The sequence below is a fragment of the Paeniglutamicibacter sp. NPDC012692 genome (assembly GCF_042901625.1).
Classification (GTDB): Bacteria; Actinomycetota; Actinomycetes; order Actinomycetales; family Micrococcaceae; genus Paeniglutamicibacter.
Genome location: NZ_JBIBDE010000006.1, coordinates 112,255 through 198,255, shown reverse-complemented (window position 1 = coordinate 198,255; position 86,001 = coordinate 112,255). Strand labels below are relative to the sequence as shown.

Below are 86,001 nucleotides of genomic sequence, written 5' to 3'. Positions count from 1 at the left end.
CGGCCCCCCCCCCCCCCCCCCCCCCCCCCCCCCCCCCCCCCCCCCCCGCCCCGCCCCCCCCCCCCCCCCCCCCCCCCCCCCGCCCCGGGGGGGGGGGGGCCCCCCCCCCCCCCCCCCCCCCCCCCCAACAACCCCTCATACTTATGACCCGAAGGCCCTGTTGCTACATTCCGAAGTCGGAAGGCTTGTCGAAGGGACCGACCACGGTGATGGTGCGCGGGCGGGCCGCCAAAAGTGCCGCCAGTTCCTGCACCTGTTCCGGGGTGACGGCCTTGACGCGTTCGAGCGACTCGTCGATGTCGTGGAAGACGCCGGTGACAAGCTCGGCGCGGCCCAGACGCGACATGCGCGATCCCGGATCCTCGAGTGCCAGCACCATGCCACCGGACAGCTGTCCGACTGCCTTGCGCAGTTCCTCGTCGGTGATGCCGTCGGCCGCAAGCTTCTCGAGCTCGGCCGCCAGCAACTTGATCACGCGTTCGGTCTTGGCCGGGGCGCATCCCGCATACATGCCGAAGTAGCCGGCGTCGGAGTACGCGGCGGAGAACGAGTAGGTGGAGTACACCAGCCCGCGCTTCTCGCGGATCTCCTGGAACAGGCGCGAGGACATGCCGCCGCCGAGGACGGCGTTGAGCACGCTCATCACGTGGCGTCGCTCATCGGTGGCCACGATGCCGGGGCAACCCATGATGATGTTGACCTGCTCGACGGGTCGGCGGATGACCTCGATGCGCTCCGAGCCGGTGATTTCCACGGGCTCGGTGGAGCGGCGCGGGACCGGCGATGCGTTCTCGGGAAGTTCCCAGCCGGCCTCGCGCAGGGCGCTGAGCACCAGGTCGCAAACCACGTCGTGGTCCAGCGAGCCTGCGGCGGTGATGACGAGCTCGTCGGGGGTGTAGAAACGACGGTAGTGTTCCCAGACCGACTCGCGGCTGATACCGGTGATGGCCTCGGGCGTGCCACCGATCGGGCGACCCAGGGAGTGCTCCCCCAGGACGGCTTCCACGAAGCGCTCGTGGGCGACATCCCCCGGATCGTCGGCGTCCATCGCGAGTTCCTCAAGGATCACGTCGCGTTCCTGTTCCAATTCATTTGGATCAATAACGGCGGAGGTGATCATGTCGGCGATGACGTCGATTGCCATGGGCAGGTCGGTGTCGAGAACGCGGGCGAAGTAGCAGGTGCTTTCCTTCGCGGTTGCGGCGTTCGATTCGCCACCTACCTCATCAAAGGCGGAGGCGATTTCCATCGCGGTGCGTCGCTTGGTGCCCTTGAACAGGAGGTGTTCAAGGAAGTGTGTGGAGCCGTGCTGGCCATCCTGCTCGTCGCGAGAACCCACGCCGACCCAGAAACCAATGGTGGCCGAACGCTGGCCGGGCATTGCCTCGGTCAGCACTCGAACACCGCCAGGCAAAACGGAACGGCGCACCAAAGCGCCTCCGGCCTGCCCGTGGATGATGGTGGGGTCTCCCGCCTCGATGGGGGCTGCGGTGTCAGAGACGCCGCGCTCCCCTGCTTTCGCAGGGGATACGCCAACTCCGTCGAGCGGCAGGGGAATCATGACCACTGAGAATGTCCTTTACTGTCCACAAAAATTTGGGTGAGTCGTACTTGGTGGAGTACGAAACGCATTAATCCATTCTTCCACAGTGCCGCCGATTCGCAGTCTGGCTATGAGTGGGCTCTCATTTCGGGAGGAGTTGGTTCCGAGAATTCATCCATGCCCCTGGCACCCAAAGAAAAAACCCGGCCCGCCAAAAGGCGGACCGGGATTTTTCTAGACTAGGAAATCAGGATTCCCTACTCGGCCGATTCGGCGGAGGCGTCGTCCTCTGCCACAACCGGGGCCAGCGAAAGCTTTCCGCGATCATCGACCTTGGTGATTTCGACCTGGAGCTTCTGGCCCACGGAGACAACGTCTTCGACGTCATCCACGCGCTTGCCACCGGCGAGCTTACGCAGCTCGGAGATGTGCAGCAGGCCGTCCTTGCCCGGGGTCAGGGAAACGAACGCACCGAAGGTGGTCAGCTTCACGACGGTGCCAAGGTAGCGTTCGCCGATTTCCGGAACCTGTGGGTTTGCAATGGCGTTCACTGCGGAACGAGCGGCTTCTGCCGACTCGCCGTTGGTGGCGCCGATGAGGACGGTTCCGTCGTCCTCGATGGAGATATCCGCTCCGGTATCTTCCTGGATCTGGTTGATCATCTTGCCCTTCGGGCCGATGACCTCGCCGATCTTATCCACTGGAATCTTCACGGAGATGATGCGCGGTGCGTAGGTGGACAGCTCATCCGGGGTGTCAATGGCCTGGTTCAGGACGTTGAGGATGTGCAGACGTGCCTCGCGGGCCTGGGTCAGCGCAGCGGCCAGGACCGATGCCGGGATGCCGTCGAGCTTGGTATCAAGCTGGATGGCGGTGATGAACTCGGAGGTACCTGCAACCTTGAAGTCCATGTCACCCATGGCGTCTTCGGCGCCGAGGATGTCGGTCAGTGCCGCGTAGCGGGTCTGGCCGTCAACTTCGTCGGAAACCAGGCCCATGGCGATGCCGGCAACGGCAGCGCGCAGCGGGACGCCGGCGTTGAGCAGCGACAGGGTCGAAGCGCAAACCGAGCCCATGGAGGTCGAGCCGTTGGAGCTCAGTGCCTCGGAGACCTGGCGGATGGCGTACGGGAATTCCTCGCGGGACGGCAGAACCGGCATGATTGCACGTTCTGCCAGGGCACCGTGGCCGATTTCGCGGCGCTTCGGCGAACCCACGCGGCCGGTTTCACCGGTCGAGTACGGCGGGAAGTTGTAGTTGTGCATGTAGCGCTTGCGCGTTACAGGCGACAGCGAGTCGATCTGCTGTTCCATCTTGAGCATGTTCAAGGTGGTGACGCCCATGATCTGGGTTTCGCCACGCTCGAAGATCGCCGAACCGTGGACGCGGGGAAGAACCTCGACCTCGGCGGTGAGCTTGCGGATGTCGGACAGGCCGCGGCCGTCCATGCGGACCTGGTCGGTCAGGATGCGCTGGCGCACGACGTGCTTGGTCAGCGAACCGAAGGCCTTGGAGATCTCGCCTGCGCGGGTCTCGAAGGCGGTGCCCTCGGCGGCCAGCTCGGCAACTACCTCGTCCTTGTAAGCGGAAGCGGCGTTGTCGCGCTCCTGCTTGCCGGCGATCTGGTAGATCTCGGTGAGCTTGGCGGTGGCCTTGGCCTCGACAGCTGCGTAGGCGTCTTCTTCGTAATCGCGGAAGACCGGGAACTCAACGGTCGGCTTGGCGGCGCGAGCTGCCAAGTCTGCCTGTGCATCGCACAGCGCCTTGATGAACGGCTTTGCAGCCTCAAGGCCCTGGGCAACAACCTCTTCGGTCGGGGCGGTGGCGCCCTGTTCCTTGATGAGGTTCCAGGAGTTGTCGGTAGCTTCGGCTTCAACCATCATGATGGCAACGTCGTCGCCAGCGATGCGGCCGGCTACGACCATGTTGAAGACGGCATTTTCCAGCTGGCTGTGCTTCGGGAAGGCAACCCACTGGGCACCGTTTCCGTCGTCAACCAGGGCAACGCGAACGCCACCGATCGGGCCGGAGAACGGCAGACCGGAAAGCTGGGTCGACATTGAGGATGCGTTGATGGCAACCACGTCGTAGAGCTCGTCCGGGTTGATTGCCAGGACGGTGACAACGATCTGAACTTCGTTGCGCAGGCCCTTGACGAATGCCGGGCGCAGCGGGCGGTCCATCAGACGGCAAGCCAGGATGGCTTCGGTCGACGGGCGGCCTTCGCGGCGGAAGAAGCTGCCCGGGATGCGGCCGGCAGCGTACATGCGCTCCTCGACGTCCACGGTCAGCGGGAAGAAGTCGAAGCCTTCACGCGGGTGCTTGCCGGCGGTGGTTGCCGAGAGCAGTGCGGTGTCTTCGTCGATGTAAACCATGGCTGCACCTGCAGCCTGCTGGGCCAAACGGCCGGTTTCGAAGCGGATAACTCGCTTGCCGTATCGACCGTTGTCGATCACGGCCTCTGCGAATTGAATTTCTGGACCCTCCATGTGGGGGCATTCCTTTCGATCGCTCCCCGGGGAATGCGGCGAACCGACGTGCCCTGCCCGGATCTGGTCTTCGATCGAGACTCGCGCTACATGAAGAATCAGAGCGAAAGCCACTACCGAGGACCGCGATCTGTGCGGCGGGGACCTGCGGCGGCATGGTCCGGGGAGTAATTGTTTGTATTGGTTTTCCGCAATACACGGACAACCACGTATAAGACTACCGGGAATCGGTGCAAGTTGCAGTTCTGCACACCACACCGTGTTGGCGTGGCTCAGTAGTGCAGCGAACATGGCGTCTCGGCACCTCAGCCACCGCAATCACGCGCCCATTGGCGGTCGCGCGGTCTACTGGTAGGAGACGAACCACGGCTTCGGGTCGATGTCGAATGTCTGCTTCGGGGTGAACGTCGGGGAGTCCTCGTCGATGAAGTTCTTCCACGCCATCCTGATGCCCTTGGGCAGGTCTTGGCGCAGGTTGTCCCAGGTTCCCATCTTCATCCCCGGTGAGCCGTGGCCGTCGGCGTGCACGACCATCGCCAGTTCGGGGTGCGAGGTGTCCAGCGTGGAGCGGTTGCGGATCATGCTCTGCGTGAACTGGTGCAGGATGACGACCTTCTGCGGCAGCTGGTGCTCGCGCGTCAGCTCGGCCAACCAGTCGTTGGCGCGGTTGAGCTCGGCGGCATCCACGGAGCCGATCTGGACCATGTGCCGCTGGTTGGGCTTGAGCCTCCACTCGGGGTCGTAGGCGATGCCGACGTTGGGGTAGGTCAGCAGCTTTTCGTAGCGCTTGGCTTGGGTCAGGAAGTCGTTGCGACCCGGTTGCAGGTCAAGCACCACGTACACCCCGGCTTCCTCGGCAGCCTTGACCCAGGGCTCGAGTACCTCCACGGGAATGTAGCTGGAGTACTTCCCGTCCTTGCCGGCGGACGCCGAGGCGACGGTCGCGATGATCTCGAAGGCCGGCTGGACCTTTTCCTTGCTGTGGGGCTGGTACTCCGCGGCGTACTTCTTGGCGAGCTTGATGGCCGCATCGACGTCCTGTTCGCCGAGCAAACCCAGTGAAGAGGTCCCGGGCGTCCCGTACAGCGCAACCATGCGCCGGTCCGGGAACACGAGCTGCCCGCCGCCGGGAAGTTCCTTTCCTCCGGCAGCCGTTGCCGCCATGGCCGAGAAATCCTCGGCATTCCCGAACCCGTTGCCGATCGCGTACAGGCCCGCCTCCGCATGGTCCTGGAAGAATTTTTGGTTCTTCGCGGCACGCGGGTCGGGCGAGTCCATGGTGTGGAGGTTGGCCCCTGCGGCTTGGGCAGTTGCCAGTGCGGGGCCGGCCGACTCCGCTTCCTTGTCCGCCGAGCCTACGACGACGGCGAAGCCGGACTCCGTGGTACCTTCGGCCGGGTCGATGTCAGGCAGGTCCGCATTTGGCGCCGACCCGTCGACGACTTTCAGTCCCCCGACCAGCGAATCAGGCAGGGCTCCGTGGGCAATGAGGGTGCGTGCGCCCAAACGCTCCAGCTCGCTGGCGAAGGCCTTCTGCTCCGAAACATCTTCCTGCGCTTCGGGTGCGACAAGCAGAGGGACGCCGAGTTCGCGTGCCTGCCCGGTGGCGGCTGCCTGCGCGCCGTCGTTGCCCAGCACGACGACGGCGGGTGCCTTTTCAAAGAACGTCTGGCTCGCTTTCAGGGCCATGTCCTCGGCGCTGCCGCTGATCCGGCCGACCCCGGACACGGGGGCTGCCAACACCACGCTGTCTTTGTTTTTTTGCGACCGGGCGCCGGAGGCGTCCCCCGAATCAGCTGCGGTACATCCGGTCGCAGCCAGAACGAGAACCAGTCCGGAAGCGGCCGCAGCGAGGCGACCCTTTGCCCGAATCGTCATGTCTTTTCTCCCTCGTCGACCATCAGCCAAGGATTTTCATCGGCATTCTTTGATCGCTTGTTCATGAACAGAAAGCGCCTCGGAACAGCTGGACCGGCCCCGGCACGGCAACCACTAAAACGGGGTGGCCACCATGAACGACCCTAGCAACTACTTCCGCTCGGCGCCCGGATTACCCGTGCCCGCGCCGTCATCATGACAGCCGCCGATGACCTGGCTTGGAAGTCACCAAACAGTGGGCCGACCCGGGACCAGAGGCCTATCCTGAAGCATGGGCGTATATGTCCTTGTAGCCTTTGTCGTCCCCGTGCAGGCCGGCTTGGTCTTCTCCCGGGCCAGCTGGCCGTTGCACATCACCTTGGCGCGCTTCGACACCCGGGAAACCGCCGACGACGTACGCGCCCGGTTCGACCACGTGCTGCCTACGCAACTGGGTTTTGACGTGCGCATCGGCTCGGACGCGCAGTTCGGCCGCAATGGGTCCGTGCCGGTCTCACTGGTGGAACCGGAGCCGGCTCTGCAGCGGCTCCATGCCGCCGCTCTGGAGGCGCTGGGACCGCAGGTCCACCTGCCCGGTGCGCAGCACAACCGCTCGAACTACCGCCCACACGTCACCCATGCCGAGACGCGTTTGCTGCCCGGGGACCAGATCCGGATTCGGCAGGCGGCACTGGTGGACCTGCGTCCGGACAACGACCCGCGACTACGCCGGGTTGTGGCAATCTGGGGAACGGATTCGGACACGGAGTAGGTTACGCTCCCCCGCCGAAAACTGCCCGCCCGGTGCAGCGAAGATTGCACGTGCCAACGGATCCGTGGTGACGTGTTTGCGGCCGGCCATCGACAATTCGGGGGGCTCGATGGCAGCCGTTTCCAGAAGCCGCCGTGTACGTTGCGAAAGCCTTGTTGGCGGCTTTCTTCGATGGTGAATTCGGACGGGTCACAGCGGAATTTTCGGCTCGCCGGAAGACAGGTTCTAAGCCGGTCCAGGCAACATCGAAGCCTAAAATTCCGCGAAATCACGGCACTTCAGGCGAAACTCCGACCCGACATGCGGCGCTAACACCTACACAAAATCTCGCAATAGGGTGGAAGCATGGCTACAGAATTCGCAGTGAAAAACATCGAAGACCAAACCAGAGAACTCCTCGACGGACGAGTCCAGTCCATCCGCCACTTGGTGACAGCACGACTAAGGATCACCGAGATCCAAGCACAACTGGAAAATGCCGAACGCGAAGACGCGCGCCTCTATGCGGCCGCCCAGCGCATCGGATGGTCCACCCACGAATTGCGCGAGTTGGGCATCACCGAACCCGTCCAAAGCACCCGTCCCGGGAAGCGTTCCGCAGCAAAGACCCTGTTCATGGTTCCTGGCAACCCGGTGCCGGTATCCCCCGACGAGAACTAGAAACCCCTGCGCAGGGAAGTGCGGAACACATGTTCTGTTCTTCCCTGCGGCCCTGCGCACGCCCTGCCCACCACAGCCCTCAACAACTTCACAGGGCACCGGGCGATGCCTGTGACTGTCAGCGTTCGATGGGTCGGGCATGAATTTCGCGCCCGAGAGGCAACCGGGCGGCGTTCATGAGAGCGGGACTCCGCTCCCGAGGAGCCGCACAGCCGACCCGACCGAACCTCTGGGGCCCGAGCATCTTGCCCATCGGCGTTGATCTGCCCTTCACCGACGCCGGAGCCGTTCTTACCTCACTTTTTGTTGCAGCGTTCCCTTCCCGCAACCCGACGCCGTGAACGCCTGAGGGCCGCGCTCCCTGACTGCCCCCGCGCCGGAACCATGCGGCGTCCGGACGCGGTCTTTTTGCCATGCCCGTGGCGGCACCTTCTCCCTGGAACCCGGCCCGGCATTCCCGCGAACCGTGGCTGGCGCCAAGAAGCCCCATCCCCCACGGCCCCCCGGACAGGAACCAGCGGAAGCTGTTCCTGTCTGTCCCCGCATTGGTCGCCTTTGTTGCCGCGGTGTTCTTCCTGGGACCGGTTGGCTTGATCCCCTACGGCCCGCTGCTGGCCTTCAGCAACGATCGGGCCCCACCCCTTGGCGGTCATGAAAACTGCCCGGAGGCTGCAACGAAATAGCCCGTCGTCCGGACGGGAAGGGCCCTTAGGCTCTGTAAACGTGGTGGTGGGGAGACCACGCCCGTACCCAAAACAGAACAGCCGCTTGAATCCCATAAATCGATCGGCTTACGCGATACCCGGTAGCTTGAAGGTTGCTCCGGATACCTGCCCATGCCATTTTCAGTACCCATCTGCACAGCGGCCCGCATGTTTCCCGGTTTGAACAGGCAACTTCTGACGGCGCAGTCGACTTCTGAACCGGCCGTCAGAGGTTATGGGTGGGGCCTGGGGTGTCGTCCTCCTCCAAGGGCTGCAGCCTGATGTCCTGCGGGTAGAGGTCGGACCCGGTGCGGTCCTTCAGGGTCAGGGTGGCGACCAGCGAGGCCACCACGAGCAGGACCAGGTACGTCGAGACGGCGAGAGTGGTGTTGAACGTGCCCACCAGCGCGGTGGCGATCGTGGGGGCGAAGGCCCCGCCGAGCACCGCGCCGATCGCGTAGCTGATGGAGGCGCCGCTGAGCCGGATGCGGGCGGGGAACAGCTCGGCGTACAGGGCCGGAAGCGGTCCGTAGGACAGGCCCATGACCGCGCCGAAGACCACCACGGCGGCGGCGACCGAGCCCACTTGGCCGGTGTCGATGAGCAGGAAGAGCGGGTACAGCCAGGCGAGCATGCACACCCATCCGATGATGTACATCCTGCGCCGGCCGATGCGGTCGGAGAGCACCCCGGAGACCCAGGTGGAGATCAGCCAGGTCACCGAGCCGAGGGTGATGATGTTGAGGATGGCCCCGGCGTTCATGTGCAGGCTCTTGGTGGCGTAGCCCAGGATGAAGCCGCCGGTGAGCATGTAGCCGGCGGCGTTGTTGCCCATGAAGATGAGCGTGGCCTGGATGACCTTCTTCGGGTGGTCGCGGAACAGGGTGGACAGCGGCGCGGTCTCGGTCTGTTTCGTGGCCTCCAGCTCGTGGAACACCGGGGATTCCTCGACCCGGGTGCGGATGTAGTGGCCGATCAGGATCAGCACGAAGCTCAGCAGGAACGGCACCCGCCAGCCCCAGGCCAGGAACTGTTCGTCGGTGAGGGCGGCGGCGAAGATGGCGGTGACCCCGGAGGCCAGGAGCATCCCTGCGGGGACGCCGAGCTGGGGGAAGGCCCCGAATTTGCCGCGGCGTTCGGCCGGGGCGTGTTCGACGGCCATCAGCGCCGCCCCGCCCCATTCACCGCCGGCGGAGAATCCCTGGATGATGCGCAGGATCACCAGCAGGATCGGGGCCCACACCCCGATGGTGCCGTAGGTGGGCAGGACGCCGATGAGGGTGGTGCCCAGGCCCATGAGGATCAAGGTGATGATCAGAACTATCCGGCGGCCGTACCGGTCGCCCACCCGGCCCATGATGACGGCCCCGAGGGGGCGGAACAGGAAGCTGATGCCCACGGTGGCGAATGAGACGATCGCGGCCATCGGCCCCTGCAGCGGGGAGAAGAACAGCGGGGCCAAGACCAGGGCGGCGGCGTTGGCGTATATGAAGTAGTCGTACCACTCAACCGTCGTGCCGATCATGGTGGCCCCTGCCACCCTGCGCTGTTGCGGGGTCATACGGGCCGTGTCTGTCGATCTGGTGTTCACGAGGATTCCTCCGTCCGGAATCGACGGGCCCGGTCGGGGCAGGCCGCTCGTCGATGGCCACCGGCAAGTGGTGGCGGACAGGATGGTGGCCGGCCTCATGGCCCGCGACAACGCCAATTTTACGGCTTCCGGGCCGCCGAATGATAGGGGCGGGCGACGCCATCGGGACCGTGAACCCCGGCCACGACCGGACGCCGATGATCCCTCCCGGCAGGAGCCCGGTCACGATCCGGCGGAGAATCCGATCTTTCGACAGCGCATCGGGAAAGATCGCGAGCACCATCGAGATGCCTCGGCGACCCGAGCCGCGGCGAAACGGGGGGCGTCCGGATCGACGCAACTCAGTCGTCCGTTCGGCACCAGAACCTCTTCCCCGCGCGGGCACGTGGCCGCTAGGCTGGGCGCAAGCTGACCCCACCGGCCCCGAGCCCGGCTACGCGCACCCTAGGAGAGTTCCATGAAGAAGCTCATCAACGACCCCAAGAACGTCGTCACCGAGGCGGTCGAGGGATTCGCGGCCGCGCACGCCGACATCGTGCGCGCCTCAAACGATCCGATCTTCCTCGTGAGGTCCGACGCCCCCTCGGCCAAGGTCGGCATCGTTTCGGGAGGCGGAAGCGGCCACGAGCCGATGCACGGCGGGTTCGTCGGATACGGGATGCTCGACGCGGCCGTCCCCGGCGCCGTCTTCACCTCGCCCACCCCGGATCCCATCCTCGCCGCGACCGCGGCGGTGAACGGCGGCCGCGGGGTGCTGCACATCGTGAAGAACTACACCGGCGACGTGCTCAACTTCGAGACCGCGGCCGACCTCGCCGGAGCGGACGGCATCGAGGTGCGCAGCGTGATCGTCAATGACGACGTCGCGGTCAAGGACTCGCTGTACACCGCCGGCCGCCGCGGCGTGGCGGGCACGGTGCTCGTGGAGAAGATCGCCGGGGCGGCCGCCCAGCGCGGGGACTCCCTGGACGAGGTGACAGCCGTCGCCGAGAAGGTGATCGGCCAGGTGCGCTCGATGGGCGTGGCGCTGACCCCCTGCGTCGTCCCGCACTCGGGGGAACCGAGCTTCACGCTGGAGGACGACGAGATCGAGATCGGCATCGGCATCCACGGCGAACCGGGGCGGGAGAAGGTCAAGCTGCAGCCGGCCGACGCGATCGTGGACCGCCTGCTCGGCCCGATCCTCGACGACATCCCGTTCGCGTCCGGCGACAAGGTGCTCCTGCTGGTGAACGGGATGGGCGGGACCCCGCAGGTCGAGCTGTACATCGTCTACCGCCGCGCGGCGGAGGTGCTTGCCGAGCGCGGGATCGAGGTCGCCCGGTCGCTCGTGGGCAACTTCACGACCTCGCTCGAGATGCAGGGCATGTCGATCTCGGTCCTCAAGCTCGACGACGCGCTGACCGAGCTGTGGGACGCCCCGGTCCAGACCGCCGCCCTGCGCTGGGGCCGCTGAGCCGTGGCCACAAACCGAGACCACAACCCTTGACCACAGCAAGACGAGAGGAAACCCCCATGAGCCTGGGCGTCGACTGGATGATCGACTGGGTGAGGGCGAGCGCCGCCGTCATCGCCGACCACCGGGTGGAACTGACCACCCTGGACCGGGACATCGGCGACGGCGACCACGGGGAGAACATGGACCGCGGCTTCTCCGCCGTCATCGCCAAGCTCGATTCCCTGCCGGCGGATGCCATCCCCGCCGACGTGCTCAAGCTCGTGGCGACCACGCTCATCTCCACGGTCGGCGGGGCGGCGGGGCCGCTGTACGGAACCGCGTACCTGAAGGCGGCCGGCGCGGTGGCCGGGCTGGCCGAACTCGACGGCGGCGCGCTCTCCGCGCTGCTCCGGGCGGCGCGGGACGGCATCGTGCTCCGGGGGAAGGCCGAGAGCGGCGACAAGACCATGGTCGACGCGTGGACCCCCGCGGTCGACGCCGCGGATGCCGCCGTCGGGCAGGATGCAGACGCGGCTTCCGTCATCGCGGCCGCAGCGGACGCCGCGGAGCAGGGCGCGGTAGCCACCGAGCCGCTGATCGCGCGCAAGGGGCGCGCCAGCTACCTGGGTGAGCGTGCGATCGGGCACCGCGACCCCGGCGCCCAGTCGACGGCCCTGCTGCTCAGGGCGGCGGCCGACGTCGCCGGCGGCACGGCGGCGCCATGACCGTCGGTCTCGTCTTCGTCTCCCACAGTGCCAAGATCGCCGAGGGCCTGGTCGACCTGGCCCGGCAGATGGCACCGGATGTTGCACTGGTGGCCGCGGGCGGAATGGACGACGGCGGCATCGGCACGAGCTTCGACCTGGTGACCGCCGCCATCGCGCGGGCCGAGTCCGGGGACGGCGTCGTCATCCTCTGCGACCTGGGCTCCGCCATCCTCACCGCCGAGACCGCGCTCGACTTCCTCGAAGAGGACGAACGGGCCCGCGTGGACATCGTCGACGCCCCGCTGGTCGAGGGCGGGGTTGCCGCCGCCGTCGCTGCGCAAACCGGCAAGGATCGGGACGGCGTCGCGGCGGCAGCCAGGACCGCTGTTCCGGCGGCCGCCGCCCCTGCACCGGACGCCGGGGCCGCGGAATCCCCCGTGTATTCGAGGGTGGTGACCCTCGTCAACCGCGATGGCCTCCATGCGCGGCCGGCGGCCGACTTCGTGACTCTCGCCGGCACCTTCCCGTCCGAGGTCACGGTGAACGGCGAGGATGCAACGAGCCTGCTCGCGATCATGGCCCTTGGCCTGGTTCGCGGCAGCGACGTGGAGATCGCCACTGCGGACCCCGAGGGCAGGAACGCCGTCGACGCCCTCGCAGATCTCCTGGCATCCGGATTCGGGGAAGCCTGAGCGGACCGGCGCCGGCGCTTCGTGGCTGCGGAGGCGTACTAGTACCCGTACGACCAGCGTCATTAATGGCGCGGCTGCGGCTGTCCCGTGACGGCTAGCCAGCACAGGGCTCACTCGGTGACATGTCTGCCGAAGATACCTGCTTTCAACTGGATTCCTTCAGATGCCGTCCCAGACAATGTCAGACAGTTGAACGGGAAGCGCCAGCTCCCGGAGGACATGCAGTCCAGCCACGCCATCTGAGCATTCCCCCAGGGGACTGGAACGAGACTCCGAGCGATAAGTTTCGTTCCAGCTTTGCACCGCATTCCGATCGAGTTCCGTTCAATGACGGACATGTAGCCGTCAGGGAACACCAACGAGGCCCCGGCCTTGGGGGTTCTCTTGCTCGAAGCGACAGCATCAACAAGGCGGTTCGGGCAATCGCATTCCTCTCCAGCACGGATGCTTGGGTTTGCTGCAGATATCTCACCGTTTACGGCGCCAACGATGGTTGGCACATCCAGCGCGATCTCGATATCCGATGCAGGATCTTTGCCCTGGTCGCCCGTGGGTTTGGGCCGGCGACAAGCTTGTCACCATGTCCACAACCGGTTCCCTCGTTCCCGACGACTACGCACAATTCCTCACCGGCCTGAAGGGCCACGTCCGCTCGGCGCGGGTGCAGGCCCAACGGATCGTGAACACCGCCCTCATCGACCTGTACTGGAACATCGGGAACCGGATCCTGGCAGAGCAGGAACGCCAGGGGTGGGGATGCTCAGTCATCACCAGGCTCGCCGAGGACCTGCGCCGGGAATTCCCGGAAATGACCGGTCCTTCCCGCAGCAACATGCAGTACATGCGCGCCTTCGCGGCCGCGTGGCCGGACTGGGACCCAAATGTCCCACAGACCTGAACTGGGACATTTGCCGTGGGGCCACATCCGGGTCCTGCTGGACAAGAACCTCCCCCCCCTGGATTCCCGCGACTGGTACGCCGCCATGGCCGTGGAACACGGATGGTCCAGGAACGTCCTAATGAACATGATCATGAACAAGACGCTCGAACGGACCGGGGAGGCACCGTCCAACTTCGAACGGCACTTGGCAAAACCGGACTCGGACCTGGTGCAACAAATGGCCATGGACCCCTACGCCCTGGAATTCATGGGCCTCACCGGGGAGATCGCCGAACGCGACCTCGAGCAGGCGCTCATAGACCGCATCGTGGAGATCCTGCGCGAGCTCGGACCCGGATTCGCATTCGTCGGCCGGCAGGTCCACTTCGACGTGGACTGCGACGACTTCTGCCTCGACCTGCGCTTCCTCCACGTCGAGCAGCTGCGCTGCGTGGTCGTCGAACTGAAGACCGGCGAGTTCCAGCCCGAATTCGCCGGCAAGCTCCAGTTCTACATTGCCCTGGTTGACGACAAGCTGCGCCGGGCCGCCCACGCGCCCACCGTGGGCATCCTGATTTGCGGCAGCCGCAACGACCATACGGTCAGGTACGCGTTGAACCAGTCGAACACCCCCATGGCCGTGTCCACCTACACCTACACCTACGAGATGCTGCCTCCCGAGGAGCGACAGGCCCTGCCCGACGCCGACGAGCTGGCCACAGCCCTGGACTGGACGGAACCGGAAGAACGGTAAAAAATCCAGGCTCCCATCGTTCTCCCGAACGTAAACCAGTTCTGTGGCACCTCGTCGGCCGAGTCATTTCTGATGTAAGCGAGGAATTCTGTGCCCATTGTTGTCGTGGACGGATTCCAAACACCCTCGCTGGACATCATGGTCGTGGAAGGCATACTGGCCTGCCTGGAACGTACGCGAGTCTGTGGGCAGCGGTCACTGACTCGCGCTCGGGGTCGTGCGATATTGGCGCGAGAGGGTGTATTCGGGCGAGGCGAATGTGCCACCTTGAGGGCCAGTGGGCTCTCCGGGGATTTCTGGGGCAAAGTTCTCCGCGTTGTCTTGGGGACAAAAGCCAATTCGGGTGCCCGCTTCAAGGTCCCACCAACGTCGGGTATTCCGGGACACCGCATAGTACGTGGCGAATTGGTAGTCCCCAGTGACTGCCGCTGCGAATGCGCGGGTGCAGTCTTCGTGGCTGAGCCACGTGCTCAGCTCGCGGGGCGTGCTGGGCGAAGCTTCGAAGCTACCGATACGCAGGCAGGCGATTTCAATTCCAAATTTGTCCGAGTACAGGCGGCACAGCGTTTCTGCTGCGGCCTTGCTTGCACCGTAGAAGCCGTCAGGGCGGAATGGCTGCTCGGCATTGTTTTGGCTCTCCCTAGGGTAGAAACCCGTCGCCCGATTGCTGCTGGCATAGACGACACGCCTAATCGAGTGCTGGCGGGCAGCTTCGAGCACGTGATGGGTGCCAAGGATGTTTGCCGAAACGAGATCGGCGAAGTCGGCCTCGTCGGCGATTCCACCCAAATGGATGATCCCGGTGACTCCCTCAAGAGCAGCATGAACGGCATTGAAATCGCGAAGATCGACGATGAGGCCCTTTTCGTTGGGAAGAACCGGGCCCGAATCGATGATGTCAAGCAGGAGTAAATTGCCGAGTTGGGAACCGAGCGTCGTCCGCAGGTGACGGCCCACTTGTCCGGCTGAGCCCGTGATCGCCCAGAGCGTGGGCTTTGTCGGATTGGTCATGCTCGTCCTGTCTTTTGGTCATCAGTGCGATAGCCCGTCAAGAGAAATTCGCCTGCCCACTCACAGGGAATGATTCCAAGGCATTTGGGTCTTCAGGTCCGAGCGATCGGGTTTGTGCGTTCTGGCTTGAGCGTACCTTGAGGCCCGTCGCAGACGGGCATTTGAAAATGTACAGCAACCGAATGGATGGCAGAGCGCGCCGCTCATGCTGGGGGGGTCCATGCTGTATCCGATGCCATCGCGAGCGGGCCCGACGGGTCGCCCGAATTCAGGTATCTGCCATAGCTGGTCCGCGGGCCTGAGGCGAAGGCCATGAATGCGCTTGCATGGTCTTCCTTCGTCATGGCGGCCACGTCGTCCGGTTTTACGTGGGCGGGTTCAAGCTGCGGGGTGCAGCTGCGTTCCACGGCTCCTCGGACACTGCGATCCGGGGCGACCTGCAACACGTCCTCCTTGCTCAAGATGCCAATACGCCTACGACAATGCACTGCTTCATGAGTGAGCCTGGCCGGTGCGATGGCCATGGAAAAGCCAGTCAACACCCATTCTTTAATCGCCGATAAGGGCACATATGGAACACTGAAGCGCGTTGCAGAAGCCGTTTGAAGAAACATGGAGAACGTCTCCATGAAGCAAGGCCAGCCCCTCCTTGCCGCCATACTCTACCCGGAATGGGTCGCCTTTGAGTCATAGTGATTCAGCGCCGGGATAGGGCAGCCCTACCGCGGAATTCTTAACGAATATCGAAAGTACCTCGCGAGATCGAATCCGTCATTCAGTTTCCGTCGGGCGCGGAGAGGCGGACATCCCCAAGAACGCGGGCGCTTGTCAGGGCAAGGGCACGGCGAGAGAGCAGGCGGGTGCTCAGCGCGGTGAGGTGGTTGATCCGACCCGAGACGACGCTCGGACGGCCGTTCGCCCTGGCCAGCTCGCGGAACGCGGTATCGATCACCTGTGCAGGAGTCTGCTGTCGACCGACCGATGCGTCGCTCGTGCCAACGACATCGAAGAACTCCGTTTTCGTTGATCCGGGACTCACGGCCAGCACTCGCAACCCGCTCCCCCGAGCCTCCGCCCAAAGCGCCTCGGTGAAGCTCAACACGAAAGCCTTGGTCGCGCCGTAAACAGCCATACCGGGTGTCGGCTGGTATGCCGCGGTACTCGCAATCATGATGAGCGCGCCACTCCCCCTCAACAGCTGCGGCATCAAGAGCCGTGACAGCCCAACCACCGTCCCCACGTTCAGCTGCACCTCGGCCACCATGCGGTCCGGATCAGCGCCGTCGAACGCGCCGTGGCTCCCGAAGCCGGCGTTGTTGACCAGCGAGGTGACATGGATTTCACGGCGTTCGAGCTCGGCGCACAAAGCGCTCGCAGCACCGGCGACACCCAGATCCGCCGGAATCACCTCGATGCTCACGTTCGATGATGCCCGCAATTCTGCCGCCAGCGCCTCGAGCCGGTCGGCTCGTCGTGCGACAAGTACCAGGTTCGATCCGCTCGCTGCGAAGCGCTTGGCGAATTCGACGCCGAGGCCGGAGCTCGCGCCGGTGATGAGCGTGGTTCCCCCACGAAGTTCGAGCGTCATGTTGGGCTCCTATTGGTCGAAGTGTTCAATGTTGACAGTGTCACCATTGAACACACCTACAGCATTGTTGTCAATGTCAACATTCCTGTAGGATCATCGAGTGGACACCCAGCACTATCACCACGGCGATCTCCGCCGAACCCTGCTCGAGGCCGCGGCAGCCAGCATCGAGGCCGTAGGCGTTGAGGCACTCTCGTTGCGGCAGCTGGCACGCGATGCAGGCGTCAGCCATGCGGCTCCGAGCCGGCATTTCCGCGACAAGCAGGCGCTGCTGGACGCGCTTGCAGAGGACGGATTCAACCGCCTCACCGCATTCCTGCATGAGGCGACGCATGAGAATGCAACCACCCCGGCCGCGGTCCGCCGACGTTTCGACGAGCTCGCGCGCAGCTACGTCACCTTCGCACTCGCCCAGCCCACGCTCCTTTCCCTCATGTTTGGCCTGAAGCATTCACCCGATGCCCGCGCCGAGCTCCTCGCCGCGGGACATGCCTCGATGGAGCTCACGATGCGCATCGTAGTCGCAGCGCAGGAGGTGGGTGCGATCGCTCCTGGCGATCCGCATCGCATTGCGCTCGTCGCCTTTGCGACGTTCCATGGAATTGCGACGCTCTCTTCCGGAGGCCTCATCGATGGAACGTCGGCCGACGAACTGGTCGCGACCGCGAGCGAGCTCTTGTGGCGGGGGCTCCAGCCCTGAGCAGCTAAGGGCGTTCCAGCAGTGCGCGCAAAGTCCCTGGATGCGCTCCGCGCAGTGCGCGGGCCAGCCCGGGTCGTCGCATTCTGAGCCGCCGCGCTAGCTAGCATGAAATCAGGAAGCGCTAGACGCCATTCCGCCGCGCTTGTACATTCCCGACCGGCTGGCGCCCCTACGCCATCCGCTCTGGACGTTCGGTCATTGCAGAAGCCATGGCGGTGATCTGGTTGACGAGAACAGTTCGCCGAGCATCATGCTCGACACGGGTTCCAAGCATGAGATCCGAGAGCTGCGGCAGGGTCCAGTATGCGGTGGCAAGGGAGACGACCGTGAGAAGCAGGTGGGCGGAATCTTCCGCCCCGAGGGATGGGCAGGCGGATTGAATGATGGCCGCATTCTCGCGGCACGCACTGGCTCGGGCGTCATGGTCGGCCTCGAGCACGCCACGCTCGAGGCCTTCCCATGCGAGCAGTCGTGGCAGTGCGGGGTGTTCGGCATATTCGTCGTGCAGGCACCCCGCGAATTCTCCGATGGCGCTTGCGCCCTCGCCCTCCAGGGGAACCGCGGTCAAGAAGCATTCAAGGGAGTGCGTGAGCACCGCGTCGAAGAGCCCCTCCTTGTTACCGAAGTATTGGTAGATCCGTTCCTTGTTGACACCGGCATCGCGCGCCACGGCGTCGACCCGGGTCCCAGCCAGTCCCCGTTGCGCAAAATGCGTGGTTGCTGCCTCGATGAGAAGTGTGCGTGTTCGTTCGGTGTCCCAGGCCATGAAACCAGCCTAGCTCAAATTCCAACCGTTTAGTTGGAAATTTGACGCCCTTGGGTTAGTGTCGTGAAAATACCAACTAAATGGTTGGGAATCCGAAGCGGCGTTCTGCCGAGAAGTCGAAGCGGCATCGAAGGGGATAGTAATGAAGGCATTGCTCTTGGGCGCCAATGGCGCAGTCGGTGGCCACATCCGAACAGCACTCCTGGGTGCCGGACATCAAGTGACCGCAGCCGGACGAAGGGCTCCACAAGACGGGCTCAGCATCGATGTTTCCGGCAGCGATCTGGGAGATCTGGCTGCTGCCGCACGCGAACATGATGTGACTATCAATGCCTCGGGTGTGGAGAATCCAAATCTGGGTCAAGCTGTCGGTGACAGCACCTTGCTCGATATCAGCGCGAGTTCAAACTACCTCAAGCAACTGCGCGCAGTGGCTCCACGTGCGTCGATGATTCTCGGAGTTGGACTGGCCCCAGGCCTGAGCACCATGCTGGCTGCCAGCCTGGACCACGTTCCGGGCGACGACATTGATGTGGCACTCATGCTTGGGGCCGGAGAAAAACACGGGCCCGCCGCGATCGAATGGACCCAGCGGCTTATTGGCGCACCGATCGAGGATCCTCCGGAAGGTCATAAGGTGATGAATTTTCGGGAGGTTTCCTCGTTCAAGGACGCAGGCCAGCGCCGGCGCTATCTGCGGGCGGATTTCCCCGACCACCATTTGCTGGGAAAGGATCGCGGGATCCAGGTGAGAAACTACTTCGCGCTCGGATCCCCTGCGGCAACGAACGCTCTTGCCCTGGTTGCCCGCATTCCCATGAGCCGCCGCCTGATTTCGGCGGTGCCGCCCTTCGGGAGCCAACGGTGGTCAATCGTTGTCAAGAATCGCCGGACCGGGCAGACTCGGGGGGCCTCGGGCACCAACCAATCCAGAGCCACCGGCGTCCTTACGGCACGTGCGGTACAAGAGATGGTTGCACGCGGCGTATCCGGAACCGTGTCGATGAGCGATCTGCTGGAAGTAGACGGTCTTGGCCTGCCGGGCATCGAGATCGACTAGCGCCGCCGGCCGTGTGGCGGTCAGCGTGCAAGTGCCTATATCGAAGCTCGGTACCCTCGTTTCTCCTACAACCGAGGATCCAATGGCTCGGACTCCAACGCCAACACCCCGAAGACCATCTGGTGGACCTTCCAGAGCGGTGCTCCCGAAGCTGTCAGCCGTAGGGCCTGAAGTCCCAGGATGTACTCGTGCAGGGCACGATTCCGTTTCCTGTCCGTGGCACGCTGGCGTAGACGGTCGAGATTCGACTCCTCCAGATAGTCGGGACCATAGATCAACCGCAGGTACTCCCTGCCCCGGACCTTGATGCCCGGCTGCACCCAGCCGCGCTTCGACCGTGTGAGGTTCTCCCAAGGCTTGACCACCATGCCTTCCGACCCGGCAGCGGTAAGTTCCTCCCACCATCGCACCGCCGCTTGGACGTCGGAGTCTTGGTCCAGATCCACGCGCAGGTTCCGGGTGTTGGCGAACAGTTCCGGGCCGGCCGCGGCGAGCCTGTCACTGACCTCCAGGTGCCACCCGTGGTCCCGGGTCTCAAGGCTTTGCCCCTCGGCGGCAAGCACCTGGAATGCCGCAAAGCGCAGGTCGTCGGCCGAACCGACATAGCGCCGGTAGGATTCCCGGAACGCCCGCGCACTGGTCCGACGGGTTCTCGTTCGGGCGAGCACTTCCTGGACATCGATGCCGTTGCCAGCAGCCCGTTCGAGCACCGCCACGGAGGCATCCGTCGCGGCAACGGCCGAAGCGGCCACCGAGGCGTAGGTGTCCTTGATCAGCGACTCTGCCTTCAACGACCACGGCATCAATTCGCCATCGAGCATCAACCAGTCGCTACCCAACTCGTCCCACAGCCCGGCGCGTTCCACGGCTTCGTGGGCCTGCTTCAGCACCAGCCGCTCGTGCTCGGTTTCGAGGAACTGGCGTCCGGTCCGGGTGTGCAGCGTACCCAGCCACTCTTCGGGCGCATCGAATCGACCGGGATCGCGGGACAACAGCATGACGGCGCGCGAACCCATGTGCTTCTCCTCGCAGACCAGTTGCGTGACCCCCTGGCGCCGGTAGTATTCGAACGCCTCCAGCGGGTGTTCCAGGTAGCCGGGCTGCGACGACGATTCGGCCGGCGACATGGTCGGCGGTAGGTAGCGCAACCACCGCGGATCGATGGCAAACCGGCTCATCGTCTCCAGCGCGCCGGCGGCCTGGGCCTCATTGATCTTCACCGTCCCCAGGCCCTCGGCCTTCAAGAACTGCACACCGGAGACGTCCTCCATGGACAACACACCGGGCTCGCGTTCCGGGCCGCGCGGCGACTCCAGCGGCCGTCCCGGTTCGCAGTACTGCGCCAGAGCCTGGACCTGGACGACCTCACGTTCGGGATAGCGCATGGCACTGAGCGCTCCCCCGAACACGCAGCCGGTGTCAAGGCAGGCGGTGTTGTTGATCCACGCCACCTCGGTGACCGCCGTGTGCCCGTAGAGCACCGCCGCATCCCCGCGGTACTCGTTGGCCCACGGGTAGCGCACTGGCATGCCGTACTCGTCGACCTCGCCCGTGACCTGACCGTAGAGGGCGAAGGCCCGCACCCGCCCGGAGGCGCGGCCATGGTATTTCTCGATCAGCCCCGCATGCGCGATCACCAGCTTGCCGTCGTCCAGCACCAGGTGGGAGACCAGCGAGTCGCAGAAGTCCGCGACCTTGCGGCCAAAGCCCTCTTCCTGGCCGGCCAGCTGTTCCAGCGTCTTGTCCAGCCCGTGGGCCGCGGTGACCTTGCGCCCGCGCAGCGCGCGCACCAGTTTTTCCTCGTGGTTGCCGGGCACGGCAAGGGCATGGCCGTTGCCGACCATCCCCATGGCCAGGCGCAGCACGCCCGGCGAGTCGGGTCCGCGGTCGACCAGGTCGCCCACGAAGATCACCCGCCGCCCCTCGGGGTGTTCGGCATCCACGGCACGGCCCTGATCGTCACGCACCACTTCGTAGCCAAGGGACCCAAGCAGCAGAACCAACTCATCCAGGCAGCCGTGGACATCGCCGATCACGTCGAACGGACCGTGCTGGTCGCGGAAATCGTTGAGCAGCTTGTGGCGGCGAATCACCGCATGCTCAATTTCGTCCGGCGTGGAAAGCACGTGCACCCGGGCAAAGCCCTCTCGGCGCATCGAGCGCAGCGACTTCTTCAGCTGCCGGTGCTGGCGGTCGATCACCGCCGGCGCAACCGATCCCCCGCCGCGCACGGCGTTGCGTTCCAGGCAGACCTTGACCGGGAGATCCAGCACTATGGCCGAAACCAGCGAGTCCTGCGCCTTGGCCACCTCCACCAGCTTCTCCCGGGCGGCCTGCTGGACGTTCGTGGCATCCACGACGGTCAGCAAGCCGGACTCGAGGCGCTTGCCGGCAACGAAGTTCAAAGCCTCGAAGGCCGCGGGTGTCACCGACTGGTCGCTCGGGTCGTTGCCGACCAGCCCGCGGAACATGTCGCTGGAAAGCACCTCGAACTCACCGAAGTGCTTCGCCGCGAAGGTTGACTTGCCCGACCCGGAAACGCCGACCAGCAACACCAGGCCGACCTCGGGAATCCTCAATTCGCTCATGCCCCCACCTTTCGGAAGATCGCCATCTGGGTGGCCGGACCGGCGCCCGCTGATTCCTCGCCCACCGGGCGGTACTCCACGCCGTAGCCATGTCGTGAGGCCACCGCGTCCGCCCATTGGGCGAACTCCGCCCGCGTCCATTCGAAGCGGTGGTCCTCATGCCGCATGGTTCCCGCGGCCAGCGTGGGGTACAGCCTGTTGAATTCGGAATTCGGGGTCGTCACGATCACGCTGCGTGGCGCCGCCCCGGCGAAGATGGAGTCCTCCAACGCCGGCAGCCTGCTCGACTCGATGTGTTCGATGACCTCCATCAGCACCACCGCGTCGAAGCCGGCGATCCGCGCGTCGCGGTACACCGCCGAGCTGTGCAGCAGCTTGATCCGGTCCTTGTCCGCATCGGCGAGCTCATCCAGATTCAGCATCTTGGCGGCCTGTTCCAGCGAACGGGCCGACACATCGGTACCGAGGATCTTGGTGAAGAATCCGTCCTTCTGCAGACGGCGCAGCAGGGCGCCGGGCCCCGACCCAACGTCGACGACAGTGTGTGCGCCGCAATCCTTGAGCGCGGCAATGACGGCTTCCGCGCGCTGCACCCGCAACGGCGGCGCAGCACTCCCCCGCGTCCGGACCGGCTCGTCGGCATCCGCAGTCGTGTCTGGCACTGCCCCTGCGATCATGGTGTCAGCCGCGGCCACCAGGTCCCTCTGGTGTGCGAGGTATCGGCGGGATATCAGTGCACGCGCGGGGTGCCCGGGCAGCCAGCCCTCCCCCTGTCGGACCAGCTTCTCGGCCTCGTCGTCGTTGACCCAATAGTGTTTGCTGTCATCGAGCACCGGGAGCAGGACATAGAGCTGCCGCAGGGCAAGATGCAGGGGCACGGTGCCGGTGAGCACCAGGCTGCTGTAGCGGGAATCCACCCACTCCGGGTAGGCATCGTCCAGCGCGATCGGCTGTTGCTCGATCGTCCACCCCAGCGGCGCGAACAGCCGCTGCACCAGGTCGTGGCCGTCGCTGCCTCTGGTGGAAGCCACCGGTACTTCAAGACGCAGCGGTAACGGGGTTCCGGCCAATTCCGGATGGGCCTCGCTGGTTTCGGTCATGGCGCTGCGCAGCACCTTGCCAAGGGCCACTGCCAACAGGCTTGACGCCGTGAACGGCCTGTCGTTGATGTAGTAGTCGAGTACCCCATTGTCGCCCCGAAAGCGCTTGTTGCGGACCAGACCAATGGCATCCACTTCCAGCAGCAGGGCCGCGGTGGTGCGCTCCGGCGAGTATTCCGGATAGAAGACGTGGGCGTTACCGACCGACAGCTCAAAGGTTTGCAAGCGCCCGGGATGCTTGCGCAGCAGGTGGGAGAGCGCCGTGGCGTCGAGTTGGGAACCCGACTCCGGCTCGAGGGTGATGGTGATCAGCAACGTCTCTCCTTCCACGAACTGCAAAACCAGCCACTAACTAGGCCATTTGGGTAGACAATACTCTAGAAAGCTCTTTGCGGCAGCCGGTGCGACACCGGAGTGAGCAAGTGAGTTCGACACGTACTCAGCATGAAAATGGCAGTCAGCACGTCTTTTCGCACAACCAATAGATCAATATACAGAGACACTTCCCCGGAGTCTTCTATCCGTAGCCCGTGGCAACAACCGAACTCAACGAAACTCCCGATGCACGCAGGCAAGATGTTTACTCGATTCGTTTTGACTTCCCATGGCGAGCCTCGCCCCCGATTTACCCCGTCCCGTATAGGATTTTTTGTATCACTCGCGCCAGTTCAGGCGCACTCACACGCGTTTTCAAGGGGAGAACTTTGCGCATTTCAGCACTACGTCGAGGCCTGGGCTTCGGTGCCTCAATCATGTTGGCCGCCGGTCTGGCTTTCACAGCCGCACCGGCTCAAGCAAGTGAGCGCCCCATCGACATCACGGGGTACAAGGTTTCGGACGTCACCGTCGGCGACTCGAATTGCCGAAATGTCACCGTGTCCGCCTTCGCCAAGACGGCAGGCGATTACGTCGACTCATACGGTTCCATCGATGTCACAAAGCAGGGTGGAATTGTTACTTCGATGTGGTTTGAAGACGATGAGCTAGACCGGGCCTTCATCTGTCCGTCCTTGTACGGACTCGGGACCTACAAGGTGGGGCCGGCCGATATCAATGCTGAGTACGAGTACTATGACGACTACTTCGAAGAGTACGACACCCACTACACGTCCTACACGGACTACACCAGCAAAACGTTCTACGTCCGCGGCAAGACCAAGAGCTCGCTGAGCGCCAAGCGCTCCGGCTCCAAGGTGACACTGACTGCCAAGGCCCAGGTCTACACACCGAACAAGTACCGCTACGCGCAGTACAACGCGACCGGTGCGAAGTTCCAGGTGAAGTCCGGTAGCACGTGGAAGACCCTGAAGACCGTCAAGCTTAAGAGCGGCAAGGCCAGCGTCACTGTCAAGCAGTCGAAGAAGAAGACCTACCGCCTCTACATCCCGAAGGCATCCTGGGCAACTTCTACCACCTCGAAGTCCGTCTCCAAGTAGCCCGCTCTCGCCGAGGCCCGCATGCGGGTTCGGTGTTACGACACGAAACCCCCGGCTTCCGTACGGAAGCCGGGGGTTCTTCAATCTACGTGCAAGACTCGCGACGCAGACCGAGGAGCTCGATCAGTGCACGCTAGCGTGCGATGACGGTATCCTCGCGGGAGGCCGGCATGCGGCGACGACCAACCAGGGGCATCAGGCCGCGCCGGGCGTTGTGATCGTGTTTGTGCATCGTGAGGTGATCCGTCAGGTCAGAGATGCAACGCGACATCACGGTGACCGACGCCTCCGCGTGCGCAATGTTCCAAAAAGCGGATCCCGCCCGGCGGCGCGATCGTGCCGTGCGACCGGGATCCTTTCGTCCCTCGCCTGCACGCAGCATCCCGCATGGCATATAAGCCATTCTCCCGGGCTCGAACTTCACTGCACCCAACACCGAATTCAAGCCCCTGGATTCACTCGGGCGGCCTTCGCGCCGGCCATGCATTGGCCAACGTAGGTGATTCGTCTTGAAATCGGCTAGTTAAGGTAATCCAAACTATGAAATGCGCGATCTCATGGGCACGCATGGTGTTCCCCGATCAACGCTGAATGTCTCGGGGTTCAAAGTCGTTGGATTGGCAACACGAGACAAGACTATGTCCGAATCAATCCGTTCCCTCAAATACTTGCGCGCGCAAGCTGCGAAACAACACCAGCTCGATCTATGTGCATCCAGTATTGGGTAATAAGCCCGTCCTCGACTTCGTAAACCACGGAGTTGATTTGCTGCACATTGTTTCGGGTCGGAAGGTAGCCTTCGACAGTCGCCATATGGTGCCCATTCTGGGAGAAACGCACATGCGCCCGCTTCCCTTCCACAATGAATTCCTCAACTTCAAGCGCGAACGCGCCCCATGTTTCGGTCATTTCGCGCACATGCCCAGCATAGTCATCAGGACTTCGTTCAACGGTTCTCGGATCCTCCGACTGCACCTGGTGGGCCAGAACTCGAGGTGCCATAAACTCGCCGGCACGTTCCGGGCTACGGCCCGAACGAACTTCCTCCAAAAACGACTTCACAACACGGCGGGTATCTTCAGCATCAGTCATAGCACCATACTAGGGACTCATACGCGTACAGCTCCACTTCCAGACAAAGGGGCCGAGTGGACGCATCAAATGACGTTTCAAACTGGAACGCTTTCCGCGTCAACGTCGGTAGATTCCTTGCACAGCAATGTCGAAAATCAATGCACTCCCCTGTGATGACATCACGTATCAACCGATAGCGACGTACACTCCTTGCTCGCGGAAGCCGCAACTCGCCCCGCCTGCCACCGGCCTCTTTCCAGTCCGTTGTCCTGTCCTAAACGATCCCAGGCTCCCATCAATGGAAACCGGGAATCTAAATCAAACCTAGCGACGCAGGCCGCGGTGATTGTAGTGGGCGTGCTCGTGCATCTTCAGATGCTTCGTCAGGTCCAAGATGCGACATGACATCACGCCGATCCATTGGAGATCCGCGTATCTGCGACTAGTTCGGCAGCCCAGCCCTCGGATGCATCTGCACAATGCCCCATCTAAAATGAAGCCCAATAAAGCGGCGTCGCCCATCGCCGGTTCCGACTAGGATCGAAGCCTGAAGGCGACCTGCCTTGGACGGACTCGGGATGGGATTGAAAGTGGCCACGTTTCTTGAACTTCACCACGCTGATGAACCGTTGGTGTTGCCCAACGCATGGGATGTGGGTTCCGCTCTGGCATTTGCGGCGGCCGGTTTCCCCGCCATCGGCACCACCAGCTTCGGCATAGCTGCCAGCGCCGGGCTGCCTGACGGTGACAGGTCCAGCAAGGCAGCAACCGCCGCCCTCGTGGGACAGCTGGGCCGCTTTCCAGCCCACATCACTGCGGACATCGAGGATGGCTACTCCGACGACCCTACCGAGGTCGCAGAGTATGTGGCCGAGTTGGCGGCCCTCGGGGTGGCCGGGATCAACATCGAAGACAGCAGGTCTGGGCATTTGGTTCATCCGGCTGCCCTCGCCTCCAAGATCGCGGCCATCAAGCTGCGGACCCCGGGCGTGTTCGTCAACGCCCGCGTGGACAACTTCTGGTTCGCCGAAGAGCCGACGGTGGACGCCGTCCTGCACCGCGCCCATGCATACGCCAATGCCGGGGCAGACGGGATCTTTGTCCCTGCGGTTGTGACAGCGGAAGACATCCAGAGCGTTACCGCCGGGATCCGGTTGCCGGTCAACGTGTTGGCTCATCCCTCGTTGACCGTTGCCGAACTGGGGAAGCTGGGTGTCCGGCGCGTGAGCTCCGGTTCGCTACCGTACCGTGCGTCGGTGGACGCGGCCGTAGACACTGCAAACACCCTGCGTGACGGCAGACCGACTCCTCCCGCGACGCCATACTGGGAGATGCAAGCACGACTCGTAGCGTTCCGCCAAGGCCCGGGCCAACTTGCCGGATAAGGTCCGGTACCTCCAGCAGAACGCGTCCGCTGCGAAGTTCCAGGTAAAGTACGGCAAGGCCAGCGCGACTGCCAAGCAGTCGAAAAGGAGGACTAACCGGGGGCCATCAAGCCGCGGATTCGTATTCCCCCCTCGGTCTGCGATTCTGCCGCGCTTATTTTTGGGTCACGTCCAAGGAAAATTCGATAAAGCCGGAGTCCTCCACGGAGACGAACCCAAGGTTCGGCGCCTTTACACCAAAATCGGCCCAAGTCACGGGGATCTGCCCCACCAACTGCGCCGCACCATCGCTGAACGCGCTCTGCACATTGGCGGTAATCGACTTGGTCTGGCCGTTGATTGTTAGGTTTCCGGTAACCGGGAAGGTCTGCGTGTTGCCGTCGGCTGCCCCGGTCAGCGCAACCGGATCGCTCAATGTGAAGGTCGCCTCGGGGTGCTGCGAGGTATCAATTGCTGAGGTGCGGAAGTAGGTATCGCGGTTATCCGAGTCAGTGGCGATGGTGTCCACCTTCAACGTCAGTCTGGCGGCCGTGAGCTTGTTGTCCTCGACGGTCAACGATCCGCCTACGTCCTCGGTGCGGCCAGTCACCGTCACGTCGGAACCATTCAGGACCTCATTAAGGCGGTAGCCGGCGTAGGAGCCCTGACCGATGGCCCACGTACCCGCGAAGTCCTCCGGAGTTGACGCCGGCCCAGTGGATCCCGCACCACTCGATGCTCCCCCGCTCGGCGTTGCCGTAAGTTTCGGCACATCTTCGGCTTGAACGGAGACACTATCCGCATAGATGCGGCTACCTATGAATACGCCTGCGATGATCAACGCGACCACCACGGGGATGATCCAAATCAGTCGCTTCTTCTTGGTGCGGGCGGGTGCGGGCTGGTCCGTCATTCAGTCTCCTGATTGCTTGCGCCGTCTTCCGGCGCCCATCTACTTGACCCTTGAAGTATTCCATTGTCATGGGTGCGATGTCGCGATTCTTGGCCCTTATCCCAGATCTTATGCGGTGCTGCACAGGCCATATACAGGAAACCTCAAATCCAAGACATGGCATGTCAGGGGGCGGCACAAACCCGCACATCTTCGTCGAGCACCAAAACCGAGAATCCTGGCTGCGGAGACTCCTGGACATTGGCGTGCCCCACACATCCGGCATTCCGCTGGCCGTATTTGATTCCATTACCCTGACATAAAAAATTCCCCGGCTCCCTTCAATGGGAACCGGGGAATCTCAATCAAACCTTGTGCTAAAGACTAGCGACGCAGGCCGAGGCGCTCGATCAGTGCACGGTAGCGTGCAATGTCGGTGCCCTTGAGGTACGCAAGCATGCGGCGACGACGACCAACCAGGGCCATCAGGCCACGGCGGGTGTGGTGGTCGTGCTTGTGCATCTTCAGGTGCTCCGTCAGGTCGGAGATGCGACGTGACATCACGGCGATCTGAACCTCTGGTGAACCGGTGTCGCCTTCGCTGGTGGCGTAGGCCTTCATGATTTCCTGCTTGACAGCGGCGTCCAATGCCACAATAACTCCTAGAGTTGTACCGCGTTTCAAAGATCACCGTTTCCGGCAGGTGCCACGCAACCGCGGACTGCAGCGAACACCAGCAATAAGTCTAGCAAAGACCACGCCCCGTATGGCACCGCGGGAGATCAACGGCACAGCGGAGGTTTCCGGGGCCGCCCGGTTCAGCGCAGGCGGGCCCGCCATGCATGCGTCAGGTACGGCACCGTGATCGGTGAGCCTTCCACGTGGCCCAGGTGCTCGTAGAGGTACCAGGACAGGTTCGATTCGACCCGCGCCTTGGTCGCCGCGCTTGCGCGCAGGTAGTAGCTGCGGGACTTGGCCAGCTCGATGATCTGCTCGCCGGTCAGCTCCTGGTTCCAGGTCCACTGCCCCGGTTCCGGGGCGAAGAACTCCTGGCCCAACGGCGGCTGGAAGTCAGGGCGGTGCACGTCGCCGGCATGCATGATGCGTGCCAGGCGGTGGACCCAGGACACCGAGACATCGAGCTGGTTCCAGACCAGCGACAAGAGCCCGCCGCTGCGCAAGACCCGTGCGGCCTCGCTGCTTGCCTGCTTCGGGTCGACCCAGTGCCAGGCCTGGGCATAGGTGATCACGTCCGCACTGTCTGCCTCCAGCCCGGTGTGTTCGCCTGTGCCCTCGGCCGCAATGACCTCCGGAAGCCGGGTGCGGAGCACGCCGAGCATGTCGGTGGAGGGTTCGACGGCGCGCACGCGCAGGCCGCGACCCAGCAGCATGGCGGTGAAGATGCCGGTGCCGGCACCGACGTCCACGGCGTCGCGGGCGCGCGGCGGCACCATGAAATCAAGTGCCGCGGCCGGGTAGGACGGACGCACCGCGTCGTAGTGCTTTCCGCCGGCGCGGAATGCAGTTGCCAGTTCGTTGCGCCGAGCCGCACTCATCGTGAAGGCCCGTGCTGGAAGCGACGGGATGGGGCGCGGGGTCTCGGTGGGGTGCGGTTTGAAAATCTCAGGCATGAATCAGGACCGTACGGGTGCGTTGAACATCCTCACGCATCTGTTCGATCAGTGCTTCAATCCCGCGGTAGGCAACCATGGGACGCAGGTGTTCAACGAATTCAACGACGACCTGCTGGCCGTACAGGTCAAAGTCCTCCACGCCCTCTTCGGGACGGTCGATCACGTGTGCCTCCACCTGGCGGCTCACGCCCTCGAAGGTCGGGTTGGAGCCGACGGAGATGGCGGCCGGCCAGCGGACCTGCGCCTCGTCAACAAGCCATCCGGCGTACACGCCGTCGGCTGGAATGATCCCCGTGGCTGCGGAGTCCAGATTCGCGGTGGGGAATCCCAGGTCGCGGCCGCGTGCGGCGCCGTGGACAACCTCTCCGCGCATGCGGTGCGGGCGTCCCAGGATCTGTGCGGCGACACCTACCTCGCCGCGGTTCAGTGCCTCGCGAACCCAGGTCGATGACCAGCGGCGGTGTTCGCCGATGTCGTCGACGCCGATGACCTCAAAGCCGTACTGCTCGCCGAGCTGGCACATCTTGGCGAAGTCGCCCTCGTTGTTGCGGCCGAACCGCACGTCGTGGCCAACCACCACGGTGCAGGCGCCGAGCGCGCCGACAATCACCTTGGCGACGAATTCCTCGGCCGTGGCCTGCGCGAATTCCAGGGTGTAGCGGATCATCAGCAGGCCGTCGAGGCCCTCGTCGGCGAGGGTCTCGATGCGGTCCGCGATGCCCATGATCAGTTCGGGCGCCTCGTCCGGGCGGTGCACCTGCGCCGGGTGCGGGTCAAAGCTGATGGCCATTGCCTTGGCATGGCGTTTGCGTGCCTCGGCGACCACCGCCGCAAGCACCTCGCGGTGTCCGCGATGCACTCCGTCGAAGTTGCCGATGGTCACTACCGATGGGCCGATGCCGGGTGGTACGGCTTCAAGGCCTTTCCAATAGTGCACGCTCGCTCCTCCGTTGGGATGTTTGGCCGTAGGTTTCACGGCCCTATCCATTATGGACGACAATTGCCCGAACTGCCGATTCTTGCGCCTCCGGGGGTCAAAAACCGATCGTTGAACCCTAGGATGAAAATGAATCACGAGATTCGCCGATCCCAAGGAGCTGAAATGGTTAACCTCAACGACCTGCTGGAACTCTTGCCGCTGGATCAGATCGCCGGAAAGCTCGGCGTCGATACCGACACGGCCCGCGCCACGGTCGCCACCGCGCTGCCATCGCTGGTGGCCGGCATGCAGAACAATGCGGCCTCACCGGAGGGCGCCGAAGCCCTGCAGGCCGCCATCGCACAGCACGACGCCTCGCTGGTCGAGGGCGGCGTCGACCTCGAGTCGGTGGACACCGACGACGGCCAGAAGATCGTGGACCACGTGCTCGGGGACAACCAGGCGGTCCTCGCCGCGCAGCTCAACGGCGCCACCCCGGAAGGATTCGATCTCGGCGGCCTCGTGCAGAAGGTGCTTCCGATGCTTGCCCCGGTGGTCATGAGCTTCCTGGCGAAGAACGCTTCCTCGCCCGGCGACGGCGGCGGCGGCTTTGACATCGGCGGATTGCTCGGCGGGCTGCTGGGCGGCGGCAACCAGCAGCAGGCCCAGGGAGGCGGCGGATTCGACATCGGGGGCATGCTCGGAGGCCTTTTCGGCGGCGGCCAGCAGCAAGGGTCCCAGGCCGGCGGACCGGACATCGGCGGCATGCTCGGAGGCCTCTTCGGTGGAGGCAACCAGCAGGAGGGCCAGCAGGGCGGCGGCGGACTGGATCTTGGCGGCATCCTTGGCGGACTCTTCGGCAAGAAGTAGTCCCGTGCCGGCCCAAGGCCGGGCAGAACTGTGACAGAAAAAACAGGGCCGCGCCCCCGCCGATTCTCATCGGCGGGGGCGCGGCCCTGTTTGCGTCTTCCGGATCCAGGCGGTTCCGCTGGCCCGTGATCCTTGTTCCCGTCAGTTTCCGGCGGCGGGGACGGCCGGGCGGTGCTTGCGCAGCCACCAGAGGCCGATCAGCGGCAGCGCCAGCGGAACGTAGCCGTAGCCCGACCCGAAGTGCGACCAGACGGCAGGGTGGGCAAAGAGCGCCGGCAGCACGTAGCTGAGCGTGCCGACAACGAGCACGCCAACCAGCTCGAAGATCACCGCGTACCGTGACAGCCGCCAGCTGCCAGGCCGCTTGGACGCCAGCGCAAGCGTGGCGACGATGTAAACGATGCCGGCAAGCAGGCTCAGCAGGTAGGCCAGGGGCGCTCCCCCGAAGTCCATCATGATCTGGTAGACGGCGCGCACCGTGGCCGAGAGCGCCAGCACGCCGTAGACGGCGATGATGATGCGCCCGAGCCCGGAACTGCGTCCTCCGTTGGACTCCTGGGGCTTCGATTCCTTGCCGCGGGATTGTGCGGCATCGACGATGCGCGAACGACTGGTGCCCGATCGGCCTGTTTCACTCATGCTGCTATTGCCCCGTCCCAAATCTGTTCCATCCTGAAGAGCATCACAAAGACGATGACGCCCGATACTGCCAGCACCGTGTTCGACCAACGGGACTTGTCCGTGACCGCCCAGATGAACGCCAGCGCGGGGATCAGCAGGGCCGTGAGCAGGTAGCCCCAGAACTCCCAGGGCTCCCCCGAGATCGGCTGGCCACCGGCCTGCCGGATAGCCGCCGAGACGCCGTAGACCACCAGGAAAACCTCCAGCAGCGCCACGGATACCAGCGCAAAGTCATCCGGGTACTCACGGATGATCGTGGCGACAACGCCCAGTATCAACGCCACGGCGCACAAAATCGCGCCGGCGATGAAGAAACCGTCAACTATCACGGCAAAAACCTATCTCCTTGGAAGGAAAGCGAATTCAAGGTCGGACCTGCATCGCGTGCCCTTGGCACGCGATGCGAAGGCCTAGGATGCCGTGGCGAAGACCAGCTCCGGTTTGGCTTCCTTGCCCTTGTTCTTCAGCAGCGCAACGAGCGTGCCGTCGGGGGCGAACGCCGCGGTCACCTCGTCGGTTTCGTTGCTGCTGATGCGGCGCCCGTAGGACAGCTCGGCGCGTTCGTGCTCGGTGAGGTCGCGGCGGGTGAACAGCGCATCGGCGGCGTCCTCCAGCGGCAGGTACTCGAAGTTCTCCGCCAACTGCTCCAGCGTTCGGGCACGGTCCAGCGTGTACGGGCCGACCTCGGTGCGGCGCAGCGCGGTCAGGTGGCCGCCGACGGCCAGGTCCTCGCCCAGGTCGCGGGCCAGTGCACGGATGTAGGTTCCCGACGAGCATTCGACGGTCACGTCGATGTCCAGCACCTTGCCGGCGCGTTCGCGGCGGATGTCGTGGATCTCGAAGCGGTGGATGGTCACCGGACGGGCGGCAAGCTTCACGTCCTCGCCGGCACGCACGCGGGCGTAGGCGCGTTCGCCGTTGACCTTGATGGCACTCACGGAGGAAGGGACCTGCTCGATCGGACCGGTGAGCTTGGCTACCGCCGCATAGATCTGGTCCTCGGTGAGCGCCGCCGCGATGCGGCTCTGCACGATCTCGCCCTCGGCGTCGTCGGTGATCGTCGATTCACCCAGGCGTATGGTGGCGGTGTAGGTCTTGTTCGCGCCCACGATGTAGGTCAGCAGGCGGGTGGCCTTGTTGATGCCCAGCACCAGCACGCCGGTTGCCATCGGGTCCAAGGTTCCGGCGTGGCCCACCTTGCGGGTTCCTGCCAGGCGGCGGGTGCGGCCAACCACGTCATGGCTCGTCCAACCCTGCGGTTTGTCGATGATGACCAGGCCTGAGCCGATGGGTTCCGTGGGGTTCTGCGGGGCTGTTTTCACGCCCTCAAGTATAGGCAGGTTCGCCGGCTCTTTTCGCCCACCGGTGTTGGGCGGCTCCCCCGGGACAGTGCTGGACAGGGAACGCCGAGAACATCCGCCACCTTCCGACTCGGCGTCGCCGGGCGATTCCGGGGCCCCATCCGTGACTGCAACGCCCATCCCCGGCCAAGGGCCGAGAGGTAGCCGATGCCGGACCGGCGATCCGGCGGCGGAGTTCGTGTCCAACGCCTCACCCAACCTGTCGACGGCGGCTGTTGCCGGAGACCGTCGCGGGCGCTTTCGACGGGCTGCCGGGTGGCCCCAAAAGCCCTTCCGGGTCCGCGAAAATCGACGGCGAAAACTCCTACAAATACCGTTCGCTGCCCTTTATCCGCGGGTTTTTCAGCGAATTTTCGCCTGGCCTAAAACTTTCTCTGATGGTTCGCTGAACGCTACGTCCCAAATGGAACCATGGTTTCGGGGTAGCCCATCCGCGCGCCCATGGAAAACCTTTTGTCTATGCCATTGACTACCTCCTGATGTGTCAATAATCTTCAGACTATTGGCACATGTCCGGATCGGTCTTCGAGGTTCAGCACCGCTGCAAGACCGGTTCCCCACACCGTTCAAACGGTATCCACCTGCACTGCTCGCAGGCACCAACAAACTTCAAAGATCCACCACCAGCTGCACTGGTCATCGACCGGTGCAGCGCACATGCAGGGTGATCTTGCGAGGACTCGCAATCATCGATGCGTCGCAAGGTATGGGTCAATAGTTGTTTCCGGGGAGGTTCCATCATGCAGATTCGTCCGATTCCGGCACCCATCGCGAAATCCGCATTGCCGTCCCCTCCCCCGTTGGCACCCGCACGAGGCAGAGCACCGACCGTCGCCGGGCCCACGGCCGCAACGGACGTCTGCCGGCACCAAGTGGTTTGTTCTCTTCCGGAAGGGCTGCGCAAGCCCGAATCCGGCAAAGCGTTCCCCCTCCGATCCGCACCCTCGCCAAACGTGGTCGCTTCACAGCGATGCGCGTTTTCGTTTGGGGGGCGAGTGTTCGGATAGGTCCGGGGATCTGCGCGACGTAGTCCGCGCATGTGGCGCATCGGTTTGACCGGGCACGCAAAAAGAGGCCTGCAACGGGCCGTCCATCCACTGGATGGTCGGCCCCGAGCAGGCCTCTTCATGTGCGCTCCGCACGGCTTCCCCTGCGGGCAGCCGGCTTCACGAAGAAGGAATCAGCGCTTAGGCTTCTTCGTCTTCTTCCTCGTCACGCTTGTACGGGTCGGCGTCGCCGGCGTGGGTCTTGCCTTCGGCCAGGGCTGCAACTTCTGCATCCTTGGCCTTGGCGACGCGCAGCAACGCTTCGAGGTTCGAGGCGTTGACCGGGATTTCGTCGGCGACGAATTCCAGGGTCGGGGTCAGGCGAACGGTAACGTTCTTGCCGACCTCCTTGCGCAGGACGCCCTTGGACTTCGCCAGGGCGGCTGCCGCATCGGCCTTGGCTTCGTCGTCGCCAAAGACCGTGTAGTAGATGGTGGCGTGTTGCAGGTCGTTGGTCACCCGTGCATCGGTGACCGTAATGGCCTCCACGCGGGGATCCTTGACTGCCTTGCCCAGGGCCTGGGCGACAACCACCTTGATGCGTTGGGCCAGTTTTGCGGCACGAGCCGAATCAGCCATGGTCGCTCCTTCTTTTCAAGGTTCTTGAAACTTTTGGTTAGTGCGCTTCGACGGCTGGGCGGCCGCAACCAGTTCGGTTACGGCCGCCCAGCGTCGATCAAACGCGTTTGGTCAAGACTAAGCGCGCGGCTTTTCGCGCATCTCGTAGGTCTCGATCGTATCGCCGTCCTTGACGTCGTTGAAGGAGCCCAGACCGATACCACATTCGAAGCCCTCGCGGACCTCGGTGGCGTCGTCCTTGAATCGCTTGAGCGAATCCACGGTGAGGCCTTCGCCGATGATCTTGCCATCGCGGAGGACACGTGCCTTGGAGTTTCGACGGATCGTGCCCGAGCGGACGATCGAGCCGGCGATGTTGCCGAACTTCGAGGAACGGAAGACCTCGCGGACCTCCGCGGTGCCCAGCTGGGCCTCTTCGTACTCCGGCTTGAGCATGCCCTTGAGGGCCAGCTCGATGTCGTCGATTGCGCCGTAGATGACCGAGTAGAAGCGCATGTCAACGCCTTCCTTGTCGGCCAGTTCGGCAACGCGCTCTGCAGGCTTGACGTTGAAGCCAATGATGATCGCGTTGTCAACGGTTGCAAGGTTGACGTCGTTCTGGGTGATCGCACCCACGCCGCGGTGGATGACGCGCAGCTGCACGCCTTCTCCCACGTCGATCTTGAGCAGCGAGTCTTCCAGGGCTTCCACGGCACCGGAAACGTCACCCTTGAGGATGAGGTTGAGGGTGTCGATCTTGCCGTCGGCAACAGCCTGGTCGAAGTCTTCCAGGGTGATGCGCTTGCGACGCTTGGCCAGGGCCGCGTTGCGGTCCGCAGCTTCACGCTTCTCGGCGATCTGGCGGGCGGTGCGCTCGTCGTCGGTCACCAGGAAGGTGTCACCTGCACGCGGCACGGAGGACAGGCCGAGGACCTGGACCGGGCGCGACGGCAGTGCAACGTCGAGGTTCTCGCCGTTCTCGTCGAACATGGCACGCACACGACCGTGTGCGGTACCGGCAACGATGGTGTCTCCGACGGCCAGGGTACCGGACTGAACCAGCACGGTTGCCACGGCGCCGCGACCCTTGTCGAGGTTCGCTTCGATGGCGATACCGCGGGCGTCCTTGTCCGGGTTGGCACGCATGTCCAACGCGGCGTCGGCCGTCAGCAGCACTGCATCGAGCAGCTCGTCGATGCCCATCTTCTGCAGGGCGGAGACGTGGATGAACATGGTGTCGCCACCGTATTCTTCCGGAACCAGGCCGTACTCGGCCAGCTGGCCCTTGACCTTGTCAGGGTTCGCGGAGTCCTTGTCGACCTTGTTCACTGCGACGACGATCGGGACACCGGCGGCCTTGGCGTGGTTCAACGCTTCAACCGTCTGCGGCATGACGCCATCGTCGGCTGCAACAACCAGCACGGCGATGTCGGTGACCTTGGCACCACGTGCACGCATGGCGGTGAACGCCTCGTGGCCCGGGGTGTCAATGAAGGTGATCGCGCGATCGATGCCTTCGTGTTCGTGGTGGATCTGGTACGCACCGATGTGCTGGGTGATGCCGCCGGCTTCGCCCTCGATGACGTTGGACTTGCGGATGGCGTCGAGCAAGCGGGTCTTACCGTGGTCAACGTGACCCATGATGGTGACCACCGGCGGACGCGGTTCGAGCATGTCGTCGGTCTCGGCGTCGATTTCGGCGTCGAAGTCGATCGAGAACGAGGCGAGCAATTCGCGCTCTTCGTCCTCGGGGGATACGACGGTGACGACGTAGCCGAGCTCGGCACCCAAGACGTCAAAGGTTGCCTCATCCAGGGACTGGGTGGCGGTAGCCATTTCGCCCAAGTGGAAGAGCACGGTAACCAGTGCTGCCGGGTTGGCGTTGATCTTGTCGGCGAAGTCGGTGATCGAGGCGCCACGGCGCAAACGAACCTCGGTGGATCCGTTGCCGCGGGGCACGCTCACGCCGCCCAGCGACGGAGCACTCATCTGCTCCAGTTCCTGGCGCTTTGCGCGCTTCGACTTGCGCTGCTTGCCGCGGCCTGCGCCGCCCTTGCCGAAGGCACCCTGGGTTCCACCGCGACCGCGGTTCGGACCGCCGCCGCCCTTGTAACCGCCGCCGCCTGCTGCACCCGGAGCTCCACCTGGAGCTCCACCCGGTGCGCCGCCCGGACGGGCTGCGCCGCCACGGCCGCCTGCACCCGGACGTGCGCCGGCCGGAGCCGGACGTTCGGTGCGGTTAGGCATCATGCCGGGAGTAGCGCGTGCGCCTCCCGGGGTACGCGGGCCTGCACCCGGGGCACCGGCCGGACGTGGTCCACCCGGACCTGCCGGACGACCTGCACCCGCGGGACGCGGTCCACCTGCACCCGCACCTGCGGGACGGGGTCCACCTGCACCTGCCGGAGGGCGCGGGCCACCCGGGCGGGGACCGCCCGGGCGCGGGCCGCCGGAACCGGCGGGACGCTCGGTGCGCATGCCCTGCTGGGAAGCGAACGGGTTGTTGCCCGGACGCGGTCCGCCTGGCTTGGCACCCGGACGTGCACCGGCGGGACGCTCGGTGCGCTCGCCCTCACCGGCAGCGCGCATGCCCTGCTGGGAAGAGAACGGGTTGTTGCCCGGACGGGGACCGCCCGGCTTGGCACCGGCGCGCGGGGCCTCGGTGCGTGCAACAGCCGGCTTCGGTGCTGCCGGAGCGGCAGGGGCCGGAGCTGCGGGAGCAGCCGGTGCAGCGGCGGCCGGAGCCGGTGCTGCTTCTACCGGTGCTGCAGGTGCAGCGGGGCCCGGCTTGAAGCCTGCAGGCTTCGGGGCGCCGGCTGCGGCAGGTGCTGCCGGCGCAGCTGCAGGGGCCTTGGCGGCCGGTGCTGCATCTGCCTTGGGCGCTGCCGGGGCAGCGTTCGGGAACGCGGCGCGCAACTTGCGCACAACCGGTGCCTCGATGGTTGAGGATGCCGAACGGACGAATTCGCCCATTTCCTGCAGCTTGGCTACTGCATCCTTTGAAGTGATTCCGAGCTCTTTGGCGAGCTCGTGTACGCGGACCTTGGCCACATTTCTCCTGTCTGAAGGCCCGCGCTCACTTTTAGAAAGTCAAAGCACGAACCGTCTTTTGCTGTCTTGCCCAGCATCCAAAGTGGATGCCACAGGCGCTGCGACGCATAACTGATGTAGTCATCGTTAGGCGCTCATCGCTTGGAACTCATCGGGTTTCCATCAGATTTCTGACCCGCTTTCAGGTTGGACTGTCGTGAAGGTGTTTTCCCGGGCTTGGGTCCGCACCTTGGCTTCCGGCGCCACCGACAGCGAGGAAACATCCACCTTGGTCCTGAATGACCGTGCGAATGCCCCGCGCTTGATGGCGCGTTCGGCACACTCCGGAGCCGGGTGCAACCAAGCACCGCGTCCGGAGAGACGCCGGGTGGAATCGTGAACGGGGACGGCACGGCCATCCACCTGTTCAAGCACCCAACGCTGCAACTCGTTTTGGTCCACCACCTTGCGGCATCCGATGCACGTGCGCTGCGGCTGATGCTGCACTGACACGTAAATCTTCTCCCGCAATCGAATTACCACTGACACAGTGGACCACAGATAAGTCTAGCGCGTTTCCGCATCACGTGTAGCGTGCTCTGGAACACGTACGGATCGATGCGGCCCGGCTGCCTCCAGCCCAACAAAAAACCGCCGCCGCCTTGGGGCGCGGGCCGCGAACGGCCGGCGCCCCAAGGGCAGCGACGGAATGTGGAAATGCTATGAAGCGACGGCGTCCGAGACGATGTCGATGCGCCAGCCGGTGAGCTTGGCCGCCAGGCGGGCGTTCTGCCCCTCCTTGCCGATGGCCAGCGAGAGCTGGTAGTCGGGAACCACGACGCGGGCCGAACGGGTGGCCGGATCGGTGATCGTCACCGAGACGACCTTGGACGGGGACAGCGCCGAAGCGATGAACTTCGCCGGGTCCTCGTTGTAGTCGACGATGTCGATCTTCTCGTCGTTCAGCTCGGTCATCACGGCGCGCACGCGCGAACCCATTTCACCGATGCAGGCACCCTTGGCGTTGACGCCCGGGATGTTGGCCTGCACGGCGATCTTGGAACGGTGGCCGGCTTCGCGGGCCAGCGCAATGATTTCCACGGCGCCGTCGGCGATTTCCGGGACCTCGAGCTCGAAGAGCCGGCGGACCAGGTTCGGGTGCGAACGCGACAGGGTGACCGACGGGCCCTTCGGGCCGCGGTTCACGTCCACCACGTAGCAGCGGATGCGGCTGCCGTGCGGGTACTTCTCGCCCGGGACCTGCTCCGGAGGCGGCAGCAATGCCTCGACCGTGCCCAGGTTGACCTGGACCATGATCGGGTTGTTGCCCTGCTGGATCTGTCCGGAGACGATCTCGCCGATCTTGTTCTTGAACTCGCCGACCACGTTGTCGTCCTCGGCATCGCGCAGGCGCTGCAGGATGATCTGGCGTGCGGTCGAGGCAGCAATGCGGCCAAAACCGGTCGGGGTGTCGTCGAACTCGCCGACCACGGTGCCGTCTTCCTCGGTCTCCGTGGCGAAGATCGTCACGTGGCCGTTGCGGCGGTCCACCTGGGCGCGTGCCTGCGGCATGGCCCCCGGGGACTTCTGGTACGCGATGAGCAGAGCCTGCTCGATCGTGGGGATCAGAACGTCGATCGGGATTTCGCGTTCTTTTTCGAGCATGCGCAGCGCGCTCATATCAATGTCCAACTCAGGCCTCCACGTTTTCGTCGTCTTCGTCGTCAAGTTCTAGTAGTTCCTGCAGGTCCGCTGCCTCGGCGCGGGCGAATTCGACCTCGACGTTGCCGCGGCGGATCGAGGAAAATTCGATGGTGCGGGGCTCGCCGACCTTGGGCTTCATGCCCTTCTTGACCGCGATCTCCGGAACCACGGTGATGCCTGCATCGTCCGCTTCCGTGAGGCGGCCGAAGATGTTTTCCTCGCCGATCAGGTTGACCTTCACCATGCGGCCGACGTTGCGGTGCCAGTGGCGGGGAAGGGTGAGCGGGCGGGAAACGCCGGGCGAGGAAACCTCAAGCTCGTAGGGTTCCGCGGTGTCGTGCGGATCGGAGTCCAGGGCCTCGGAAATGGAGCGTGCAACCTCTGCGACCGCGTCCAGTTCAACGCCGCCGGTGCCTTCAAGAAGGTCGACGATGACGTGAACGATGCGCTGGTCACCGGCCATGCGAACCTGAACTTCTTCAAGGATCAGCTGGTGGGAGGCGACGGTGGGCTCCAGTAGTTCGGTGAGGCGGGCTGCCTCTTGCTGGATGTCTGCCGGCTTGCCGGTCATGAAAGTCCTCCCACTATTCGATGTTGTGCATACTAGAGTATCGACAATTGGGGCGCTACGTCTGCCGCTGGAGCCCCGAAATGGCCAATCGACCGGCGCGTGGGATGATCAAGGGGATGGATCAGCACCCTTTACCCCCTGCCGAGCAGTCCCCCGAACCCGCCGCGCCGCGCCCCCGCGGGACGTTGGCCCTATGCGTGGTTTCAGCCCTGGCGATCGCCGCCGGAACCCTCGGCGCGGGCGCGTACATCAACAAGGATTCCCTAGTGTGGCAACGAATCCTCGGCACCGAACAGGTCCCGGAAGCCGTCCGCACACCCGCCGACGAGCTGCTCCCGCTGCTTGATTCGGCGCGGCTGGCCACCGCCGGCAAGGCCGCCGACGCCAACCAGAAACTGCGCGCCGAGTGGGTCGCCACGCTGGAGATGCTTAACAGGCATGTCGGTTTACTCACACCTTCGGCTTTGCCGTCCTCCGGGGACCCCGCACCGCAGTCCGCCGGACCCTCCGCATCCCCGTCGGCCGCGCAATCCCCCGCCGAGGCCAAGGCCTATGCCAAGCGCCTGGCAAGCGCCGGGGTGGCCCTGGTCGATGAAGCGCTGGGCGCCCCGGCACAGGAATCCCGCTCGCTGGCCGGCGCCGGGTTCGAATTGACCTTGCAGGCGCGCAACCTCCTGCGCGCGGCCGGAGGCACGCAGGAGCAGATCGACAAGCTTCCCGCGCCGCAGCCGGCATCGGCCGCCGCGGGTGCTTCCGGCTCTTCCGTCGGACCCGCCGAGCTGCCCCGGTTCGTGCTTTCCGGCTGCCCGGTGATCGCGGATTCAACCGCGCCCGGACCCGCTTCGTCGTCGTCGATCGACGATACCGACGTGCAAGTCCTGGCCTCGGAATCCGGCACCACCCTGGGATGGGTGGCCGACGCCGCCTACCGCCTGGGCTACGCCTACAACGTCGCCGGGGCACGCACCGCGGGAACCGTCCGCGAGGGGGCGTGGGCCCGTTCGGCTTCCCTGGTCGGGTTCGCCACGGACCTCGAGCACCAGTTCGCCGGCGTCGGCGCATGCGAACCGCTGCGGCAGCCTGCGTACCAGCTGCCGGACGATGCCGTGGTCAACCCCCTGGATGCCGCCCGCAGCGGCGAGGAACAGCTCGCGTTGCTGCTCCGCGATGCGGCGGCGACCCAGGAGGGCGACGCCCGCGCCTTCCTGCTGCAGCGTGCCTGGGACCAGGGGCTGTACACGCGCCAGGCCACCGGGAAGATCCCGGGGTTCACGCACGTGGCCGGAGACGCCACGGACGAGTCGCCCTCGAGCAGCCCGGCCCCGACGCCGTAAGCCCACCTCGCCGCAACCGCAGAAGGCCCGCGTTGCCACGGAAATTTCCGTGGCAACGCGGGCCTTCTGTTTTGGCGATGCAGCCGTCCGGCGTTCGCCGGCCTTCCGTGGCCGTCTCAGGCGGCCGGAAAAAGCACGTCGTAGCCGAGCTTGAGGATCAGCGCCCCGACCACGGTCAGGAAGACGATGCGGATGAACCTGCTGCCCTTGGACACGGCCATGCGCGCGCCCAGGTAGCCGCCGCACATGTTCGCCACGCCCAGCACCAGCCCGATCCCCCACAGCAGGTGGCCCGAGGGCAGGAAGAACGCCAGCGCGCCGAGGTTGGTGGCCATGTTGACGATCTTCGCCTTGGCACTGGCCGCCAGGAAGTTGTAGCCCAGCAGCGCGACCATCGCGATGATCAGGAACGATCCGGTCCCCGGGCCGATCAGCCCGTCGTAGCCGCCGATGACAAACCCGATGGCCAGCGCCACCGCGTAGTGCTGCCGCCCGGTGTAACGCAGCTGCGTCAGCTCCCCGGCGGTCGGCTTGAAGACGGTGAACAGGCCCACCGCGATCAGCGCCGCGATGATGACAGGCTTGATGACCTCGGCGGGCAGCAGCGTGGCAAGGATCGCGCCGCCGAAGGAGCCGGCCAGCGCCACCGTCGCCATGGGGATGGCGGTCTTCAGGTCCGGGTGGGCGCGCCGGTAGTAGGTGATGGCGCTGGTGGTGGTGCCGAAGATGGAACCCATCTTGTTGGTGGCCAGCGCCTGCACCGGGCTCATGCCCGGCACCAGCAGCAGGGCGGGAAGCTGCAGCAGTCCCCCGCCGCCCACCACGGCATCCACCCATCCGGCGGCGAAGCCGGCCAGCACGATCAGCACAAGGGTTCCGGCCTGCATTCCCTGCAGACCGGAACCCTCAAGCAGGCCCGTGGCCTCCAGCATGCTTAGCCCTTGACGGTGCTGATCAGCTGTGCGACCACGTCGTCGACCGCGACGTCGGCGCGTTCGCCGGTGGCGCGGTCCTTGACCTCGACCAGGCCGTCGGCCAGGCCGCGGCCGATGACCACGATGGTCGGGACGCCGATCAGCTCCGCGTCGGAGAACTTCACGCCGGCGGAGACCTTCGGGCGGTCGTCGTAGATGACCTCGACGCCGGCTGCGTGCAGCTCGTCGGCGATCTTCTGGGCAGCCTCGAAGAGCTCAGCCTGCTTGCCGGTGACCACCAGGTGGACGTCGGCCGGGGCGACGTTGCGCGGCCAGACCAGGCCGTTGTCGTCGTGGTTGGACTCGGCCAGGGCGGCAACCGCACGGGTCACGCCCACGCCGTAGGAGCCCATGGTGACGACCTTGAGCTTGCCGTTCTGGTCCAGCACCTTGAGGTCCAGGGCCTCGGCGTACTTGCGGCCGAGCTGGAAGATGTGGCCCATTTCGATGCCGCGGGCGGTTTCCAGCGGGCCGGATCCGTCCGGTGCCGGATCCCCGGCGCGCACCTCGACGCACTCGATGGTGCCGTCCCAGGCGAAGTCGCGGCCGGCGACGAGGCCGAAGACGTGCTTGCCGTCCTCGTTGGCGCCGGTGACCCAGGCGGTGCCCGGCACGACGCGCGGGTCGACCAGGTACAGGATCTTGGAGGCGGACTCGGTGCCAAGCACCGCGTTGTCCAGGCCGTTGCCCGGGCCGATGTAGCCCTTGACCAGGGTCGGGTTCTTCTTCAGGTCGTCCTCGGTCGCTGCCTCGATCTCGACCTCGCCGCCAACCTCAAGGTGGGCTGCGATGTTGGCTTCGACGCGCTTGAGGTCGACGTTGCGGTCGCCCGGCAGGCCGATGGCCACGATCTGGCGTTCGCCCGTGGGCAGCTTCGCGGCGATCACGACGTTCTTCAGGGTGTCGGCCGCGGCCCATTCGCCCTGTTCACGCGGGGCAACCTCGTTGGCGCATGCCACCAGGGTCTCGATGGTCGGGGTGTCCGGGGTGTCCTTGACCTCGAACGCCGGGGCGTTCGTGAAGTCGATGTCTTGCGGAACAACGGTGGTCACTGCCTCGACGTTGGCCGCGTAGCCGCCGGCCGAACGCACGAAGGTGTCCTCGCCGATCGCGGTCGGGTGCAGGAACTCCTCGGACTTGGAGCCGCCCATGGCGCCAGCGGTCGCGAAGACCGGCAGGATCTCCAGGCCCAAGCGGGCGAAGATCTTCAGGTAGGCGCCGCGGTGCGCCTGGTAGGCCTCTTCCAGGCCCTCGTCATCGATGTTGAAGGAGTAGGAGTCCTTCATGATGAATTCGCGGCCGCGCAGCAGGCCCGCGCGGGGACGCGCCTCGTCGCGGTACTTGTTCTGGATCTGGTACAGGTACGCAGGCAGGTCCTTGTAGGAGCTGTACAGGTCCTTGACCAGGAGGGTGAACATTTCCTCGTGGGTGGGGGCCAGCAGGTAGTCGGCACCCTTGCGGTCCTTGAGGCGGAACAGGCCCTCGCCGTATTCGGTCCAGCGGTTGGTGGCCTCGTAGGGTTCGCGCGGCAGCAGGGCCGGGAACTGGACTTCCTGGGCGCCGATGGCGTTCATTTCCTCGCGGACAATGTTTTCCACCTTCTTCAGCACCCGCAGGCCCAGCGGCAGCCAGGTGTAGATGCCCGGGGCTGCGCGGCGAATGTATCCGGCGCGGACGAGCAGCCTGTGGCTGGCAACCTCGGCGTCGACCGGATCTTCGCGCAACGTGCGCAGGAACAGTGTGGAGAGTTTCAGGACCACGCTAACTTTCCATTTCCGCGGCCCGTCTCCGGACCACAACATAGTTGGGTGTGCGCGATTCGTAGAAAGGCACAAGACTTTTTGCCCGCCGTAAACCACCTACAGGCCGTCCGCGCCTCGAACTCGTTCCCGGCGGGCGGGAGCAGGTTCTGGTAATGCGGGCGCGGCTGAACACGGTGGTGCCTTGGGCACTGCTTCCATCTTACGTTGGCGGAGGCGGCCGAAACGGCACGGTGAAGCCGCGCCCCGCAGGACGGGACCGCACCCGCGGTTCCGGTGGCCTACTGGTCGGCGATGCGCTTCAGTGCCGCGTTGATGGTTTTCTCGGCCTTCTTCACCGCTGCGTCCACGTCCTTGGGCGCGGTCAGGGTGACGGCAACGGTGTTGTTTCCGTCCATCCCGTAAACGCTCAGGGTTTTCATGGTTTGCCCGTCGAGCTTGACCGTGCCGAGGCTGGCCAAGGTCGTGGCGGCATCGGTCGTGGCCTTGGTGTCCTTCAACGTCGCGGAGGCTTCGCGTCCCTGGATTTCAAGGCTGAAGGTGGCACACTCCTCGAAGGACTTCTTCTGCTTTGCGGCCAGGGCCCGGACCTCCGCCTCGGATGCATAGGAGGCTATGCTCACGCTGGTTGAGGCGGCGCTTGCGGTGGCGGGCACCACCAGCGATGCCATGTTCACCGATTCCAGCGCTTCGGCCATGCCGCCGGCGGCAAAGGCACCGCAGACTTCCGGCTTCACCTTCATCCCGGCGACGAATTGCTCGATCTGGGAAGCCCCGGCTTTCAGTTCCGCGTCCTTCAGCAATTGGGCGCCGGCGGTTGCCTCGTCGTCCTTGAGCTCACTGACCACTGCGTAAACCTGATCGGCCGTCAGTTGCTTGCCGATTGCCTCCGGAGTGCCGGCGGCGGAGGAGCTCGGCTCGGCAGCTGCATCGGTTGCCGCGGGGGTTTGCGTGGCGGACGGGGATTGTTCCACGGCTGGCTGGCTCTGCGGGGTCGGTTCCTTCGGGGCAGAGCAAGCCGTCAGTGCGAGCGCTGCTGCCAGTGGCACGGCCCAAAGTGCAGTTTTCTTCATCGTTACCGCCATCCGGATAGGGGGTCCGCTGCTGCGCACCCGAAACTCGACTCCCTGATCACCCTACACAAACCGGTGTCCGGACAAAATGAACACGGTGCCAAGGATTCACGTCCCGCCACGGCCGCTTTCGATTCCTGCTGCCCCCAGACGCAAAAGTGCACGGATCGGTTACCAACGGCAATGCCGTTGGTAACCGATCCGTGCACTTCAAGGGGCGAAGTCCTAACGGTCGCCGGAGGCTAGGAGGTCTTTTCCTCGATCATCGCCAACACCGAGTTGACGATGTCCTGCGCCTGGTCGATGTCATCGGCTTCTTTGCTTCCGCCCATGACCGACACCGAAATCAGGTTGCGGCCGTCAACCGCGCTCACCGCCACCGTCGGGATATCGGCGCCGGAAACCGAGACGACGCTGCGGTTCGCCTCGGTCACGGCGGCCTTTGTCTTGGCCTTGACCTCGGAGACCTTGGTCTCGACCTTCTGGCCCTGCAGGGTCATGGTGAAGTTCGAGCAGTCCTTGAGCATTTTCCGGCTCTGGGCGATGTTCGCCGCTGCATCCGCAGGATCGGCATAGGAAGCGATGCCCACCTGCACGCTTTGAACCATCGTGGCGCCCGGAAGCTTCAGGGAGATCGTGTTCATCTTGTCGAATTCGGCTTTGAGGTCCCCCGATGCAATCGCTGCGCACTTGGCCGGTTCGATCTTCATGGATTTGAGGCCCTGCTCGGCCATCGGAAGCTGTGCCCGCATTGAATCTTCGTCGGTGATCTGTGCGTCGTCGTTGTCCCCGGCGATCTCCTGGGCGATGTCTGCCAGCGTCCGGGCATCAAGCTGGGCACCCTTTGCAGGGGTGGCTCCCGCGGTTGCCCCGGGCTTGGCGTCGGCCGACGCCGAGGGGTCCCCGGCTTCGGCGCCGCCCGAGGCGCAGCCGGCGAGGGCGAACATCGCGGCAATCGCCAGTGGCAGCAAGGCGTTTTTGGTCATGGTGGAGGTCCTCCGGTTGGTGGGTGCGGGCTCTTGGCCCAGGGGCAAGGCGATGGACTGCGTCAGGGCGTGGCGCCGGCCGCGGCTTCGCGATCGCGCAGGACCTTCAGGATGGCTTCCACGTCGGCCGTCGCCAATTTGGTGGCGTCGGCGGGGTTGGCCGAGGCCTTGCGGGTCGCCGTGACCATCACGTGGCCGTCGATGGCGCGAACCGAAACCTGCTTGCTTTCGGTTCCCCCGTTGACCGTAACCATGAGGGTTCCGGCGCTGTAGGGTGCGCTGGTGTCGACCTTGAGATCGGACAACTTGGTCGAGATTTCTTGTTGCGGGCTGCTGATCTTGTACTTCTCGCACGACTTGTCCAGGTGCTGCTGCGCCGCCACGTCGGCGACCAGCGCATTGAGGTCGGCATAGGAAGCGACGGTGATGTCGGCGCCGAGCTTTTCGGGAAGTGTCACGGCCGCCATTACCGCCTCGTTGAGCTGGTCCTTGAGGCTGCCGATGCCGTAGAGCCCGCATTCGCTTGGCACCACCTTGATGTCCTTGAGCCATTTTTCGGCCGCCGGGATTTGGGCGCGCAGCGCGGCGTCCGAGGTGAAGACCGCGCCTTCCTGCGTCTTGGCCCATTCGCTCGTGGCTGCCTCAAGATCCGGCCCCGCGACAAAGCCCAGCTCGCCCGCGACGGTCGGGCTTGGTGATTGCGCTTCGGCTCCGGTTCCGGAAGCTGCCCCGGGTGCACTGCCCGGAGTCGGGTTCGCGGCACCGGAGGTGCATCCGCCCAGGGCCAGCGCCAGGCCCAGGCCCAGGCTCGACGCCACCAGGAGAAGTGATCGGGATGGATTCTTGGCTCGGGGTGGTTTCGGCTTCACGTATATCTTGTCCATTCGGCGGCTTCTGCCGCGTATCGGCCGGGTTGGTTCTCTGTGGCTCTCCGGCGGGAGCTGGCCAGCTGCCTCGGGCACGGTTCTTGGTGCGTCGGGAGCAATGCCTTAGAACAGGATAGTGGCGAACTCGCCGACTTCCTCGAACCCCGCCCGGCGGTATGTCGCTATGGCGGCGACGTTGTAGTCATTGACATAGAGGCTTGTCACGGGGGCAAGGCCCAGCGCGTACTCGGCCACGGCCGCCATGTACCCGGCAGCCAGCCCACCACCGCGGTAGGCCGGATTCATCCAGACGCCCTGGATCTGTGTGGCCCGCTCGGTGACCGTCCCGAGTTCGGCCTTGAAGCGGATCTCGCCCTTTGCATCGGTGTCGATCACCGAATGTTCCGCAAGGATCAGCGCCCTGATCCGGGAACGGTAGAACGCTCCCCCGTGCACCAGCGGAGAGTATCCGAGTTCCTCTTCAAACATGGTGGCGCAGGCAGGCAGCACCTTGTCGTACTCGTCGTCGCGGCTGGCCCGCAGCCCCTGGGAGGGGGCAATGGCAGGTCCCCCGGAGAGGGTCATCAGCGGCTGGTGCGGGCGGACGTTGAAGGCCGCACGGGGTCCGGTTGAAAGGACCTTCCAGATGCCCATGACGGCGTCGGACGGGCCGAAGCAAGAGGCGAAATTGCGGTCCAGCCGCATCAACACCCGTCCGTATTCCTCGGCCTCGTCGGCACCGATGTTGACGGGCACGACGTTGGCGCCGACCCAGCAAGCCGATCGCAGGGTGCCTTCTTCAAAGCGGCCCAGGATCAGCGACCCGCTCAGACCGGGTCGCGCGGACCCGGTCAGGGTGAGTTGTGCATCAAGGAAAATGTTGCTGACGGGGTCCGTCGAAACGAGGGCGCGAAGAGCCGCGGTATCCGCATCGTCAAGCACGCGGATACCTTCGGAGAGCTGCTCTCCGCCCCCGGGGTTTCGTCTAGCTGACGGTAACCACGGGGCCACCTTGGACAGGATTTTCGCCATCAAGGTCCCCCATTTCCTCTGCCAAGCGCATTGCTTCTTCGATCAGTGTCTCAACGATCTGGTCTTCCGGCACCGTCTTGATGACTTCGCCCTTCACAAAGATCTGGCCCTTGCCGTTGCCGGAGGCCACGCCGAGGTCCGCTTCGCGTGCCTCGCCCGGTCCGTTGACGACGCAGCCCATGACGGCGACGCGCAGCGGAACTTCCATGCCCTCGAGGCCGGCGGTGACCTGGTCGGCCAGCGTGTACACGTCCACCTGGGCGCGGCCGCAGGACGGGCAGGACACGATTTCCAGCTTGCGCGGGCGCAGGTTCAGCGACTGCAGGATCTGCGCACCGACCTTGACTTCCTCCACCGGCGGGGCGGAGAGGGACACGCGGATGGTGTCGCCGATGCCCTTGGAGAGCAGCGCGCCGAAGGCGGTTGCCGATTTGATGGTGCCCTGGAAGGCCGGTCCGGCCTCCGTGACGCCCAGGTGCAACGGCCAGTCGCCGCGTTCGGCCAACAGCTCGTAGGCGCGGACCATAACGACTGGGTCGTTGTGCTTGACCGAGATCTTGAAGTCGTGGAAGTCGTGCTCCTCGAAGAGCGAGGCTTCCCAGACCGCGGATTCCACGAGGGCCTCCGGGGTGGCCTTGCCGTACTTCTCCATCAGGCGCGGATCCAGCGAACCGGCGTTGACGCCGATGCGGATGGAGGTGCCGGCGGCCTTGGCGGCCTCGGCGATCTGCTTGACCTGGTCGTCGAACTTGCGGATGTTGCCGGGGTTCACGCGAACCGCGGCGCAACCGGCGTCAATGGCGGCGAAGACGTACTTCGGCTGGAAGTGGATATCGGCGATGACCGGGATCTGCGACTTCTTGGCGATGATCGGCAGTGCCAGGGCATCGTCGGCCGAGGGGCAGGCAACGCGAACGATGTCGCAGCCGGTGGCCGTGAGCTCCGCGATCTGCTGCAGGGTGGCGTTGATGTCCGTGGTCGGGGTCGTCGTCATCGACTGGATGCTGACGGGGCTGTCCGAACCTACGCCAACCGAACCGACTTTGATCTGTCGGGTCTTGCGGCGCGGGGCGAGGACCGGTGGGGGTGCCGATGGCATTCCGAGGCTGACCGGGGTCAAGATTTCCTCCGTGAAGTTGTGTGTGGAAGTTCTTCCATTATCCCCCGCGAATCAGGGGGCTTGCGGCCCGGAGTTAGGCGTGGTGACTGAGCTCACCGGTGACGGGAACCCATCCGGTGATGCGCAGTGCGGCGATGGTGTTGTGGATGTTGAAGGGGTCGTTCTTCAACGCCTCGCCGAGGGTTGCTTCGTCGGGGGCCGAGATCAGCAGCAGTGCGCCGCTTCCGTCGGTGTAGGGCCCGGAGGCAACCAGGGTGATCGGGCCGTTTTCCGGCTTGAGGCTGGCCAGGAACTCGCGGTGCGCCGGACGGTGCTCGTCGCGCGTTGCATCGGTATTGGCGGCGTATACATACTCAACAGCAAAAACACTCATGCGCTACAGCCTAATGCTTTTAGCTGGGAATCCGGTTCCCGGGCTTCCGGACCGATGCTTCCGGCAAAACCCGGTTTCGCTGCATCGCCGCTCCTGACCTGCATTGTTGCGCGCAATAGCGGCCGGAACCGGATCCGGCGGGCAGCAGCATCCTGCCCCCGGCACCTTCACGGGTTCACGAGAAACGGGACTGCACCAGCCAAGCAGTCCCGTGACCTCATCCTCTGGCATGCCATGGAGGGAGGCCCGGCATGGCATGCAAATTCCGGGGATTGTCATGCCATTGCGGCATCGACGGGCGTCATGCCCGCTTCGATTCCGGCCCGCAGTTCCGGTCCGTCTTCGTGTCCATGCGTCGTCACTGCGTGCAAGACCGCCAGCTCCAAGACTTCGTCGTGCGTGCCGGCGATTGTCATCTGGCAGTTCATGTCACTAGGCATCTTGCGGCAGTCGACCATCATCCTGTCCATCATTCACCTCCTCGTACCACCCGAAAATCATCTTTCCGCGAAAAACCCTTCCGCGGTGTTCCAGCGTCACTCCGACGCCTTTGCATAGTTCGATGCCCCGTACCAGTCCACGGTGACAACCGGCTCATCGCCGACCACCCATGCATCGTGGCCCTGCGGCAGGCTGGTCACGTCTCCCGGTCCCGCCAGGATCTCCTGCCCGTCGTTCATCCGGATCGCGAGCTTTCCACTGACGTGGTACTGGAAATGCGGGGCTTCGCAGCTCTCCGTACCGGCGATCGGCTTGACGTCGTTGGACCAACGCCAGCCAGGTTCGAGTGTCACGCGGCCCACGGTGCCCCCGGCCATCTCGAGGATCTCAACCTTGCCGTTCGGGAAAACCCGGGTCTCGGTCGGCGTCCCAAAATGCTCGTGCTCTACTTTGCTCATATTCTCTACTCACCTCTTTTCCTCACGTTCCGCTTACAGTTTGTGCCTACCAATGGGCCGGGGCAATGGGAACCGCCGCACATATGAACACCGGCCCGGGCGGGTCTGTCCCGACCGAAATCCGCACGTGCAAAAGGCCTGAAAGACGGTGTCCTCCGGGCGGCGGGAGGGCATCGGCGGGAGACGGGGCGAACGCCAAAAACGGCGGTGCCGCGCCCCGGAATCCGGGACGCGGCACCGCCGTCTGACTGTGGAGTTGTTGACTAGCCGAAGATGTTGACCGGCTTGACGATGTCCGCGTAGATCAGCACGGCGCCCATGATCAGCATGCCCGTCGCGACGATGTAGGTCAGCGGCAGCATCCTGGCGATGTCCACCGGCCCCGGGTCGGGGCGGCGGAAGAGCTTGGCGAAGGCGCGGCGCACGGACTCGAAGAGCGCGCCGAGGATGTGCCCGCCGTCCAGCGGCAGCAGCGGGATCAGGTTGAAGACGAACAGGGCGATGTTCAGCCCGCCGATCAGCGAGATCAGCGAGGCCGCCTTGTCGGAGACCCCGATCTGGTCCATCGCGCTGATTTCGCCGGCGATGCGCCCCACGCCGACCACGGAGATCGGGCCGTTCGGATCGCGCGGCGCATCGGAGAAGGCCGCCTGGCCCACGGCGATCACGCGGGCCGGCAGGTCCAGCACCACGTTTGCAACGCCCTGGATCTGCTTGCCGACGGCCGGAAGCACGTCGCTGACGGGCTGCGGGACGTTCCTGACCTGCGAACCCATGCCGATGAATCCGACTGCCACCGTGGCGGGGGTGCCGTCGGCTTTCATCACCGCGCGGCCCTGGGCGTCGAGCACCGGGCGTTCGGTCTTGTACGGGGTGATGGTCGTGGAGTGGGCGACTCCGTCGCGCTCGTAGGTAAGCGGGACGGACTCGCCGGCGCGTTCGCGGATGGCCTGGGTCAACCCCAGCCATTCGGTGGTGCCCACCTGCTTCCCGTCGAAGGACGTGATGGTGTCGCCCGGGCGCAGTCCGGCGGCGTAGGCCGGGCCGGGTGCGTCGCTCGGCTTGCAGCCGTTGTTTACCGCGGGATCGCGTTGGGCTTCCTGTCCCAGCGGAACCACGCACTGGTAAATCTCGGCCACGGTGCTGGTCTGCGAGGGGGCGCCGAAGCCGACGGTGACGATGCCGATCATGAACACGCCGATCAGCAGGTTCATGAAGGGGCCGCCGAACATGATGATGATGCGCTTGTACACGGGCAGCTTGTAGAACAGGCGGTTCTCGTCGCCCGGCTGCAGCTGCTCGGCCGCGGCGCTGCGGGCCTCGTCGGCCAGCTGCTGGAACATGCCGGTGGACGACTTGCGCAACGCCGGCGCGTCGGTGGCCCCGACGTTGCCCTTGTTCCTGGCCGGCGGGTACATGCCGATCATGGAGATGTAGCCGCCCAGCGGGATGGCCTTGAAACCGTATTCGGTGTCCCCGCGCTTGAATGACCACAGGGTCTTGCCGAAGCCGATCATGTACTGCGGGACGCGCACGCCGAAGAGCTTGGCCGGAACCAGGTGCCCGACCTCGTGCAGGCCGATGGACAGGCCGACGGCGACCACCATGATGGCCACGCCGAGGATGAAAAGAAGAATGCTCACAGTGCTTCCAAACGTTTGGCGGCGGCGTTTCGTGCCCACGATTCGGCGGCAAGCACCGAGTCGAGGCTCAGCGCGCCGGGTTCGGGGGTGTAGGTCTGCAGGATCGCGTCGACGGTCTCGACGATGTCGGTGAAGCGGATCGCCCCGTCGTGGAACGCCTCGACGGCCTCCTCGTTGACGGCGTTGTACACGGCCATGTGCGTGGGCGAGGCGGCGGCCGCGGCCTTGGCCAACTCGATGGCGGGGAACGCCTCGACGTCCAGCGGCTCGAAGGTCCAGGACGCGGCGCTCGACCAGTCGCACGGGCGGGTGGCGCCGGGAACGCGGTGCGGCCAGCCGATGCCCAGGGCGATCGGCAGGGCCATGTCCGGCGGCGAGGCCTGGGCGATGGTGGAGCCGTCGACGAACTCCACCATGGAGTGCACGATCGACTGCGGGTGCACCACCGCCTCGATGCGCTCCAGCGGCACGTCGAAGAGCAGGTGCGCCTCGATGACCTCGAGCGCCTTGTTGACCATAGTCGCGGAGTTGGTGGTCACCACCTTGCCCATGTCCCAGGTGGGGTGGGCCAGGGCCTGCGCCGGGGTGACGTCGCGCAGGGCCTCGCGGTTCCAGCCGCGGAAGGGCCCGCCGGAGGCGGTGACGATGAGCTTGCGGACCTCGTCCGGGGTGCCGGAGCGCAGCGCCTGGGCCAGCGCCGAGTGCTCGGAATCCACGGGCACCAGCTGCCCGGGCGCCGCGGCCTGCCTGACCAGCTGGCCGCCGACGATCAGCGACTCCTTGTTGGCGAGCGCCAGCAGGTGGCCCGCGTTCAGCGCGGCGAGCGTGGGGGCCAGGCCGATCGACCCGGTGATGCCGTTGAGGACCACGTCCGCGTCCGGGAACCCGGCGATGGCCGCGGCGGCGTCGGGCCCGGCAAAGAGTTCGGGTGAATAGCCGTTGGCGCCGGCGGCATCCGCAGCTTGCCGGATGGCCTCGGCGAGCGCGTCGAGGTCCGGGTTGGCCGAACCGACGGCCGGGGCACGGGTGGCGACGGCCTGCCGTGCGAGCAGTTCCAGGTTGTAGCCGCCGGACAGCGCCGCAACGGCAAATCGGTCGGGCGCCGCGGCGATGACCTCGAGGCCCTGGGTGCCGATGGAACCGGTGGAACCGATCAGCGTGACGCGGCGGATGGCTCCGGGCACCGGTTGGGCAAAGACGGCGGAAGGCTGCAGGTTGTTCACCTGTCCATTATGGTCGCTGTTCCTGTGCCGACCCAATGAGCCACGGCTTGGCGAGGACCGGATACACGTGATGCCCGCCGTTTGCCCGCTTTCGGAAAGGGGCAAACAACGGGCATCCACACGGTACCGGGTACAGGGGGTCTAGCCCTTGACCGCCAGCACATTGCAGTCGGCCTGCAGCAGGATCCGTTGGGAGTCGGATCCCATGAGCACCTTGCCCACCGGCGAGCGCCGGCGCACTCCGATCACGATCAGCTCGGCGTCCCGTTCCTCCGCCGCGGCGATCACGTCGTCGGAGGCCAGCTGGCTTGAGGTGAACTGACGGACCTCGTGCTCGATGCCGCTGGCTTCGAGCGTTGCGTGCAGCCGGCCGAGGTCGTCGGCAAACGCGTAGTTCGGGTCCACGGTCCGGTCGGCACGGGTCGAATTGACGACCAGCAGCCTGGCGCCGCGGCGCCGGCACTCGGTGATCGCCGCGTCCAGCGCGGCCTCACCGAGCCCCGTGGGGACGTATCCCAGCACGATGGTCCCGGCGCCTTGCCCCTGCGGTTGCCCCTGCGTGCTCATTTAGCCTCCTCGGCGATCGGTTCGGCCGGCAGCTCTTCCATCTTCTTCTGCGCCCGCTTGATGAGGAACGAGGCGACGAACATGAGCACCAGCGCGCCGTAGACCACCCAGGTGAACGGGGTGGAGACCAGCGTCATCGGGTCGTTCTGCGAGATCTGCAGGCCGCGGCGCAGCTGCACCTCGAACATCGGGCCCAGGATCATGGCCACCACCATGGGGGCCACGGGGTACCCGTACTGCCGCATGAAGAAGCCGAGCACGCCGATGACCAGCAGGATCACCACATCCAGCGTGGCGAAGTTCAGCGAGTACGCGCCCAGCGCGCCGAAGACCAGGATGCCGGCATACAGGTAGGGGCGCGGGATCTGCAGGATCTTCACCCACAGCCCCACCAGCGGCAGGTTCAGCACCAGCAGCATCAGGTTGCCGATGTAGAGGCTGGCGATCAGCGCCCAGACCAGCGCGCCGTTGGTCTCCATCAGGAGCGGGCCGGGCTGGATCTGGTAGCGCTGGAAGGCCGTGAGCATCATTGCCGCGGTGGCGGTGGTGGGGATGCCCAGGGTCAGCAGCGGCACCAGCACGCCGGCGGCCGCCGCGTTGTTTGCCGCCTCCGGGCCGGCGACGCCCTCGATGGCGCCGCGCCCGAACTGCTTCTTGTTCTCCCCCTTGGCCAGCTTCCGCTCGGCGGCGTAGGACAGGAAGGTGGAGACGTCCGCGCCGCCGGCCGGGACGGTGCCGATCGGGAACCCGATGAAGGTTCCGCGCAGCCACGGCTTCCAGGACCGCTTCCAGTCGTCCTTGCTCATCCAGCGGGCGCTGTTGCCGGAGGACGTGCCCATGCCCATGACCTCGACGGGTCCCTTGCGCATGCGGGCGGCGACGTAGAGCGCCTCCCCCACGGCGAAGAGCCCCACGGCCACCAGCACCACGTCGATGCCGTCGGTGAGCCCCGCGAACCCGAAGGTGTAGCGCTGCTGGGCGGTGGTGTCGTCCACGCCGACCAGCCCGATGAACAGGCCCAGGGCCAGCGAGGCCATGCCGCGCAGGATCGAGGATCCCAGCAGCGCGCCGATCGTCAGGAACGCGACGACCATCAGCGCCACGAAGTCCACGGGTCCCAGGTTGATCGCGAAGTCCACGATCACCGGGGCCAGGAACGTGAGCAGCACGGTCGCGATGGTGCCGGCGATGAAGGAGCCTATCGCCGCGGTGGCCAGGGCCGCGGCCCCGCGCCCGGCCTTGGCCATCTTGTTGCCCTCCAGCGCCGTGACGATGGAGGCGGACTCCCCTGGGGTGTTCAGCAGGATCGAGGTCGTCGATCCCCCGTACATGCCGCCGTAGTAGATGCCGGCGAAGACGATCATCGCGGCGGTGGGTTCGAGCGAGTAGGTGATCGGCATCAGCAGCGCCACGGTCATGGCGGGCCCGATGCCCGGCAGCACGCCGACGGCGGTGCCGATGAACACGCCGAAGAGCGCGTATAGCAGGTAGATGGGTTGGGCCGCCGTGGCAAAGCCCTCGAGCAGCATGTTCAGGTTATCCATGGAGGAAATCAACGCCTTCCAGCAACGGGCCCAGCGGGAGGGATACACCCAGCAGCCCGCCAAAGAGGTATTGCAGCACCAGGGCCAGCAGCACGCCGATCAGTGCCGAGCGCCAGAACGGCTTGGCACCCAGCGCCCAGGCGGCGCCCATGAAGAGCGCCGCGGCCGCCACCGGCCAGCCGGCGGGTTCGATGAGCACGATGTGGATGATGACAAAGAGTGCGAGCTTGCCGATGGTGACCCAGTCGGTGCTGGCGTCTGCGTCGATGTCTTCGCCGTCCTCGGCAGCACCGAGCCGGCCCCGGAGGGCCTGGTAAACCAGGCCCGATCCGAGGACCAGCAGCAGTGTGCTCACGATGTAGGGGAAGGCCCGTGGGCCCATGCCGAACTCCAGGTCCGGAACCTCGATGGTTCCGGCGAAGACCACTCCCGCTACACCTAGTACTACGAAGACCAACGCAAAGAGAACTTCTCCGAGGTTCTTCTGCGCGGTCTGCATGGTTACTTGACCAGGCCGATCTCGGTGAGGGTGGTCTTGACCGTGGCGATGTCCTCGGTGAGGAAGGTCTTGAACTCATCGCCGGCCAGGAACGCGTTGTCCCAGTTGTTGTCCTTCAGGGTCTTGGCCCAGGCCTCGGACTTGTTCAGTTCGGTGGCCATGTCGGTGAGCTTCTTGGCCTGGGCCGCGTCGATGGAGCCCGGGGCGACCACGCCGCGCCAGTTGGTCAGCACCACGTCGATGCCCTGGTCCTTCAGCGGCTTCACACCCGGAAGCGCGGGCGCCTCGGCGGGGCCGGAGACCGCAAGCGCTCGGACCTTGCCCGCTTTAACCTGTTCGGCGTATTCGCCGACGCCGGAGATGCCGGCCTGGACCTTGTTGCCCAGCAGGGCGGCCAGGGATTCGCCGCCGCCGGAGTAGCCGATGTAGTTCAGCGAATCGGCGCCGATGCCCTGGGCCTTGAGGATCTGTCCGATCAGGATGTGGTCCGCGCCGCCGGCCGAGCCGCCGGTGATGGCCACGCCCTTGCCCTTGGCCTTGATGTCGGCGACCAGGTCGTCGATGCTCTGGTACGGGCTGGCCGCGGGAACCACAATGACCAGCGGCTCCTCGGTCAGGCGGGCGATCGGGGTGGTGTCCTCCAGTCGGGATGCCGAGTTGTTGGTTTCCACGGATCCGACCATCACGTACCCCATGACCATCAGGGTGTTCGGGTCCTTTTCGGTGGCCAGCTTGGCCAGGCCGTTGGTGCCGCCCGCGCCGCCGATGTTCACCACGCTGGCGGAGCCGACCTGCTTGTTGGCGGTGAGGTCCGCCTGCATGGCACGGCCGGTCTGGTCCCAGCCGCCGCCCGGGTTCGCCGGGACGATGATGTTCAGCTTCTTGATGTCGCCCGCTGCGGCATCCCCGGAGCCCGAGGCCCCGCCACAGGCCGAAAGGGACAGGGCCGCGGCGGCGACCGCGGCAACGATGGCTGTACGACGGGCCATGGAGATTTTGTTTTTCACTAGGGGAACTTCCTTGTTCGAGTGTGCAAATGAAGGCACCCGAGTGTGTTGCGGATCACTGCCGGTGCGAGGTTGAGGCTACAAACCCGCGGGTGCCCGCCGGAAGCATGTGGTGATAGTGGTGGTATTGGTCGTTTTGGTCGCGGGGCCACGGGGCCGCCGGGCGTGCAAAAATGGTGTGATGTTCCGCACCCCGTCGCTTCGCACCCACCTGATGCTGCTCCAGGTGGGCATCGTGTTCCTGGTGATCTCCGTGGCGGGGGTCGTGGCGGCGTTGATGCAGGCCGATTCGATCCGCGATGCGCACCGGGCCAGGTTGATCGGCGTGGCCGAGTCCGTGGCCAGGCTGCCCTCGGTCATCGAGGCTTTCGACGACGCGGAACCGGCCAAGACCATCCAGCCCATCGCCGAGCTCATCCGGCAGGCCTCGAACGTCACGTACGTGGTGGTCACCGACGCCAAGGGCATCCGTTACTCGCATCCGACCCCCGAACGCATCGGGGAACCCGTGTCCACCGACCCGTCGGTTCCGCTCTCCGGCGAGGTGTTTGTCGGAACCGAAAAGGGCACGCTGGGCACGTCCTGGCGCGTCAAGGTCCCGGTCTGGATCGACGGAGCGATTGCGGGCACGGCGTCGGTCGGCGTGCTCGAATCCGAGCTGACCGCTGACCTGCTCGAAAGGCTTCCGGTCTTGGTGGGATGGCTCATCGGCGCCGCGGTGGTGGGAACCATCGGGGCGTTCAGCATTTCCCGGCTGGTCTGGCGGCGCATCCACCGGCAGGAGCCCGAGCAGATCGCCGAATTGCTGCAGTCGCGCGAGGCGCTGCTGCACGGCGTGGGCGAGGGATTGATCGCCACCGACGCCACGGGGACCATCACGCTGGTCAACGACGAGGCCAAGCGGCTGCTGGATCTCCGTTCGGAGGTCCTGGGCCTGCGCGCCGACGAGGTGCTCGAGGCGCCGATCGCCGCGCTGCTGGTCAACCAGTCGGAGGGCGAGCAGCTGGTGTTGGCCGGCGAGCGCGTCCTGCTGGCCAAGGCCTCGGGCGGAACCGTGGGAGGATCCAGGGTCGGTTCGATGCTGCTGCTGCGCGACCGAACCGAGCTGCATGGCGTGCTGCGGGACCTGGGCGGCGCACGGGACATGACCCAGGCGCTGCGCGCCCAGGCCCACGAGTTCTCCAACCGGATGCACGTGATCTCCGGGTTGCTGGAACTGGGGCAGGTGCGTGCGGCCGCCGATTTCATCGGCATTGCCGACACCTCCGGCTCCCCCACCGGCGCCGAGGCCCTGGCTTCCGTCGGGGATCCCGAGCTCGGGGCGCTGCTGCTGGCCAAGGGCGCCATCTGCCGCGAAAAGGGCATCGAGCTGGTCATCGACGACGAATCGGCGCTTGCCCCCTCGCAGCCGGCCCTGAGCCGCGACCTGATCACTATCCTGGGCAACCTGCTGGACAACGCCATCGAGGCCATCGTCCACCAGGGGCGCATCGAACTGCTGGTGAGCGAGGAATCCGACTCCAGCGTGTTGATCGAGATCCACGACGACGGCCCCGGCATCGAACCCGGTTTGCGCGATTCGCTCTGGGACCTGGGCGCCAGCACCAAGGGCAGCGGCATCGAGCCCGCGGCACGCGGCATCGGTCTGGCCCTTGTCCACCGGGTGGTCACCCGGCGCCGCGGCACCATCACCGTGGGAGACTCGGATCTCGGCGGGGCCGCCTTCACCGTGCTGCTGCCGCCGCCCGCAGCGCTTCGCCCCCTCCAACCCGCCGCATCGCACGCTGAATCCCCAGCACAAGGAGCACCATGAGCCCGATCCGCACAGTGATCATCGACGACGACCCTGCCGTGGCCGGGGTGCACCACGGGTTCCTCATGGCCCATGGCGCCTTCGAGGTCGTCGGCACGGCGCACACCGGAGGGCAGGGACTGGAAATGATCAGGTCCCTGCGGCCGGACCTGTTGCTGCTGGACATCCACCTTCCCGATTTCAGCGGCCTTGATGTCCTGTCCCGGGCAAGGGCCGATGCCGGCGGGGACCTGCTGGACGTCTTCGCCATCACCGCAGCCAGGGAACTGGCCACGGTGCGCGGCGCGTTGGCCGGCGGCGTCATCGAGTACCTGGTCAAGCCGTTCGGATCCGCGGAGTTCAGGTCCCGGCTGGACAACTATGTTGCGAACCGCTCGGCGCTCCTGAAGCTGGGCGACTCCGAGCGCGGGTTGGACCAGCAGAGCATCGACAGGCTCCGTTCAACGGTGCCTCGGACGAACACCGGGCAACCCCGCGTCCAATCCCCGGCAGCGGCACAGGCCGGGGCCTCCGCCGCGGTACAACCGCCCAAGGGCCTCTCCAGGACAACGCTGGATGCCGTGACGGAACTTCTGCGTGTTCCGGGGGCCGACTACTCGGCGGCGGAACTGGCCGCGGAACTGGGTTTGGCACGGGTCAGCGCCCGGCGCTACCTGGAATTCCTGGTCTCGGTTTCCAAGGCGAAGCTGACCCCCAAGTACGGAAGCGCCGGGCGCCCGGAGAACCGGTACACCTGGAACCCCCGCCAGTGAGGGGACCATTTTCCCTGTCGAACAGGGACTAGGTCCAGTCCGGGTCCTCCCAGGTGCCGGCCTGCTGTTGCAGGTGTGCCTCGCGGGTAAACATCAGGCACACGCGCGTTGCCTCACCCACGATGATGCCGTCCTGGTTCCGGCCCACGTGGTTGAAGGTGGCAACCCCGAGGCCCGGGCGCGAGTTGGAGGGGCGCAGGTCCACCACCGTCGTTTCGGTGTAGAGCGTGTCCCCCGGGTAGAGCGGGTGCGGGAACCTGATGTCGGTGAGCCCTAGCTGGCCGACCAGAGTGCCCTGGGTCAGCTGGGACACGGACTGGCCCACCATCGTCGCCAGGGTGAACATGGAGTTCATCAGGCGGCGGCCAAAGGGTTGGGTCGCTGAGAACGCCGCATCCAGGTGCAGTGCCTGGGTGTTCATGCTCAGCGTGGTGAACAGGACGTTGTCGGCCTCGGTCATGGTTCGGCCCGGGGAATGCACGTACAGGGCATCGGGATCGAGTTCTTCGAAGTAAAGCCCGCGCTGCTCGATCCTCTTGCCGAGATCGTCATCCGTCATGTTGCTGCCCCTCCAGTTCTTCCATCCCTTTACCCCCATGTTCCCCGGCCGCCAACGGCGAACGGGGACCTGACGTGTCGGGGCGTCCAAGGTAAATCCCGTATGCGTATCCTACAAATCCTGCCGCATAGCGCAAATGTTGATTCTCAAAGCCCCAGCGAGCGGGCTATCAGCATCAATTGCACCTGGGTCGTTCCCTCACCGATCTCCAGGATCTTCGAGTCCCGGTAGTGCCTTGCCACCAGGGACTCGTTGATGAACCCGTAGCCGCCAAAGATCTGGGTGGCGTCCCGGGCGTTGTCCATGGCGGCCTCGCCCGCGACCATCTTGGCGATTGCAGCCTCGGTCTTGAAATCCTTGCCGGCGAGCATCCGTGCAGCGGCCGCGTAGTAGGCAAGCCGCGAGGTGTGCACGCGCGCCGCCATCCTGGCAATCATGAAGGAAATGCCCTGGTTCGACCCGATGGTGTCCCCGAAGGCCGTGCGGGTCTTGGCGTAGGCGACCGCCTCGTCGAGGCAACCCTGTGCGGCTCCGGTGCCAAGGGCCGCGATGGCGATGCGCCCCTCGTCAAGGATCGACAGGAAGTTCGCGTAGCCGCGGCCGCGTTCGCCGAGCAGGTTTTCCTCCGGAACCCGTACGTCCTTCAAGCTCAGCGGATGCGTGTCCGAGGCGTTCCAACCGACCTTGTTGTAGGCCGGCTCAACGGTGAAGCCCTGGGTCGGCCTGGGCACCAGGATCGTGGAGATCTCCTTGGCCTCCGTTCCGTCGGGCCGCGTCTTGGTTCCGGTGACGGCGGTGACCGTCACCAAGGTGGTGATGTCGGTGCCGGAGTTGGTGATGAACTCCTTGCTCCCGTTGATTACCCATTCACCCTGGTCCAAGGCGGCCTTGGTCTGGGTTCCGCCGGCGTCGGAGCCGGCCCCCGGTTCGGTGAGCCCGAAGCCCGCAAGCTCCTCGCCTGCGCACAGGGCGGGCAACCAGCGTTCCTTTTGCGCCGCGTCGCCGAAGCGGTAGACGGGCATGGCGCCCAGGCTGACTCCGGCCTCGAGCGTGATGGCCACGGACTGGTCGACGCGGCCGAGTTCCTCGATCGCCAGGGCGAGGGCGAAGTAGTCCCCTCCCATGCCCCCGTAATCCTCGCTGAAGGGAAGCCCGAACAGCCCCAGCTGTCCCATCTGCGCGATAACGTCGTAGGGGAAGGAATGCGCGGCATCGTGCTTTGCCGAAACCGGCGCAACGACCTCGTTGGCGAATTCGCGCACGGTGTCCACGAGCTGCTGGTATTCCTCGTCGAGCTCCAGATCGATCACGTCCCTGCCCCTTCCTGTGGTGCGCCGGCCTCGGAAACGACTGGGTTCAGCGGTTCCTCGACACCGGCTTGTAAAGCTCTTGGGCTTTGCCAAGTGACCACGTATTGTTAGTGATCATTAACTGAATTCGAGGCTAGTGTTGCACGGCACACTTGTCCAGCATTCACAGCGAATTGATTCGGCGACCCCGGCCCGGCCAGCATTCGGCCTCCAGGGGCACAAAGGAGCATCGAACACCCCATGAATGCCACGTCAATAACCCCGGCCTCTACCGACAGGGACAGGGCCAAGGCACAACGACGCCAGGACCTCCTGGTCGAAGCCACCCGGCTGTTCGCCATCCGCGGCTACGCGGGCGTCTCGCTCGAGGATCTGGGGGCGGCCTGCGGGATCAGCGGCCCGGCCGTGTACCGGCACTTCTCCGGAAAATCCGCGGTGCTGATCGCGTTGCTGGTGGGGGTCAGCCAGGACCTGCTCAAGGGCGGCAAGGAGGTCAGGGCCGAGGGCGGAACCCCCTCGGAAGTCCTGGGCCGGCTCATTTCCTTCCACACCGATTTCGCCCTCGCACGCCCGGACATGATCCAGGTCCAGGACCGCAACCTGGAGGCACTCCCCGAGGCCGAGCTCCACCTGGTGCGAAAATTGCAGCGCGACTACATTTCCCTGTGGACCGAGCAATTGCACCTGATCCACCCGGAAGAGTCGGCAACAGTCATCCGCTTCCGGGCACACGCGGCATTCGGCCTGCTCAATTCGACGGCGCACTCCGCCCACTCGCCCCGTACATCCAAGAAGGGCCTGCGTAAACTACTGAACCAGATGGCGACCGCAGCCCTGTCCACCCCGGTAGGCTAGGGGCAAGTCGATCAACACATATAGAGAGGCAGTGACCGTGCAGCTACGGCCCATACAGCCAGAAGACCTTGACCAGTTCTTCGAACACCAGCAGGATCCCGAAGCCAACCTCATGGCTGCCTTCACGGCACGCAACCCGGCCGACCGTGGCGTCTTCGACCACCACTGGAACCTGATCCTGAACGACCCCTCGGTCATCGTGCGCACCATTGAGCACGAGGGCGAGGTTGCTGGTTCGATTCTGCTCTTTAAGAACGAAGAAGTTCCGGAGATCAGTTTCTGGACCGCCCGCCGCTTCTGGGGCAAGGGAATCACCACCTCGGCAGTCGACGCCTTCCTGGCCGAATACACGGCACGCCCGCTGCGTGCCCGGGTCCCGCAAGACAACATCGGATCCATCAAGGTCCTGGAACGACGTGGTTTCAAGGTCATCGATGAGGACTCCGATTTCTCCAACGCCCGCGCAGCGGTCGTCAAGGAATTCATCATGGAGCTGGTCTAGCCGCTCCCCCGCAGTCGTTGCCCTCGGGCACAAGGAACGGCCGGATATCCCCCAAGGGATATCCGGCCGTTGCTTTGTTCTCTTACCCCCGACATGGGCCGGGTCGGTCAGGAAGGGATCAGTTCCCGTTTTCCATGTCCATGAGCAGGCGGCGGGCTTCGCGGCGGATTGCCTGCTCGCCCGGCTCCGGAACCGGCGCGGCCGCGAGCAGCTTGCGCGTGTACTCATCCTGGGGCGCGTGCAGGACGTCGCTGACGCGACCCTGCTCTACGGCCTTTCCGGACTTCATGACAACCACCGAGTGCGCCAGCAGGTCCACGACGGCAAGGTCGTGGCTGACAAACAGGCAGGCGAACTCGTAGCGTTCCTGCAGTTCCTGGATCATGTCCAGCACCGCGGCCTGCACCGAAACGTCCAACGCGCTGGTCGGCTCGTCGGCAATCAGCAGCTCGGGATCCAGGGTCAGGGCGCGGGCGATGCACACGCGCTGGCGCTGGCCTCCGGAGAGCTCGTGCGGGTAGCGGTTGATGACCGAGGCCGGCAGGTGCACCGCCTCAAGCAGCTCCGTGGCGCGCTTGACGCGTTCGGCGCGGTTTCCGACCTTGTGCACCACCATGGGTTCGGTGATGCAGTCGCCGATCGGGAACCTCGGGTTCAGCGAGGCAGCCGGATCCTGGAAGATCACGCCCATCTTGGCTCGCACCGCGCGTGCGGCCTTGGGACGCAGCTTGGTCAGGTCGCTGCCCTGCACGGCAAGCTTGCCCGAGGCCACCGGCAGCAGGCCCAGCACGGCCTTGGCGACCGTGGACTTGCCGGAACCCGACTCGCCGACGATGCCCAGGATTTCCCCGCGGGCGATCTCGAACGAGACATCGTCGACGGCGCGGAACTTGGATCCGCGCATGTCGTATTCCAGCACCAGGTTCTTGGCCTCGAGCACGAGCTTGCGGTTCGGGTCCACGACGTCGGCGGGTTCGGGAACAAAGCCGCCATCCACGTCCACCGCCGCGAGGCGCGGAACCGAGGAGAGCAGCTTCTGGGTGTACGGATGCTGCGGTGCATTGAGCACCTGCTCCACCGTGCCGGTTTCCACCAGGGAGCCGCGGAACATCACCGCCACGCGGTCGGCCAGGTCGGCCACGACGCCCATGTTGTGGGTGATCAGCAGGATGCCGGTGTTCAGCTTGTCCTTGAGCTCGCGCAGCAGGTCCAGGATCTCGGCCTGCACCGTCACGTCGAGGGCGGTGGTCGGCTCGTCGGCGATGATGACCTTCGGGTCGCAGGAGATCGCCATGGCGATCACGATGCGCTGGCGCTGGCCGCCGGAGAACTGGTGCGGGTACTGCTTGATGCGCTTGGCTGGTTCCGGGATGCCGACCATCTCGAGCAGCTCGATGGCGCGGGCCGTTGCCTCCTTGCCGTAGGCAAGCCCGTGCAGCTCGAGGGACTCGGTGAGCTGTCGTTCGACCGTCAGCACCGGGTTCAACGCGGTCATGGGCTCCTGGAAGACCATGGCGATCTCGGTGGCGCGCATCTTGCGCATCTTGGCCTCGGGCAGGCCGACGACGTTCACGCCGCCGACCAGCGCCTTGCCGGTGATGTTCGCGTTCGAGGGCAGCAGGCCCATGGCGGCGGTCGAGGTCACGGACTTGCCGGACCCCGATTCGCCGACCAGTGCCACGACCTCGCCGGGGAACACCTCGAGGGTAAGCCCCTTGACCGCGTGGACCTCGGAAAATTCGGTATCGAATACGACGTTCAGGTTCTCGAAGCTCAGTGCCGTGCCGGACTTGGCTTCCACCGGTGCTTGGATGCTCATGCGAGTTCCTTCTTCTTGCGGCGCTTTGCCTTGCGGGTCTGGCGGGGGTCGAACGCATCGCGCAATCCGTCGCCCAGGAAGTTGACGCTCAGGGCGATGGCGACGATGATCATGCCCGGCCACCAGAAGAGCCATGGGCGGGAGGTGAACGCGTTCTGGTACTCGCTGATGAGCAGGCCCAAGGAGGTTTCCGGCGATCGTACGCCGAATCCCAGATAGCTAAGCGAGGTTTCCAGCAGGATGGCGCCGGCGACCGCGAACGTCGCGTTCACGACGATCACGCCCACGGTGTTGGGCAGCAGGTGCTTGAAGATCACCCGGTTGGTCGTCGATCCCATGGCCTGGGCGGCGGCCACGTATTCGCGTTCGCGCAGGCTCAGGATCTCTCCGCGCACCAGGCGGGCCAGGCCCGTCCAGGTGAGGATGCCCAGGACAAAGGCCAGGGCAAAGATGGAACCGGAGCTGTTGCCCACCATCTGGGCGAGCACGGCGGCCAGCACCAGCAGCGGGATCACGATGAACAGGTCGGTGATGCGCATCAGCACCTCATCGACCCAGCCGCGGAAGTAGCCTGCCAGGGCCCCGACGATCGCGCCGATGACGGTCGCGACGGCGCCCACGACAACCGCGATGATGATGGACTTCTGGGTGCCTCGCATGACCAGGGCAAAATAGTCCTTGCCGGTACTGTCCTGCCCGAACGGGTGTGCGCCGAACGCGATGCCGCTGCCGCCCAGCCAAGTGGGCAGCAGGCTCATGGTCGGTACGCCGCCGTTGACGATCGTGCCCGACTTCAGGTAGCTCTGGTTCCACCAGCCGGGAATCCCGGCGAACCCGATGGACGTAAAGGCGACCACGGTGATGACGACCAGGATGATCGCTGAGATGATCGCCGGCTTGTGATGCATGAAGCGGCGGCGGATCAGTTGGCCCTGGCTCTTGGACTGGGTGGCCTTGCGTGCCAGCTCCGCGTCCTCGACCTCGACCAGGGAAACGAGCTGCTGCTCGTTGGGCTCCATTTCGGAAATCATGTTCGATGAACCTCGTAGCTCTTCGTTGTTCTGGTGCTCGCTCATACCCGGATCCTCGGGTCAAGAAGCGCATAGAAGATGTCCGCAAGCATGTTGAAGAGAACAGCTGCGGTGCCGGTGACCAGGAAGAAGGCCATGACCGGCGCCGGATCCACGTGCATCAGCCCGGTGCGGAACATTTCGCCCATGCCCTTCCAACCGAATACGGACTCGGTGATGACCGCTCCGCCGATCAGGCCGGCGAAGTCGAAGGCCGCGATGGTGGCAATCGGGATCAGCGCGTTGCGGAAGGCATGGCGGAAGATCACGGTGCGTTCGCTCAGGCCCTTGGATCGGGCCGTGCGGATGTAGTCCTGCTGGCCGACCTCAAGCATCGAGGTTCGGGTGTAGCGGGAGTAGCTGGCCAGCGAGATCACCGCGAGCAGGATCGTCGGAAGGATCAGCTGGGCACCGCGGTCCAGGAAGATTTCCCAGAAGCCGCCCACGAAGTCGGGGGTCTGCGAACCGATGGTGCCCACGGGGCGCGGCTTGAGCTGGAGGAAGCCGGGCCATGCGCGGAAGATGTGGTCGACGACCGTCAGGCCGGCGACGGCAAGGCCGGTGAAGGCGCTGACCCACATGGCTATCTTCCGGACGCGGCCGCCCATGTAGTAGCCGATGGCGCCGGGGATGGCCATCGCGAGCACGCCGCCGAAGATCAGCACCGGGGTACTGGGTGCCTCGAGGATCGAGAAGGTTGCGTAGTACAGGATGATGCCCAGGCCCACGGTGATCAAGGCCGGGTAGAGCACCGCCTTGTTGCGCACGCCCACTGTCATCGCCGTGCCGCTGAGTGCGACGGCCAGCGACAGGATGACGATGCCGACCAGGCCCAGCTGCGGGTAACGGAAGAAGTTAAGCCACAGCAGGTAAGGGATGGCCACGCCGACGAACACCGCCGCCACGGCGAAGGTGATGACGCGTCGCTTGACGCTGCCGCCGAGGAACACTTGCATGAGGAAGCCGAAGAGCACCGCCGTGACAATTGTCTGCACCGGCGTGATGGAGGGTTCCCTGATCCAGTTGTTGTAGCCGATGGCCATGTATTCCTTGAGCATCACTGCGGCCCAGAAGACCGGCAGGGAGAAGAACAGGAAGGTCAGGAAGGTGACGCCGTAGTCCAAACCGGAGTACTGGCGAACTGCGGTGAGCACGCCGATGGCAATGCCGAAAATGGCTGCCAGCACCGTGGCCAGGATGACCAGTCGCAGCGTGGAGGATGCGGCGGCTCCGAGCAAACCGGAGACCTCGACACCCTGGACGTTCGTCCCGAGGTCGCATTGCAGGGCAAAGCATTTGCCGACGCCCACGAGCCAATCCCAGTACCTCAGATACCAGGGCTGGTCCAGGTTCATGTACGCGGAACGTTGCTCCATGAGGTAGTCCCGGTTTTCGGCGGTGCTCTCACGCAGATCACTGAGTGGGTCCCCGGAGTTGATCACCAATACATAGAGAAGGAAGGAGGCGGCGAGCAAAATGCCCAGCGAGGCCCCTAGCCTTTTGATGATAAATTTCAGCACTGCAACTACTTACCTTTCCGTCTTGATCCGCCCTCGTAAGTGGTGTTAACGAGGGCGTGTGGGGCCCGGCGAAGACGCCAAGCCCCACACTAAGACGCTGGAATTGCCGGTTGGCAATTACTCAGCGCGGACCCACTGTTCCGCGTTCCAGACGATCTGCGACTGGGTTGCGGTGTGGCGCACGTTCTTGACGTCAGCCGAGGAGGCGGACAGGCCCGGGTGTGCGAACACCGGGATGCCGAAGAGGTTGTCCCACAGCAGCTTCTCGATGTTCTTGGTTTCGGCCAGGTGCACGGCCGGATCCATGGATGTTGCAAGACGGGTCCAAGCCGCGTCTACTTCCTTGTTGGAGAATTTGGTGTAGTTCTGCGGCTTGCCGGTGCCGTAGATGTTCTGGCCCGAAGTGATCTGGCCCGAACCTGCCCAAGCGAACAGTGCCACGTCGTAGTCGCCGCGCTCCTGGGTTCCGCCCGGCGCGAAGAACTTCGGATCGCCTGCGTCGACGACCTCGAAGCCTGCCGCATCACACGAGGACTTGATCATTGCGACCTGGTTGGCACGGCGCGGGTTCGGAGCGGAGTAACCGATGCGGACCTTGGTGCCGACGGCGTTCTTCTCTTCGAGGATCTTCTTGGCACCTTCGACGTCAACCGTGTCGAAGCGGCCGTCGTAGGCGGCTCCAACGACGTCCTTGTAGGATTCCTGGAACGGGAAGACTTCGCGTGCGTTGAGAATCTGGGCTTCCGGGTTCAGCGGCTTGATCAGGTTGTCAACGATCTCCTGCCGAGGTACGCACTTGGCGAAAGCCTCACGCAGTTCCAGGCTGTCCTTGAAGGCAGCCTTTTCACCGAAGTTGAAGTCAAGGTGCTCCCAGGTCATGGTGTCGCCCTGCTGGATGTTGACCTTGTCGCCGAGCTTCTTCAACTGAGCCAGGGTGTCAATGGTCGGCTGCGGGGCAATGGCGTTCAGTTCGCTGTTGTCCAACGCCTGGACCATGGCATCATCCGCGAGGAATCGGAAGGTCAGGGTCTTGGTCGCGGCCGGGGTGCCGTAGTAGGCATCGTTGGCTTCAAGTGTGACCGATTCGCCGGCGTTCCAGCTCTTGAGCTTGTACGGGCCGGAGGATGGGATCAGATCCGCAGCGGGCAGCTGGCCCGGCTTGGTGGTCCAGCCGGTGTTCCAGAATTCGGCGGCCTTGGTGATCTTGGCAGCGTCGCCCGAACGGATGCCTTCAACCAGATCGGCGGTGGACAGCCCACCCTGCTTGGCAACAATGTGCGCCGGGGTGGTCATCCAGGTCTGGATCTGCCAGTCCGGATCGGGGTTCTTGAAGGTGACGGTGAATTCCTTGGAATCCGCTGCACCCTCGGGGCCCTTGGGTACGGTATCGCCCAGGTCTGCCGAGACCGAGTCGAAGAGCGGTGCCTTCTTGGCGTTCTTCAGGTTTGCGTTCTGGGTGCCCCAGGCCAGTACGGCGTCGGCCGTGGTGATCGGGGTGCCGTCGGACCACTTCGCGTTTTCGGCGATGGTGTACTTGATGGTCAGCGGGTTGTCGCTGACCTTCTCGTAGGAACCGAGGTCCTTGTTCTGGTAGATCTTGCCATCGGTGCCGAAGTACGAGAAGCCTGCAAGCACGCGGTCGGTAATAGCCGAGTTGTAGGTGCTGTAGGTCTGTGGTGTCAGCGAGTTGTAGCCGATGAAATCAGGGGCACCCACGGTGACCTTGATGGTGTCGTCTTTGGTCGTGACATCGCCGAGATCGGCAAGGCCACTGTTTGCCGGTTCTACGGTGTTGGTACCGCTGCCACTTGCCGACGGTGCTGCCGAGCCCGATGGCTCGGCAGGGCCGCCTGGCGCACAAGCGGTAAGTGCCAGTGCGAGCGCAGCACCTACTGCTACGGCTTTCGAAATACGCTGAACACGCATTTCTCCTCCTTATAAGCTTGATCTTCGTGTTGCCGAGCAGTTGCTCGGGCTCGGTCCACGCGGCGTGCGCTACCTCACATCAAAAAACCATAGCGGTGATCAGTCCCGTTGGATATAAAAATGTCGCTTCACATTTATCGAGACCCAGCTCACCCAAAGGGCCCGGTCAACCCGCAGAACCCTCACGCTCGGACATGACAAGCGCTACAGCCGCTAAAACTCAAGGGTTTACTTCACATTGATCTTTGCCAATAACTACTGTCGGGTAGGTGAACTCAAGGCGTCGCAAAACATAACAGTTTGGCAACAGCGGGAAAAGTTACGTCGATGCGGTCACCGCGGAGGCCTGACGACTGCTCCAGGGCACCGGACACGATCCGCCCACCAACAGCGAATGGGTGGACCATTTGGTCCACCCATTCACAATTTACTTCTTTGCCGGCCACGCCCGTCCGGTGAAACCGAACGCGACGAGACTAAAGCAGTAGCGTGGCACCGGGAATGGCGCCAAGCAGGTTGCGCGTGTAATCGCTCTTCGGGTTGTTGAAGACCTCGTCGGTCGTCGCCTGCTCCACGATGCGGCCGTTCTGCATGACACAGACGTCGTCCGCGATCTCGCGCACGACGGCAAGGTCATGCGTGATGAACAGGTAAGTCAAGCCCAGCTCCTCTTGCAACTCGTTGAGCAGCTTCAGGATCTGCGCCTGGACGAGGACGTCCAGTGCCGATACCGCTTCGTCACAGATGATCACCTCGGGCTTCAGCGCCAGTGCACGCGCGATGGCGATGCGCTGGCGCTGTCCGCCGGAGAGCTCGTTCGGGAAGCGGTGCATCGTTGCCGACGGCAGCGACACCTGGCTCAACAGCTCCCTGACTCGGGCCTGGCGGGACTTTGCATCTCCGATGCCGTGAATGCGCAGCGGTTCCTCGATGGTCCGGTAGATGCTGAACATCGGATCCAGGGACCCGTAGGGGTCCTGGAAGATCGGTTGCACCCGGCGGCGGAAGGTGAACAATTCCTTTTCGGAAAGCTTGCTCATGTTCGCGCCGTCGAAGGAAATCGAACCCGAGGTCGGCGTCAGCAGGTTCAGCACCATCTGGGCAACCGTGGACTTGCCCGAACCGGACTCACCAACGATCGCAGTGGTGGTGCCCCGCTTCACCGAGAAGGACACGTTGTCCACCGCGGTGAAGTCCTCGCTGCGTCCCAGGCCCTTGCGGATCTTGAACACCTTGGTGAGGTCCTTGATCTCCAACACGTTGTCGGTGTTTCGAGGGTGCACGGGCTTGACGACGGCATTGAGTTCCTCGGCCACTTCGAGCGGCTTTGACTGCAGTCGCTTGGAGGCAAGCGACGGCGCGGAAGACACCAAACGCTGGGTGTACGGGTGCTGCGGGTTGCGCAGGATTTCCAGCGCGGGGCCGGATTCCACGACCTGTCCCTTGTACATCACAACTACCTTCTCGGCGCGTTCTGCTGCCAGACCCAGATCGTGGGTGATCAGCAGCACTGCGGTGCCGAGTTCGGTGGTCATGGTGTCCAGGTGATCCAGGATCTGCTGCTGGACGGTGACGTCCAGCGCACTGGTCGGCTCGTCGGCGATCAGCAGGCGCGGACTGCAGGCCAGGCCGATGGCGATCAACGCACGCTGGCGCATGCCTCCGGAGAACTCGTGCGGGTATTGGTTGGCACGCCGCGCAGCATCCGGAAGGCCGGCGTCTGCCAGCACCTGTGCCACGCGTTCCTTGGCGTTGTTGCCTGCCAAGCCGTTGGCCTTCAGGGTTTCCTTGACCTGGAAACCGATCTTCCACACCGGGTTGAGGTTGGACATCGGGTCCTGCGGAACCATGCCGATGGAATTTCCGCGCAGTTCGATGATGCGCTTTTCGCTGGCGTGGGTGATGTCCTCGCCGTCGAAAATGATCTGTCCGCCGGAAACCCGGCCGTTGCCGGGCAACAGGCCGATGGCGGAAAGCGCCGTGGTCGATTTGCCGGATCCCGACTCGCCCACGATCGCCACGGTCTCGCCGGGCATCACCGTCAGGTGCGCGTTGCGCACCGCGTTGACCGGTCCGTCGGGGGTCTCGAAGGTGATGGCCAGGTTCTTGATTTCCAGCAGCGGTCGCTCGAGCTCAGATTCGCTCACAGTTCGCTCCTTCGTTTGTTCAGTCATGGCCGCTATCCCTTGCGTGCCTTGGGATCAAGCGCGTCACGCACGGCATCGCCAAGCATGATGAAGCTCAGTACCGTAATCGAAAGGGCCAATGCAGGCCACATCAACGTCGACGGGTTGTTACGCAGCTGGGTCTGGGCATTGGAAATGTCGTTGCCCCAGCTCATGACGCCCGGAGGCAGCCCGATGCCCAGGAATGACAAGGTCGCCTCGGCCACGATGTAGGTGCCCAGCGAAATCGTTGCTATGACGATGACAGGCGACAGCGAGTTCGGGATGACGTGGTTCACCAGCGCGCGGAACTTCGAGAGACCCAGCGAACGCGATGCCTTCACGAAGTCCGCACCGCGGGCCTCGATGACGGCGCCGCGGGTAATGCGGGCCATCTGTGGCCAGCCAAAGGCCGCCAGGGTGATGATGACAGTCCAAACGGATCGGTTGTCACGGAATGCCGGGAGCTGCATGACGATGATGGCGCCGAGGATCAGCGGAAGGGCGAAGAAGATATCGCCCAGACGAGCCAGGATGGCATCGAGCCAGCCGCCGTAGTAGCCCGCGAGAGCCCCCATGACACCACCGAAAACAACGACGAGGATCGTGGTGAACAAGCCGACGAGCAGCGATGCACGGGCACCATAGATGATGCGCGAGTATACGTCGCAGCCCTGCAGCGTGAAGCCCAGGGGGTGCCCTGCACGTGCGGGTTCACTCGAGTCATCAAGCGTGCACGAGGTCGGATCGACCTGTGAGAACAACTGCGGGAAGACAGCCACCACGATGACCAAAATGATCAAAAGAGCGGAAACAATGAACAACGGCTGCTTGCGCAGCGAGCGCCAAGCCTGCGCCCACATGCTCATCGGCTGCGCACTCTCGTCCACGAAGTCGACCGCCTGAAGCGGGGTATCCTCCAACGGTGCTACATAGTGCTCGATCTTGCGCGTCGAAACCTTGCCGGCGCGTCGAGTCATCGTGCCTCCGTTAGAAGGTTCAATGATTTCAGGGGTTGGGTTCTCAGACATACCGGATCCTTGGGTCGAGCCACGCGTAGAGCAGGTCTACGACGAGGTTGGCCAGCACGAAGACGAGCACCAGAACACCGACAACTGCTACGACTGTCGGCGTCTCGCCCTTCTGGATGGCCTTGTACAGCAGGTTGCCCACGCCGGGGACGTTGAAAATGCCTTCGGTCACGATCGCGCCGCCCATGAGCGATCCAATATCGGCACCCAGGAAGGTGACAACAGGGATCAGCGAGTTGCGCAGGATGTGTACGCTGACCACGCGACGGCGGGTCAGGCCCTTGGCCGTGGCCGTGCGGACGTAGTCGGCATTCTTGTTTTCAATGATCGAGGTGCGGGTAAGCCGCAGCACATAGGCCAACGACACCAAACCCAGGACCAAGGCAGGGAGGACCAAGTCGCTCCACGGGGCTCCGGAACCAACCGTTGGCTTCGCCCACTGGAGCTTCACGCCAACCACAAACTGGAGCACGAAGCCCAGGACGAAGGTGGGAACGGCGATCACCAGCAGGGAGGCGACCAAGACGGTGGAGTCGAAGAGCTTGCCCTTGCGCATGCCGGCGATAACACCGAAGAACACGCCAAAGACGGCTTCAAAAGCCAGCGCCATGATGGCCAAGCGCGCGGTCACGGGGAATGCGCGGGCCAAGACATCGGAAACCTGCTGGCCCGAGAACGTCTGGCCGAGATCGAAGGTGACCAAGGACTTCAGGTAAAGGCCGTACTGGACCCAGAACGGCTGGTCCAAGTTGTACTGTGCCCGCAAGGCGGCCTCGACGGCGGGTGCCATCGGCTTGCCGCCGGAGAGCGCGGCGATCGGGTCGCCGGGTGTTGCGAAAACCAGGAAATACACCAGCAGGGTGGCCCCGATAAACACCGGGATCAACTGCAGGAATCTCCTGAGGGTAAACATAATCATGGGGATGTCCTCCAAATGGACACCGGCAGGCGGGCTGCCTTCATTGTTCCTCTTTTCCGTCGGCTTGTAGCCGGGACGTCGAGACCACGAGGTGTGGTAAACGAGTTTAGAGGGAGACCGGGTTGTGGCCTCCCTCTAAACTCCCTGACACTAATATTTCAAGCTACTGCTTTTCAGCAGGAACTACTTGGCGGTGACTGCGTAGTAAAGCGGAACGCCGTTCCAGCCGAACTGCACGTTGTCAACGTTCTTGCTCCAGCCACCCTGTGCTGCCTGGTACCACAACGGGATGACCGGCAGGTCCTTGAGGAGGATTTCCTGGGACTCGTTGAAGATCTTGTTGCCTTCTTCGACGCTGGTTGCGGAGAGGCCCTCGGCGATCTTCGCGTCAAATTCCTTGGAGGAGTAGTTGCCGTCGTTCGAACCTGCACCGGTGCCGTACAGCGGGCCGAGGAAGTTGTACAGCGACGGGTAGTCTGCCTGCCAACCGGTGCGGTGCGCACCGGTCATTTCCTTCTTGTTCACTGCTTCGCGCAGTTCCTTGAAGGTGGCGTACGGCTTCGGCTCGGCGTTGATGCCCAGGGTGTTCTTGATCTGGTTCACAGCGGCTTCGACGTATTCCTTGTTGCCGGCGCCGTCGACGTTGTAGGCGATGGTGAACGGCTTCGAGTCGTCCCAAGCCTTGATCTCGTCAGCCTGCTTCCACAGTTCCTGGGCCTTGGCGGCGTCGAACTTCAGGACCTCGTTGCCCGGGATGGCGTCGGAGAAGCCATCGATGACCGGCGAGGTGAAGTCGGTGGCGATCTTCTTGTTGCCGAAGTAGATCTTGTCGATGATCTGCTGGCGGTCGATCGACATCGAGATGGCCTGGCGGCGCAGCTTGCCGGCCTCGCCAGCGAACTGCGGCAGGTAGTCGGAGATGGTCAGAGTTGCGTTGCCGGCGTACGGCTGGTTGACCGAACGGCCCTCGAGCTCTTCGGCGAAGTTCTGCAGCGAGCTCGGCGGGATCTGGTCCAGAACGTCCAAGTTGTCGCTGAGCAAGTCCTGGTAGGCGGCCTCGGTGGTCGAGTAGATCTTGAAGTTCACGCCACCGTTGGTCGGCTTGCGAGGGCCGGAGTAGTCCGGGTTCGGCACCAACTGGATCTGCTCATTGTGCTGCCAGCCGTTTTCGGCCAGCTTGTACGGGCCGTTGCCTGCCGGGTTCTGGCCGAAGGCCTTCGGGTCGGCGAATGCGGCTTCCGGAAGCGGGAAGAAGGCGGTGTAGCCGAGGCGCAGCGGGAAGTCGGATTCCTTGCGGCCAAGCTCAACGGTGAAGGTGGTGTCATCGACAACCTTCAGGCCTTCCATCGTGTCGACGGTCGCGCCCTCGGCGCTGACCTTGTCATAGCCCTTGATGGACTCGAAGAAGTAGGAGTTCTTCTGGGCGTTCTTGGCAGCGGCGCCGAAGTTCCAGGCATCCACGAACGACTTGGCAGTTACAGCTTCCCCGTTGCTGAACTTCTGGCCGGCCTTGATCTTGATGGTGTAGTTCTGCGCATCGGTGGTTTCGATGGACTCGGCCAGTTCGTTGACTGGCTTGCCATCGGCACCGTAGCTGACCAGACCGGTGAAGATCAGGTCCATGACGCGACCGCCACCAACTTCGTTGGTGTCGGCAGGAAGCAGACCGCTCTCCGGCTCGGTGGTGTTTGCGGAAATGACCTTCGTAGCATCGCCGCCGCCGCCACTTGGGCTGGCCTCGTTGCCGCCGCCGCTGCCACAGGCCGAAAGGGTCAGGGCCAGAGCTGCAGAAAGCACCAAGGCCTTCGAAGCACGGTTGTAACGCATACTGTCTCCTCAACGTGTTTGTTGGATGGAATGGAGTGGAGTGGGGTGATAGCTAAGTCGCCACCAGAGACGCGGTGAGACGTATCACTCTCATGTGAGACTACCCACAAATCTCTGAAACAACTAATGAACGACTTCGAATCCGCGCAATCGTAATAAAGCTGCAATCAACGGAAAGCAAGTGTTGGCGTGACTCAATATGTCCCAGCAGGTCCCGGAATTCCGGGTGAAAACAAATATCGGGACCCGTCTCAGAGCAGCCCAAAAAGCATTCCCGGGTCGTTGAGCAGCGTGCCCAGCTCGACCAGGAACTTGGCCCCCTGCTCTCCATCCACGACTCTGTGGTCGAACGACAGCGACAACGTGATGACCTGGCGCAGCGCCACCTCGTCGCGGAACTCCCACGGCGTCTTCCGCACCTGCCCCAGGGCGAGGATTCCGGTCTGCCCCGGCGGAAGGATCGGCGTGCCGGCGTCGATCCCGAAGACCCCGATGTTGCTGATGCTGAAGGTCCCGCCCGATAGCTGTGCCGGCGTGAGGGTGCCCTCCCGCGCAGCACGGGTGAGTTCCGAGATCTCCCGCGCCAGGGTCGGCAGGTCGAGGCTTTGGGCCTCGTGCACCACCGGAACCATCAATCCGCGATCGGTGGCGGCGGCGATGCCGAGATTGACGTAGTGGTACTCGATGATCTCGCCGCTTTGCGCATCCCAACGGGAATTCATCCCCTGGTGACGGGCCAGGATCATGCTGACCGCCTTTGCCACGAGCGTGGTGATCGTGAGCTTGACCCCGGCAAGGTGCGGCGCCCGGCGCAACCTCTCCAGCAATTCCATGCTTTCGGTGACATCCACGGTGAGGAACTCGGAGACGTGCGGGGCGCTGAACGCGCTGGCCACCATGGCGTTCGCCGTTGCCTTGCGAACGCCGTGCACCTGGACCCTGCGCTCGCGCGAGTCCCCCGTTACGTGGGCTTCGGTCGGCACGCCTTCGGGCTGGCCGGCCGCCACGGCGACCGCGGCCGTTTCCGCAGGGACCTCTGCGGCGGGCGCCTTGGCCTGCAACACATCCTCCCGGGTGATCAGTCCCCCCACACCACTGGCGTGCACCCCGCGCAGGTCCACGTGCAGGTCGCGGGCCAACTTGCGCACCGGGGGCCTGGCCCGCAGGTACCCGATCCCCTGCACCACCGGCGGCTCGACCGGTTCGTCGACCTCGGCGAGCGCCCGCGTTGCGGCTACGGGATCCGGCGATTGTTGCCTGGGCGCGGGATCCGGGGTCCCGGTCCGCCCGCGGCGTGCCGGGCGCCCCGTGGATTCGACGGCTGCCCCGTAGCCGACAAGTGTCGGTTGCCGTTCGGTCGGCGCGCCGGCAGGGGCCGGCACCTCGAAGGAGATGATCGGGTTACCGACGTTGACCACCGCGCCGACCGGTTCAAAGACCCTGGTGACGACGCCGCTGAAGGGCGAGGGCAGTTCCACCACTGCCTTGGCCGTCTCCACCTCGGCGATGATCTGGTTCAGTTCCACGGTGTCGCCCACGGCGACCCGCCAGGAAAGGATCTCCGATTCGGTGAGTCCCTCCCCCAGGTCCGGCAGGTTGAAAAGTTTCTCCATGGTGGCGCTCATCCGTCCTCTCCCAGCTGTGTTGCGGTACGGCGCATGGCGTGATCGACCCCGTCGAGGATGCGGTCCAGGTCCGGCAGGTGGTAGTGCTCAAGCTTGGCGGGCGGGTAGGGGATGTCGAATCCCGTCACCCGCACCGGGGCGTGGTCGAGGTGGTCGAAGCAGCGCTCGGTGAGGCTCGCCGCAAGCTCGGCGCCGATGCCCGCGAACTTGCCGGCCTCATGGGTAATGACCACCCTGCCGGTCTTGCGCACCGAGGCGGTGAGCGTATCGAAGTCCACCGGCTCGATGCTGCGCAGGTCGATGACCTCGATGTCGATCCCGTCGTCCTCGGCGGCGGTCGCCGCGTCCAGCGCCGTCTTCACCAACGGGCCGTAGGCGATGAGCGTCAGGTCGCAGCCCGGGCGCACGACCCTGGCCTGGTAGAGCGAGCCCTCCCCCGGTGCCGCGTCCAGGTCCACCTCCCCGCGCTGGTGGTAGCGGCGCTTGGGCTCGAGGAAGATCACCGGGTCGTCGTCGGCGATGGCCTGTTGCAGCATCCAGTAGGCGTCCTCCGGGGTGGACGGGGAGACCACGCGCAGGCCGGCGGTGTGGGCGAAGTAGGCCTCGGGCGATTCGGAGTGGTGCTCCGGGGAGCCGATGCCGCCGCCGAAGGGGATCCTGATGGTCACCGGCATCTTCACGTGGCCGCGGGAGCGGAAGTGCATCTTGGCCAGCTGCGAGACGATCTGGTCGAAGGCCGGGTAGACGAATCCGTCGAACTGGATCTCCACCACGGGCCGGTAGCCGCGGAATGCCAGGCCGATCGCGGTGCCCACGATGCCGGACTCCGCCAGCGGGGTGTCGATGACCCGGTGGGCGCCGAAGTCCTTCTGCAGCCCGTCGGTGATGCGGAAGACGCCGCCGAGCTTGCCGATGTCCTCCCCCATGAGCACGACCTTCTCGTCGCGCTCCATGGCCGCGCGCAGCCCGGAGTTCAGCGCCTGGGAAAAGGTGAGTGTTTTCATCGGGAGACCTCCGAGTCCGCCGCAAAGCTGTCCATGTAGAGCCTGTACTCCTCGCGCTGCCCGTCGAGCCAGGAATGCCCGTGGCTGTAGACGTTGGCGAAGAGGTCGTCGACCGAGGGGTCGGGCATGGTGGTGATGGCCTCGCGCAGGCCCGCGGCCAGGGCGTCGGCCGCCGCGGCGGCGCGCCGCTTCAGGGCCTCCAGGTCGGCGCCGAGCGAATCCAGGTGCGCGGCGATGCGGTCCAGCGGGTCCTTGGCGGCCCATTCCTCGAGCTCGAGCGCGTCGCGGTAGCGGGTGGGGTCGTCGGCGGTGGTGTGGGCGCCCATCCGGTAGGTGACCGCCTCGATGAAGGCCGGGCCGGTGCCGCTGCGCACGTGCGCGAGGGCAGCGCGGGTGGCCGCCAGGACCGCGACCACGTCGTTGCCGTCGACGCGCCAGGTGGCCAGGCCGAAGCCCCGGGCGCGGTCGGCGATGTATCCGGTGGTCTGCCGGGTGACGGGCTCGGAGATCGCCCAGTGGTTGTTCTGGCAGAAGAAGAGCACGGGCGCCTGGTAGCTGGCGGCGAAGACCATGGCCTCGTTGACGTCGCCCTGGCTGGTGGCGCCGTCGCCGAAGTAGGTGATCACGGCGGAGGTCGAACCGTCGAGCTTCAAGCCCATGCCGTAGCCCGTGGCGTGCAGGGTCTGGGCGCCGATCACGATCTGCTGGTTGGCCATGTTGACCTCGTAGGGGTTCCAGCCGCTCGGGGCCACCCCGCGCCACATGCGCAGCAGGTCGTGCGGGTTCACGCCGCGGCAGTAGGCGACGCCGTGCTCGCGGTAGGAGGGGAAGATGAAGTCGCTGCGCTCAAGCGCCCGGCCGGAGCCGATCTGGGCGGCTTCCTGGCCCAGCAGCGGGGCCCAGAGCCCCAGCTCGCCCTGGCGTTGCAGCGCGGTGCCCTCCTGGTCGAGGCGCCGGATGCAGGCCATGTCGACGTAGAGGTCCTCGAGGACCCGGACGTCCACGTCCTGGACCCAGTCGTCGAGCTCGGGACAGGGTGTCCGGGCGCCGTCGGGGCCGATGATTTGGAGGTAGCGCTCGGGCCCGTCGGGGGCCAGCGCGTCAAACGTATTGGACACGGTCGGCATCCTTCTGCGTTGCGGGAGGCCCGGAAACACGCCTCCTGTGGGATGCGCACCTCCGGGGTGGCGGCCTCGTCGCCGCCACGTACCTGTGATGCTACTCACAGAAGTCAGTGCGCACAATCCATGGGCGCCACATGGGGCATCCTGCACTATCCGGACCGACGGGACGGTGCTAATCTTTCGCATTATGCAGCAACTAGACGCCACCGACATGCGCATTCTCTCCGCGCTGTGCCGCCAGCCCAAGGCCACGGCGGTCGCCCTGGCCGCCGAACTGGGGCTCGGCCGCAACACCGTGCAGACGCGCATGGTGCGCCTCGAGACCTCCGGCGCGCTGCTGCCCTTCGAACAGCGCATCAACCCCGCGGCCCTGGGCTTCCCGCTGGTCAGCTTCGTCCACATCCACATCCAGCAGCGCCTGCTGCGGGGAATCGTGGAGCAGCTGGCGCTGATCCCGGAGATCGTCGAGGCCCACGGGGTCACCGGGTCCGCGGACATCCTGGCCCGCGTGGTGGCCAGCGGCGCCGAGGAGTTGTTCCGGGTCAACGGCCAGATCCTCGCCATCGACGGGGTCGAGCGCGCGGACACCTCGCTGTCCATGGCCGAGCTCATCCCCCACCGCACCACCTCGCTGATGGACCAGTACCTGGCCGAGCGCGCCGCCCGGCACGACCCCGAAGCTACAGGCTGATCGGCGCCGACAGACCGGGCAAGCGGCAGAAAAAACGATGGCGCCCCGGCCCCTTTCGGGGCGAGACGCCATCGCTGGTGGTGCGTGAGCTCTCGACCTACCTGGTGATTGACGCGCCTAGTGGTCGACGGCCTTTTCGGCGCCGATGCCGGTCAGTGAACGCACCTCCATCTCGGCGGACTTGACCGGGTCCTCGGTGTTCGGATCCAGCACCGAGCCGAGCCAGCCCAGGAAGAACGCCAGCGGGATCGAGACGATGCCCGGGTTGGCCAGCGGGAAGATCGAGAAGTCCGCGCCGGGGATCATGGACGTCGGCAGCCCCGACATGACCGGGGAGAAGATGATCAGCACGATCGCCGAGCCGAGCCCGCCCACCATGGACCAGACCGCGCCCCGGGTGGTGAATTTCTTCCAGAACAGCGAGTACAGGATGGTCGGCAGGTTTGCCGAGGCCGCGACGGCGAAGGCGAGCGCCACCAGGAAGGCGACGTTCTGGCCCTGGGCGCCGATGCCGCCGAGGATCGCGAAGACGCCGATCACGATGACGGTGCGGCGGGCGACCTTCATCTCCTTCTCCGGGGTGCTCTTGCCCTTGGCGATGACCGAGGCGTAGACGTCGTGCGCGAAGGATGCCGCCGCGGTGATGGTCAGCCCGGCGACGACCGCCAGGATGGTGGCGAAGGCGACCGCGGAGATCAGACCCAGCAGCAGCGGGCCGCCGAGCTCGAAGGCCAGCAGCGGGGCCGCGGAGTTCACGCCGCCCGGGGCGGCCTTGATCTTGTCCGCGCCGATCAGCGCGCCGGCGCCGTAGCCCAGGACCAGGGTGAAGAGGTAGAAGGCGCCGATGAGCCAGATGGCCCAGACCACCGAGCGGCGGGCCTCCTTGGCGGTGGGGACCGTGTAGAAGCGCATCAGCACGTGCGGCAGGCCGGCGGTGCCCAGCACCAGGGCCAGGCCCAGGGAGATGAAGTCGAGCTTGGAGGTCTCGGTCTTGCCGTACTGCATGCCCGGGTTCAGGATGTTCTCGGTTCCGGCGGACTCGACCGCCGCGCCGAGCAGCGCGGAGAAGTTGAAGCCGAACTGGGCCAGCACCATGATCGTCATGACAAAGGCGCCGGCGATCAGCAGGCAGGCCTTGATGATCTGCACCCAGGTGGTGCCCTTCATGCCGCCGATCAGCACGTAGGTGATCATCAGCGCGCCGACCACCACGATCACCAGGGACTGGCCCATGCGGTCGTCGATGCCCAGCAGCAGCGACACCAGCGCGCCGGCGCCGGCCATCTGGGCCAGCAGGTAGAAGACGCAGACAGCCAGGGTGGAGACGGCCGCGGCGATGCGCACCGGGCGCTGCCGCAGGCGGAAGGAGAGCACGTCCGCCATGGTGAACTTGCCGGTGTTGCGCAGCAGCTCGGCGACCAGCAGCAGGGCCACCAGCCAGGCGACCAGGAAGCCGATCGAGTAGAGGAAGCCGTCGTAGCCGTTGATCGCGATGGCACCGACGATGCCCAGGAACGAGGCCGCCGAGAGGTAGTCGCCGGCGATGGCCGTGCCGTTTTGCGTTCCGGTGAAGGAGCGGCCGCCGGCGTAGTAGTCGGCCGCGGTCTTGTTGTTGCTGGAGGCCTTGAGCACCACGATCAGGGTGACGGCGACAAAGAGCCCGAAGATGCCGATGTTGACCCACGGGTTGCCCACCTTGGTGGTCTCCGGTGCGGCCACGGCCCCCGCGGCAAGAATCGATAGGACATTCATGGTTACTCCCCTGCCTGCTGTGCTTCGAGGCGCTTGCGGATGGCGGTGGCCTTGGGGTCAAGCTTCCGGTTTGAGAAGGAGACGTAGGCCGCGGTGATGGCGAAGGTGGAGACGAACTGCAGCAGGCCCAGGAGCAGGCCGACGTTGAAGTTGCCCCACACCTTGATGGACATGAACTCGTGCGCGTAGTCCGCCAACAGCACGTAGGCGAAGTACCACAAGAGGAAAAGGACGGCCATCGGGAACACGAAGCTGCGGTGCGTCCGGCGCAGCTCGGTGAACTCCTCGGAGTCCTGTTCCTTCATGAAATCGATGTCGGCGGCAAGGCCCGACTCCGGGGTAGTGCTCATGATTCCTCCTTGGAAGGTTCCAGGTGCCGTGCCGCTGCCCACCGGACCTTCCCTGCATCCGAAGCATGAGGTGCGCCACTCACCCAAGTGACTGGGATCACTCTGCGCCACGCCGCGGGCAACCAGAAGTACCCCGGGCCGGGCAACCGGCAAACGGTCGCCCGGGTGCGCCGAGCGGCCGCCGGCGGCGACGAACGGCACGCCCATTTCCGCGCCCAGTAGGCTTGTCCCATGCTCTCCACCGCGCTGCAAATGACCCTGATCGCCGCCACAGTCATCGTCGGGGCCGCCCTGGTGGGGTACCTCGGATTCAGGATCGTCAGGTCCAACCGCGACCTGGGCACCGACGCGGACAAGGCGACGTTCGAGACCCTGCACCAGGTCTCCGTCGCGGCGCCGCACCTGGCCCAGGGCCTGACCCCGGAGGGCGCGGCCAAGGCGGGCAAGCACCTGCGCGCGCTGCTGGCCTGCGAGGCCCTGGTCATCAGCGACAACGCCGCGGTGCTGGCCGTCGACGGGTCCATCCCGGACATCGAGGGCCGCGGCGCCGCCTGCGCCACCGAACTTGCCGCCGGAGCGCTGGCCACCCGGCGCACCCAGGTCAGGCGGTCGGAGGGGGCGGACCTGGTCTGCTCCCCCATCATGGTCGGCGACACCGCCGTGGGCACCGTGTGCGCCTACATCCCCCGGGCCGGCGCCGGGTTCGTGCGGGCGGTGACGGAGGTCGCCGCCTGGGTCGCAGCCCAGGTGGGCCTGGCGGAGCTCGACGCCTCCCGCGCGCTGCTCATGGAGGCGGAGGTCCGCGCCCTGCGCGCCCAGATCAGCCCGCACTTCATCTACAACTCGCTGAACGCCATCGCGTCCTTTATCAACACCGACCCGGCCCGGGCGCGCGAACTGGTCGTCGAGTTCGCCGACTTCACCCGCTACTCTTTCCGGCGCCACGGGGACTTCACCACGCTGGCCGAGGAACTGCAGGCCATCGACCGCTACCTGTTGCTGGAAAAGGCCCGCTTCGGGGACCGGATCCGGGTGTCCCTGGCCATCGCCCCCGAGGTGCTCTCCACCGCCATCCCGTTCCTGAGCCTGCAGCCGCTGGTCGAGAACGCCGTGCGCCACGGACTCGAATCCAAGCCCGGCGGCGGCAAGATCACCCTCACGGCCTCGGACAGCGGCGAGTTCGCGCTCATCACCGTCGAGGACGACGGCGTCGGCATCGACCCCGCGGCGCTCGCCTCGGTGCTGGCCGGCACCACGGAGTCCGTCCACGTGGGGCTGCGCAACGTGGACGTGCGCCTGCGCCAGGTGTACGGCGACGCGCACGGGCTGGTCATCGACACGGCCCCGGGGTCCGGCACGCTGATCACCATGCGCATTCCCAAGTTCCGTCCCGGGGTGGTGCCCGATCCGCCGCAGGATGCCCCCGACGGGGCATGGAGCACGCCCAATGGGCCCCGCGGACCGTTGGCCGGGTAAAATACTGGTCATGATTAATGTGGTCGTCGCGGACGATGAATTGCCGGCAGTCGAAGAGCTGGCGTATCTCCTGTCGCTCGATTCACGCGTGGGACAGATCCACCGGGCCGGCTCGGGCGCCGAGGCGCTGAAGGCCCTCGAGGAATTCGACATCGACGCGCTCTTCCTCGACATCCACATGCCGGCGCTTTCCGGGCTGGACATCGCCCGGGTCATTTCCCGCTTCGCCCGTCCCCCGGCGGTCGTCTTCGTCACCGCCGACGAGGACCAGGCCCTCGAGGCCTTCGAGCTTGCGGCCCTCGACTACGTGCTCAAGCCGGTGCGACCCGAACGGCTGGCCGAATCCATCCGCCGGGTGTGCGAGCTGGCCGAGGAGGAAACCTCCAAGCCCGAGGTCGTCACGGTCGACCAGGGCGGCATCACCAAGATGATCCGCCGCGACGAGATCCGCTACGTGCAGGCACAGGGCGACTACGCCCGACTGCACACCAAGGACGCCAGCTACCTGATCAGGGTGCCGCTGAACGACCTCGAGCAGCAGTGGGCCTCCGCCGGGTACATCCGCATCCACCGCTCCTTCCTGGTGTCCATGGACCGGATCGACACCGTGAAGCTGCAGACGGGCAAGGCCGCCGTGGTCATCGGCGGAACCGAGCTGCCCGTCTCCCGCCGGGCCCTGCCGCAGCTGCGTGAGCGCCTGGCCGCCAACCGCGTCCGGCCGCTGTGACCTCCCCGGGCACGGGTTCCCCGGAACCCGCCAGGATCCCCGGCATCCCCCGGAGCGCCGGGGCCGAACTGGGGGGCCTGCCGCCGCCGTCCGGCAACCGGGTGCGGGTCAGCGCGCCGGCCGGTTCGATGCCCACCACTCCCCGCCGTCCGGAACCCGATGCCGCCGAGGTCTTCTACGTCCGTTCGCTCATCCGCTCGCAGCTGCGCCTGGCCGTCTCGGTGGCGCTGGGCTTCCTGCTGCTCCTGGTCGGCCTCGCGGTCATGGTCGCGGCCTGGCCGCAGATCCGCGACATCCGCCTGGCCACCATCCCGCTGCCCTGGTGGCTGCTGGGGGTTGCCGTCTACCCGTTGATCCTGCTCTCGGCCTACCTGTTCAACAGGGCCGCGGCCCGCAACGAGGCCCAGTACCGGAGCATCGTCGACCAATGAACTCAGCGGTTTCCCTCATTGCCGTGGCGCTGGTATCCGTCGTCACCGTGACCATCGCGATCCACGGGCTGCGCATCTCGCGCACCACCGGCGACTTCTACGTCGCCTCGCGCACCGTGCGGCCCTGGTGGAACGCCAGCGCGATCGGCGGGGAATACCTTTCCGCGGCATCCTTCCTGGGCATTGCCGGGCTGATCGTGGTCTCCGGGCAGGACGCGCTGTGGTTCCCGATCGGGTACACCGCCGGGTACCTGATGCTGCTGCTTTTCGTCGCGGCCCCGCTGCGCCGCTCCCGGGCGTACACCATCCCCGACTTCGCCCAGATCCGCTTCGGGTCCAGGGGCCTGCGCCGACTCACCAGCTTCCTGGTGGTGGTGATCTGCTGGCTCTACATCGTCCCGCAGCTCCACGGGGCCGCACTGACCCTGGGCATCAGCACCGGGCTGCCGGGCTGGCTGGGCTCGCTGTTGGTCATGGGCATCGTGTGCGTGACCGTGCTGGCCGGCGGCATGCGGTCGATCACCTTCGTCCAGGCCTTCCAGTTCTGGCTCAAGCTGGCCGCGCTGGCGATTCCCGCGGTGTTCCTGCTCCTGCACCTGGACTTGGCCGGGGAATCCGCCACCCTCAACGGTGCGATCTTCGACCAAACGGCCCAGAACGGTGCGGCCAAGGGGCTGTACTACAACATCTCCCTGCTGGTGGCCCTGCTCTTTGGCACTCTGGGCCTGCCGCACGTGCTGGTCCGCTTCTACACCAACCCGGACGGCCCCTCGGCGCGCAAGACCACCGCGATCGTCCTTGGCTTGCTCTCGCTGTTCTATCTGTTCCCCACGGTCCTGGGCATCCTCGGCCGCGCCTACACCCCGGAGCTCGCGAGCTCGGGCAACGCCGACGCGACGGTGCTTTTGTTGCCCGGACGGATCATCGGCGGCATGGCCGGGGACGTCCTCACGGCCATCATCATCGGTGGCGCCTTCGCCGCGTTCCTCTCCACTTCCTCGGGACTGGTGGTTTCGCTGGCCGGCACCATCTCACAAGACCTGTTCCAGGGAACCGTGCGCGGGTTCAGGATCTCCACCGTGATTGCCACGGCAGTCCCACTGCTCCTGGCGCTTGGCACCAGCAGCTTTGCGCTGGCCGGGGCGATCGGCTCGGTGTTCGCGTTCACCGCATCCACCGTCTGCCCGCTCTTGATGCTGGGCATCTGGTGGCGGGGGTTGACGGTAGTGGGAGCGATTTCGGGGCTTTTCGCCGGAGCGTTGAGCTGCGGGTTGGCCCTGTTGCTGGCGGCCCTCATGCCCAATGAACCGGGTTCCCTGCATGACCTGGTCTCCCAGCCCGCCGCCTGGACGGTCCCGCTGGCGTTCATCGTCATGGTCGGGGTGTCCATCGCCACCAAGGACCGCATCCCGGCCAGGGTCGACGCTGTGTTGGCGCGGCTGCACGTCCCGGAACAGCTGCACAGCCCAACGCCCTGAACCCGCGACTTGCACGTTTTAGACATCCCAGGCCCGGCCTCCCGGCCGGGGGTTGCACCGGTCGGTGCGTGGCCTGAAAGTTTTCGCGACGCACCCTTGATCCTGCGTTCCCGTTGGTACTAAATGAAAGTAAAAATCGGAATGATTTGCCGGCGTTGGCGGGAAACGACGCGGGCCAAGGTTCAGTGATCACTTTCGGGGAATATCTGGGGGCCATTCATGGGACACCGACGTAGCAACTCGCACTCGGACGATCTGGAACAGCAGGGCCCTGATTCTTCCCGAACAACACGTCGCGCATTACTGGCCGCCCCGCTCATAGCTGCCATCGGCGG

78 protein-coding genes and 1 pseudogene (1 of these 79 only partly in view) are annotated in these 86,001 nt (G+C 65.0%); 24 read left to right on the top strand and 55 right to left on the bottom strand.

The annotated features are described in order from the left end of the window. Positions 1 to 163: 163 nt before the first annotated feature. From ACFY5D_RS18745 to ACFY5D_RS18735, 3 genes are all read right to left on the bottom strand, one after another. Positions 164 to 1,567, bottom strand: a complete 1,404-nt coding sequence (locus tag ACFY5D_RS18745) for a M16 family metallopeptidase (protein WP_387533408.1) — start codon at positions 1,565 to 1,567, stop codon at positions 164 to 166. Positions 1,568 to 1,800: 233 nt separating this feature from the next. Continuing rightward, complete coding sequence (locus tag ACFY5D_RS18740; RefSeq protein WP_387533405.1) at positions 1,801 to 4,032, bottom strand: polyribonucleotide nucleotidyltransferase; 2,232 nt, start codon at positions 4,030 to 4,032, stop codon at positions 1,801 to 1,803. 345 nt (positions 4,033 to 4,377) lie between these two features. After that, complete coding sequence (locus tag ACFY5D_RS18735; protein ID WP_387533402.1) at positions 4,378 to 5,910, bottom strand: hypothetical protein; 1,533 nt, start codon at positions 5,908 to 5,910, stop codon at positions 4,378 to 4,380. A gap of 271 nt (positions 5,911 to 6,181) precedes the next feature. Here ACFY5D_RS18735 and ACFY5D_RS18730 point away from each other — a divergent pair, with 271 nt between their 5' ends. After that, entirely contained in the window at positions 6,182 to 6,661 is a 480-nt protein-coding gene (locus ACFY5D_RS18730; protein WP_387533399.1) for a 2'-5' RNA ligase family protein, read from the top strand. A 345-nt stretch (positions 6,662 to 7,006) separates the two neighbouring features. Then, positions 7,007 to 7,321: a hypothetical protein gene (locus tag ACFY5D_RS18725; protein ID WP_387533397.1), complete on the top strand. Its 315-nt coding sequence runs from the start codon at positions 7,007 to 7,009 to the stop codon at positions 7,319 to 7,321. Between the two features lie 930 nt (positions 7,322 to 8,251). Here the strand turns inward: ACFY5D_RS18725 and ACFY5D_RS18720 are convergent. Further along, positions 8,252 to 9,586: an MFS transporter gene (locus ACFY5D_RS18720; RefSeq protein WP_387533666.1), complete on the bottom strand. Its 1,335-nt coding sequence runs from the start codon at positions 9,584 to 9,586 to the stop codon at positions 8,252 to 8,254. Positions 9,587 to 10,073: 487 nt separating this feature from the next. Here ACFY5D_RS18720 and dhaK point away from each other — a divergent pair, with 487 nt between their 5' ends. From dhaK to ACFY5D_RS18695, 5 genes are all read left to right on the top strand, one after another. Beyond that, a complete protein-coding gene (dhaK, locus tag ACFY5D_RS18715) occupies positions 10,074 to 11,072 on the top strand; it encodes a dihydroxyacetone kinase subunit DhaK (RefSeq protein WP_387533395.1) in 999 nt (332 codons plus the stop codon). A gap of 59 nt (positions 11,073 to 11,131) precedes the next feature. Then, the gene (gene dhaL, locus ACFY5D_RS18710) at positions 11,132 to 11,779 is read left to right on the top strand and encodes a dihydroxyacetone kinase subunit DhaL (protein ID WP_387533392.1); all 648 of its coding nucleotides are present in this window, start codon (positions 11,132 to 11,134) and stop codon (positions 11,777 to 11,779) included. Then, positions 11,776 to 12,453 (top strand): dihydroxyacetone kinase phosphoryl donor subunit DhaM, encoded by a 678-nt coding sequence (dhaM, locus tag ACFY5D_RS18705; protein ID WP_387533389.1) that lies wholly within the window; start codon positions 11,776 to 11,778, stop codon positions 12,451 to 12,453. The genes dhaL and dhaM overlap by 4 nt, the downstream gene beginning before the upstream one ends. A gap of 580 nt (positions 12,454 to 13,033) precedes the next feature. Then, complete coding sequence (locus tag ACFY5D_RS18700) at positions 13,034 to 13,351, top strand: DUF1016 N-terminal domain-containing protein (protein WP_387533386.1); 318 nt, start codon at positions 13,034 to 13,036, stop codon at positions 13,349 to 13,351. 121 nt (positions 13,352 to 13,472) lie between these two features. Further along, positions 13,473 to 14,087: a PDDEXK nuclease domain-containing protein gene (locus tag ACFY5D_RS18695; RefSeq protein ID WP_387533383.1), complete on the top strand. Its 615-nt coding sequence runs from the start codon at positions 13,473 to 13,475 to the stop codon at positions 14,085 to 14,087. A 195-nt stretch (positions 14,088 to 14,282) separates the two neighbouring features. Here the strand turns inward: ACFY5D_RS18695 and ACFY5D_RS18690 are convergent, their stop codons facing one another. The 3 genes from ACFY5D_RS18690 to ACFY5D_RS18680 all read right to left on the bottom strand — a co-directional run bounded on the left by ACFY5D_RS18690 (position 14,283) and on the right by ACFY5D_RS18680 (position 16,686). Then, the gene (locus ACFY5D_RS18690) at positions 14,283 to 15,098 is read right to left on the bottom strand and encodes an NAD-dependent epimerase/dehydratase family protein (protein WP_387533380.1); all 816 of its coding nucleotides are present in this window, start codon (positions 15,096 to 15,098) and stop codon (positions 14,283 to 14,285) included. 203 nt (positions 15,099 to 15,301) lie between these two features. After that, a complete protein-coding gene (locus ACFY5D_RS18685; RefSeq protein ID WP_387533377.1) occupies positions 15,302 to 15,727 on the bottom strand; it encodes a hypothetical protein in 426 nt (141 codons plus the stop codon). 146 nt (positions 15,728 to 15,873) lie between these two features. After that, positions 15,874 to 16,686, bottom strand: coding sequence for an SDR family NAD(P)-dependent oxidoreductase (locus ACFY5D_RS18680; protein ID WP_387533374.1), 813 nt, complete (start codon positions 16,684 to 16,686; stop codon positions 15,874 to 15,876). A gap of 100 nt (positions 16,687 to 16,786) precedes the next feature. Between ACFY5D_RS18680 and ACFY5D_RS18675 the strand changes: the two genes are divergently transcribed. Next, complete coding sequence (locus ACFY5D_RS18675) at positions 16,787 to 17,386, top strand: TetR/AcrR family transcriptional regulator (protein WP_387533371.1); 600 nt, start codon at positions 16,787 to 16,789, stop codon at positions 17,384 to 17,386. A 169-nt stretch (positions 17,387 to 17,555) separates the two neighbouring features. On the opposite strand, the gene ACFY5D_RS18670 is transcribed toward ACFY5D_RS18675, so the two are convergent. Then, positions 17,556 to 18,152, bottom strand: coding sequence for a TetR/AcrR family transcriptional regulator (locus ACFY5D_RS18670; RefSeq protein ID WP_387533368.1), 597 nt, complete (start codon positions 18,150 to 18,152; stop codon positions 17,556 to 17,558). A gap of 142 nt (positions 18,153 to 18,294) precedes the next feature. Here ACFY5D_RS18670 and ACFY5D_RS18665 point away from each other — a divergent pair, with 142 nt between their 5' ends. Beyond that, on the top strand, positions 18,295 to 19,212 hold the full coding sequence (locus ACFY5D_RS18665) for a hypothetical protein (protein ID WP_387533365.1): 918 nt from the start codon (positions 18,295 to 18,297) through the stop codon (positions 19,210 to 19,212). Between the two features lie 65 nt (positions 19,213 to 19,277). Here ACFY5D_RS18665 and ACFY5D_RS18660 read toward each other — a convergent pair whose 3' ends face one another. Both ACFY5D_RS18660 and ACFY5D_RS18655 read right to left on the bottom strand, forming a co-directional pair. After that, entirely contained in the window at positions 19,278 to 21,800 is a 2,523-nt protein-coding gene (locus tag ACFY5D_RS18660; protein ID WP_387533362.1) for a polynucleotide kinase-phosphatase, read from the bottom strand. Continuing rightward, the gene (locus ACFY5D_RS18655; RefSeq protein WP_387533359.1) at positions 21,797 to 23,215 is read right to left on the bottom strand and encodes a 3' terminal RNA ribose 2'-O-methyltransferase Hen1; all 1,419 of its coding nucleotides are present in this window, start codon (positions 23,213 to 23,215) and stop codon (positions 21,797 to 21,799) included. The genes ACFY5D_RS18660 and ACFY5D_RS18655 overlap by 4 nt, the downstream gene beginning before the upstream one ends. Positions 23,216 to 23,604: 389 nt before the next feature. Between ACFY5D_RS18655 and ACFY5D_RS18650 the strand changes: the two genes are divergently transcribed. Next, positions 23,605 to 24,336 carry a hypothetical protein gene (locus ACFY5D_RS18650; protein ID WP_387533357.1) on the top strand — a complete coding sequence of 244 codons (732 nt, stop codon included), beginning with the start codon at positions 23,605 to 23,607 and terminating at the stop codon, positions 24,334 to 24,336. Positions 24,337 to 24,469: 133 nt separating this feature from the next. On the opposite strand, the pseudogene ACFY5D_RS18645 reads toward ACFY5D_RS18650, so the two are convergent. Further along, a pseudogene (locus ACFY5D_RS18645) lies at positions 24,470 to 24,625 on the bottom strand (30S ribosomal protein S15); the annotation flags it as partial. Between the two features lie 371 nt (positions 24,626 to 24,996). After that, positions 24,997 to 25,428 carry an ester cyclase gene (locus ACFY5D_RS18640; RefSeq protein WP_387533354.1) on the bottom strand — a complete coding sequence of 144 codons (432 nt, stop codon included), beginning with the start codon at positions 25,426 to 25,428 and terminating at the stop codon, positions 24,997 to 24,999. A 572-nt stretch (positions 25,429 to 26,000) separates the two neighbouring features. Here ACFY5D_RS18640 and ACFY5D_RS18635 point away from each other — a divergent pair. After that, positions 26,001 to 26,795: an isocitrate lyase/phosphoenolpyruvate mutase family protein gene (locus ACFY5D_RS18635; protein WP_387533351.1), complete on the top strand. Its 795-nt coding sequence runs from the start codon at positions 26,001 to 26,003 to the stop codon at positions 26,793 to 26,795. Positions 26,796 to 26,949: 154 nt separating this feature from the next. Here ACFY5D_RS18635 and ACFY5D_RS18630 read toward each other — a convergent pair whose 3' ends face one another. The 4 genes from ACFY5D_RS18630 to ACFY5D_RS18615 form a co-directional block, all read right to left on the bottom strand. Further along, positions 26,950 to 27,687: a YceI family protein gene (locus tag ACFY5D_RS18630; RefSeq protein WP_387533348.1), complete on the bottom strand. Its 738-nt coding sequence runs from the start codon at positions 27,685 to 27,687 to the stop codon at positions 26,950 to 26,952. 363 nt (positions 27,688 to 28,050) lie between these two features. Beyond that, positions 28,051 to 28,320 carry a 30S ribosomal protein S15 gene (gene rpsO / locus ACFY5D_RS18625; RefSeq protein WP_387533345.1) on the bottom strand — a complete coding sequence of 90 codons (270 nt, stop codon included), beginning with the start codon at positions 28,318 to 28,320 and terminating at the stop codon, positions 28,051 to 28,053. Between the two features lie 164 nt (positions 28,321 to 28,484). Continuing rightward, positions 28,485 to 29,297, bottom strand: coding sequence for a class I SAM-dependent methyltransferase (locus ACFY5D_RS18620; RefSeq protein WP_387533342.1), 813 nt, complete (start codon positions 29,295 to 29,297; stop codon positions 28,485 to 28,487). Beyond that, on the bottom strand, positions 29,290 to 30,237 hold the full coding sequence (locus tag ACFY5D_RS18615; RefSeq protein WP_387533339.1) for a bifunctional riboflavin kinase/FAD synthetase: 948 nt from the start codon (positions 30,235 to 30,237) through the stop codon (positions 29,290 to 29,292). Before ACFY5D_RS18615 ends, ACFY5D_RS18620 begins: the two co-directional genes overlap by 8 nt. 165 nt (positions 30,238 to 30,402) lie before the next feature. Here ACFY5D_RS18615 and ACFY5D_RS18610 point away from each other — a divergent pair, with 165 nt between their 5' ends. Next, positions 30,403 to 31,089: a DUF937 domain-containing protein gene (locus ACFY5D_RS18610; RefSeq protein WP_387533337.1), complete on the top strand. Its 687-nt coding sequence runs from the start codon at positions 30,403 to 30,405 to the stop codon at positions 31,087 to 31,089. A gap of 141 nt (positions 31,090 to 31,230) precedes the next feature. Here ACFY5D_RS18610 and ACFY5D_RS18605 read toward each other — a convergent pair whose 3' ends face one another. The 8 genes from ACFY5D_RS18605 to rimP form a co-directional block, all read right to left on the bottom strand. Beyond that, positions 31,231 to 31,728, bottom strand: a complete 498-nt coding sequence (locus ACFY5D_RS18605; protein ID WP_387533334.1) for a hypothetical protein — start codon at positions 31,726 to 31,728, stop codon at positions 31,231 to 31,233. Continuing rightward, positions 31,725 to 32,099 carry a hypothetical protein gene (locus ACFY5D_RS18600; protein WP_387533331.1) on the bottom strand — a complete coding sequence of 125 codons (375 nt, stop codon included), beginning with the start codon at positions 32,097 to 32,099 and terminating at the stop codon, positions 31,725 to 31,727. Before ACFY5D_RS18600 ends, ACFY5D_RS18605 begins: the two co-directional genes overlap by 4 nt. An 81-nt stretch (positions 32,100 to 32,180) precedes the next feature. Beyond that, the gene (gene truB / locus ACFY5D_RS18595) at positions 32,181 to 33,059 is read right to left on the bottom strand and encodes a tRNA pseudouridine(55) synthase TruB (protein ID WP_387533664.1); all 879 of its coding nucleotides are present in this window, start codon (positions 33,057 to 33,059) and stop codon (positions 32,181 to 32,183) included. 1,259 nt (positions 33,060 to 34,318) lie between these two features. Then, positions 34,319 to 34,756, bottom strand: coding sequence for a 30S ribosome-binding factor RbfA (rbfA, locus tag ACFY5D_RS18590; RefSeq protein WP_387533328.1), 438 nt, complete (start codon positions 34,754 to 34,756; stop codon positions 34,319 to 34,321). A gap of 117 nt (positions 34,757 to 34,873) precedes the next feature. Next, positions 34,874 to 37,786 (bottom strand): translation initiation factor IF-2, encoded by a 2,913-nt coding sequence (gene infB / locus ACFY5D_RS18585; protein ID WP_387533325.1) that lies wholly within the window; start codon positions 37,784 to 37,786, stop codon positions 34,874 to 34,876. Positions 37,787 to 37,948: 162 nt separating this feature from the next. Next, positions 37,949 to 38,200, bottom strand: coding sequence for a YlxR family protein (locus tag ACFY5D_RS18580; RefSeq protein ID WP_387533662.1), 252 nt, complete (start codon positions 38,198 to 38,200; stop codon positions 37,949 to 37,951). Between the two features lie 285 nt (positions 38,201 to 38,485). Continuing rightward, a complete protein-coding gene (gene nusA / locus ACFY5D_RS18575; protein ID WP_387533322.1) occupies positions 38,486 to 39,457 on the bottom strand; it encodes a transcription termination factor NusA in 972 nt (323 codons plus the stop codon). Position 39,458: 1 nt separating this feature from the next. Next, positions 39,459 to 40,040 carry a ribosome maturation factor RimP gene (rimP, locus tag ACFY5D_RS18570; protein WP_387533319.1) on the bottom strand — a complete coding sequence of 194 codons (582 nt, stop codon included), beginning with the start codon at positions 40,038 to 40,040 and terminating at the stop codon, positions 39,459 to 39,461. Positions 40,041 to 40,156: 116 nt separating this feature from the next. On the opposite strand from rimP, the gene ACFY5D_RS18565 reads away from it, so the two are divergent. Then, complete coding sequence (locus ACFY5D_RS18565; protein WP_387533316.1) at positions 40,157 to 41,374, top strand: hypothetical protein; 1,218 nt, start codon at positions 40,157 to 40,159, stop codon at positions 41,372 to 41,374. A 116-nt stretch (positions 41,375 to 41,490) separates the two neighbouring features. On the opposite strand, the gene ACFY5D_RS18560 is transcribed toward ACFY5D_RS18565, so the two are convergent. The 16 genes from ACFY5D_RS18560 to ACFY5D_RS18485 form a co-directional block, all read right to left on the bottom strand. Then, the gene (locus tag ACFY5D_RS18560) at positions 41,491 to 42,306 is read right to left on the bottom strand and encodes a sulfite exporter TauE/SafE family protein (protein WP_387533313.1); all 816 of its coding nucleotides are present in this window, start codon (positions 42,304 to 42,306) and stop codon (positions 41,491 to 41,493) included. Positions 42,307 to 42,308: 2 nt separating this feature from the next. Further along, positions 42,309 to 44,108 carry a proline--tRNA ligase gene (locus tag ACFY5D_RS18555; protein ID WP_387533310.1) on the bottom strand — a complete coding sequence of 600 codons (1,800 nt, stop codon included), beginning with the start codon at positions 44,106 to 44,108 and terminating at the stop codon, positions 42,309 to 42,311. Between the two features lie 281 nt (positions 44,109 to 44,389). Continuing rightward, the gene (locus tag ACFY5D_RS18550; RefSeq protein ID WP_387533307.1) at positions 44,390 to 45,181 is read right to left on the bottom strand and encodes a hypothetical protein; all 792 of its coding nucleotides are present in this window, start codon (positions 45,179 to 45,181) and stop codon (positions 44,390 to 44,392) included. Positions 45,182 to 45,423: 242 nt separating this feature from the next. After that, positions 45,424 to 46,167 (bottom strand): sensor domain-containing protein, encoded by a 744-nt coding sequence (locus ACFY5D_RS18545; protein WP_387533304.1) that lies wholly within the window; start codon positions 46,165 to 46,167, stop codon positions 45,424 to 45,426. A gap of 62 nt (positions 46,168 to 46,229) precedes the next feature. Further along, positions 46,230 to 47,051, bottom strand: coding sequence for a hypothetical protein (locus ACFY5D_RS18540; protein ID WP_387533301.1), 822 nt, complete (start codon positions 47,049 to 47,051; stop codon positions 46,230 to 46,232). A gap of 105 nt (positions 47,052 to 47,156) precedes the next feature. Continuing rightward, positions 47,157 to 47,975 carry a GNAT family N-acetyltransferase gene (locus ACFY5D_RS18535; protein WP_387533298.1) on the bottom strand — a complete coding sequence of 273 codons (819 nt, stop codon included), beginning with the start codon at positions 47,973 to 47,975 and terminating at the stop codon, positions 47,157 to 47,159. 43 nt (positions 47,976 to 48,018) lie between these two features. Then, on the bottom strand, positions 48,019 to 49,185 hold the full coding sequence (gene ispG, locus ACFY5D_RS18530) for a flavodoxin-dependent (E)-4-hydroxy-3-methylbut-2-enyl-diphosphate synthase (RefSeq protein ID WP_387533295.1): 1,167 nt from the start codon (positions 49,183 to 49,185) through the stop codon (positions 48,019 to 48,021). 73 nt (positions 49,186 to 49,258) lie between these two features. Beyond that, positions 49,259 to 49,558: a YciI family protein gene (locus ACFY5D_RS18525; protein ID WP_209995904.1), complete on the bottom strand. Its 300-nt coding sequence runs from the start codon at positions 49,556 to 49,558 to the stop codon at positions 49,259 to 49,261. Between the two features lie 275 nt (positions 49,559 to 49,833). Further along, positions 49,834 to 50,031 (bottom strand): DUF1059 domain-containing protein, encoded by a 198-nt coding sequence (locus ACFY5D_RS18520; protein WP_387533291.1) that lies wholly within the window; start codon positions 50,029 to 50,031, stop codon positions 49,834 to 49,836. Positions 50,032 to 50,094: 63 nt separating this feature from the next. Beyond that, complete coding sequence (locus ACFY5D_RS18515; protein WP_387533288.1) at positions 50,095 to 50,457, bottom strand: cupin domain-containing protein; 363 nt, start codon at positions 50,455 to 50,457, stop codon at positions 50,095 to 50,097. Between the two features lie 263 nt (positions 50,458 to 50,720). Beyond that, positions 50,721 to 52,100 (bottom strand): M50 family metallopeptidase, encoded by a 1,380-nt coding sequence (locus ACFY5D_RS18510; RefSeq protein WP_387533285.1) that lies wholly within the window; start codon positions 52,098 to 52,100, stop codon positions 50,721 to 50,723. Next, complete coding sequence (dxr, locus tag ACFY5D_RS18505) at positions 52,097 to 53,272, bottom strand: 1-deoxy-D-xylulose-5-phosphate reductoisomerase (RefSeq protein WP_387533660.1); 1,176 nt, start codon at positions 53,270 to 53,272, stop codon at positions 52,097 to 52,099. Before dxr ends, ACFY5D_RS18510 begins: the two co-directional genes overlap by 4 nt. Before the next feature lie 192 nt (positions 53,273 to 53,464). Further along, entirely contained in the window at positions 53,465 to 53,890 is a 426-nt protein-coding gene (locus ACFY5D_RS18500; RefSeq protein ID WP_387533283.1) for a universal stress protein, read from the bottom strand. Next, entirely contained in the window at positions 53,887 to 55,434 is a 1,548-nt protein-coding gene (locus ACFY5D_RS18495) for a tripartite tricarboxylate transporter permease (RefSeq protein ID WP_387533280.1), read from the bottom strand. Before ACFY5D_RS18495 ends, ACFY5D_RS18500 begins: the two co-directional genes overlap by 4 nt. Beyond that, complete coding sequence (locus tag ACFY5D_RS18490; protein WP_387533277.1) at positions 55,427 to 55,933, bottom strand: tripartite tricarboxylate transporter TctB family protein; 507 nt, start codon at positions 55,931 to 55,933, stop codon at positions 55,427 to 55,429. Before ACFY5D_RS18490 ends, ACFY5D_RS18495 begins: the two co-directional genes overlap by 8 nt. Before the next feature lie 2 nt (positions 55,934 to 55,935). Next, on the bottom strand, positions 55,936 to 56,940 hold the full coding sequence (locus ACFY5D_RS18485) for a Bug family tripartite tricarboxylate transporter substrate binding protein (RefSeq protein ID WP_387533274.1): 1,005 nt from the start codon (positions 56,938 to 56,940) through the stop codon (positions 55,936 to 55,938). A gap of 181 nt (positions 56,941 to 57,121) precedes the next feature. On the opposite strand from ACFY5D_RS18485, the gene ACFY5D_RS18480 reads away from it, so the two are divergent. Together ACFY5D_RS18480 and ACFY5D_RS18475 are read left to right on the top strand one after the other, a co-directional pair. Further along, the gene (locus tag ACFY5D_RS18480; RefSeq protein ID WP_387533271.1) at positions 57,122 to 58,753 is read left to right on the top strand and encodes an ATP-binding protein; all 1,632 of its coding nucleotides are present in this window, start codon (positions 57,122 to 57,124) and stop codon (positions 58,751 to 58,753) included. Further along, positions 58,750 to 59,505, top strand: coding sequence for a response regulator (locus tag ACFY5D_RS18475; protein ID WP_387533268.1), 756 nt, complete (start codon positions 58,750 to 58,752; stop codon positions 59,503 to 59,505). The genes ACFY5D_RS18480 and ACFY5D_RS18475 overlap by 4 nt, the downstream gene beginning before the upstream one ends. Positions 59,506 to 59,533: 28 nt before the next feature. On the opposite strand, the gene ACFY5D_RS18470 is transcribed toward ACFY5D_RS18475, so the two are convergent. Further along, positions 59,534 to 60,064, bottom strand: coding sequence for a MaoC family dehydratase (locus ACFY5D_RS18470; protein ID WP_387533265.1), 531 nt, complete (start codon positions 60,062 to 60,064; stop codon positions 59,534 to 59,536). A gap of 146 nt (positions 60,065 to 60,210) precedes the next feature. After that, the gene (locus tag ACFY5D_RS18465; RefSeq protein WP_387533262.1) at positions 60,211 to 61,374 is read right to left on the bottom strand and encodes an acyl-CoA dehydrogenase family protein; all 1,164 of its coding nucleotides are present in this window, start codon (positions 61,372 to 61,374) and stop codon (positions 60,211 to 60,213) included. Between the two features lie 240 nt (positions 61,375 to 61,614). Between ACFY5D_RS18465 and ACFY5D_RS18460 the strand changes: the two genes are divergently transcribed. Continuing rightward, entirely contained in the window at positions 61,615 to 62,229 is a 615-nt protein-coding gene (locus ACFY5D_RS18460; RefSeq protein ID WP_387533259.1) for a TetR/AcrR family transcriptional regulator, read from the top strand. Positions 62,230 to 62,266: 37 nt separating this feature from the next. Continuing rightward, positions 62,267 to 62,731: a GNAT family N-acetyltransferase gene (locus ACFY5D_RS18455; protein WP_387533658.1), complete on the top strand. Its 465-nt coding sequence runs from the start codon at positions 62,267 to 62,269 to the stop codon at positions 62,729 to 62,731. A 118-nt stretch (positions 62,732 to 62,849) separates the two neighbouring features. Here the strand turns inward: ACFY5D_RS18455 and ACFY5D_RS18450 are convergent, their stop codons facing one another. The 11 genes from ACFY5D_RS18450 to ACFY5D_RS18400 form a co-directional block, all read right to left on the bottom strand. Beyond that, complete coding sequence (locus tag ACFY5D_RS18450) at positions 62,850 to 64,550, bottom strand: ABC transporter ATP-binding protein (RefSeq protein ID WP_387533256.1); 1,701 nt, start codon at positions 64,548 to 64,550, stop codon at positions 62,850 to 62,852. Beyond that, positions 64,547 to 65,626 (bottom strand): ABC transporter permease, encoded by a 1,080-nt coding sequence (locus ACFY5D_RS18445; RefSeq protein ID WP_387533253.1) that lies wholly within the window; start codon positions 65,624 to 65,626, stop codon positions 64,547 to 64,549. Before ACFY5D_RS18445 ends, ACFY5D_RS18450 begins: the two co-directional genes overlap by 4 nt. Next, a complete protein-coding gene (locus ACFY5D_RS18440; RefSeq protein WP_387533250.1) occupies positions 65,623 to 67,140 on the bottom strand; it encodes an ABC transporter permease in 1,518 nt (505 codons plus the stop codon). The genes ACFY5D_RS18445 and ACFY5D_RS18440 overlap by 4 nt, the downstream gene beginning before the upstream one ends. Before the next feature lie 117 nt (positions 67,141 to 67,257). Continuing rightward, entirely contained in the window at positions 67,258 to 69,066 is a 1,809-nt protein-coding gene (locus ACFY5D_RS18435) for an ABC transporter family substrate-binding protein (protein WP_387533247.1), read from the bottom strand. Between the two features lie 476 nt (positions 69,067 to 69,542). Beyond that, a complete protein-coding gene (locus ACFY5D_RS18430; RefSeq protein ID WP_387533244.1) occupies positions 69,543 to 71,240 on the bottom strand; it encodes an ABC transporter ATP-binding protein in 1,698 nt (565 codons plus the stop codon). Between the two features lie 5 nt (positions 71,241 to 71,245). Then, a complete protein-coding gene (locus ACFY5D_RS18425; protein WP_387533656.1) occupies positions 71,246 to 72,211 on the bottom strand; it encodes an ABC transporter permease in 966 nt (321 codons plus the stop codon). A 43-nt stretch (positions 72,212 to 72,254) separates the two neighbouring features. After that, the gene (locus ACFY5D_RS18420; RefSeq protein ID WP_387533241.1) at positions 72,255 to 73,181 is read right to left on the bottom strand and encodes an ABC transporter permease; all 927 of its coding nucleotides are present in this window, start codon (positions 73,179 to 73,181) and stop codon (positions 72,255 to 72,257) included. A 183-nt stretch (positions 73,182 to 73,364) separates the two neighbouring features. Next, entirely contained in the window at positions 73,365 to 75,008 is a 1,644-nt protein-coding gene (locus ACFY5D_RS18415) for an ABC transporter substrate-binding protein (RefSeq protein WP_387533238.1), read from the bottom strand. Between the two features lie 251 nt (positions 75,009 to 75,259). Further along, positions 75,260 to 76,633, bottom strand: coding sequence for a dihydrolipoamide acetyltransferase family protein (locus ACFY5D_RS18410; protein WP_387533235.1), 1,374 nt, complete (start codon positions 76,631 to 76,633; stop codon positions 75,260 to 75,262). Beyond that, positions 76,630 to 77,637 (bottom strand): alpha-ketoacid dehydrogenase subunit beta, encoded by a 1,008-nt coding sequence (locus tag ACFY5D_RS18405; RefSeq protein WP_387533232.1) that lies wholly within the window; start codon positions 77,635 to 77,637, stop codon positions 76,630 to 76,632. Before ACFY5D_RS18405 ends, ACFY5D_RS18410 begins: the two co-directional genes overlap by 4 nt. Further along, complete coding sequence (locus ACFY5D_RS18400; protein ID WP_387533229.1) at positions 77,634 to 78,764, bottom strand: thiamine pyrophosphate-dependent dehydrogenase E1 component subunit alpha; 1,131 nt, start codon at positions 78,762 to 78,764, stop codon at positions 77,634 to 77,636. Before ACFY5D_RS18400 ends, ACFY5D_RS18405 begins: the two co-directional genes overlap by 4 nt. A 184-nt stretch (positions 78,765 to 78,948) precedes the next feature. On the opposite strand from ACFY5D_RS18400, the gene ACFY5D_RS18395 reads away from it, so the two are divergent. After that, complete coding sequence (locus ACFY5D_RS18395; RefSeq protein ID WP_387533226.1) at positions 78,949 to 79,452, top strand: Lrp/AsnC family transcriptional regulator; 504 nt, start codon at positions 78,949 to 78,951, stop codon at positions 79,450 to 79,452. A gap of 117 nt (positions 79,453 to 79,569) precedes the next feature. On the opposite strand, the gene ACFY5D_RS18390 is transcribed toward ACFY5D_RS18395, so the two are convergent. Together ACFY5D_RS18390 and ACFY5D_RS18385 are read right to left on the bottom strand one after the other, a co-directional pair. Continuing rightward, complete coding sequence (locus ACFY5D_RS18390) at positions 79,570 to 81,204, bottom strand: cation acetate symporter (RefSeq protein ID WP_387533223.1); 1,635 nt, start codon at positions 81,202 to 81,204, stop codon at positions 79,570 to 79,572. Between the two features lie 2 nt (positions 81,205 to 81,206). After that, complete coding sequence (locus ACFY5D_RS18385) at positions 81,207 to 81,554, bottom strand: DUF485 domain-containing protein (RefSeq protein ID WP_387533220.1); 348 nt, start codon at positions 81,552 to 81,554, stop codon at positions 81,207 to 81,209. 87 nt (positions 81,555 to 81,641) lie between these two features. Between ACFY5D_RS18385 and ACFY5D_RS18380 the strand changes: the two genes are divergently transcribed. From ACFY5D_RS18380 to ACFY5D_RS18355, 6 genes are all read left to right on the top strand, one after another. Next, positions 81,642 to 81,776: a hypothetical protein gene (locus ACFY5D_RS18380; protein ID WP_387533217.1), complete on the top strand. Its 135-nt coding sequence runs from the start codon at positions 81,642 to 81,644 to the stop codon at positions 81,774 to 81,776. A 9-nt stretch (positions 81,777 to 81,785) separates the two neighbouring features. Then, on the top strand, positions 81,786 to 83,030 hold the full coding sequence (locus tag ACFY5D_RS18375; protein WP_387533214.1) for a sensor histidine kinase: 1,245 nt from the start codon (positions 81,786 to 81,788) through the stop codon (positions 83,028 to 83,030). Between the two features lie 10 nt (positions 83,031 to 83,040). Next, entirely contained in the window at positions 83,041 to 83,757 is a 717-nt protein-coding gene (locus ACFY5D_RS18370) for a LytR/AlgR family response regulator transcription factor (RefSeq protein WP_387533211.1), read from the top strand. A gap of 128 nt (positions 83,758 to 83,885) precedes the next feature. Further along, a complete protein-coding gene (locus ACFY5D_RS18365; protein ID WP_387533208.1) occupies positions 83,886 to 84,188 on the top strand; it encodes a hypothetical protein in 303 nt (100 codons plus the stop codon). Beyond that, positions 84,185 to 85,666 (top strand): cation acetate symporter, encoded by a 1,482-nt coding sequence (locus ACFY5D_RS18360; RefSeq protein WP_387533205.1) that lies wholly within the window; start codon positions 84,185 to 84,187, stop codon positions 85,664 to 85,666. Before ACFY5D_RS18365 ends, ACFY5D_RS18360 begins: the two co-directional genes overlap by 4 nt. A gap of 219 nt (positions 85,667 to 85,885) precedes the next feature. Further along, positions 85,886 to 86,001 carry the 5' portion of a hypothetical protein gene (locus ACFY5D_RS18355; RefSeq protein WP_387533202.1) on the top strand. Its footprint extends 1,408 nt past the window's final position, so the window shows 116 of its 1,524 coding nt (coding positions 1-116); it begins with the start codon at positions 85,886 to 85,888; its stop codon lies beyond the right edge, outside the window.

Excerpts from the sequence above, each read along its gene's own strand:
- ACFY5D_RS18740 (WP_387533405.1), bottom strand. The coding sequence starts at position 4,032 with ATGGAGGGTCCAGAAATTCAATTCGCAGAGGCCGTGATCGACAACGGT.
- ACFY5D_RS18735 (WP_387533402.1), bottom strand. The coding sequence starts at position 5,910 with ATGACGATTCGGGCAAAGGGTCGCCTCGCTGCGGCCGCTTCCGGACTG.
- ACFY5D_RS18730 (WP_387533399.1), top strand. The coding sequence starts at position 6,182 with ATGGGCGTATATGTCCTTGTAGCCTTTGTCGTCCCCGTGCAGGCCGGC.
- ACFY5D_RS18725 (WP_387533397.1), top strand. The coding sequence starts at position 7,007 with ATGGCTACAGAATTCGCAGTGAAAAACATCGAAGACCAAACCAGAGAA.
- ACFY5D_RS18720 (WP_387533666.1), bottom strand. The coding sequence starts at position 9,586 with ATGACCCCGCAACAGCGCAGGGTGGCAGGGGCCACCATGATCGGCACG.
- dhaK (WP_387533395.1), top strand. The coding sequence starts at position 10,074 with ATGAAGAAGCTCATCAACGACCCCAAGAACGTCGTCACCGAGGCGGTC.
- dhaL (WP_387533392.1), top strand. The coding sequence starts at position 11,132 with ATGAGCCTGGGCGTCGACTGGATGATCGACTGGGTGAGGGCGAGCGCC.
- dhaM (WP_387533389.1), top strand. The coding sequence starts at position 11,776 with ATGACCGTCGGTCTCGTCTTCGTCTCCCACAGTGCCAAGATCGCCGAG.
- ACFY5D_RS18700 (WP_387533386.1), top strand. The coding sequence starts at position 13,034 with ATGTCCACAACCGGTTCCCTCGTTCCCGACGACTACGCACAATTCCTC.
- ACFY5D_RS18695 (WP_387533383.1), top strand. The coding sequence starts at position 13,473 with ATGAACATGATCATGAACAAGACGCTCGAACGGACCGGGGAGGCACCG.
- ACFY5D_RS18690 (WP_387533380.1), bottom strand. The coding sequence starts at position 15,098 with ATGACCAATCCGACAAAGCCCACGCTCTGGGCGATCACGGGCTCAGCC.
- ACFY5D_RS18685 (WP_387533377.1), bottom strand. The coding sequence starts at position 15,727 with ATGGAGACGTTCTCCATGTTTCTTCAAACGGCTTCTGCAACGCGCTTC.
- ACFY5D_RS18680 (WP_387533374.1), bottom strand. The coding sequence starts at position 16,686 with ATGACGCTCGAACTTCGTGGGGGAACCACGCTCATCACCGGCGCGAGC.
- ACFY5D_RS18670 (WP_387533368.1), bottom strand. The coding sequence starts at position 18,152 with ATGGCCTGGGACACCGAACGAACACGCACACTTCTCATCGAGGCAGCA.
- ACFY5D_RS18665 (WP_387533365.1), top strand. The coding sequence starts at position 18,295 with ATGAAGGCATTGCTCTTGGGCGCCAATGGCGCAGTCGGTGGCCACATC.
- ACFY5D_RS18660 (WP_387533362.1), bottom strand. The coding sequence starts at position 21,800 with ATGAGCGAATTGAGGATTCCCGAGGTCGGCCTGGTGTTGCTGGTCGGC.
- ACFY5D_RS18640 (WP_387533354.1), bottom strand. The coding sequence starts at position 25,428 with ATGACTGATGCTGAAGATACCCGCCGTGTTGTGAAGTCGTTTTTGGAG.
- ACFY5D_RS18630 (WP_387533348.1), bottom strand. The coding sequence starts at position 27,687 with ATGACGGACCAGCCCGCACCCGCCCGCACCAAGAAGAAGCGACTGATT.
- ACFY5D_RS18620 (WP_387533342.1), bottom strand. The coding sequence starts at position 29,297 with ATGCCTGAGATTTTCAAACCGCACCCCACCGAGACCCCGCGCCCCATC.
- ACFY5D_RS18610 (WP_387533337.1), top strand. The coding sequence starts at position 30,403 with ATGGTTAACCTCAACGACCTGCTGGAACTCTTGCCGCTGGATCAGATC.
- ACFY5D_RS18605 (WP_387533334.1), bottom strand. The coding sequence starts at position 31,728 with ATGAGTGAAACAGGCCGATCGGGCACCAGTCGTTCGCGCATCGTCGAT.
- rbfA (WP_387533328.1), bottom strand. The coding sequence starts at position 34,756 with ATGGCTGATTCGGCTCGTGCCGCAAAACTGGCCCAACGCATCAAGGTG.
- rimP (WP_387533319.1), bottom strand. The coding sequence starts at position 40,040 with ATGACCGGCAAGCCGGCAGACATCCAGCAAGAGGCAGCCCGCCTCACC.
- ACFY5D_RS18565 (WP_387533316.1), top strand. The coding sequence starts at position 40,157 with ATGGATCAGCACCCTTTACCCCCTGCCGAGCAGTCCCCCGAACCCGCC.
- ACFY5D_RS18560 (WP_387533313.1), bottom strand. The coding sequence starts at position 42,306 with ATGCTGGAGGCCACGGGCCTGCTTGAGGGTTCCGGTCTGCAGGGAATG.
- ACFY5D_RS18550 (WP_387533307.1), bottom strand. The coding sequence starts at position 45,181 with ATGAAGAAAACTGCACTTTGGGCCGTGCCACTGGCAGCAGCGCTCGCA.
- ACFY5D_RS18545 (WP_387533304.1), bottom strand. The coding sequence starts at position 46,167 with ATGACCAAAAACGCCTTGCTGCCACTGGCGATTGCCGCGATGTTCGCC.
- ACFY5D_RS18540 (WP_387533301.1), bottom strand. The coding sequence starts at position 47,051 with ATGGACAAGATATACGTGAAGCCGAAACCACCCCGAGCCAAGAATCCA.
- ACFY5D_RS18525 (WP_209995904.1), bottom strand. The coding sequence starts at position 49,558 with ATGAGTGTTTTTGCTGTTGAGTATGTATACGCCGCCAATACCGATGCA.
- ACFY5D_RS18520 (WP_387533291.1), bottom strand. The coding sequence starts at position 50,031 with ATGATGGACAGGATGATGGTCGACTGCCGCAAGATGCCTAGTGACATG.
- ACFY5D_RS18515 (WP_387533288.1), bottom strand. The coding sequence starts at position 50,457 with ATGAGCAAAGTAGAGCACGAGCATTTTGGGACGCCGACCGAGACCCGG.
- ACFY5D_RS18500 (WP_387533283.1), bottom strand. The coding sequence starts at position 53,890 with ATGAGCACGCAGGGGCAACCGCAGGGGCAAGGCGCCGGGACCATCGTG.
- ACFY5D_RS18495 (WP_387533280.1), bottom strand. The coding sequence starts at position 55,434 with ATGGATAACCTGAACATGCTGCTCGAGGGCTTTGCCACGGCGGCCCAA.
- ACFY5D_RS18490 (WP_387533277.1), bottom strand. The coding sequence starts at position 55,933 with ATGCAGACCGCGCAGAAGAACCTCGGAGAAGTTCTCTTTGCGTTGGTC.
- ACFY5D_RS18480 (WP_387533271.1), top strand. The coding sequence starts at position 57,122 with ATGTTCCGCACCCCGTCGCTTCGCACCCACCTGATGCTGCTCCAGGTG.
- ACFY5D_RS18475 (WP_387533268.1), top strand. The coding sequence starts at position 58,750 with ATGAGCCCGATCCGCACAGTGATCATCGACGACGACCCTGCCGTGGCC.
- ACFY5D_RS18470 (WP_387533265.1), bottom strand. The coding sequence starts at position 60,064 with ATGACGGATGACGATCTCGGCAAGAGGATCGAGCAGCGCGGGCTTTAC.
- ACFY5D_RS18460 (WP_387533259.1), top strand. The coding sequence starts at position 61,615 with ATGAATGCCACGTCAATAACCCCGGCCTCTACCGACAGGGACAGGGCC.
- ACFY5D_RS18450 (WP_387533256.1), bottom strand. The coding sequence starts at position 64,550 with ATGAGCATCCAAGCACCGGTGGAAGCCAAGTCCGGCACGGCACTGAGC.
- ACFY5D_RS18445 (WP_387533253.1), bottom strand. The coding sequence starts at position 65,626 with ATGAGCGAGCACCAGAACAACGAAGAGCTACGAGGTTCATCGAACATG.
- ACFY5D_RS18435 (WP_387533247.1), bottom strand. The coding sequence starts at position 69,066 with ATGCGTGTTCAGCGTATTTCGAAAGCCGTAGCAGTAGGTGCTGCGCTC.
- ACFY5D_RS18430 (WP_387533244.1), bottom strand. The coding sequence starts at position 71,240 with ATGACTGAACAAACGAAGGAGCGAACTGTGAGCGAATCTGAGCTCGAG.
- ACFY5D_RS18425 (WP_387533656.1), bottom strand. The coding sequence starts at position 72,211 with ATGACTCGACGCGCCGGCAAGGTTTCGACGCGCAAGATCGAGCACTAT.
- ACFY5D_RS18420 (WP_387533241.1), bottom strand. The coding sequence starts at position 73,181 with ATGATTATGTTTACCCTCAGGAGATTCCTGCAGTTGATCCCGGTGTTT.
- ACFY5D_RS18415 (WP_387533238.1), bottom strand. The coding sequence starts at position 75,008 with ATGCGTTACAACCGTGCTTCGAAGGCCTTGGTGCTTTCTGCAGCTCTG.
- ACFY5D_RS18410 (WP_387533235.1), bottom strand. The coding sequence starts at position 76,633 with ATGAGCGCCACCATGGAGAAACTTTTCAACCTGCCGGACCTGGGGGAG.
- ACFY5D_RS18405 (WP_387533232.1), bottom strand. The coding sequence starts at position 77,637 with ATGAAAACACTCACCTTTTCCCAGGCGCTGAACTCCGGGCTGCGCGCG.
- ACFY5D_RS18400 (WP_387533229.1), bottom strand. The coding sequence starts at position 78,764 with ATGCCGACCGTGTCCAATACGTTTGACGCGCTGGCCCCCGACGGGCCC.
- ACFY5D_RS18395 (WP_387533226.1), top strand. The coding sequence starts at position 78,949 with ATGCAGCAACTAGACGCCACCGACATGCGCATTCTCTCCGCGCTGTGC.
- ACFY5D_RS18390 (WP_387533223.1), bottom strand. The coding sequence starts at position 81,204 with ATGAATGTCCTATCGATTCTTGCCGCGGGGGCCGTGGCCGCACCGGAG.
- ACFY5D_RS18385 (WP_387533220.1), bottom strand. The coding sequence starts at position 81,554 with ATGAGCACTACCCCGGAGTCGGGCCTTGCCGCCGACATCGATTTCATG.
- ACFY5D_RS18375 (WP_387533214.1), top strand. The coding sequence starts at position 81,786 with ATGCTCTCCACCGCGCTGCAAATGACCCTGATCGCCGCCACAGTCATC.
- ACFY5D_RS18370 (WP_387533211.1), top strand. The coding sequence starts at position 83,041 with ATGATTAATGTGGTCGTCGCGGACGATGAATTGCCGGCAGTCGAAGAG.
- ACFY5D_RS18365 (WP_387533208.1), top strand. The coding sequence starts at position 83,886 with ATGCCCACCACTCCCCGCCGTCCGGAACCCGATGCCGCCGAGGTCTTC.
- ACFY5D_RS18360 (WP_387533205.1), top strand. The coding sequence starts at position 84,185 with ATGAACTCAGCGGTTTCCCTCATTGCCGTGGCGCTGGTATCCGTCGTC.